The organism is Arthrobacter sp. 01T425 (assembly GCF_056398725.1).
In genome coordinates, this window is sequence record NZ_JBFTPY010000016.1 from 1 (window position 1) to 110,073 (window position 110,073).

Annotated in this window: 115 protein-coding genes and 6 pseudogenes (1 of these 121 only partly in view); 51 read left to right on the forward strand and 70 right to left on the reverse strand. The window is 63.8% G+C overall.

What is annotated here, in order from left to right; all coding sequences use genetic code 11:
* Positions 1-197, forward strand: a pseudogene (locus AC1DNG_RS16400) (sulfonate ABC transporter substrate-binding protein); the annotation flags it as partial.
* Between the two features lie 638 nt (positions 198-835).
* Here the strand turns inward: AC1DNG_RS16400 and AC1DNG_RS16405 are convergent.
* The 3 genes from AC1DNG_RS16405 to AC1DNG_RS16415 all read right to left on the reverse strand — a co-directional run bounded on the left by AC1DNG_RS16405 (position 836) and on the right by AC1DNG_RS16415 (position 1,835).
* Entirely contained in the window at positions 836-982 is a 147-nt protein-coding gene (locus AC1DNG_RS16405; protein ID WP_441410653.1) for a lmo0937 family membrane protein, read from the reverse strand.
* Positions 983-1,162: 180 nt separating this feature from the next.
* Positions 1,163-1,360: a hypothetical protein gene (locus AC1DNG_RS16410; protein WP_476851104.1), complete on the reverse strand. Its 198-nt coding sequence runs from the start codon at positions 1,358-1,360 to the stop codon at positions 1,163-1,165.
* Between the two features lie 100 nt (positions 1,361-1,460).
* Entirely contained in the window at positions 1,461-1,835 is a 375-nt protein-coding gene (locus AC1DNG_RS16415; protein WP_476851103.1) for a hypothetical protein, read from the reverse strand.
* A 486-nt stretch (positions 1,836-2,321) separates the two neighbouring features.
* Here AC1DNG_RS16415 and AC1DNG_RS16420 point away from each other — a divergent pair, with 486 nt between their 5' ends.
* Positions 2,322-2,750, forward strand: coding sequence for a hypothetical protein (locus tag AC1DNG_RS16420; protein ID WP_476851102.1), 429 nt, complete (start codon positions 2,322-2,324; stop codon positions 2,748-2,750).
* Positions 2,751-2,775: 25 nt separating this feature from the next.
* On the forward strand, positions 2,776-3,663 hold the full coding sequence (locus AC1DNG_RS16425) for a response regulator (protein WP_476851101.1): 888 nt from the start codon (positions 2,776-2,778) through the stop codon (positions 3,661-3,663).
* Positions 3,664-4,632: 969 nt separating this feature from the next.
* Here AC1DNG_RS16425 and AC1DNG_RS16430 read toward each other — a convergent pair.
* Positions 4,633-5,061, reverse strand: coding sequence for a hypothetical protein (locus AC1DNG_RS16430; RefSeq protein ID WP_441410660.1), 429 nt, complete (start codon positions 5,059-5,061; stop codon positions 4,633-4,635).
* Positions 5,062-5,314: 253 nt separating this feature from the next.
* Here AC1DNG_RS16430 and AC1DNG_RS16435 point away from each other — a divergent pair, with 253 nt between their 5' ends.
* Complete coding sequence (locus AC1DNG_RS16435; RefSeq protein WP_476851100.1) at positions 5,315-6,292, forward strand: MIP/aquaporin family protein; 978 nt, start codon at positions 5,315-5,317, stop codon at positions 6,290-6,292.
* A gap of 108 nt (positions 6,293-6,400) precedes the next feature.
* On the opposite strand, the gene AC1DNG_RS16440 is transcribed toward AC1DNG_RS16435, so the two are convergent.
* Entirely contained in the window at positions 6,401-6,631 is a 231-nt protein-coding gene (locus tag AC1DNG_RS16440) for an SRPBCC domain-containing protein (protein WP_476851099.1), read from the reverse strand.
* Positions 6,632-6,717: 86 nt separating this feature from the next.
* Positions 6,718-7,905, reverse strand: a complete 1,188-nt coding sequence (locus AC1DNG_RS16445) for an FAD-dependent monooxygenase (RefSeq protein WP_476851098.1) — start codon at positions 7,903-7,905, stop codon at positions 6,718-6,720.
* Between the two features lie 98 nt (positions 7,906-8,003).
* On the opposite strand from AC1DNG_RS16445, the gene AC1DNG_RS16450 reads away from it, so the two are divergent.
* On the forward strand, positions 8,004-8,408 hold the full coding sequence (locus tag AC1DNG_RS16450; RefSeq protein ID WP_476851097.1) for a VOC family protein: 405 nt from the start codon (positions 8,004-8,006) through the stop codon (positions 8,406-8,408).
* Between the two features lie 346 nt (positions 8,409-8,754).
* Here the strand turns inward: AC1DNG_RS16450 and AC1DNG_RS16455 are convergent, their stop codons facing one another.
* From AC1DNG_RS16455 to AC1DNG_RS16470, 4 genes are all read right to left on the reverse strand, one after another.
* Positions 8,755-9,582, reverse strand: a complete 828-nt coding sequence (locus AC1DNG_RS16455) for a DUF1648 domain-containing protein (RefSeq protein ID WP_476851096.1) — start codon at positions 9,580-9,582, stop codon at positions 8,755-8,757.
* A 60-nt stretch (positions 9,583-9,642) separates the two neighbouring features.
* The gene (locus tag AC1DNG_RS16460; RefSeq protein ID WP_476851095.1) at positions 9,643-9,801 is read right to left on the reverse strand and encodes a hypothetical protein; all 159 of its coding nucleotides are present in this window, start codon (positions 9,799-9,801) and stop codon (positions 9,643-9,645) included.
* Positions 9,798-10,190 (reverse strand): GntR family transcriptional regulator, encoded by a 393-nt coding sequence (locus tag AC1DNG_RS16465; protein WP_476851094.1) that lies wholly within the window; start codon positions 10,188-10,190, stop codon positions 9,798-9,800. The genes AC1DNG_RS16460 and AC1DNG_RS16465 overlap by 4 nt, the downstream gene beginning before the upstream one ends.
* 394 nt (positions 10,191-10,584) lie before the next feature.
* Positions 10,585-11,199: a hypothetical protein gene (locus AC1DNG_RS16470; RefSeq protein WP_476851093.1), complete on the reverse strand. Its 615-nt coding sequence runs from the start codon at positions 11,197-11,199 to the stop codon at positions 10,585-10,587.
* A 623-nt stretch (positions 11,200-11,822) separates the two neighbouring features.
* On the opposite strand from AC1DNG_RS16470, the pseudogene AC1DNG_RS16475 reads away from it, so the two are divergent.
* Positions 11,823-11,968, forward strand: a pseudogene (locus AC1DNG_RS16475) (IS110 family transposase); the annotation flags it as partial.
* A gap of 370 nt (positions 11,969-12,338) precedes the next feature.
* Entirely contained in the window at positions 12,339-13,358 is a 1,020-nt protein-coding gene (locus AC1DNG_RS16480; RefSeq protein ID WP_476851092.1) for an SDR family oxidoreductase, read from the forward strand.
* Between the two features lie 357 nt (positions 13,359-13,715).
* Here AC1DNG_RS16480 and AC1DNG_RS16485 read toward each other — a convergent pair whose 3' ends face one another.
* On the reverse strand, positions 13,716-14,201 hold the full coding sequence (locus AC1DNG_RS16485; RefSeq protein WP_476851091.1) for a MarR family transcriptional regulator: 486 nt from the start codon (positions 14,199-14,201) through the stop codon (positions 13,716-13,718).
* Positions 14,202-14,309: 108 nt separating this feature from the next.
* Between AC1DNG_RS16485 and AC1DNG_RS16490 the strand changes: the two genes are divergently transcribed.
* From AC1DNG_RS16490 to AC1DNG_RS16515, 6 genes are all read left to right on the forward strand, one after another.
* A complete protein-coding gene (locus AC1DNG_RS16490) occupies positions 14,310-14,741 on the forward strand; it encodes a hypothetical protein (protein WP_476887804.1) in 432 nt (143 codons plus the stop codon).
* Positions 14,738-15,388: a gluconate 2-dehydrogenase subunit 3 family protein gene (locus AC1DNG_RS16495; RefSeq protein WP_441410672.1), complete on the forward strand. Its 651-nt coding sequence runs from the start codon at positions 14,738-14,740 to the stop codon at positions 15,386-15,388. Before AC1DNG_RS16490 ends, AC1DNG_RS16495 begins: the two co-directional genes overlap by 4 nt.
* Entirely contained in the window at positions 15,385-17,046 is a 1,662-nt protein-coding gene (locus AC1DNG_RS16500) for a GMC family oxidoreductase (protein WP_476851089.1), read from the forward strand. Before AC1DNG_RS16495 ends, AC1DNG_RS16500 begins: the two co-directional genes overlap by 4 nt.
* A complete protein-coding gene (locus AC1DNG_RS16505) occupies positions 17,024-18,817 on the forward strand; it encodes a thiamine pyrophosphate-requiring protein (RefSeq protein ID WP_476851088.1) in 1,794 nt (597 codons plus the stop codon). The genes AC1DNG_RS16500 and AC1DNG_RS16505 overlap by 23 nt, the downstream gene beginning before the upstream one ends.
* A gap of 5 nt (positions 18,818-18,822) precedes the next feature.
* A complete protein-coding gene (locus tag AC1DNG_RS16510) occupies positions 18,823-19,929 on the forward strand; it encodes an enolase C-terminal domain-like protein (RefSeq protein WP_476851087.1) in 1,107 nt (368 codons plus the stop codon).
* Positions 19,930-20,011: 82 nt separating this feature from the next.
* On the forward strand, positions 20,012-21,778 hold the full coding sequence (locus tag AC1DNG_RS16515) for a glycoside hydrolase family 15 protein (RefSeq protein WP_476851086.1): 1,767 nt from the start codon (positions 20,012-20,014) through the stop codon (positions 21,776-21,778).
* Between the two features lie 78 nt (positions 21,779-21,856).
* Here the strand turns inward: AC1DNG_RS16515 and AC1DNG_RS16520 are convergent, their stop codons facing one another.
* The gene (locus tag AC1DNG_RS16520) at positions 21,857-23,095 is read right to left on the reverse strand and encodes an IS256 family transposase (protein WP_476851112.1); all 1,239 of its coding nucleotides are present in this window, start codon (positions 23,093-23,095) and stop codon (positions 21,857-21,859) included.
* Positions 23,096-23,367: 272 nt separating this feature from the next.
* On the reverse strand, positions 23,368-24,063 hold the full coding sequence (locus AC1DNG_RS16525; protein ID WP_441410677.1) for a hypothetical protein: 696 nt from the start codon (positions 24,061-24,063) through the stop codon (positions 23,368-23,370).
* A gap of 296 nt (positions 24,064-24,359) precedes the next feature.
* Between AC1DNG_RS16525 and AC1DNG_RS16530 the strand changes: the two genes are divergently transcribed.
* Positions 24,360-25,034, forward strand: coding sequence for an acetate uptake transporter (locus AC1DNG_RS16530; RefSeq protein WP_476851085.1), 675 nt, complete (start codon positions 24,360-24,362; stop codon positions 25,032-25,034).
* A gap of 6 nt (positions 25,035-25,040) precedes the next feature.
* Complete coding sequence (gene acs, locus AC1DNG_RS16535) at positions 25,041-27,020, forward strand: acetate--CoA ligase (RefSeq protein WP_476851084.1); 1,980 nt, start codon at positions 25,041-25,043, stop codon at positions 27,018-27,020.
* 137 nt (positions 27,021-27,157) lie between these two features.
* Here the strand turns inward: acs and AC1DNG_RS16540 are convergent, their stop codons facing one another.
* The 5 genes and pseudogenes from AC1DNG_RS16540 to AC1DNG_RS16560 form a co-directional block, all read right to left on the reverse strand.
* The gene (locus AC1DNG_RS16540; RefSeq protein WP_476851083.1) at positions 27,158-27,907 is read right to left on the reverse strand and encodes a GTP cyclohydrolase II; all 750 of its coding nucleotides are present in this window, start codon (positions 27,905-27,907) and stop codon (positions 27,158-27,160) included.
* Between the two features lie 190 nt (positions 27,908-28,097).
* Positions 28,098-28,946 carry a Rieske (2Fe-2S) protein gene (locus AC1DNG_RS16545; RefSeq protein WP_476851082.1) on the reverse strand — a complete coding sequence of 283 codons (849 nt, stop codon included), beginning with the start codon at positions 28,944-28,946 and terminating at the stop codon, positions 28,098-28,100.
* Between the two features lie 370 nt (positions 28,947-29,316).
* A pseudogene (locus AC1DNG_RS16550) lies at positions 29,317-29,400 on the reverse strand (recombinase family protein); the annotation flags it as partial.
* 271 nt (positions 29,401-29,671) lie between these two features.
* The gene (locus AC1DNG_RS16555; RefSeq protein WP_476851111.1) at positions 29,672-29,863 is read right to left on the reverse strand and encodes an ANTAR domain-containing protein; all 192 of its coding nucleotides are present in this window, start codon (positions 29,861-29,863) and stop codon (positions 29,672-29,674) included.
* 219 nt (positions 29,864-30,082) lie between these two features.
* Entirely contained in the window at positions 30,083-30,625 is a 543-nt protein-coding gene (locus tag AC1DNG_RS16560) for a hypothetical protein (RefSeq protein ID WP_476851081.1), read from the reverse strand.
* Positions 30,626-30,661: 36 nt separating this feature from the next.
* Here AC1DNG_RS16560 and AC1DNG_RS16565 point away from each other — a divergent pair.
* Both AC1DNG_RS16565 and AC1DNG_RS16570 read left to right on the forward strand, forming a co-directional pair.
* A pseudogene (locus AC1DNG_RS16565) lies at positions 30,662-30,772 on the forward strand (response regulator receiver protein); the annotation flags it as partial.
* A complete protein-coding gene (locus AC1DNG_RS16570; RefSeq protein WP_476851110.1) occupies positions 30,749-31,360 on the forward strand; it encodes an ANTAR domain-containing protein in 612 nt (203 codons plus the stop codon). The pseudogene AC1DNG_RS16565 and the gene AC1DNG_RS16570, both read left to right, overlap by 24 nt.
* 103 nt (positions 31,361-31,463) lie before the next feature.
* On the opposite strand, the gene AC1DNG_RS16575 is transcribed toward AC1DNG_RS16570, so the two are convergent.
* From AC1DNG_RS16575 to AC1DNG_RS16585, 3 genes are all read right to left on the reverse strand, one after another.
* The gene (locus AC1DNG_RS16575) at positions 31,464-31,766 is read right to left on the reverse strand and encodes a putative quinol monooxygenase (RefSeq protein WP_476851080.1); all 303 of its coding nucleotides are present in this window, start codon (positions 31,764-31,766) and stop codon (positions 31,464-31,466) included.
* A gap of 78 nt (positions 31,767-31,844) precedes the next feature.
* Complete coding sequence (locus tag AC1DNG_RS16580) at positions 31,845-32,006, reverse strand: hypothetical protein (protein WP_476851079.1); 162 nt, start codon at positions 32,004-32,006, stop codon at positions 31,845-31,847.
* A gap of 354 nt (positions 32,007-32,360) precedes the next feature.
* The gene (locus tag AC1DNG_RS16585; protein WP_476851078.1) at positions 32,361-32,525 is read right to left on the reverse strand and encodes a hypothetical protein; all 165 of its coding nucleotides are present in this window, start codon (positions 32,523-32,525) and stop codon (positions 32,361-32,363) included.
* 520 nt (positions 32,526-33,045) lie between these two features.
* Here AC1DNG_RS16585 and AC1DNG_RS16590 point away from each other — a divergent pair.
* The 5 genes from AC1DNG_RS16590 to AC1DNG_RS16610 all read left to right on the forward strand — a co-directional run bounded on the left by AC1DNG_RS16590 (position 33,046) and on the right by AC1DNG_RS16610 (position 36,697).
* The gene (locus tag AC1DNG_RS16590; protein ID WP_476851077.1) at positions 33,046-33,825 is read left to right on the forward strand and encodes an alpha/beta fold hydrolase; all 780 of its coding nucleotides are present in this window, start codon (positions 33,046-33,048) and stop codon (positions 33,823-33,825) included.
* A gap of 334 nt (positions 33,826-34,159) precedes the next feature.
* Positions 34,160-34,486, forward strand: a complete 327-nt coding sequence (locus tag AC1DNG_RS16595; RefSeq protein ID WP_476851076.1) for a YciI family protein — start codon at positions 34,160-34,162, stop codon at positions 34,484-34,486.
* On the forward strand, positions 34,486-35,853 hold the full coding sequence (locus AC1DNG_RS16600; RefSeq protein WP_476851075.1) for an RNA polymerase sigma factor: 1,368 nt from the start codon (positions 34,486-34,488) through the stop codon (positions 35,851-35,853). Before AC1DNG_RS16595 ends, AC1DNG_RS16600 begins: the two co-directional genes overlap by 1 nt.
* Entirely contained in the window at positions 35,850-36,188 is a 339-nt protein-coding gene (locus tag AC1DNG_RS16605; RefSeq protein WP_476851074.1) for a YciI family protein, read from the forward strand. The genes AC1DNG_RS16600 and AC1DNG_RS16605 overlap by 4 nt, the downstream gene beginning before the upstream one ends.
* 128 nt (positions 36,189-36,316) lie before the next feature.
* Complete coding sequence (locus tag AC1DNG_RS16610) at positions 36,317-36,697, forward strand: VOC family protein (protein WP_476851073.1); 381 nt, start codon at positions 36,317-36,319, stop codon at positions 36,695-36,697.
* Positions 36,698-37,170: 473 nt separating this feature from the next.
* Here AC1DNG_RS16610 and AC1DNG_RS16615 read toward each other — a convergent pair whose 3' ends face one another.
* Positions 37,171-38,106 carry an alkaline phosphatase family protein gene (locus AC1DNG_RS16615; protein WP_476851072.1) on the reverse strand — a complete coding sequence of 312 codons (936 nt, stop codon included), beginning with the start codon at positions 38,104-38,106 and terminating at the stop codon, positions 37,171-37,173.
* A gap of 567 nt (positions 38,107-38,673) precedes the next feature.
* Here AC1DNG_RS16615 and AC1DNG_RS16620 point away from each other — a divergent pair.
* Both AC1DNG_RS16620 and AC1DNG_RS16625 read left to right on the forward strand, forming a co-directional pair.
* The gene (locus AC1DNG_RS16620; protein ID WP_476851071.1) at positions 38,674-39,000 is read left to right on the forward strand and encodes an ArsR/SmtB family transcription factor; all 327 of its coding nucleotides are present in this window, start codon (positions 38,674-38,676) and stop codon (positions 38,998-39,000) included.
* Entirely contained in the window at positions 38,997-39,515 is a 519-nt protein-coding gene (locus AC1DNG_RS16625) for an SRPBCC domain-containing protein (RefSeq protein WP_476851070.1), read from the forward strand. The genes AC1DNG_RS16620 and AC1DNG_RS16625 overlap by 4 nt, the downstream gene beginning before the upstream one ends.
* A gap of 191 nt (positions 39,516-39,706) precedes the next feature.
* Here the strand turns inward: AC1DNG_RS16625 and AC1DNG_RS16630 are convergent, their stop codons facing one another.
* The 3 genes and pseudogenes from AC1DNG_RS16630 to AC1DNG_RS16640 all read right to left on the reverse strand — a co-directional run bounded on the left by AC1DNG_RS16630 (position 39,707) and on the right by AC1DNG_RS16640 (position 42,378).
* Positions 39,707-39,883 carry a hypothetical protein gene (locus AC1DNG_RS16630; protein WP_476851069.1) on the reverse strand — a complete coding sequence of 59 codons (177 nt, stop codon included), beginning with the start codon at positions 39,881-39,883 and terminating at the stop codon, positions 39,707-39,709.
* 504 nt (positions 39,884-40,387) lie between these two features.
* A pseudogene (locus AC1DNG_RS16635) lies at positions 40,388-41,389 on the reverse strand (IS30 family transposase); the annotation flags it as partial.
* A gap of 122 nt (positions 41,390-41,511) precedes the next feature.
* Positions 41,512-42,378 (reverse strand): sulfurtransferase, encoded by an 867-nt coding sequence (locus tag AC1DNG_RS16640; RefSeq protein ID WP_476851068.1) that lies wholly within the window; start codon positions 42,376-42,378, stop codon positions 41,512-41,514.
* Between the two features lie 99 nt (positions 42,379-42,477).
* Between AC1DNG_RS16640 and AC1DNG_RS16645 the strand changes: the two genes are divergently transcribed.
* Positions 42,478-42,648, forward strand: coding sequence for a helix-turn-helix domain-containing protein (locus AC1DNG_RS16645; RefSeq protein WP_476851067.1), 171 nt, complete (start codon positions 42,478-42,480; stop codon positions 42,646-42,648).
* Positions 42,649-43,067: 419 nt separating this feature from the next.
* On the opposite strand, the gene AC1DNG_RS16650 is transcribed toward AC1DNG_RS16645, so the two are convergent.
* Both AC1DNG_RS16650 and AC1DNG_RS16655 read right to left on the reverse strand, forming a co-directional pair.
* The gene (locus AC1DNG_RS16650) at positions 43,068-43,361 is read right to left on the reverse strand and encodes a YsnF/AvaK domain-containing protein (protein ID WP_476851109.1); all 294 of its coding nucleotides are present in this window, start codon (positions 43,359-43,361) and stop codon (positions 43,068-43,070) included.
* 598 nt (positions 43,362-43,959) lie between these two features.
* On the reverse strand, positions 43,960-44,226 hold the full coding sequence (locus AC1DNG_RS16655; protein ID WP_476851066.1) for a GlsB/YeaQ/YmgE family stress response membrane protein: 267 nt from the start codon (positions 44,224-44,226) through the stop codon (positions 43,960-43,962).
* A 494-nt stretch (positions 44,227-44,720) separates the two neighbouring features.
* On the opposite strand from AC1DNG_RS16655, the gene AC1DNG_RS16660 reads away from it, so the two are divergent.
* Genes AC1DNG_RS16660 through AC1DNG_RS16670 form a run of 3 tightly spaced genes read left to right on the forward strand, consistent with a single transcriptional unit; the run spans position 44,721 to position 47,269 of the window.
* A complete protein-coding gene (locus tag AC1DNG_RS16660; RefSeq protein WP_476851065.1) occupies positions 44,721-45,002 on the forward strand; it encodes a DUF3311 domain-containing protein in 282 nt (93 codons plus the stop codon).
* Positions 44,999-46,693: a monocarboxylate uptake permease MctP gene (mctP, locus tag AC1DNG_RS16665; protein ID WP_476851064.1), complete on the forward strand. Its 1,695-nt coding sequence runs from the start codon at positions 44,999-45,001 to the stop codon at positions 46,691-46,693. The genes AC1DNG_RS16660 and mctP overlap by 4 nt, the downstream gene beginning before the upstream one ends.
* Positions 46,694-46,747: 54 nt before the next feature.
* The gene (locus AC1DNG_RS16670; RefSeq protein WP_476851063.1) at positions 46,748-47,269 is read left to right on the forward strand and encodes a hypothetical protein; all 522 of its coding nucleotides are present in this window, start codon (positions 46,748-46,750) and stop codon (positions 47,267-47,269) included.
* 150 nt (positions 47,270-47,419) lie between these two features.
* On the opposite strand, the gene AC1DNG_RS16675 is transcribed toward AC1DNG_RS16670, so the two are convergent.
* The 12 genes from AC1DNG_RS16675 to AC1DNG_RS16730 all read right to left on the reverse strand — a co-directional run bounded on the left by AC1DNG_RS16675 (position 47,420) and on the right by AC1DNG_RS16730 (position 57,561).
* Positions 47,420-47,881: a hypothetical protein gene (locus AC1DNG_RS16675; protein WP_476851062.1), complete on the reverse strand. Its 462-nt coding sequence runs from the start codon at positions 47,879-47,881 to the stop codon at positions 47,420-47,422.
* Positions 47,878-50,382, reverse strand: a complete 2,505-nt coding sequence (locus tag AC1DNG_RS16680; protein WP_476851061.1) for a molybdopterin oxidoreductase family protein — start codon at positions 50,380-50,382, stop codon at positions 47,878-47,880. Before AC1DNG_RS16680 ends, AC1DNG_RS16675 begins: the two co-directional genes overlap by 4 nt.
* A 425-nt stretch (positions 50,383-50,807) precedes the next feature.
* Positions 50,808-51,701, reverse strand: a complete 894-nt coding sequence (locus AC1DNG_RS16685) for an SDR family oxidoreductase (RefSeq protein ID WP_476851060.1) — start codon at positions 51,699-51,701, stop codon at positions 50,808-50,810.
* Positions 51,702-51,896: 195 nt separating this feature from the next.
* Positions 51,897-52,034, reverse strand: a complete 138-nt coding sequence (locus AC1DNG_RS16690) for a hypothetical protein (protein ID WP_476851059.1) — start codon at positions 52,032-52,034, stop codon at positions 51,897-51,899.
* A 294-nt stretch (positions 52,035-52,328) separates the two neighbouring features.
* A complete protein-coding gene (locus AC1DNG_RS16695) occupies positions 52,329-52,583 on the reverse strand; it encodes a hypothetical protein (RefSeq protein ID WP_476851058.1) in 255 nt (84 codons plus the stop codon).
* Positions 52,584-52,899: 316 nt separating this feature from the next.
* Positions 52,900-53,721, reverse strand: a complete 822-nt coding sequence (locus AC1DNG_RS16700) for a hypothetical protein (RefSeq protein ID WP_476851057.1) — start codon at positions 53,719-53,721, stop codon at positions 52,900-52,902.
* 203 nt (positions 53,722-53,924) lie between these two features.
* Positions 53,925-54,425 carry a DUF6328 family protein gene (locus tag AC1DNG_RS16705; RefSeq protein ID WP_476851056.1) on the reverse strand — a complete coding sequence of 167 codons (501 nt, stop codon included), beginning with the start codon at positions 54,423-54,425 and terminating at the stop codon, positions 53,925-53,927.
* Positions 54,426-54,619: 194 nt separating this feature from the next.
* A complete protein-coding gene (locus AC1DNG_RS16710; protein WP_476851055.1) occupies positions 54,620-55,006 on the reverse strand; it encodes a hypothetical protein in 387 nt (128 codons plus the stop codon).
* Positions 55,007-55,147: 141 nt separating this feature from the next.
* A complete protein-coding gene (locus AC1DNG_RS16715) occupies positions 55,148-55,495 on the reverse strand; it encodes a PRC-barrel domain-containing protein (protein ID WP_476851054.1) in 348 nt (115 codons plus the stop codon).
* Positions 55,482-55,886 (reverse strand): hypothetical protein, encoded by a 405-nt coding sequence (locus AC1DNG_RS16720; RefSeq protein ID WP_476856343.1) that lies wholly within the window; start codon positions 55,884-55,886, stop codon positions 55,482-55,484. Before AC1DNG_RS16720 ends, AC1DNG_RS16715 begins: the two co-directional genes overlap by 14 nt.
* Positions 55,883-57,112, reverse strand: coding sequence for an Nramp family divalent metal transporter (locus AC1DNG_RS16725; RefSeq protein WP_476851052.1), 1,230 nt, complete (start codon positions 57,110-57,112; stop codon positions 55,883-55,885). Before AC1DNG_RS16725 ends, AC1DNG_RS16720 begins: the two co-directional genes overlap by 4 nt.
* Entirely contained in the window at positions 57,109-57,561 is a 453-nt protein-coding gene (locus tag AC1DNG_RS16730) for a hypothetical protein (protein WP_476851051.1), read from the reverse strand. Before AC1DNG_RS16730 ends, AC1DNG_RS16725 begins: the two co-directional genes overlap by 4 nt.
* Positions 57,562-58,018: 457 nt before the next feature.
* Between AC1DNG_RS16730 and AC1DNG_RS16735 the strand changes: the two genes are divergently transcribed.
* Complete coding sequence (locus AC1DNG_RS16735; protein WP_476851050.1) at positions 58,019-58,195, forward strand: CsbD family protein; 177 nt, start codon at positions 58,019-58,021, stop codon at positions 58,193-58,195.
* A 378-nt stretch (positions 58,196-58,573) separates the two neighbouring features.
* Here AC1DNG_RS16735 and AC1DNG_RS16740 read toward each other — a convergent pair whose 3' ends face one another.
* Positions 58,574-58,921 (reverse strand): hypothetical protein, encoded by a 348-nt coding sequence (locus AC1DNG_RS16740; RefSeq protein WP_476856345.1) that lies wholly within the window; start codon positions 58,919-58,921, stop codon positions 58,574-58,576.
* A gap of 367 nt (positions 58,922-59,288) precedes the next feature.
* Positions 59,289-59,783 carry a GNAT family N-acetyltransferase gene (locus AC1DNG_RS16745; protein ID WP_476851048.1) on the reverse strand — a complete coding sequence of 165 codons (495 nt, stop codon included), beginning with the start codon at positions 59,781-59,783 and terminating at the stop codon, positions 59,289-59,291.
* Between the two features lie 381 nt (positions 59,784-60,164).
* Between AC1DNG_RS16745 and AC1DNG_RS16750 the strand changes: the two genes are divergently transcribed.
* A complete protein-coding gene (locus tag AC1DNG_RS16750) occupies positions 60,165-60,770 on the forward strand; it encodes a DNA-binding protein (protein ID WP_476851047.1) in 606 nt (201 codons plus the stop codon).
* Positions 60,771-60,899: 129 nt separating this feature from the next.
* Here AC1DNG_RS16750 and AC1DNG_RS16755 read toward each other — a convergent pair whose 3' ends face one another.
* The 10 genes from AC1DNG_RS16755 to AC1DNG_RS16800 form a co-directional block, all read right to left on the reverse strand.
* The gene (locus tag AC1DNG_RS16755) at positions 60,900-61,046 is read right to left on the reverse strand and encodes a hypothetical protein (RefSeq protein WP_476851046.1); all 147 of its coding nucleotides are present in this window, start codon (positions 61,044-61,046) and stop codon (positions 60,900-60,902) included.
* 25 nt (positions 61,047-61,071) lie between these two features.
* On the reverse strand, positions 61,072-61,344 hold the full coding sequence (locus AC1DNG_RS16760; protein WP_476851045.1) for a hypothetical protein: 273 nt from the start codon (positions 61,342-61,344) through the stop codon (positions 61,072-61,074).
* A gap of 426 nt (positions 61,345-61,770) precedes the next feature.
* Positions 61,771-62,079 carry a hypothetical protein gene (locus AC1DNG_RS16765; RefSeq protein WP_476851044.1) on the reverse strand — a complete coding sequence of 103 codons (309 nt, stop codon included), beginning with the start codon at positions 62,077-62,079 and terminating at the stop codon, positions 61,771-61,773.
* Positions 62,060-62,392, reverse strand: coding sequence for a hypothetical protein (locus tag AC1DNG_RS16770; RefSeq protein WP_476851043.1), 333 nt, complete (start codon positions 62,390-62,392; stop codon positions 62,060-62,062). Before AC1DNG_RS16770 ends, AC1DNG_RS16765 begins: the two co-directional genes overlap by 20 nt.
* Positions 62,393-62,716: 324 nt before the next feature.
* Positions 62,717-63,373 (reverse strand): helicase associated domain-containing protein, encoded by a 657-nt coding sequence (locus AC1DNG_RS16775; protein ID WP_476851042.1) that lies wholly within the window; start codon positions 63,371-63,373, stop codon positions 62,717-62,719.
* A 210-nt stretch (positions 63,374-63,583) separates the two neighbouring features.
* Positions 63,584-64,297, reverse strand: coding sequence for a DUF998 domain-containing protein (locus tag AC1DNG_RS16780; RefSeq protein ID WP_285242556.1), 714 nt, complete (start codon positions 64,295-64,297; stop codon positions 63,584-63,586).
* 51 nt (positions 64,298-64,348) lie between these two features.
* Positions 64,349-65,164 carry an alpha/beta fold hydrolase gene (locus AC1DNG_RS16785; protein WP_285242557.1) on the reverse strand — a complete coding sequence of 272 codons (816 nt, stop codon included), beginning with the start codon at positions 65,162-65,164 and terminating at the stop codon, positions 64,349-64,351.
* The gene (locus tag AC1DNG_RS16790; RefSeq protein ID WP_441410705.1) at positions 65,161-65,634 is read right to left on the reverse strand and encodes an SRPBCC family protein; all 474 of its coding nucleotides are present in this window, start codon (positions 65,632-65,634) and stop codon (positions 65,161-65,163) included. Before AC1DNG_RS16790 ends, AC1DNG_RS16785 begins: the two co-directional genes overlap by 4 nt.
* Positions 65,627-65,980, reverse strand: a complete 354-nt coding sequence (locus AC1DNG_RS16795; protein ID WP_476874431.1) for an ArsR/SmtB family transcription factor — start codon at positions 65,978-65,980, stop codon at positions 65,627-65,629. The genes AC1DNG_RS16790 and AC1DNG_RS16795 overlap by 8 nt, the downstream gene beginning before the upstream one ends.
* A 79-nt stretch (positions 65,981-66,059) precedes the next feature.
* Positions 66,060-67,340 (reverse strand): IS110 family RNA-guided transposase, encoded by a 1,281-nt coding sequence (locus AC1DNG_RS16800; RefSeq protein WP_441410707.1) that lies wholly within the window; start codon positions 67,338-67,340, stop codon positions 66,060-66,062.
* 516 nt (positions 67,341-67,856) lie between these two features.
* Between AC1DNG_RS16800 and AC1DNG_RS16805 the strand changes: the two genes are divergently transcribed.
* Together AC1DNG_RS16805 and AC1DNG_RS16810 are read left to right on the forward strand one after the other, a co-directional pair.
* Positions 67,857-69,200 (forward strand): ParB/RepB/Spo0J family partition protein, encoded by a 1,344-nt coding sequence (locus AC1DNG_RS16805; RefSeq protein WP_476851037.1) that lies wholly within the window; start codon positions 67,857-67,859, stop codon positions 69,198-69,200.
* 390 nt (positions 69,201-69,590) lie between these two features.
* Entirely contained in the window at positions 69,591-70,613 is a 1,023-nt protein-coding gene (locus tag AC1DNG_RS16810; RefSeq protein ID WP_476887805.1) for a DUF4238 domain-containing protein, read from the forward strand.
* 44 nt (positions 70,614-70,657) lie between these two features.
* On the opposite strand, the gene AC1DNG_RS16815 is transcribed toward AC1DNG_RS16810, so the two are convergent.
* Positions 70,658-71,119 carry a hypothetical protein gene (locus tag AC1DNG_RS16815; protein ID WP_476851035.1) on the reverse strand — a complete coding sequence of 154 codons (462 nt, stop codon included), beginning with the start codon at positions 71,117-71,119 and terminating at the stop codon, positions 70,658-70,660.
* 198 nt (positions 71,120-71,317) lie between these two features.
* Here AC1DNG_RS16815 and AC1DNG_RS16820 point away from each other — a divergent pair, with 198 nt between their 5' ends.
* The gene (locus AC1DNG_RS16820) at positions 71,318-72,121 is read left to right on the forward strand and encodes a sigma-70 RNA polymerase sigma factor region 4 domain-containing protein (RefSeq protein ID WP_476851034.1); all 804 of its coding nucleotides are present in this window, start codon (positions 71,318-71,320) and stop codon (positions 72,119-72,121) included.
* Positions 72,122-72,876: 755 nt separating this feature from the next.
* On the opposite strand, the gene AC1DNG_RS16825 is transcribed toward AC1DNG_RS16820, so the two are convergent.
* Positions 72,877-75,516: a TrlF family AAA-like ATPase gene (locus tag AC1DNG_RS16825; RefSeq protein WP_476851033.1), complete on the reverse strand. Its 2,640-nt coding sequence runs from the start codon at positions 75,514-75,516 to the stop codon at positions 72,877-72,879.
* A gap of 402 nt (positions 75,517-75,918) precedes the next feature.
* Between AC1DNG_RS16825 and AC1DNG_RS16830 the strand changes: the two are divergent.
* Positions 75,919-76,290: pseudogene (locus AC1DNG_RS16830) on the forward strand (RES family NAD+ phosphorylase); the annotation flags it as partial.
* A 253-nt stretch (positions 76,291-76,543) separates the two neighbouring features.
* Here the strand turns inward: AC1DNG_RS16830 and AC1DNG_RS16835 are convergent.
* The 4 genes from AC1DNG_RS16835 to AC1DNG_RS16850 all read right to left on the reverse strand — a co-directional run bounded on the left by AC1DNG_RS16835 (position 76,544) and on the right by AC1DNG_RS16850 (position 80,085).
* The gene (locus tag AC1DNG_RS16835) at positions 76,544-77,089 is read right to left on the reverse strand and encodes a P-loop NTPase family protein (RefSeq protein WP_476851032.1); all 546 of its coding nucleotides are present in this window, start codon (positions 77,087-77,089) and stop codon (positions 76,544-76,546) included.
* A gap of 194 nt (positions 77,090-77,283) precedes the next feature.
* Positions 77,284-78,096 (reverse strand): AAA family ATPase, encoded by an 813-nt coding sequence (locus tag AC1DNG_RS16840; protein ID WP_476887837.1) that lies wholly within the window; start codon positions 78,094-78,096, stop codon positions 77,284-77,286.
* Positions 78,096-79,481, reverse strand: a complete 1,386-nt coding sequence (locus AC1DNG_RS16845) for a transposase (RefSeq protein ID WP_476887806.1) — start codon at positions 79,479-79,481, stop codon at positions 78,096-78,098. Before AC1DNG_RS16845 ends, AC1DNG_RS16840 begins: the two co-directional genes overlap by 1 nt.
* A gap of 7 nt (positions 79,482-79,488) precedes the next feature.
* A complete protein-coding gene (locus AC1DNG_RS16850) occupies positions 79,489-80,085 on the reverse strand; it encodes a recombinase family protein (protein ID WP_476887807.1) in 597 nt (198 codons plus the stop codon).
* A gap of 536 nt (positions 80,086-80,621) precedes the next feature.
* Here AC1DNG_RS16850 and AC1DNG_RS16855 point away from each other — a divergent pair.
* Together AC1DNG_RS16855 and AC1DNG_RS16860 are read left to right on the forward strand one after the other, a co-directional pair.
* Positions 80,622-80,930, forward strand: a complete 309-nt coding sequence (locus AC1DNG_RS16855; protein WP_476887808.1) for a hypothetical protein — start codon at positions 80,622-80,624, stop codon at positions 80,928-80,930.
* 131 nt (positions 80,931-81,061) lie between these two features.
* Complete coding sequence (locus tag AC1DNG_RS16860) at positions 81,062-81,403, forward strand: hypothetical protein (RefSeq protein WP_476887809.1); 342 nt, start codon at positions 81,062-81,064, stop codon at positions 81,401-81,403.
* Positions 81,404-81,519: 116 nt separating this feature from the next.
* Here AC1DNG_RS16860 and AC1DNG_RS16865 read toward each other — a convergent pair whose 3' ends face one another.
* Positions 81,520-81,714, reverse strand: a complete 195-nt coding sequence (locus AC1DNG_RS16865; RefSeq protein ID WP_476887810.1) for a hypothetical protein — start codon at positions 81,712-81,714, stop codon at positions 81,520-81,522.
* 857 nt (positions 81,715-82,571) lie between these two features.
* Between AC1DNG_RS16865 and AC1DNG_RS16870 the strand changes: the two genes are divergently transcribed.
* On the forward strand, positions 82,572-83,057 hold the full coding sequence (locus AC1DNG_RS16870; protein WP_476887811.1) for a hypothetical protein: 486 nt from the start codon (positions 82,572-82,574) through the stop codon (positions 83,055-83,057).
* Positions 83,058-83,143: 86 nt separating this feature from the next.
* On the opposite strand, the gene AC1DNG_RS16875 is transcribed toward AC1DNG_RS16870, so the two are convergent.
* The 3 genes from AC1DNG_RS16875 to AC1DNG_RS16885 form a co-directional block, all read right to left on the reverse strand.
* The gene (locus AC1DNG_RS16875) at positions 83,144-83,341 is read right to left on the reverse strand and encodes an MJ0042-type zinc finger domain-containing protein (protein WP_476887812.1); all 198 of its coding nucleotides are present in this window, start codon (positions 83,339-83,341) and stop codon (positions 83,144-83,146) included.
* Between the two features lie 122 nt (positions 83,342-83,463).
* Positions 83,464-83,808: a hypothetical protein gene (locus AC1DNG_RS16880; protein ID WP_476887813.1), complete on the reverse strand. Its 345-nt coding sequence runs from the start codon at positions 83,806-83,808 to the stop codon at positions 83,464-83,466.
* Between the two features lie 247 nt (positions 83,809-84,055).
* Entirely contained in the window at positions 84,056-84,280 is a 225-nt protein-coding gene (locus AC1DNG_RS16885) for a hypothetical protein (RefSeq protein ID WP_476887814.1), read from the reverse strand.
* A 161-nt stretch (positions 84,281-84,441) separates the two neighbouring features.
* Between AC1DNG_RS16885 and AC1DNG_RS16890 the strand changes: the two genes are divergently transcribed.
* Entirely contained in the window at positions 84,442-84,783 is a 342-nt protein-coding gene (locus AC1DNG_RS16890; RefSeq protein ID WP_476887815.1) for a hypothetical protein, read from the forward strand.
* Positions 84,784-85,236: 453 nt separating this feature from the next.
* On the opposite strand, the gene AC1DNG_RS16895 is transcribed toward AC1DNG_RS16890, so the two are convergent.
* Both AC1DNG_RS16895 and AC1DNG_RS16900 read right to left on the reverse strand, forming a co-directional pair.
* Entirely contained in the window at positions 85,237-86,577 is a 1,341-nt protein-coding gene (locus AC1DNG_RS16895) for an ABC transporter permease (protein ID WP_476851031.1), read from the reverse strand.
* A gap of 7 nt (positions 86,578-86,584) precedes the next feature.
* On the reverse strand, positions 86,585-87,517 hold the full coding sequence (locus tag AC1DNG_RS16900; protein ID WP_476887816.1) for an ABC transporter ATP-binding protein: 933 nt from the start codon (positions 87,515-87,517) through the stop codon (positions 86,585-86,587).
* 307 nt (positions 87,518-87,824) lie between these two features.
* Between AC1DNG_RS16900 and AC1DNG_RS16905 the strand changes: the two genes are divergently transcribed.
* From AC1DNG_RS16905 to AC1DNG_RS16925, 5 genes are all read left to right on the forward strand, one after another.
* Complete coding sequence (locus AC1DNG_RS16905) at positions 87,825-88,100, forward strand: glutaredoxin family protein (RefSeq protein WP_476887817.1); 276 nt, start codon at positions 87,825-87,827, stop codon at positions 88,098-88,100.
* Entirely contained in the window at positions 88,097-88,609 is a 513-nt protein-coding gene (gene ssb / locus AC1DNG_RS16910) for a single-stranded DNA-binding protein (protein ID WP_476887818.1), read from the forward strand. The genes AC1DNG_RS16905 and ssb overlap by 4 nt, the downstream gene beginning before the upstream one ends.
* Before the next feature lie 180 nt (positions 88,610-88,789).
* Positions 88,790-89,047 carry a ParB family protein gene (locus AC1DNG_RS16915; RefSeq protein ID WP_476887819.1) on the forward strand — a complete coding sequence of 86 codons (258 nt, stop codon included), beginning with the start codon at positions 88,790-88,792 and terminating at the stop codon, positions 89,045-89,047.
* Positions 89,047-89,337, forward strand: a complete 291-nt coding sequence (locus tag AC1DNG_RS16920; RefSeq protein WP_476887820.1) for a helix-turn-helix domain-containing protein — start codon at positions 89,047-89,049, stop codon at positions 89,335-89,337. The genes AC1DNG_RS16915 and AC1DNG_RS16920 overlap by 1 nt, the downstream gene beginning before the upstream one ends.
* 45 nt (positions 89,338-89,382) lie before the next feature.
* Positions 89,383-90,087, forward strand: a complete 705-nt coding sequence (locus AC1DNG_RS16925; RefSeq protein ID WP_476887821.1) for an SOS response-associated peptidase — start codon at positions 89,383-89,385, stop codon at positions 90,085-90,087.
* 207 nt (positions 90,088-90,294) lie between these two features.
* Here the strand turns inward: AC1DNG_RS16925 and AC1DNG_RS16930 are convergent, their stop codons facing one another.
* Positions 90,295-90,615, reverse strand: a complete 321-nt coding sequence (locus AC1DNG_RS16930; protein WP_476887822.1) for a hypothetical protein — start codon at positions 90,613-90,615, stop codon at positions 90,295-90,297.
* Between the two features lie 210 nt (positions 90,616-90,825).
* Here AC1DNG_RS16930 and AC1DNG_RS16935 point away from each other — a divergent pair, with 210 nt between their 5' ends.
* From AC1DNG_RS16935 to AC1DNG_RS16960, 6 genes are all read left to right on the forward strand, one after another.
* A complete protein-coding gene (locus AC1DNG_RS16935; RefSeq protein WP_476887823.1) occupies positions 90,826-91,215 on the forward strand; it encodes a MobC family plasmid mobilization relaxosome protein in 390 nt (129 codons plus the stop codon).
* 3 nt (positions 91,216-91,218) lie between these two features.
* Entirely contained in the window at positions 91,219-92,859 is a 1,641-nt protein-coding gene (locus AC1DNG_RS16940) for a relaxase/mobilization nuclease domain-containing protein (RefSeq protein ID WP_476887824.1), read from the forward strand.
* A 27-nt stretch (positions 92,860-92,886) separates the two neighbouring features.
* Positions 92,887-94,083: a hypothetical protein gene (locus tag AC1DNG_RS16945; RefSeq protein WP_476887825.1), complete on the forward strand. Its 1,197-nt coding sequence runs from the start codon at positions 92,887-92,889 to the stop codon at positions 94,081-94,083.
* A 62-nt stretch (positions 94,084-94,145) separates the two neighbouring features.
* Positions 94,146-95,198 (forward strand): PDDEXK nuclease domain-containing protein, encoded by a 1,053-nt coding sequence (locus AC1DNG_RS16950; protein ID WP_476887826.1) that lies wholly within the window; start codon positions 94,146-94,148, stop codon positions 95,196-95,198.
* Positions 95,199-95,631: 433 nt separating this feature from the next.
* Positions 95,632-95,991 carry a hypothetical protein gene (locus AC1DNG_RS16955; RefSeq protein ID WP_476887827.1) on the forward strand — a complete coding sequence of 120 codons (360 nt, stop codon included), beginning with the start codon at positions 95,632-95,634 and terminating at the stop codon, positions 95,989-95,991.
* Between the two features lie 6 nt (positions 95,992-95,997).
* Positions 95,998-96,273 carry a hypothetical protein gene (locus AC1DNG_RS16960; protein ID WP_476887828.1) on the forward strand — a complete coding sequence of 92 codons (276 nt, stop codon included), beginning with the start codon at positions 95,998-96,000 and terminating at the stop codon, positions 96,271-96,273.
* An 836-nt stretch (positions 96,274-97,109) separates the two neighbouring features.
* Here the strand turns inward: AC1DNG_RS16960 and AC1DNG_RS16965 are convergent.
* Positions 97,110-97,490, reverse strand: coding sequence for a hypothetical protein (locus AC1DNG_RS16965; protein WP_476887829.1), 381 nt, complete (start codon positions 97,488-97,490; stop codon positions 97,110-97,112).
* Positions 97,491-97,797: 307 nt separating this feature from the next.
* Between AC1DNG_RS16965 and AC1DNG_RS16970 the strand changes: the two genes are divergently transcribed.
* Together AC1DNG_RS16970 and AC1DNG_RS16975 are read left to right on the forward strand one after the other, a co-directional pair.
* On the forward strand, positions 97,798-101,754 hold the full coding sequence (locus tag AC1DNG_RS16970) for an NACHT domain-containing protein (protein ID WP_476887830.1): 3,957 nt from the start codon (positions 97,798-97,800) through the stop codon (positions 101,752-101,754).
* Between the two features lie 388 nt (positions 101,755-102,142).
* Positions 102,143-103,575, forward strand: a protein-coding gene (locus AC1DNG_RS16975; RefSeq protein ID WP_476887831.1) for a DDE-type integrase/transposase/recombinase whose coding sequence is annotated in 2 segments (ribosomal slippage) — positions 102,143-102,533 and positions 102,533-103,575 — 1,434 coding nt in all. Because the reading frame shifts where the segments join, the coding sequence is not laid out codon by codon here.
* A 450-nt stretch (positions 103,576-104,025) separates the two neighbouring features.
* Here the strand turns inward: AC1DNG_RS16975 and AC1DNG_RS16980 are convergent.
* The 5 genes from AC1DNG_RS16980 to AC1DNG_RS17000 form a co-directional block, all read right to left on the reverse strand.
* Positions 104,026-106,341 carry an FdhF/YdeP family oxidoreductase gene (locus AC1DNG_RS16980; RefSeq protein ID WP_476887832.1) on the reverse strand — a complete coding sequence of 772 codons (2,316 nt, stop codon included), beginning with the start codon at positions 106,339-106,341 and terminating at the stop codon, positions 104,026-104,028.
* Positions 106,342-107,187: 846 nt separating this feature from the next.
* Positions 107,188-107,442 (reverse strand): hypothetical protein, encoded by a 255-nt coding sequence (locus tag AC1DNG_RS16985; RefSeq protein ID WP_476887833.1) that lies wholly within the window; start codon positions 107,440-107,442, stop codon positions 107,188-107,190.
* Between the two features lie 109 nt (positions 107,443-107,551).
* A complete protein-coding gene (locus AC1DNG_RS16990) occupies positions 107,552-107,896 on the reverse strand; it encodes a carboxymuconolactone decarboxylase family protein (RefSeq protein ID WP_476887834.1) in 345 nt (114 codons plus the stop codon).
* A 246-nt stretch (positions 107,897-108,142) separates the two neighbouring features.
* A complete protein-coding gene (locus AC1DNG_RS16995) occupies positions 108,143-108,472 on the reverse strand; it encodes a hypothetical protein (RefSeq protein WP_476887835.1) in 330 nt (109 codons plus the stop codon).
* A gap of 690 nt (positions 108,473-109,162) precedes the next feature.
* A protein-coding gene (locus AC1DNG_RS17000) for a 3-hydroxyacyl-CoA dehydrogenase NAD-binding domain-containing protein (RefSeq protein WP_476887836.1) crosses the window boundary here: on the reverse strand, positions 109,163-110,073 show its 3' portion. It continues 1,219 nt past the right edge of the window; 911 of the gene's 2,130 nt are visible here — the last part of the coding sequence; the start codon falls outside the window, past its right edge; its stop codon occupies positions 109,163-109,165.

The window sequence follows — 110,073 nt, forward strand, 5'->3', positions numbered from 1 at the left end:
CCGACGTCATCGACCGGTCCCTGAAGAACATTGTCTTCACCACCGACCCGCTCGCAGGGACGTACAAGAAGCTGCTCCAGGACGGCGTCGACGCCGGCACCACCAAGCAGGCCGACATCAACGGCATCTTCGACCTCACGGCGCTCAACGCCGTGTCGGCCCAGAAGATCTCCGCCGGAGGGCTGGGCAGGGAATAACAGGGCGAATCGCTGTAGCGACTAAGTAAAAGCCCAACGGGCGGCGGTCACGGGAGACGTCCTCGCTAACGCGACGACTCCCGTGCCGCCGCCCGTTGGCTGTGCACAGCGTACGCAGCCGCTTCGAGCCTCACACAGATCCGCAGCCCCGCTCACGGCCTCGGAAGTCTCATTCCAAAGCCCCGCCTGCCGCCCCCCTCTAAACACAAGCATTCCGTAGTCCCGTTGCCGAAGCCCTCTGCCGGCGACTGCGGCAAGTCGATGTCGGTCGCCTCCCGGGCATTTCAAAGCCTCCCGGGCATCTCAAATACGATCGATTGATGAGACACGCGGCGGCTCGCAGAGGGCCTCAGGAGTTCCCGGCACCACAAGGGCCGCCGCTGTCTCGAAATGCCGTCCAACAAAAGGCGGTCTCACAACAGCGAATTGTTCGGGATTGAGAGAATACGGGAGAGTTGCCGGCTGTGATCGGATACCCGAGTTCTCATGCTTACTCCCTCGGCGGTCAGAGGCCCTTGGAAGCCACTTCAAGGCGACTAGTCAAACGACCGTTGTTGACGCTGGACGCTCTTCCGGCACCTGTGGTCTGTCCGACAACTCGGCGGCGGCGGGAACATAGTTCCTATTCACACGCGGGACTACACGCGGGACCTGCCGCGGAGGAAGTGGAAGATCAGGACGACCACGGCAATTACCAGAAGCAGGTGAATGAGCCCACCGCCGATGCCTCCGAGCAGGCCGAGAAGCCAGAGAACAGCGATAATGATGGCTATCCAAAGCAACATGAGAGTCTCCCTTGTTTGTCTGCGGATGGAAATGCTGATTCTGCGCCCTGGCTGGTCTGCGTATTTTGGCACGAGGCGTTCCCTTAAAGGGATCGGGCAGGTTCGGTTCGGGTCCCCGTGCCGCCCGCACCCGGCGCCTGACCGGTCCAGCACGGCGTAGGGCGGAGCTGATGTGGCCGGTTATACGTCAGGAGATTTTTCCGTGGCCGGAGGGTGTTCTCCGGCCAGGTGGTGTGCTTCCTTGAGATGGCGTGCGAGCTTTTCCTCAGCGGCAGCGCGCCGTTGCCCGATGGTGCGCATCTGGTGTGTGGTCAGGTCCTCGCGGCGCGTCCACGCGGCGGCACGTTGTGCCGGCCCGGGTTCGGTGTGTTCGTTCATGACCGCATCGTCGCACACGATCTTTCTGGGCAAAAGGCACAATTTTGCAACGCCTGGGAGCGCAAGCGTTCCCCCACGGATCGAGGAACCGGACCGGGGTCTAGGCAGCCGGAGCCGATGCCGGGCCGTTTTCTTTCGCCGGTCCCCGGCCGATCGGGGTGGTCCGGTCGGCGTCGGCACCCTTGGTTTGGAATCCCTGGGGGAGCGGTGCGAGGGGAAGTTCCCGGTGGACGATGTAATCGCAGGCCGCGGGGCCAATCATCGCCAGCCCGGTGCACAGGCCGCCCGGGTGGTCGGGCTGGATGTTCGCTGCGCGCAGCCCGGCTCTGAAACTTCTGGCTGGAGCGGGTGTGGTTCTCCGGAGGGAGCACCAGCTGAGGTATAGACCGTACAGCTCTTCCTGGGTGAGTCCGTCAGCGTCCTGGTTCCGGGCGATGCAGTCATTGACGAATTCGTGTAGCGGTGACTTCAACATCTTGGCCTCCTGCGTCCGCGGCGTAGCCGCTCAACTGGCACAGCTATCAAGGGGTGAAGCAAAACCGTCCCGGCTTCGGGTACATAGAAAATTTAAGATGCCGGGCTGCGACTGTCAACCGGAGCATACGCCTTGACTTCGAGGCGCATCATGGAGCGGACGTGAGTGTCTGCAGGGGCCTTGAGGGCGTTCCCTTGTCCCTGGAACCTGGCAGCAAGCAATGACAAAGGCCTGGTCCGGTGGGTGAATTTACAGGGGGCAATGGTTTGCATCGGTCAACGGTTCCAAGTGGGCCCCGGAGCCTGGCTCGTCCCGCGGTTCCGGACGGGTGGGCTGACCCAGCGGGCGGCGGTGCAGGGATGGCCCCCTCGGCTGGCCGGTTCCTTGTCAGTGTCAGGACCGGGAGTTAGCCTGATTCACGGGGGCACGACGAGTGAAGCGGGGCCGCTGGATGTGGGCCAGCTTTCCCGGACAAAGGAGTCTGTCATGTCTACCGTTTCCCATCCGAGCAAACCGGGGCCGTCCAGCTGGTCCCAGGGGCAGCGGCTCTGGTGCGCTCAATGCCAGACGGATGAGTACCTGATCATCGAATCCATCGACACCCTCCGGCCACCGCGCATGGGGCTGGTCGACGTCGCGTACACCTGCGTTGAATGTGACTTCTTTTACGCCCACACCGCCTCGGTGGGGGATGTTGCTGTGGTCCTGAACCGGCCGGGCCAACGATCCGGGGTGCTGCAGTTCGGCGGCAACTACCTCCATTGCGGGGAACCGATGACAATGGCCGGATCCCAGCAGCGCAGCATCCATGCCACGCTCTCAACGGAACTGACCGGTGAAGGCCCCCTGGAGGTGTACCTGCGCACCAGGGTGCTGCGCTGCAGCTGCGGGTTCCAAATGGAGATACCCGACTGACACCCTGGGGCTAGGGAACGGAGCAATGATGGCTGACCCGGAACGCCGTCCGTGCACCGCTTTTGTCGGTCGGGGCGTATACCTGCTGGACGATCACGAGGTCGTGAGGCGGGGGTTGCGCCAGCTGCTGGAGTTCGATGGTCTCGGCATCGCCGGGGAATCCGGATCCGCGCGCGAAGCGGTCCGGCGGATTCCTGCCCTTCGCCCGGAGCTGGTCATTATTGATGATGACCTTCCGGACGGTTCCGGTGCCGAGGTGTGCCGTGCCGTTGCCGTGGCGGACCCGCGGATCCGGTGTGTGCTGATGACCGAGGAGGGCGGCGAGACCGTGCTGATCGACGCCATTCTGGCCGGCGCGTGGGGATGCCTGTCCAAAGACGATGAGGGCAGCGAACAGCTCAGGCTCATCCGACGGGCCCTGGCCGGGCACACCGCGTACAGCGGCCGCTTTTATCCGGCGATCGTGGCCCCGTTCTTCCTGCTCCAGCCACAGCGCCCGGATGAGAATCTCCTGACCCTCACGAAACAGGAAATGACTGCCGCGATCGGCCTGGGGAAAGGACTGAGCAACCGCCAAATCAGCAAGGAGATGTTTCTGGCAGAAAAAACCGTGAAGAACATGGTCTCGACCATCCTGACGAAACTCGGCACCGCGACCAGGACGCAGGCCGCCCTGCTTGTCACCGCAACCCTCGACCACTCCGAAAACCCCTCCTACGGAGGCTACCGGTCCAGCCAATTCCCGGACCTGATCCCCGAAGTCACTGCAGCACTGTTGAATTGCACCGGCGAGGCCGGCACCGTGCCACCTACGGACCAGAAGCGGGCAACGGACGCCGCCCGGCTTGCCGCCGCCCTTACTGCGGCCCGGACCGGGCTGAGAGTCAGGCGTCCTCAACAGAGCAGCACTTAAGAGTCCGGAGCGGAGATTCCGCGGGCTCTCCAAACCTGATGGACCCGGAGAGCCTCAGTGGTGTCCGGGACGGCCGCCAAGTTCGAGGCTTAACGGCGGCTCGCTGAAGGGGCGCACGGGGACATGGACGGATAAGGCCGTCACCACCGCCTGGCCGCTATCCGTGGCGAACATGAACGAAGCGACTGAAGGCATGCCAAGGTCCGGTAAGGCATGGGCGGCCGACCGAAAGCTGGCCAGGCATTTGTAGTTTCAGGGCCATAGGACTCTTACCGTTACTCTTGCCCGGCCATAGGTATTGATATGCCGCAGCGGGTTCCCTCCGATAGGCGGGTGCGGTGATGGTTGGCCCGGGTGCCGTTGGAACTCGCCCGGGCTGCCTCCGCGCCGGGGGCGCGTGATGCGGTGGGGGTCCTGGGGTGCGCCTGTGGGCTTTGAACCCTCGTCCCGAGGATTAAGAGTTCACTGCTCTGCCAACGGAGCTACGGGTGTGGGGGAGGCTTGCCCGCCGTGTGCTCGTTCCTTGTTTGGGGCGGCGCCGGCTGCGTTGTTTAGGAGGCGCGCGTCAGCTGTCGTTTGCACGGTTCTGTGTCGCCCTGGCACGTTCGAGGGCAGGGTTCTGCGTTATCGTGCCGGGATTAACGATGTCGTTCATTCTGCCCGTGAGGGACGGTAAAGGTCAGCTCCCGCGCTCCCCGGAAGAGCAGGCGTGCCTCAATTCGTGGCTGACTCAAGCACCGGCGGGTCACGCGTTGCTGCCGGCCACGCCCTCCCTCTGGAATCGGCTAGGCAAAGAATGCGCCGCGCCTCGGGTGAGCGGTCGGCCGGCTTCTCACCCGGGCTGCTGACCGGGTAGTCAGTGACCAGCAGTGCCGTTTACAGCGGCACCGAATATTGCGTCAGCCTGGGGGTTTCACTACTGGTGGTCGACGGCGCTCCCGGCCTGTTCTGCGGGGTGCAGGTGCCGGACTATTCCTGTTTATCTGTCCCGGTGCCGGTGCCGGTGCCGGTGTCCGTATCGGTGTCGGTCTTGGTGCGCGGTTTGCGGACGGGATCCACGGAACCGCTTGCTCCGTAGTTGCCCTCTGGATACTGACCGATTTCAGATTCAGCGGTGCGGCCCGGTGTCGACCCGGCGTCGCCGAAGTTGGCTTTCACGTAGCGTCCCGATTCCTTTGCCTTGTCTCCGAGGGGTTCGGGCAGTCCGCCTTCGCTGCCGGCCGCCCCGTAGTCCCCTTCGATGTATTGGCCTTCCTCGTCGTCCGCATGGCGGCCGCTTTGCGCTCCGGCCTTGCCGTAGTTGCCTTCGACGTACCGGCCGCGCAGGTCTGGTTCTTCCGGCTTCTTCTCCGGGCCTGCCTCATCGGGGGTGTCTTCAATGCTGCTGTCGTCGGACATGGTGGTGCCTTTCCCAAACGAAATCCGCGTCTTTGCGGCGCAATCCAAGCCCACCGTGGGCCGCGCTCCCCGACAGAATCCGCCTCCGGGCCTGCTGGGGCTTGCCGGGACGGGACGGGAGGGGCGGGCCCGAGGTGCTGCCCACGGCGGATAGATCTTAGACCGTTGCCTACGGACACTATCGGCGTAGCATAAATCTACTGGGGTTGTCAATTTCGGTAGGTAGATCAGATGACTCGAGGAGGCACTCGCGATGAGCGATATCAGTCCACTCAGAAATGCAGTCCGTCATGGCAGCGGCCTTAAGCAGTTGGGCGGCACTTGGGGTGAACTTCTTGCAGAGTTTCTCGGCACTTTTGTGCTGATCTCTTTCGGCGACGGCGTTGTGGCCATGGCAGTCGCCGCTTTGCCGGGATCCGGCCGGGCCGCTACATCGACGACGATCTTCCTGGCCGCCGGGGACTGGCTGTTGATCACCTGGGGATGGGCACTGGCGGTGACGATGGCCATCTACGTTGCCGGTGGCGTCAGCGGCGCACACATCAATCCGGCAGTGACCCTGGCGTTCGCAGTCCGGCGTAAATTTCCCTGGGGCAAAGTGGGTCCGTATATCGTCGCCCAGGTTCTGGGCGCCTTCGTCGGCGCCGCGATGGTGTACCTGCTGTATCACGACGCCATCGATGCCTATAACCAGGCCGTCGGGACCGGGCGTGCAGATCCGAAGGGGCTTGCCAGCTACTCCATTTTCGCCACCTTCCCCGCACCCTACTTCAACGGCAGCCCCGTGGGGCCGCTGGTCGACCAGATTGTCGGCACGGCCTTCCTCCTCATGTTCGTGGTGGCCATCATCGACATGCGCAATACCGCGGTCCAGGCGAACCTGGGTCCGTTCATGATCGGGCTGGCCGTTGCAGCCATCGGCATGTCGATCGGCGCGAACGCCGGCTATGCCATCAACCCGGCCCGTGACTTCGGGCCACGGCTGTTTGCCTGGCTGGCCGGATGGGGGCAGACGGCGCTGCCGGGCACCGTGGACGGGGCCTTCAGCTGGTATTTCTGGGTGCCGATCGTCGGGCCTTTCATCGGCGCAGTGATCGGCGTGCTGCTCTACGACTGGTTCATCGGCGACGTCCTCCATGCGCGCATCAGGCTGCAGGAATCCACGCCTCCGGGCCGGGCAGGCGGAGAGACACCTCCGGCGACCGAAACGAAAAGGACGGCCGAAACATAGGCGATTAAGGATTCTGAGAGATGGGCGTCGCAGGGAGATTTGCTCCTCCGGTTCAAAGGCGCCGGCTCGGCCCGGGCGGGCGTATAACCACAATGGCAGGCCATGTCGTCAGGTTCGACTACCCCGGACTGGCGGATACCCACTCCTCGGTCTGCGCAGCGTTTCCGTCAGCTTCTTGAGTATCTGTCCGCGCCAGCCGCCGGCCATGAGGCGGTGAGCTCTCACGTGACTATGCGCCTGCGGGTCGAACCCTTCGTGAATGAGGATCAGCCGCGTGCCGCCGCCTTCGAGAATCAGAGACCACGTCACCGCGCTGTTCAGGTCGTTGCCTGCTGACATCAGGGTGTCCTTCGGATTCCCAGGGTGTTGTGCGGGTCTTTCATGCGGCTTCCACTAATGGTCACTGGGGATGGCGTGGGTCGGGCTTATTTTGCAATTCTGCCCACGATCTGGCGGGCCACCAGTCGGTCGATTCCTGGCAGATGGGTTGCCCGTATGGTCCACCGGCGCAGGAGGCGCTGGGTCCGGTTCGCGGGGAGGAACGATGACGCGGTGCGTCTCCCGGCGGCTTGAGCCTCCTCGACCACGGGTCGCCAGCGTCGCTCGAACTCGGTGAGGGCCGAACTGATCCCCTCGGGTGAGGCCACGGGTCCAAGGATGTCCCCCAGTAGCGCGGCACCGGCGATGGCGAGCGAGCCGCCCTGGCCCGCGAGGAGCGATACGGCCCCGCAGGCGTCCCCCACGAGAACGGTCCGCTCCCTCTGCCAGCCCGGCATGGCGATCTGTGCGACGACATCGTCGTAGGGATGCTCGGGGCACAAGTCCAGCAGCCGGTCGACCGCGTGGCCGAGTCCGGCGAACTCGCGGCGCAGCCGCTCCCGCGGGCTCCCGGGCCGCAGGTGCCGTGGTGCGCCTGTGGCGTCCCGGTAGACCATGAATGCCGCCACCTCGTCCGAGCGGAGGCTGTAGAGCCCGACCATCCGGTCGATGCTGTCGCTGAGGACGAACCTGTTCCGGAAGCTTGCATTCAGGATCGGTTCGGTCACGATGAATGCGGCAGCACGCATGCCCAAGGGGCGCAAGTACTCCTCTTCGGGCCCGAAGACCCGGGCGCGCACTCCGGAATGGATGCCGTCAGCGCCCACGAGGACGTCCGCGGAGATCGTCACGTCCGGCGAGTCATCGACGGCGACCCGCACGCCGTCCTCATCATTCCACACCAGGGAAACGGGCATCCCGTAGCGGACCTGCACCCGGCCCGGGGCCACGTCGTCGAGCGCGGCGAGGGCTGCGCACTCCATGTCGGGGCGCAGCAGGCTCAGGACCTTCCCGCCGGCAAGCCGGGCGAACTGGTCGTAGTCGAGGCTGGACGTCGGGCGGCCTTCTGCGTCCACATACTCGGCTGCCTCGACATGGTAGGCCACCTCTGCGAGCCGCGGGTAGAGGCCGATTCTTTCCGCAGCCTCGACTCCCGGACCGAAGAAGTCCATCATGTAGCCATCGGGACGCGGAGCGGCCGATTTCTCGAGAAGCTCGACGTCCCAGCCGGCCAAGCCGAGCTGGCGGGCCGCGACGAGGCCCGCTATGCCCGCCCCGACAACCACTGCCTTCATGTCCTGCCCCGAACGATCGTAGGCGTGTCTGATATTCGGCGCGTTGACAGGCCGCGAGGTGGCGCGTATTCCTGAGTGCAGAGCAAGGAGGTCTCCTTATGGCCACCGTAAGCGTGCGCTACATCGTCGATGATGTCGATACATCCATCAATTTTTACCGCGAACATTTGGCATTCACGCTCGTCATGCATCCGGCCCCGCCTTTTGCCATGCTCGAGCGCGGTGATTTGCGGCTGCTGCTCAGCGCTCCGAGCGGCCAGGGCGGAGGAGGGCAGAGCATGCCCGACGGCACCAGGCCCGCGCCGGGCGGGTGGAATCGATTCGCGCTGGAGGTGTCTGACCTCGCGGCAACCGTGCGGACCCTCCGCGACGCAGGCGTGCAGTTCCGCAATGACATCGTGACGGGCATGGGCGGAAATCAGGTACTGATCGAAGACCCCTCGGGCAATCCGATCGAACTATTCGAACCGACGATTCCCGAGGCTCGGCTCGCGACATCCTGATCCCAATGGCGGTGGGCCCACACAGTCACAGTCGTGCCCTTCGTCCGGAGGGAATGAGGCATCAAGTCTTTAGGCGTACGCCGGGCATGCAGGACACGGGTCCCGAACGTCCGCCACCGTTGCTGCGAGCAGACGGCAGTTGGCTCCATGAGGGTCGCCGGGGGCGCGCCGGGACCCTGGTCAGGCGGCCTGTGAACGCCGCCCCGCCCGCACACCCGGCACATGGGAAAGCCTCTCGAGGCAGGGGCTTTCGCCGTTACCGATAGACATTGGGGAGGGACGCAAGTCCACTCGCGACGCTATGGTCTGGGTCAGCCGCCAAAACGGAGGCTGACCGCCAGGCCGATCAGCGCGGCCGCACCGGCCAGAAGCATCGCTGCCCTGGGATTGCCGAAGTTAGCGTCCATCCCAGACCGAACCGGCGCGGAACGACCAGCGCATGGTCTTCGCGGTTGATGTAGAACAGGCCACCGCGCCAGTGCTTGTCATCGTCCCGGTGGATCAGGCCGGTGTCTTCCTCGGCGTCGTTCCGCTCCCGGCTGTTCCTGGCCAGGATGACGACGGCCACCACGGCGGCGGTCAGGATCGGGAGGACGATTACCAGCGGCGCCCACGGTGTGACCGTCCCGGTCCACATCAGCAGCGATGATCCCAGCATTCCCAGGTCGATCATCGCGGTCAGCCCGAGCAGGGCCTCGGCACCCAGTGACATGTAATGGCGGTACCAGCGCGCTGAGGTAACGGGGTGTGCCGGGTTGAGATCGGGCCGGCTGCGGACGATGGCCGCTGCTATACCGGCGAGCAGCGCGGTCATGCCGATCTGCACGAACACCAGTGAGAAGGCGGCGCCGACCGACTTGGCGACCACGCGGTTGGGCACCCCGTTCGCGTCGTAGTGGACCGCGAGAACTTCGGGCATCGATGGGTAGCTGATCACGCCGATCACTACCGTGGCGGCCGTGATGATCAGTGCCGGGGCCAGCCAGAGCCAGGGAAACCGCGGTGGATTGGTCCGCAGTTCGGTGTCCACCGCGATGCCCTGGTGCAGGCCCCGGTACCAGCCCCCGGCGGCCTTGGCGGCCCGGATCTCGTGGTTGGCCAGGAAGAAGCAGCCGTACCAGACGCCCTCGAGCACCAGCACCGACAGCGGCAACACCAACGTTGCGCCGGTCACGGCGAAGATGAGCACGCCGGCCGCGGCGGTGGCGATTCCACCGAGGAGTACCCGCCAGCGTTAGATGCTGGTCTGCCGGACCACCGTCGGGTCCCCGGCATGCTGGGGCGGTACCCGGACCCCGAAGGGCACGGCGGGGCTGGTGATCGAGGGCAGCGCCAGGGCGATTACGAGCGCGAGTGCCAGCACCGCGGAGCTCAGGATGATGGCAACGGTCATGGCGTGTCCTCTGGCTTCTTGGCATCAAATGACTCGACTATCGCCCGGCAGGTCGCGAGAACCTCGTCGGCCGGCAGGCCTCTGGCCAAGGCCTCGGCAAGCAGGGTCCGAGCCCTCGCGGTCCACTCTGCGGGGAACGGCGGATCCGCGACCGTCGGGGTCACCACCGCACCGGTCTTGCGGTTGAGCCGGATCAGGCCTTCCTGGCGCAGGAGGTCGTAGGCCTTGTTCACGGTGTGGAAGTTGATGCCGAAGTCGGCCGCGACCGTCCTGGTGGCCGGCAAGGTGCTGCCCTCGGTCAGCGCGCCTTCGGCGATCGCCTCCACGATCTGGTCCCGGAGCTGCTGATAGATCGGTATCTCTCTGGCCAGGTCGACGTTGAGGATCATCCTTCCCACCTCCCACGGTTGTTCTATCGCAGCTCAGGGTCAAAGCCGGTGGCGCCGACGTACGCCATCGCGCCATCAGCAGTATCAACCCACACATAAAGCCACGAGCCGGTCGGGCGGACATTCCCCTGGCGAACTGTTATCAACCGTTTCTCAAATCGCTCCATCGACTGAGGATAAACCCCTTCATTTTCCCTGAACCAGCTGTCCGTATGCCGGTCGATCACCGTGCCCAGGAACGCGCCGCTACGTTCCGTGCAGGTGCTGGCTTGTGACTCGCAGCGATAAATGGCGGTCTTTTCGCAGCGCTATTTTGTCACCCCGCAGATCCTTGAAAAGCTTGTTCGTTCTTCTTGTTCGGTGCTCTCGTCAGGACCGCGTCGTTGCCCCTCGGTTACCCGGGGCGGCCCGACCGACTGCCTGCACGCTCCTGGCGAACCGCGCTCACGGCGCGCACGGCAACTACGGCGGCCACGATCAGCACGGCCGCGGCCAAGGCCGTGCCCGGTCCACCCAGCCGCCCGGTGACGGCACGGGGAAACCCGTGTGCGGGCTGGCCGGTGCTGCCACCTGTGACCTCGTTGTCCGTCACCTCCCATTCGGCAGAGGAGGGGAAGATACCGGCCGGAAGCCTCTGCTGTCGGAGACGCCGACGTGAGGCAAGCCTGCGCCGCACTTTCTCATTCGGAGCGGGCATTACGCCGTCCGCTGCCACCGCGGCGGGGAGGTCAACGATGTAGGGCTCACCGTAATAGGCCGCCGAAGCCACCGAGTCCAGCCAGATGCCGGGCGGGGGTTCCACCCCGCGGCGCGAGAACGCAGCCAAGAGCATCTGCTGGATCTCACCCAGGCTCTTGCCCCGGGCGACCTGCGTGACTTCGAAAATGGCCAGCTGGAGCTGCACCTTCTCATCCGCCGCCGGATCTTTGGCGCTCGGAGCCTGTTCAACGGGGTCGGTGTTAAGTGGCCCGGTCTTGGGTGTGCCCGCGTTGCGCGAGTCGGGGCTCATGGGGGTTCCTTTCTGTCATGTTGGGTCCAACTGCCCTTCGAATTTGCCCGTCCGCGGGCATCGACGGTACTTGCTCGCCGCCCGGTAACTTGACCCGGAAGCCCGTGCGGCGGGGTTGGGACGGTGCTGTTCCGAGTCACCTCTACCGGACTGGGTCCGACCGAACGCGGCCTGGTTATCCGCGAAACGGGGACGAGACAAGGGGCAGGTGTGTCTATCGTGGCGCAATTCCGTCGGTTTGTCGTCGGCGTTGACACTCATGCCATAACCACTTCCACGCCATCACCGCCGCAAGTTACGAACCGCTCAAGACTCTCTCGCGTTGACCGTCGTCCGAAGGGTCCGCGAGGGGCCGGGGTCTTTTTGCCTTGGCGGAAGCCGTTGCCGCGGCGATCTCCGAGCTTGGGAGCCGGAGTGCAGGCCACGGTCGTTGCTCCGGAGACAGGAAATTCCCGATTTGTGGTTCGACCGGGTGGGGCGTTGGAGCCCGGCCGCCCCGCTTCACACCGGCCGTGATCCGGACCAAACACCGGACCCCCGCGGGACTCCGGCAGGAGCCCCGGCAACCTCCACCGCCCCGCGGCTACGACCGGCAGCTCCTGCGGGTTTTCTACAGGTCGGATCTCTCGGCCCTGAAGAGCAGCCCGCCTCCCGGACCTACTACGACCGAAAGCGCGCCGAAGGCAAGACCCACACCCAGACCATGCTCTCCCTGGCCCGGCGCCGCCTCAACCTTCTCTGGGCCGTGCTCCGCGACGGCACCACCTACATCCGAGTTCCCGCAGGCGGGCTCTATGGCCACCTGACGACACGGGCCTGCGGAGCTCCACTCGTGCCGAATCGGTCGTCCACGGAACCCTCTCCAGGAGTATCTGGATAACGGTTGATCCGGGGTTCCTGGTCGTGACGCATGCTTTGCAATAGTGCAGAGTCGCCAGCATGCGGAAGGGCCATGTCGACCAGAACGACCCAAGGGCCGCCACAGTCAGGTATTTTCCTGAGATCCATAAGCCTGCATACTGTTGCGGTTACGCAATGATTCCCGTTAGATTGAAGACTTAGTGGGGGACCCGGCTCGGCGCCCGTGCAGGAAGGGCGGGAAGCTGACGCGATTGCTGACACTCTAAGGAGTCACCCTCATGGACAAGGCCCGGCGTATCGTCGCTATTACCGGATCCAGTGGCGGAATCGGGCGCGCATCGGCGGTTGCCTTTGGCCGTCAAGGCGCCACCGTTGCCTTGCTTGCCCGTGGCGAGGCAGGTCTGGCCGGGGCCGCGCAGGAGGTGGAGGCCGCCGGCGGCCGCGCGTGGACTTTGAGCGTCGATGTCGCCGACGCCGATGCTGTGGATGCTGCCGCCGAGCGAATTGAGCGCGAGTTGGGGCCCATCGACGTCTGGGTCAACGTTGCCTTCACTTCGGTTTTCTCCCCCTTTTCGGAAATTTCCGCAGCTGAGTTCGCACGCGTGACCGAGGTCAGCTACCTCGGTTACGTCTACGGAACCATGTCGGCCTTGAAGCGCATGCGGCCGCGAAACCGCGGCGTCATAGTGCAGGTCGGCTCGGCCCTGGCCTACCGGGGCATCCCGTTGCAAACCGCCTACTGCGGCGCGAAACATGCTATCCAGGGTTTCAATGAATCGCTGCGGTGTGAACTGCTGCATGAGTCGAGCGGGATCCACACCACGATGGTGCAAATGCCGGCGGTCAACACGCCCCAGTTTTCCTGGGTCCTGTCCCGCCTTCCGCGACAGGCGCAGCCCGTGCCGCCGATTTACCAGCCGGAGCTGGCCGCCCGGGCGGTCGTGTACGCGGCGGAGCATCCACAGCGTCGGGAGTACTGGGTCGGCGGCAGCACTGCGGGGACACTCATCGCGAACGCCGTCGCCCCAGGCCTGCTCGACCGCTACCTGGCCAAGACAGGCTTCAACGCCCAGCAGACCGCGGAACCCCGCCATCCCGACCAGCCCAAGAATCTCTGGGAACCTGCCGACAAACGGAAGGATTTCGGGACGCGCGGTATTTTTGATTCCAGGGCCTCCAACCGCAGCGCGCAGCTGTGGGCCTCCCAGCACTATGCAGCGGTGGGCGCGGCCGCAGCCGGGCTCCTCGCCTCCGTGGCCGTCGCGGGCCGCGCGCTTTTGCGGTCGGCGAACCGGTGAAGCCGCTGGAATTGGTCCGGGCGGCGTACGGGATGTGCGAGCTGTTGGCACCGGATTATGTTTCCGGCCTGCTACTGGGTGAGATGCCGGATGGCAGGACCCGCGTGGTGATCCGGATTCTGGGCGCACGGCACCTGGTTCAGGCGGTGCTGACTGTCCGCGGCGGGCGCTCTGCCCACCTTGTCGGAGGCAGTGTGGATGTGGTCCACGCCGCGAGTATGGCCGGGGTCGCCGTGTTGGATAGCCGTCATCGGAGGTCTGCGGGAGTCAGCGCGGCGCTTGCGTTGGTTTTCGCGGCGGGGGAGTTCGGATGATCATCGTCAGCGGTGTTGCTTGCGCGCCTGGCAGCGGCGCCGGTCACACGTGCAGGTCGATGGTGAACCTGCCGTCTTCGGTGCCTTCGCCGCCGTCCGCCGCGGCAAACGCGTCCATTCCCAGCGCCGTGGCGCCGCGCAACTCGTTTGTCATCCGTCCCATCACCGCGGCAACGGCGTTTCGCCGGTGCTCCAGGACGGTGTTGACCAGCGACGCGCCTTCAGGGGTCAGGGACAACTCCACGTACCGCCGGTCCGCGGGGTCATCGCGCCGCGCGATCAGTCCGGCATTGACCAGCCGGTCGCAGGTGCGGGTGGCGTTGGACGGGTGGACCCCCAGTTCCATGGCTACCGCACCGAGATTTTGCGGTCCGCGCGAGGCAATCATTACCAGCACCCGCAGCTGGGGGCTGGTGACAATGTCTTCGACTTCGACAACTGACTGGGCCACGACACGCAGCAGGACGTTCGCGGCCCTAAGGACCGCATCGATCTGGGCGTCGGCGCGCTCGTCGCTGTTTCTTTCCACGCACCCCAGTATTACCCCGGTGCTTGCGGAGCAGCAAAGTTTGCCCAGCGGCACGTATTTTTCCTGATTGCGGAGGAGCGCACCATGAAGCATGCACCCGAAAGGGAAATGACCCACCTCGTTGATCGCCTGGTCCGCAACGTGAAAACGGGCAGATTCGAACGGTCTCTTTCCGGGCTCACCGCAGCGGGGGCCTTGGTGACAGCGGCAGAAATCTACTTCGAACATGACAAGGCCAGCTTCGGGAACAAATGGATGTGGCTGCCCGTGGCGCTTGGTCCGGTGGGCGCCGCGGCCGGGCTTGCCGGGGTCTTCAGCCGCAGGATGGCCAAAACTGTATTGCCGATCGCCAGTGCCGCGATAGTGGCCAATGGGCTGCAGGGAACCTATCTGCATGCCCGGGGAATAGCCCAAAAACCGGGCGGATTCTCCAATCTGCGCTACAACCTGGAGATGGGACCGCCGCTGCTGGCGCCGCTGCTGGTGACATTGGTCGGCGGCATGGGGCTGCTGGCTTCCGTTCTCAGGCGGGAGCGATGAGCCGGCTTCCCCTGGATAGGGGCGCCGGTGGTGGCCGGTACCCGGGATTCAGCACGCTCGCCCAGTCCGGCCATTGGGACCGGGCAACCGCGGGCGTGGTCCTGGGCCGGCTGGCGCGACCCGCCGACATCCGTTTCTTCACCCCGGCCGAAGAGGCCACTGCCAGGGCACTCTTTGACCAACTCCTTGACCAGCATGCCGAGCCCCGCGTCCCGGTCGTTAACTTCGTCGACGCGCGCCTGGCCGAGAACCAGACCGACGGCTGGCGCTTCGAGGACATGCCTGAAGACGGACAGGCCTGGCGGACATCGCTGTCGGCGCTGGACCGTGCGGCGGAAGAGGCGTTCAACCAGACGTTCGCCAGCTGCAACGACGACCGGCAGGCCGACCTGCTCCGGACCGTCAGGGACCTGGGCGCTTCGTCATGGCAGGGCCTGCCGGCCGGACGCGTGTGGGGGCTGTGGACCCGCTACGCGTGCACAGCCTTTTACTCACATCCGTGGGCGTGGGACGAGATCGGATTCGGGGGGCCCGCGTACCCCCGCGGGTATAAAAATGTGGGACTCAACCGGCTGGAACCGTTCGAAGTGGCCGATACCAGACCCACGGAGGACCCCGTGGCGCTGGACGGTGGAACCCGGAGGTGAGCCACGTGCGGAGCGTGCGGAGCCGTAATGAATCCGCGTGGCTGCTGCCGGCCGGCCCGGGCAGCAACCACCGGCTGCGCGATGACATGCGCGTGTTCGATGACCGTGACGAAGTGGACATCGTTATCGTGGGGTGCGGAGCGGGCGGCTCAACCATGCTGCAACGGCTGGCCCGCGCGGGATGGCGGGCGGTCGCCCTCGATGCTGGCCCGTTCTGGGACCCTGAGCGTGACTGGGTGAGTGACGAGGCCGGCTCGCATCAACTGTATTGGACCGATCCGCGCGTGATCGGCGGTGATGACCCCGTGCCCCTCGGATCGAACAACTCAGGCCGCGGGGTGGGTGGCTCCATGGTGCACTACGCCGGATACACGCCCCGGTTCCACCCCAGCGACTTCCGCACCTTCACCACGGACGGCGTCGGCGCCGACTGGCCCCTGGACTACGCGGATCTGCGTCCCTTTTATGAGGACATCGAAGGGGAACTCCCGGTGGCCGGAGAACCCTGGCCGTGGGGCGATCCGCACCGGTATCCGCACCGGCCTCACCCCGTCTCGGGCAACGGAGAGCTCTTCCTCCGCGGTGCACGCGCCTGCGGGATCACGGCCAAGGTCGGTCCGGTCGCGATCGCCAACGGCCGCTTCGGCAACCGGCCACACTGCATTTACCGGGGCTTTTGCCTTCAAGGCTGCAAGGTGAACGCGAAGGCCTCGCCCCTGATAACCCACATTCCGGACGCACTCGCCCACGGCGCCGAAGTGCGGGCCGATTCGATGGTGACCCGCATCGGCTTCGACGAAGGGACCGGCAGGGCCACCGGTGTCCACTACACCCGGCACGGGCGGGAACGGTTCCAGCGGGCGCGGATGGTGGCCGTCGCCGGATATTCGATCGAAACACCGCGTCTCCTGCTGAATTCGACCTCAGCGAGATTCCCGCAGGGTATGTGCAACGACTTCGACCAGGTCGGCCGGTACGTGATGGTCCAGGGCGCGCCGCAAACGGCGGGCCGGTTCGACGCGGAGGTACGCATGTGGAAGGCTCCGCCGCCGGAAGTCAGCACTGAGGACTTCTATGAAACGGACCCCACCAAGCCCTACAAGCGCGGATTCTCCATTCAGACCGTTTCGCCGCTGCCCATCACCTGGGCCGAGCACGTCTCCGCCCAGGGACATTGGGGAGCGGACTTGCGCCGCTACATGAGCGACTTTCCGCATTGGGCCTGCCTGGGCGCGCTGTGCGAATTTCTTCCGCTGGAAGGAAACCGTGTCACCTTGGCGGAGGAAAAAGACCGGACCGGGCTGCCGGTTGCCGAGTTCAGCTACAGCCAATGCGAGAACGACCGGCAACTGATGGGCGCCGCGCAGGATGTCATGGAGAAGATCCTGAAAGCTGCAGGCGCGGACGAAGTCATGACCATCAAACGCTTCGCCCATCTGGTGGGCGGGGCGCGGATGGCTGCCGACGAACGCCATGGCGTGGTCGACCAGATGTGCCGCAGCTTCGCCGTTCCGAACCTGTTCATCACCGACGGCAGCGTGTTGCCGACACAGGGAAGCGCGAACCCGGCGCTGACGATCATGGCGGTGGCGGCCCGCGCCGCCGAAAGACTGAGCACTGGAAGGGAAACTGATCATGGCATCACAGACAGTTGCTGATTATTTGCTGGCCCGGCTCCGCGAATGGGGCGTGGACAAAGTTTTTGCTTTTCCGGGGGACGGCATCAACGGGTTGCTCGCTGCCTTCGGGAAAGCCGGCAACGAACCGAAATTCATTCAGGCCCGACACGAAGAAATGAGTGCCTTCGAAGCCGTCGGCTATGCCAAGTTCTCCGGCAAGGTCGGGGTCTGCATGGCCACCTCCGGCCCGGGCGCGATCCACCTGCTCAACGGGCTGTACGACGCGAAACTGGACCACGTGCCGGTGGTGGCGATCGTCGGCCAGACAGCCCGCAGCGCGATGGGAGGCTCCTACCAGCAAGAAGTGGATCTGCTGAGCCTCTTCAAGGACGTGGCCTCCGAGTACCTCCAGATGGTCACGGTCCCCGAGCAGCTCCCCAACGTCCTGGACCGGGCCGTACGGATAGCCCTGGCAAGGAAGGCCCCGACGGCGGTCATCATCCCGTCCGATGTCCAGGAATTGGAGTACACGCCACCGACGCACGCCTTCAAGATGGTTCCTTCCAGCCTCGGCATCCGTTGGCCTGAAATCCAGCCCAACGACGACGCGATTCGCGGCGCGGCCCAGCTGCTCAACGAGGGAAGCAAAGTGGCCATGCTCATTGGCCGGGGGGCCCGTGGCGCGGCCGCGGAGGTCCGCCAGGTCGCGGAATTGCTGGGCGCAGGCGTTGCCAAGGCGCTGCTCGGCAAGGACTCCCTGCCCGACGATCTTCCCTATGTGACCGGATCAATCGGCCTTCTCGGAACCCGCCCCAGCTACGAAATGATGCGCGACTGCGACACCCTGCTGACCATCGGATCAAGCTTCCCCTACACCCAGTTCATGCCGGAAGAAGGGCAGGCGCGCGGTGTCCAGATCGACATCGACCCAGGCATGATCGGACTGCGGTACCCCTACGAATTCAACATCGTCGCCGATTCCGCCACCGCCCTGCGGGCATTGATTCCGCATCTGCAGCGGAAACAGAACCAGTCCTGGCGCGCAGACCTGGAAACGAAAATCACCCGGTGGTGGGAGACCATGCGCGCCGAGGCCATGGTCGAAGCCAGCCCCATCAACCCCATGCGGCTCTTCTCCGAGCTCTCCGACCGGCTGCCTGACGACGCAATCCTCACAGCAGACTCCGGATCCGCGGCCAACTGGTACGCCCGGCAACTGAAGTTTCATGGCCACATCCGCGGCTCCTTGTCCGGCAACCTGGCCACCATGGGACCGGCGGTGCCCTACGCCATTGGAGCAAAATTCGCCCACCCCGCACGTCCTGTGATCGCCTTCGCCGGGGACGGTGCCATGCAGATGAACGGCATGGCCGAGCTCATCACCATCCAGCGCTACTGGCGCGAGTGGACTGATCCCAGGCTCATCGTTGCGATCCTGCACAACGATGACCTGAACCAGGTGACCTGGGAAATGCGGGCCATGGGAGGGGCCCCGGCGTTCCGTGAATCCCAAGCCCTTCCCGACGTCGACTACGCGGCTTTCACGTCCAGCCTCGGGCTGCAGGGCATCAGCGTGGGGTCCCCCGACGAACTCGGGGACGCATGGGAGAAGGCACTCGCAGCGGACCGGCCGACCGTTCTGGATGTGCGCACAGACCCGGACATCCCGCCAATCCCGCCCCACGCCACCCTGGAACAGGCACTCAACAGCGCAAAAGCGGTCATGAAGGGCGACGACAGCGGCTGGGGCATCATCAAAGAAGGCGTCAAAGCCAAGGCCCAGGAGTTCCTCCCGCACAAGAAGGATTGACCGTCATGATCGATTCAAGCCTTCAGCTGGGACGTCTTGACGTCTCGGCCTACACGGTGCCGACCAGCGCGCCGGAGGGCGACGGAACCTTGGCGTGGGACGCCACCACCATCGTCCTGGTCCAGGCCGTGGCCGGCAGCTGGACCGGCATCGGCTGGACCTTCGCGCCGGGGGCCTGCGCGGCGCTGATCAAGGAGACCCTGGAACCGGCCGTTACCGGGCTCAACCCTTTCGACGTTCCTGCAGCGGCCGAAGCCATGGCCCGGGCGGTGCGCAACACTCCACGCCCCGGACTGGCCGGCTACGCGATCTCCGCCGTCGACTGCGCGCTCTGGGACCTCAAGGCACGGATCCTCGGCCTTCCCCTGCACCGGCTCCTCGGGGCGGCGCGGGCGGAGGTGGAGATTTACGGCAGCGGCGGGTTCACCACCTATTCAGAGGCCCAGCTCCGACGCCAGCTGGAGGGCTGGACCGGCCAGCAACAGATCCCGCGGGTCAAGATCAAAATCGGCGAGGACCGCGGCGCGAACACGGCCCGCGACCTCCTCCGGATCCGTCAGGCACGGGACACCATCGGGCCGCACGTCCAGCTGTTCGTCGACGCCAACGGCGCTTACACCGCCAAGCAAGCCGTTCGGGTTTTCGACGCCGCGGCAGAGCAGGATCTGACGTGGTTCGAAGAACCGGTATCCAGCGATCACCTTGAGGGGCTTCGCCAGGTCCGGCAGTCTGTCACGGCGGATGTCGCAGCCGGCGAATACGGTACGACCCTGTTCTATTTCCAGCAGATGTGCGGCGCCGGCGCCGTTGACTGCCTTCAAGTGGATGTGAGCCGCTGCGGGGGAATCACGGAGTGGTTCCGGGCCGCCGCGGTAGCCGCGGCCCACGGCCTGGAAGTCTCCGGGCACTGTGCACCGAACCTGACCGTGCCCGCGGCTGCAAGCACCCGCAATTTCCGTCACCTGGAGTGGTTCCACGACCACGTCCGGATCGAGGAGATGTTCTTCGACGGGACGCCCGATCCACAAGGAGGCAGCGTTCGGCCCAGCGACGACCGGCCCGGCAACGGACTCATTTTCCGGGCCCTGGACGCCGAACCATACCGAATCTAGGCCGTGGAGCAGAAGGAGCCAGCTTGAAACACTCAGCTTTTCAGGGACGCAGGCACGCCGGTACGGGCCTGGCGGACACCTGATGACACCAGCCCAGCCCGATGGCGGGGAAGTCTTCTTCCCGCCCCAGGTTCTGCGCGACTATGCCCTGCTGGCGGACGGTGAACGGGGCGCGGTGATCGGCCCGCGCGGTGACGTTGTCTGGCTGTGTGCCCCGCAATGGGATGACCCCGCCGTGTTCTCGTCCCTGGTGGGCGGCGCCGGGGCATTTTCCGTGACACCCCTGAACCCGCGCTATGTGTGGGGAGGGCACTACGACGACGGCACACTGATCTGGAACAGTCGCTGGGTCACCACGGACGGCATCGTCGAATGCCGCGAGGCCCTCGCGATGCCGGGGGACCCCGCCCTGGCGGTGCTGATGCGTCATATCCGGGTTGTATCGGGCACCGCGCCGGTCCGGGTCCTCCTGCACCCCCGGCCGGGCTTCGGCCGGTGCCGGGTGGACCTTTCCAACGGCGGGGACGGTGTGTGGTCCGGTGAGGGCGGCGGACTGCACCTTCGCGTCAGCGGGATGGGCCGGGCAAACGCGAACGATGGCGTGCTGCAACAGGATGTGCAGCTTAGGCCCGGAGAGGAACACCACGTCGTGATGGAGCTTTCCGCCAGGCCGCTACCGACCCGGCCGCCCGTCCCTGCGGATCTCTGGACGGCCACCGGGCGCGCCTGGGCCACAACGGTACCTGCAATGAACGGGACTGTTGCCCCTGCCGACGCCCGCCGGGCTTACGCGGTCATGCGCGGGATGACCGGCGCAACCGGTGCCATGGCCGCAGCCGCCACCATGGGCCTGCCGGAGCGTGACGAGGCAAAACGCAACTACGACTACCGCTACGCCTGGATCCGGGATCAATGCATTGCCGGCCAGGCCGCCGGTGCCGGCGGAGCCACCGGCCTCCTCGACAGCTCGGTGCACTTCGTCAGCGAACGGTTGCTGGCGGACGGAACCAGCCTCAAACCCGCTTACACCGTCCGCGGCGGCAGGGTCCCGGACGAGCACACACTCGACCTTCCGGGTTACCCGGGCGGGACGGACAAGGTCGGCAACTGGGTAAACGGGCAATTCCAGCTGGACAGTCTCGGCGAAGCCCTGCTGCTTTTCGCCACCGCCGCCCGCCATGACCACCTCGACAACAGGCACTGGCACGCAGTGGAGCAGGCGGTGGCGGCCATAGAGGAGAAGTGGGCCGAGCCGGATGCCGGCATCTGGGAACTCGAGAACGAACGGTGGACCCATTCACGGCTGATGTGCGTCGCCGGCCTCAAAGCCGTCTCCCGGTATGCCCCCGCCACCCAGGTCTCTGCCTGGGGACCACTGGCAGACAGGATTCTGGCACATACAGCCGACACCTGCACGCACCCCAGCGGCAGATGGCAACGATCGGCCGACGACGAGAGGATCGACGCGGCACTGCTTCTTCCCGCCATCCGCGGAGCCGTCCCCACCGGCGACGGCCGCTCCCTCGCCACGGCAGCGGCCGTGAGGAAAGAACTCCTCGATGATGGATACGTTTACAGGTTCAGGCACGGGCCAGGCCCCCTGGCGGACGCCGAAGGCGCCTTCCTCCTGTGCGGCTTCTTCTTGGCCCTGACCGAACATGAGCAGGGCAACACCACAGACGCATTCAGACTCTTTGAACGCAACCGGGCCGCCTGCGGTTCCCCGGGACTGTTCACCGAAGAATACGACGTCGAACAGCGCCAGCTGCGCGGCAACTTCCCCCAGGCGTTCGTCCACGCCGCCATGCTCGAAACAGCTCACCGCCTCGCCCGGCCGGCGGCACCATGACGACAGTTAACACACCCTCTTGCAGGAGGACACCGCCACTGGGGAGTGTCCGTTTAACGGTGGATTCACCGTTGGCATTTAGTTGATTCTTCCGTCGAAGCTGATGGCGAAGGCATTCAGGGCCGGCTTCCACCGTGAGGCCCATCGTGCCCTGCCTTTGCCGGTCGGGTCCAGTGCCCGGGTCGCCAGGTACAGGCATTTCAGGGCCGCCTGCTCGGTGGGGAAATGGCCCTTGGCCCGGACCGCGCGCCGGTAGCGGGCATTGAGGGATTCGATGGCGTTGGTGCTGCAGATGACCCGCCGGATTTCGACGTCGTAGTCCAGGAACGGCACGAACTCGCTCCAGGCGTTCTCCCACAGCCGGGTCACCGCCGGGTACTGCCGGCCCCACTTGGTCGAAAACTCTACGAACCTTTCCTTGGCCGCGGCCTCGGACGGTGCCGTGTAGACCGGGCGCAGATCACGGGACATCTCGTCCCAGTACTGCCGGGCCGCATACCGGAAGGTGTTCCGGATCAGATGCACGATGCAGGTCTGGACGACGGCGAGTTCCCACACGGTGTTGATGGCCTCCGGCAGGCCTTTGAGTCCGTCGCAGACCGTGATGCAGACGTCCTCCACGCCGCGGTTCTTGATCTCGGTCAGCACCGAGAGCCAGAACTTTGCGCCTTCGCCGCCGTCCCCGGCCCATAGCCCGAGGATGTCGCGTTCACCGTTGACGCTGACACCGATAGCGACATAGACCGGCCGGTTCGTGACCTGCCCGTCACGAATCTTGACGTGGATAGCGTCGATGAACACCACCGGGTAGACGCGGTCCAGCGGCCTGTTCTGCCACTCGGTCATCTCGCCGATGACCTTCTCGGTGATCCTCGAGATCGTGTCCTTCGAGACCCTGGCGCCGAACACCTCGGCGAAGTGGGCTGCGATTTCTCCGGTCGTGAGCCCTTTCGCGCTCAGCGACAACACGATCTCGTCGACTCCCGTCAGCCGGCGCTGGCGTTTCTTCACGGTCTGCGGATCGAACGTCGCACCGGTGTCCCGCGGCACGTCGATCTCCACCGGCCCGATCTCCGTCATGACGGTCTTGGTGCGGGTGCCGTTGCGGGAGTTCCCGCTCCCGCGCCCGGACACGTCGTGTTTTTCGTATCCGAGGTGTTCGTCCATCTCCGCTTCCAGAGCGGTCTCCAGGACGTTTTTCGTCAGCCGGTTCAACAGCCCGTCCGGGCCGACGAGATCGATACCCTGCTCTTTGGCCTGGGCCAGGAGCTGCTGCGCTAACTCTTGCTGATCCAATTCAGTCGCCATGGGATCCATGGTTCCGCTCATGATCAGTCCTCCCCGCCAGGCATCGCCCGGTGTGTCTGGCCAACCCTGAATCCACCGTTATTCAGACACTCCCCGCCACTGACCATACGGAGGCCGAGATATTTCGACGAAAACTGAGACCAGCCGCAAGTCACCTTGCGGAAAATTGGCTGGCGGGGAGCAGTTGTTCGTTGTGAACCGGTGTGTGTGACATATAGGGGCAGGGCGCTTCGATCGTGGAACGGCTGTCGTTCGTGTCCGGCCCTTTGCTGCCCGGCGGCCTACTGGCCAAGCAGGGAGACGGCGTGGGCGATGACGAGTGCGAGCAGCACGAATCCTCCGAAGGCCTCCAGTCCCATCAGGGATTTTGCCCGGGCCGAAAGGGGCATCGTGTCTGTGGGGCTGAATGCCATCGAGTTGGAAAGGGAGAAGTAGACGTAGTCGACAAATGAAGCCGTCCAGTCCGTCTTCACGGAGGACCGGGCGGCAACTTCCTGCACTGCGTCGTGGTCTTCGTCCTGGGGGAACCGGAAGTCTGCCCGGGGCAGCTCATGGCGCGTGGCGTGGCGCCGGGTGACCGGACCGCCCCGGTCCAGTTCCCAGTAGACCAAGGCGAACGCGATGACGTTTGTCACCCATACCTGAAGGGCCGCGAGCAGCAGCGTTGGCCCGTTGCTGTTTCCGGAGTTCGTGAGGAGAATGACCAGTTGGACGAGTGCTGCCTCGTTGGCCACGACAAGCAACAACGCCTGGCCGACGGAAAGATGCCTTGACCAGCGGGTTTCGCGGACCAACCTGCGTGGATTCAGGATAATGAGCGGAATCAGCAGGGCCAGGCCGACGACAACAACGGAGTAGCGTACCGCCGGAAGGAACGTCGTGGGCAGCGTGGCGTATAGCGCCAGTGCGATGAGAAGGCCGATGACGGCAGGCCAACGGTGTTCCGCCCGGGCCTGCCGTTCATTGTGGGTGGTCATGGTCAGGAGTGTAGGTCCTGGGCCGGGACGGGAGCCGCAGAGTCGACTTTTGGTCCGCCCGGCGTGGCGCCGTTCGGTTCGAACGGTACACGCATGCTCGACCCTAGGCGGTACGGTTCAGGCCAAGAGGGGGCATGGTCCTGCCGGCACTTCACCACTGGGCCAAGCAATGTGATCTGCGACACAAGGGTGCGCGACCTGAATCACAACAAATTCAGATAATTTCCTTGCGCATTCAGGAGTAGCCTGTTATACGTCACCAGCAATGGTGCTGGTGTTGACCAAGGAGTCGTGCCATGAGTGTCGAATCAAGCTCCGCGGCGGGGACCGTCCCGGCGGGAGGTGGTCGCAGGGCTGAAAATCCCGTACCAGCCCAAGACGCAGTTGTTTCTCCACAGGGGAGCACCAGCCCACCCTTTGCCGATCCGGCAGCTTTGGGTCTGGGCGCTTTCGCAATGACCACGTTTGTCCTCAGTGTCATCAATGCCGGCCTGATCCCCAAAGCAGTCGAACCCGTTGTCCTGGGACTGGCACTGTTCTACGGCGGCATGGCGCAGTTCGCCGCCGGAATCTGGGAATTTGCCAACCGCAACGTTTTCGGCGCGACGGCGTTCTGCTCGTACGGAGCCTTCTGGCTGTCCTTCTGGTTCCTGAGCCAGTTCAGCGCGGGCAGTCTTCCGGCAGCGGACGCCGGCAAAGCTGTCGGCCTCTATCTTCTGGGCTGGGCAATCTTTACCGCCTATATGACCGTTTCAGCTTGGCGCGTCAGCATGGGTGTCTTTGCCGTTTTTGTCTTCTTGACCCTGACCTTCATTGCGCTGTTTCTCGGCGCCTTCTTCGGGGCAGCCGGGCTGTCGATGCTGGGCGGCTGGCTGGGCATCGTGACGGCGCTGATTGCCTGGTACTGCTCCCTCGCGGTGGTCGCGAACTCCACCTACAAGCGGACTGTGCTTCCGGTGGGACGACGGTGACAGGCCATGGCAGCAGACCCAACAGAATCGGATGAGACCCTCGCAAACCTGTTGCACGAGCAGCGGCGCTTTCCTCCGGACGCCGGCTTTGCGGCGCAGGCCAACGCTACATCGTCGGACTATGACGAAGCTGCCGGCGACAGGCTGGCGTTTTGGGCGCGGCAGGCGGAGCGGCTGGACTGGTCCCAAAAATGGAGTGAGGTCCTGGACTGGTCGAATCCGCCATTTGCCAAATGGTTCGTCGGGGGCAGGCTCAATGCCGCGTACAACTGCCTTGACCGGCATGTAGCTGCCGGCCGCGGGGACAAGGTCGCCTACTACTTTGAAGGAGAAGCCGGGGACACCCGTGCCATCACCTATGCCCAGCTCACCCACATGGTCTGCCAGGCGGCGAACACGCTGACCGATCTGGGCGTCAAGCCGGGAGACCGGGTTGCCATTTACATGCCGATGATCCCGGAAACCGTCGTGGCTATGCTGGCCTGCGCACGAATTGGAGCACCGCACACCGTCGTGTTCGGCGGGTTTTCCGCGGACGCGCTCCGGACGCGGATCCACGACTGCGACGCGCGGATCGTCATAACGACCGACGGCGCCTACCGCCGCGGCAAGGCCAATGGGTTGAAGCCCGCCGTCGACGAGGCCCTGCTGGACTGTCCGGACGTTCGCAACGTCCTGGTGGTCCGCCGCACAGCCCAGGAGGTCGACTGGACACCGGGCCGTGATATTTGGTGGCATGACTCGGTTGAGCTGGCTTCCGCCGATCACGACGCCGAGGCCTTCGACGCTGACCATCCCCTGTACGTGATGTACACCTCCGGCACCACGGGCAAGCCCAAGGGCATCCTGCACACCACTGGGGGCTACCTCACGGCGTGCGCCTACACCCACTGGGCGGTGTTCGACCTAAAGGCCGAGACCGATATTTTCTGGACAGCCGCGGACATCGGCTGGGTCACCGGGCACAGCTACATCGTGTACGGTCCCTTGGCCAACGGTGCCACCTCCGTGCTGTACGAGGGCACGCCGGATACCCCGCACCAGGGCCGCTGGTGGGAAATCATCGACAAGTACAAAGTCTCGATTCTCTACTGCGCCCCGACCGCCATCCGTACCTTCATGAAATGGGGCGCCCAGATACCGGCCAAGTACAGTCTCAGGAGTTTGCGCGTGATCGGAACCGTGGGCGAACCGATCAACCCGGCGGCCTACATCTGGTACCGCGAGAACATCGGGCACAACCACACGCCCGTGGTGGACACCTGGTGGCAGACCGAGACCGGAGCCATCATGATCAGTCCGCTCCCGGGAGTCACAGCGGGTAAACCGGGCGCCGCCATGAGGACGTTGCCCGGGGTCGTGGCCGACGTCGTCAATGACGCGGGCGCACCGGTTGCCAACGGCTCCGGCGGCTATCTGGTCCTCAGGGAACCCTGGCCATCCATGTTGCGCACCATCTGGGGTGACAACGACCGGTACGTGGAGACGTATTGGTCACGGTTCCCGGGGCTCTACTTTGCCGGGGACGGCGCGAAGAAGGACGAGGACGGGGATATTTGGCTTCTCGGCCGGGTGGACGACGTGATGAACGTGGCAGGACACCGGCTCTCGACGACGGAGATCGAATCGGCGCTCGTCGCCCATCCGAAGGTGGCCGAAGCCGCCGTCGTCGGCGCCCTCGACGACACCACCGGGCAGGCCATCGTCGCCTTCGTCATCCTGCGCAGCGATGCGGGCGACGGCGGACCGGAGGTCGTGCAGGAGCTGCGCGACCATGTAGCCAAGGAAATCGGCAAAATCGCCCGGCCCCGGCAGATCATGGTGGTCACCGAGCTGCCTAAAACCCGGTCCGGGAAGATCATGCGACGGCTCCTCAAAGACGTGGCGCAGGACAGGCCGATCGGGGATGTCACCACCCTGGCCGACTCCTCAGTGATGGATCTGATCAAAGCCGGCATGCCAGGCGGCGCCGCCGGCCCGCACTAATTGCCAGGTCGAGGCGTTCAGCCGGGGCCTTCAACGGGAGAGATGACATGGATGACTTCCTCGCTTACCTGGATACTTCGGAGGTCCGCTCCGGCAAACTTGAGGAACTGGTAGTGGCCGGAGGCGACGGAATTCCTTCACATGTCGGTCGGGATCGGTCCAAGGACGATGGTGTGGGCGGTGTGGTCGCGTTTGGTGGCCAGGTAGCGGGCATTTGCGGAGGAGAGGTGGACCCGGGTGGGCACGCGTTCGGCCACAGCGACGCCGTTGGCCTCGAGCTGGAGGGCCTTGTCGGGGTTGTTGCTCAGCAGCCGGATCCGGTGCGCTCCGACGGCGAGCAGCATCTGGGCCGCTGCACGATAGTCCCGCTCGTCCTCACCGTGGCCGAGGGCGACGTTCGCGGCGTAGGTGTCGAGCCCGCGGTCCTGAAGGGAGTAGGCGTCGAGCTTCTCGTAGAGTCCGATGCCCCGGCCTTCCTGCCTCAGATACAGCAGGAAGCCGCCCTCACCGGCGATCCGCTCGGCCGCCTCGCGGAGCTGTGGGCCGCAGTCGCACCTCTGCGATCCCAGGACGTCCCCGGTGAGGCATTCGCTGTGAGGGCGCACCAAGGGGGCGGCAGCCGCGGCGAGGGCGCCGTGCCAATCACCGAGCCCCAGCAGCAGGTGCTCCTTGCGGTCCACCAGATCCCGGAAAGTGAACGCATCTGCGGTCGTGGCGAAGCCGTCGGTGAACCTGAGAGGGATACGCACCCGGGTACGCACCAGGGCCCCAGGGGGAACCGAGCGCTCCCGTCCGGCGGATCCAAACGAGGCTGAGTCGGCGGACGCCGTGCCGACACCGTCCATTCCAGCCCCCGGTCCTGTTGCAGTGAGTCGTTCCGTGGACATTGAGCCCCTCCTTCTGGGATTTGGAATCGCGGCGTCTGGTTTTTGGCGATGACCTTTCCGTCGTGAATTCGATTGCGCTCCTGGTCCGCGCACATCGTCGCGAGGTGGCGCGGCCTCAGGCCTGGACCGACGTCCGCAGGCCCTCACGCTCCCCGGAGCGCTGCGGGTTGAGGCGTGCGTAGTGCCGGCCCTATCGTCGGCGGACCTCGATTTGACCGTCGTTGAGCCGCGTTTCGTATGCGGGCTGCGGGTGGCTGGCTGGCCCGCGCACGACGCTCCCGTCGTTGAGGCGAAAGGTGCTTCCGTGCCAGGGGCAGGTGACACAGCCGTCGGCGATTTTCCCTTCATCCAGTGGGCCGCCCATGTGGCTGCACATGCTGTCCAGGGCGTGAATCTGGGTGCCTGCGCGGTGCAGCAGCAGGGAGACGCCGGCAATGTCCACCTTGCGCTGGTCGCCGTCGGGCAAGTCATTCTCACTGAGCGCAGGTGTCCACTTCGTAGGGCCGTTCCTGTCTGCGGTCTTGTTGACGTTCACGGCGCTGGCATAGGTGAGATGTCCGCCGAGGAAACCGCCGAACATCAGGATCCCGAACCCAGCCATGCCCAGTGACTTTCCGACACCGCGGTGTCCGCGCGCGCGGGCCACAGCGGAGATTGTGTAGAGGCAGAGGGCTGTGCTGTTTGCGACCGCGTGAACTAGCCCTGTTCTCCTTGCCTTCCCCTGGGTGTCCGACCAGTCGTTGAGCCCGGCTGCCGCAGTGGGAACAGCAGCGGCAATGCCCGCGCACACCAGGATGTCGGCGGCGGGGGCGGAATCCACGCCCCCTATCGTGTCAAGGAGCATTGCCATGGTCCACGCTCCGATGGGCAGATCCGTGAGGACCGGATGCAGCGGATGGCCCAGGGCGGTGCCGCTGACGATGTTTCGAACAGTGCGCGCCCGCACTGCCCGCCCGACCGCGGCGGCAACGGCTGAAGCCACCCCGTCAAGCCGCTCGGAATGTTCTATGGCGGCGACCACGGAATTCAGCGGGTTCACGGCAGCTCCTCTGTCTCGTCAGTTCTTGAATCTGGAGTGTTCAGGACTGTGTCTACAACCGGTCTTCACTGAAGCGGCGGAAGTCCGGGTGGCGAATGGTCAAAGCTTTCCACCGAAACGGCCGTCGTGACAAGGTGTCCGAGCCGCCGGGGCGTGAATGAGCGGCGTACGTGAGCCGCGTGGATACGTCTTCGATCCTCACGAAGCGCCGACGTCATGGCCCGCCCCAGCCGGACGCCCGCCTGGCGGAGTCAGATGCCCGAACTCAGGTCCAGAGTCGGGTCCCGAGGCGAGGAAGGAGTCACTGGAGACCGCAACTCTCATGCCGGTGCTGAGAGTTTCTCCCAGTAGCCGCGGAGCTCGGCGTCGTCAGAGCGGCCAGGGTATTGTTCTGGGCGGTGAGGTCTTGGTCGTTGGTGGATACGCGCGCATATCCGATCAGCAGTCCGGTCATGGTCGTGCCCGTACCGTTTATCCCCAGCCACCGGGCATTTTCTCGGGCGGGTCCTATGCCGACCTCAGGATTTGCCGGTGTTCGCGGGCGGGACCTTGGTCTGGGGGCCTGACAGGTGCGGGACACCCTCGCGGGGGACGTTTCCCCGCGGGCTTGTAGACCCTATCGCCACCTACATCGAAGCCGCAGGTGCGGCGTTGCCGCGCCGCACTGTCGATACCGCTGTTTTACCTCCCGCACCGGTGCGCTTCCGGCCTTTTGAGCAACGTGCTTACGCGTCGAAGTGCGTCCGGACTCTCGGGTCCTGGGATAGTGAAGCGACGACCGAGGCGGCGATGTCCAGGAGTTTGACGTTTCGCGTGTTGGAAGCGTTTTTCAGGATCTTGATGGCGGTCTCCTGGCTGCAGCGGTTCTGCGCCATGATGGCGCCGGTCGCCAGGTCGATAATGGTCCGGGATTCGATGGCTGCAGTGGGGGGATTGGTTTACGCGCCCAAAGACTTTCAGGCTGTTCTCAGGCCGAGGGGGGAGATTAGTATCTGGACGCTGTAGATCTGGCCCTCTGGCGTCGTTGCAGGCCCCGGCCGCACGTCCAACCTCAACCCACGTGCGGCCGGCTCTCAAAATCGTAGACCTGACCCCGCCGTCGGCCCATCAGCGTCTCGCTCCATGGTGAGCCGCGGTCAAACCCGCCGCCGACGGCCGGTCGCCGACGCTTCCTCTTCCCGCCGTGCAGCCCAATGTTTTTGTGCAGCCCGAGGCAAGCCAGTGGCATTCTGTGGTGTGTCGTGCCTCCACGGCGGCGGCGTCACCACGCTGAGGCTCCGTCCGGATTCATCGAGGATATGGCCAAGTCGCGTGTACGCCCGGACCACAGCCTGACGTGAGATGACTATGCTGCCGGGCGCGCGCTCGGCCAGTTCCCGTTCAAACGCCGGCGCCTCCAAGTAGTCGCGGACCCACAGCGTGACCTCCAGGTTCTGTGCGCCGAGAACCTGGGCGCTCAGCCGGCAATTTGTTTGGGCGGCGAAGTAACGGCCGGCATCGTCAACGTATTGCGCCGGGACATTGAGCATCAACGTCACCTCCCGGAGGCCCCGGTTCGCTGCGGAGGACGCGTCGCACCTCAGCGTGATGTAACCGGAAGCGAGAAACCGTTCCACCCGGCGTCGGGCGGTTTGCGATGAGACGCCGCAGGTAGCGCCCGCAACCAAGTCGTCGTACATGTTCCGGACCTAACCAACGAGCACCGCTGGGCCGCCTACACGGCGCCCGCGCTGGAGGCGGGTGTGGGATCCGGCCTGTCTGTACCACTGGTCCTTGAGGGAGAAGCAGAAGCGGGCCTGAACCTGTATTCCACCCGGTCCCATGGCTTCACCGATGAGGATATCGACACGGTCGAAGCGTACTCATACCACGCGTCCAAAGCACTCCGCCTCGCGGTCCGGATCAGCCAACTGGCCGAGGCGAAAACAAACCCCACCGCTGCCATAGAATCCCGGACGATCATCGACCTGGCAACCGGCGCCATCATGGCGCAAAACCGCTGCAGTCAGGACACGGCCATAAAAATCCTAAAAATTGCTTCCAGCACCAGATACGTCAAACTCCGGGACATCGCCGCATCAGTGGTCGCCTCTCTTTCACAAGACCCGACAGTCCGGCCGTACTGCGACGCCTGCCTGCTGGGCCTGCACGGTAGCGACGTGGGCAGATCCACTTCACCCTATTCACCGACGAAACGGAGTAACGTTGAAGTGAGTCCGGGCGGCTGGATCCCCCAATACAGTCGTCCGGTAACTCATGTTCCCAGAGTCATCGAACCTGGAAATTCCGGGCGGTCCGCCGCTGGGCCAACCACTGCAGTCACGCTCCAGCGGGGGGCCATCCGGCGCGACACCCTCGAACGATCACGAAAGCCGCGTCGCCAGGAACACCGAAGTTCCGGGCCGGCTTTTTAGCGGCGTGCGTATTGGGAAGCCTTCGCGCAAGGCTGTGCCGAGGCACCACAGAAAGTGGCCTAGCGTCGTTTTGATCAGGAACCGGTATCGAAAAATCCGAACCTCAATCGTGCAGTGGAGATCCGACGACTTCGAAACCCTGGCTGCTCATCGATCCCGACAGCAGCGGCATCGCTTCGGCAATGCTGCTCCGGACCGAGTCTAGTTCCAGGGAGGCCCTGTGGGCGCTCTCGGATATCCACAACTCGGCAACGAACACCGTGTCGGGTTGGTCGTCGTTTACCCCTACTTCGTAGAGGAGGCAACCCAGTTCCGCAAGCCCGTCGGCTCGCCTGGTGAGGAGTTCTATGAGGCCATCGCGCGCGCCCGGCTTGGTGCCGAGAGTCGCCAAACGTGCGTGTGTCATGAGTCCATACTCATCGAAGGCTGCAGATATGGCCTGCTGCGCCCCTCCCGCAGCGCCCGGAATGCGTCGGATCGAGGCTTAGCCCAGCAGGGGGACGGCATGGGCGATCACGAGGGCCAGGAGAACGAAGCCTCCGGCGGCTTCGAGTCCCATCATCATTTTGGTCCGCGGCGACGGGGGCATGGTGTCGGTGGGGCTGAAGGCCATGGAGTTGGACAGGGAGAAGTAGGTGTAATCCACGAAAGAAGCGACCCAGCGGACCGTGTCGCAACTTCCGTGACGGCGTCGTGGTCTTCGTCTTGGGGGAACCGGAAGTCCGCGGCCGGGAGGTTGCCCCGGTGGGTATTGCGCCGTGCGACCGGTCCGCCGCGGTCCATTTCCCAGAAACCAAGGCGAACGCAATGATGTTCGTTACCCAGATCTGCAGTGCTGCCAGAAGGAGCGTGCGCCGCCCGTCGCCGCTGCCGGAGTCGGTCAGAAGAATGATGAGCTGCACCAGGGCGACGCCGTTGGCGGCGACGAGGAGGAGTGCCTGGCTCGTCGCTAATCGTTTGGACCAGCGTGTCTCTTTGTGCAGGCGGCGGGGGTTGAGGATCAGCGGGGGATCAGCATCAGGAGTCCGATTCCCACCACCGTGTAGCGGATGGCCGGCAGGAAGGCGCTGGGAAGGGCGGCATAGAGGCCCAGCGCGATGAGCAGCCCGATTACGGCCGGCCAGCGGTGTTCGGCGCTGTCCTTCAGATTTGCGATCTCAGACATTCACCGAGTCTAGGCAAAGCTGCGGTCCATCCCGGTCCGGGCGCGCACTGAGCCGACAGCAGATGGCCGCCTGGCGCGAGGGAACGTCGGGTCAGGCGGCCCAACTCGGTTGCGAGAAGCCCACCCAAGACACTCCCGCCGAACTCAGATGGTGGTTTCCGCCGCGCTCCAACCTGTGACGGCCTCTGCTGGCGCGGCCAGCTAGAGGTTCCAATGGTGTCCGACGCAGGCTCGGTCCAAATCGGGCACTGACTGTGTCTGCGACATTTCTTGGTTGTTGTCCACGATGGACGAGTTCTTGTTCGGGTTGCTCGCCAGCGCCGGAATCTGCGATGCCGTCGCGGGTCTTGATGGACCGCGGTCGGGTTTCGTTGGCCGCTACCCACGGATCCGTTTATCCACCGCCTCTGCTGCTTACAGGGAGGGGATGTTACGGTGAGTTTTCCGTTCGGGGACGGCATGAACTTCAGCATTCACCCGAACCGGCCCGACATCCGGCACTGAAGAACAGGACGCGCAAATGATTGACTTTCTGAGCTCGGCCGACGGCACGAAAATCGCCTTCGAACGGACAGGTGAAGGACCACCTCTGATCATTATCGGCGGTGCATTGAACAGCCGGCGTTCGGCCGACGGGCTGGTGCCTTGGCTGGCCCCGCACTTCACCGTGTACGCCTATGACCGTCGGGGGAGAGGCGAGAGCTCCGACACCCTTCCCTACAGTCCCGGCCGTGAACTAGAGGATTTGGAAGCGCTGATAGCCGCGGCGGGCGGTTCGGCCTACGCTTACGGCCATTCCTCGGGTGCCATCCTGATTCTTGAAGCAGCGGCTGCCGGAGCGGGCATCTCCAAATTGGCGGCCTACGAGCCGCCATATCTGACCGGGCATGCCCCCGAAGAACCTTGGGAAAATTTCAGGGACCGGGTCCAGGAGGCACTGAACGGGGGAGACCGGGAAGCCGCCGTGGAACTGTTCATCCGCCATACCGGCTCTGACTTCGACGAAGGAATCAAAACCATGCCGTGGTGGCCCGCGCTCCTCAGCGTTGCCCAGACCCTGCCGTATGACCTCACCCTCACGGCCGACGGCAGCGTCCCGGAGAGGCTGTCGAATATTCAGGTTCCCACGCTCGGGATCTACGGTGGTGCGAGCCCTTCCTGGGCCGGGAATGCCATCAATGCCGTCGCCGCAGCCGTTCCTGGCATGAAAAAAGAAAAGCTGGAAGGCCAGGACCACGCAGTCGCCAGCGATGCTGTCGCACCGGTCCTGATCAAGTTCTTCAACGGCGCCCCAGCCTAGGCTGCCATCGACCCCAATACGGCGGGAACTTGGAAAACGACGTTGAGGCTAACCCACTCGGCCGATGGTGAGAACCCCGAGCCTATGTAGAGCCTATGTTCCCGCCGGGCGCGCGACGATACTGGACATCGTCCCTCGTGGCGACGTGATCTCATCCCGGACGGGAAGCCGTTCGCGGTCTGGGACATCCGCGCCGCCTTGAGTTCGTGCTGAGCCCTGGCGTTGAATGCGTGGGGATGGCCCCGGAAAAGAATTTCCCACCAGATGTCCTTTTGGCGGCTCCCCGGTCGTCGTGCTGATGTAACTAACGAAAGAAGGAGACGTCGTGGAGTACATGCTTTTCATCTGTAGCGATCCCACAGCGCCGGAATATGTGGCCGCCGAGGACAACATTGTCGAATGGGGGGCCGAGATGGAGGCGCGGGGCGTCGCCCGTCACGGTGACAGGTTGCGTCCTGTCGAGGACGCAACCACGGTAGTGGTGCGCGGGGGCGAAGTGGTGGTCTCGGATGGGCCGTTCGCGGAGACGAAGGAATGGATCGCGGGCTATGACATCATCGCTTGTGCCGATCTTGATGAGGCTATCGAGGTGGCGTCCAAGCACCCCATGGCCCGGTTCGGCAAGATCGAGATCAGGCCCGTGTGGCCGCTCGGGGAATAGTGATTCGCCCCGAGGCCGGCATTGATGATCAGGGTAGGGAAGACGCGCCGGAGCTGACGGACGTGCGGGCCGTCGTGGAGGCCGCGTCCGTCGGTGAGGCAGCACGAATCACCGCAACCCTCATCCGCGTGACGGGCGACTGGGGCCTGGCCGAGGATTGTGTCCAGGATGCGTTCGCCAGGGCCCTCGTCGACTGGTCGGAGCACGGCGTTCCCAGGAATCCCGGGGCGTGGCTGACTACCGTGGCCAAGAACAAGGCAATCGACCGCATGCGGAGCGCCGCCAGCGAAAGGCGGGCGGTCCGTGAACTCGCCATTCTCACCGAGCTCGAAGGGCTCGAAGACAAGGCCGGCATAGGGACGGCGGCAGAGGATGACACGCTGCGGCTGATTCACACCTGCTGCCACCCGGCCCTCCCGCTTGAGGCCCGGGTGGCCCTGACCTTGCGCACAGTCGCGGGACTCGCGACCGGGGAGATCGCCCGCGCGTTCCTGGTCTCCGAAGCAACCATGGCCAAACGGCTCGTTCGGGCCCGGGCGAAGATACGCGATGCCGGGATCCCATACCGGGTGCCGCCGCCGCAGCTGATATCCGAACGCACCGCCGGAATCCTGGCCGTGCTGTATCTGATGTTCAACGAAGGGTACTCGGCCACCGGGGGCAACTTACTGATCCGCGAACCACTCGCCCGGGAAGCGATTCGCCTGACCCGGCTGCTGGTTGTGTTGCTCGACGGGTCCCCGCAGGAACCTGAGGCCCTGGGCCTCCTTGCGCTCATGCTGTTCCACCATGCCCGGCGGGGGACGCGGACGGACGCCGCAGGGGACTTGGTGACCCTTGAGGAGCAGAACCGCGGATTGTGGGACAAGGTTGCGGTCGCGGAGGCTGTGGCGCTGCTGGCGGCCGCGGAGCAAATGGGCGTTTCACGCCGTTCCCGAGCAGGTAGCTACCGTGTGCAGGCCGCCATTGCTGCCTGCCATATGATCGCCCCGGACTCTGGCAGCACGGACTTCGCCCGGGTGGCACAGCTGTATGACCGCCTGGCGCACATTGCACCGTCACCGGTCATCGAGCTCAACCGTGCCGTTGCCGTCGCGATGTCTCAGGGACCGGAAGCAGGACTTGACCTCATCGACGAGCTGGACCGGACACGGTCCCTCGAGGGGTACTACCTCCTGCCCGCGGCGAAGGCTGATCTCCTGCGCCGCCTTGGCAGAAAGTCAGAGGCCAGCTTCGAGTATGAGCGGGCCCGTGACCTCGCTCCCTCCGAGGCCGAGCGCCGCTACCTCTCCAAACGCCTGGCCGAGACAAGCGCCGGGTCCCCATCCCCACCCGATCCCCGCACCGCCGCGAAGGAGTACAAATGAAACACCTCATGCTGATCCCCAACGACGTTGACACCTGGAACGCACTCTCCCCGTCCGAAATCGAGGCGATCATGCAGGCACATACCTCGTTGCAGCAGGAACTCAGGGCATCCGGTGAGTTCGTGGAGGCACATCAGCTCGGTGAAGAGGCGAAGTTCGTAAGACGTGACGGCAGCACCTGCACCGTGACCGACGGTCCGTACCTTGAGACCAAGGAAATCGTGGCCGGCTACTACATCGTCGACTGTGTGGGCATGGCCCGCGCCGTGGAAATCGCCGGAAAATTCGGAGAGGCCAAGTTTTGGCCGATCGAAATACGCCGGATCGACCCCTGACCCGCACGGCCTTGAATAGTTGTGTGATCAGAGTTGCGCCGTACCGCCTCGTCACAACCGGGCAGAGGAAGCTGGAACAGGCTCACCCCAAGATCCAAGCGTCATTTGACGAAAATTAGGAGAGGTAAATGCGCGTACCAATGAAATTGGAACTGGTGCCGCTGCCGGTAGCAGACGTCGAGCGGAGTAAGACCTTCTACACGGACACCGTCGGCTTCACTTTGGATCATGACGTGCAGCCCGGGAACGGCATGCGGATCGTGCAGCTCACGCCACCCGGTTCAGCATGCTCCATAGTCATCGGCGCCGGAATGGCCAACAGCAGCCCAGACGACGGCACGGTCAAGGGCCTGCACCTAGTGGTCGAAAACATCGCTGCGGCGCGCGACCAACTCATCAAGCACGGGGCCGCCGTGACCGAAATAGAGGACATGGGAGGCGTCAAGTTCGCGTACTTCAGCGATCCCGACGGCAACTCGTGGGCGCTACAAGAAATCGGAAAGGGGTGACCCCGCCCGGGGTGCTCACCGACGCCGGCGGCCTCACACCAACCCTGGCGGACACCCTACCCACTCCGTCGAATCGGGCAGCGAATCGTGCGCCCACGGTACCTGCGCACGCTCCGCTGACCATGGGCCCCATCCGCATAGGTCGCGCCGCGACTCCTAGTCACTGAGATCGAAGTCGAGATCAAGTTCCTCCGGTGTCCTCAGCTGTCGTTGGGCGAAGTCGATCGCTAGCTGCAGGGCATCGCTCCGCGCGTTTTTCCATGGTCCGCTCAGACCGGCTCCATCTTTAAGGGAGGTGGAGCCGGTCTCTGGGGTGCGCTTCGTCATTCTGAGGGTGAAATGACGTTGTGGCGTGCCCCTGACTGGGCTGCTGTGCCACAACGCAACAGTAGGTTCTGAAGCTGCGCTTTTTCTTGCACTGTGGGAGCCCCGGATCGGGGAACGGCAATGTGGAGGTTCGGTGACGCGGGCGGTTACCGGGCGTTGAAGACGTCCGGGCCGAAGCTGTTCAGGCCCGGTGCCCCCGCGTATCCGAGCCGGGGTACTGAAAAGATGTCCTCGATGCTGGCGAGCAGGCTGTAGTGGTTGTACATCGTGTCCGACGTCGTCCCGCCCTTGGTGAACGGGGAGATCACCAGTGCGCCGACGCGGCCGCCCGCGGTGCCTCCGGTGACTCCCGACGGGCCGGAGGTCTTGGCTTCGGTTTCGTCGAAGGTGATGACCAGCACCCCGTCCTGTTTGTAGGCGGGGGAGTCCAGGATGGCGGGGATCTGCTGCTGCAGCCAGCTGTCGGCGCTTTCGAGGCCGCCCGGGCTGCCGTCGACGCAGGGGCTGTCGTGTCCGTCGTTGCACAGGTTGGGTGTGATGTAGGAAAGGTTCGGTGTCGTGTCCGTGGACTTCAGGTCATCAGCGAAGTGGGTGTAGTCCACCACGTTGTTCGGGCAGTCCGGAGACGATGTGATTTCGTCAAAATACACGAACGGGTTGTGGCGCGTTGCGTATTGGTCGCCCTCCTTCGCCTTGTGATGGTCGTCCGTGGAGCCGGGCTCGGGATGCTGGCAGGGCGTGCCCATGTCCTCCATGTAGCCTTTCCAGGTCTTGCCGGCGGAACTGAGCTGGCCTGCAAGGGTGGGAACCGAAGCGGGGTACACACAGCCGGTACCCTGCACCTGGCCCGCCTCGGATGTCCCGGTTTGTTGGAACTCGGCATATACAGGGCAATCGGCGCGCGTCATGGCGTTCGAGCCCTGCCCGGAAATCTGGGCCAGGTAGTCGGGGAGGGAGTTGTGGTCTGTCCCGTAGTACTGGGAGAGCAGCACGCCCTGTGCGCGCAGGGTCTTCGATAAGTAGGTGGCCGCCGACTCGGGGCCCCAGACGTCGTTGTAGTCGTGGTTCTCCAGGTTGATCACGAAGACGTGGCCGGGTTTCCCCGAGGCCTGTGTGGGTTGTGGGGAGGGGGTTGTCGTAGGAGTGCCGGGGGCGGCCGTTGTCTTGCCCTGGCCCGGCGATGGCCCGCCTCCTGGCGGGGTGGGCTCACAAGCCGTGGCCGCCACGGCGAGGATTGCAGCAAGAATCAGCGCCGCCGGTCGTGCCGCGCGGCTCCGGCCCAAGAATTTTGCGACATTCTGGCTCATCGGTTCCGGCTTTCTCTCTGGCCCGGCTCCCAATGGGCCAGGTGTCAAGTGGCGTCTACCGTTCCACACCAGAATCAACATTGTGTCTGTAGCCCCTGAGTAAGCCCTGTGAAGCCTCTCGGGCTCGGGACTCCACGGCTGGGCCCCCGCACGTTTTCCAGAGACAGGACGGCTATTTCTGGCCCCACTTGGTGACCCGCCGGGCACTTGCGACGGTTACCTGTGACCGCCTTCAGCGTTGGATTCACCAGTGGATGGATGCGGCGGAAGGCCGGTCCGGATGGAATCGAAGGCGGCTTAAGTACCTTGACTGGTACGTAACCGACTTGGTACAAAAGGGTCATGGAAGCCGCTCTAAAGGCCCTCGCGGATGATAGCCGACGGAGAATGCTGGAGGCCCTTGCTGACGGCCCGGCAACCGCGGGTGAACTGGCAGCGCTCCTGCCGATTGCACGCCCGGGTGTCTCGCGGCACCTGCGGGTGCTGCGAGAAGCGGGTCTGGTCGAGGTGCACCAAGAAGCGCAACGGCGGGTTTACTCCCTCCGCCCACAGCCGCTCACTGAGATCTACGACTGGCTGGATCGATACGTGGCCCTGTGGGAACAGCGGCTGGATGTCCTGCACACCGAAATAGCACGCGGCAAGCGTGAGCGAAGGAGCACCCCGTGACCAACAACACCCCTGGAAGCGTGCGCACGCTGGGCACCCTGCGAGCGGTGGAGGGCAACGGCATCGTGCGACTTGAGGTCCGGTTCGACACCGATAGGGAGGACGTGTGGTCGGCGCTCACCGATTCCGGCCGTCTCGCCCGCTGGCTCGGCGAGGTAGAAGGCGATCTTCGCGAGGGCGGTGACTTCAGGGCCCGCTACTTTGCCAGCGGGTGGGAAGGCAGTTGTCGTGTGGAAGTGTGCCAGCCCCCACAGTGGCTCCGGATTCTGACCACGGCCCCAGACGAACCGGACGGCGTGATCGAGGCGACGCTTAGCGCTGACGGCGATCAAACCATCCTGGTTATTGAGGACCGCGGCTTGCCTCTGGAGCAGATCGCCGCCTACGGGGCAGGAGACCAGATCCACGTCGAAGATCTCGCCGCCTACCTCGCCGGACGTGACCGCTGCGACGCACGGGTGCGGTGGCAAGAACTCCACCCCGCATACCAGGAGCTGGCCGCAAGGCTCACCTAGCACGACGGCAGATCTGCCGGTCGCAACCCCCAGCGGGTTCCAACGTTGAAACTCCTTCGTCCGCGGCGCCCTGACTGAGACCCCAAGTCGATGAGGCACCGAAGACGGGCCCGCGACAAGACTTCCCAGTCATCGCAGGGTGGGGCAAGTTTCAACCGCCCTCGAGGGGCCAGAAATACGTGACACAACCATCAGAACCGTGACAGGAGCCGAGCCATGGACTGGACTGTCCCGGCCAGCGCAGCGCTGATTCCGGCCAAGGCCAGTAGTGCGCTCATGGCGATGATCTGAGCCAGGAAGAATGGCAGCGCCACTCCAAGTGTGGCGGCGTACGTCAGAGTAAAACTCAACGTTGGAGGTTCGCTCATGCAACCGTGACCTCCAGCCAGATTCTATTTGCCTCGTTCTCGTCAACACTAGCTGCGGGGCTCTCCCATGCGTCGATGCAGCGCGGGCACTCTGATCCGGTGGGCCTCGGGCCCTTGCCGCGCGGCGGGTGCGGAGGTAGGTTTTGCAAGCCGTGGCCGTCCGCCCGCAGTGGGGCGCGCCGCGCGGCGGTGGTTGACCCGGGTGTGGCGTGGGAACCCGCCCGGGCCGACCACCTAAACGTGTGGGCTGACGGCTCCGGTCCGGCCGGTGGGATGCGGGACAGTGGAGGGTCGGCTCTCAGGCTGTTCTCAGCGCGAAGAGGGACATTGAAAATAGCCCCGAAATGCCGACCCCTGCTCCGCCTTCGACCCAAAGACTCCGGCCGCACGCTCTCCTCAACCGGCGTGCGGCCGGGCATCACGTCGCCCCCTGCAGAGTCAAAAAGCACCTGGAATGGATAGGACTCGGGACTGCCTTCCGTTTCGCATGCAACAACTAGGCCCGTTGATGCCCCGCTGCCAGCGTGAGTGCGGATCGCAGAAGTAAATGTCGATACCGGCGTCCACTTTCACGGTTTTCCAGTCCTGCATTTCGATGCCCTGGTCCCAGGTGAGGGAATGCCTCAGCGCCTCGGGGAGCGTCTTGATCTTGGCTGCCAGGGCGTCACGCATTTGTTCTGCTTTGTATCTATCCGGCAGGTGAACGAGCATCGTGTAGTTGGTGGTTCTCTCCACGAGGGTCCCGATCGCGGACTGGTTGCCCTTGCCGATGATGAGGTCACCCTTCCAATGCCCTGGCACCGCACGGTCCTGAACCTCCGCGGGACGCTCGGAGATATTGACCATCCCCGGGATCCGGTTCTTCCGCTGACCGGCCTTCCTGCAGGGCTGCCGGAGCGCACGTCCGGTGCGTAAACACGCGGCCAGATCACGGTTGAGTGCTCCGCGGGACTGAACGTAGAGGGACTGGTAAATGGTCTCAGGTGACACCCGCATCTCCGGTTCATCGGGAAACTCAACCCGCAGGCGTCCTGCGATCTGCTCCGGCGAGTACTTCTTTTTCAGGTCCTCTTCCACCTTCGCACGCAACACCGTGTTCGTGTGCAGTTTCGACGGTTTCGGCCGCGAAGCCCGCTCATACGCCAACGCGTGAGCCGATGTTGCCCGGCAGGGCAACCCGGCCACCGAATTGCGCCGAAGCTCCCTGGACACCGTCGAGGCCGACCTGTCGATCACGACCCCGATCCGGCGCAGCGAGTGTCCCTGGGCGCGCAGCACCGCGATCTCTTCACGCTGGGCGAAGGTCAGGCACCTGCCCTTCAGATCCCGGCCGCGGCGTGGCCTGACACCCCCGGCTTCGGCCAGGACCCGGCGACCGGTCCGCCTGCTCGTATCGATCGGCACAACAGCGTCCGTGATGAAATCGCCGGCCTGCATCCCGGCCCAAAACAGCTGCAGAAGATCCGGTCTTACATAAATTGAATACCTCGCCACGACAACACCCATCCGCTAAGTGTTGCAATCACCGCAAGAACCCAAGGATCCCTTACCGGGCCAGACTGAGACTGTCTCCACTCTTCAGGATGGAGGTCGTGGTTTCGACCCGAGCGGGCATCGTAGGTCGGTTGTCAGCCAAGCTCGGCTCGGCGGCGAGGCTCGGCTCCGTACTCTGACCACCGGCCTGCGTAGAGACGGCCGCGGCCGAGTCCTGCATGCTCGAGAGCGAGAAGGTTGTGGCAGGCCGTGACGCCTGAGCCACAGTAGGAGATGACGGCAGTCGCGTCTTCGATCCCAACCTTCGCAAACGCTCGTCGGACCTCGGCGATCGGGCGCAGGTGTCCATCGGGGGCGAGGTTCCCACGGCACGGGACGTTCACTGCGCCGGGGATGTGTCCGGCTTGGGGATCGGTGGGCAGCTGGACGCTTCCGTCGAAGCGGTCGGCATTGCGGGCGTCGAGGATGATCCCGGCAGCCCCTGCGGTGATGTCCTGAAGCTGGGCGAGACGGGCCTCGGGCCACGGAGACGGCGTGAAGGTCGCGGGCGCCGGCTCCACGGGCGTCGTCTCCAGCGGTCCCGTCCATGCGGCAATCCCGCCGTCGAGCAACGCCGCCCGGTGCCCGAGCGCACGCAGCATCCACACGAGCCGCGCGGCGATGACTCCCCCCGCGTCGTCGTAGGCGATGACGGTCGTGTCGTCGCCGATTCCCAAGGAGGACATTCCATGTGCGAACACTTCAGAGTCGGGAAGCGGGTTCAGCCCGTGTGGTCCCGAATTGCCCGACAGCCATGCGGCCAGGTCCACGAACACCGCATCTGGAAGATGCCCGCCGTCGTACGCTGCACGGCCCGACCCGCCGTCGAGGTACCAGCGAACATCAGCGGTGACAACGTTACGTCGGTTCGCCTCGAGCCACGCGGCATCAATAAAGGGTGGAAGATCTTCTTGGGTTATCCGGCTGTCGTCCATACAGTGCAGGCTAGAGGATGTGTCCATAATTTGAGCAAAAATGTTCTATGATGTGGACATTCTGCAGAGGATGCGCCGCACCACGGCAGGCGCCCGTAAGCCGGTCGATCACCGTGCCCAGGAAACGTGCCGCACGTCTTGGCCGCCGCCAACAACCGCCACGGCGGAAGACCCCGCAAAGTGGACGACGCTGCCGCTGCCAGGGCCAAGGAACTCAAGGGCAAAGGAATCAGCGCCCGCGACATCGGCAAGATGCTCGGAGCATCCCGCGCCACGGTCTACCGATACCTTATATAGGCAACGCGGAGAGCGATCCCGACAACGCGGCGATGACATCCAAGCGGTCCGCCCAGCCCTCGTCCGCGAATGTCCGGCACGTCCCGCCGGTGGGTGCCGGTCTGGCCGTCCTGGCGGGCACCCATCAGACTGGCATATTCAGGAGGTAGGGCCGGTCCCGGACGTTCTTGTCGACGACCCCGCTTCGATTGCGGCCAATTCGTCAGAGGCGCTCATGAGGGCCCTCCTCTATGAAGATCTTGCCAACAGACTAGTCCCAATGCGGGGCAATGGAACCGGTGCTCAAGTACTCCCTGGCGCCACCGAAATGGAGCTCAGTGCCAAGGCGCAGGTAGGCCCGATCCTATTCCAACGGGCTCGATCCAACGCCCAGGCAAGTGCGACTGTTCCTGCCTGGGGGCATTTGCTGGTTCTAGGGTTTAGCCGCCGCTCTCCTCGGGTCCTTCGGTGTCGATGTGTTCTTTGCGGACCTTCTCCTTGATGGTCACGTCTTCGGTGACCGTTTCCGTGCCGATGTGGACCCGTTCGACCGGGACAGTCTCCTTGGTGACGATGATTCGTTCCTCGTGGAGGATGATCTCGTTCTCATCGTCCGCACGGTCCGCTACGTCGTTGCGGTTTTCCTCCGTAATCGGTTCTCGCTCGATCCGTACTTCTTCGCGCTGCACTGGAACGGTCCTGGTTTCGTATTCCGAGGTGACGTATTTGCGCAGGCGTGCCCCGCCCGCGGCCGGCTGTTCGGCGCCGCCCCCTGCCGGGCGCGGCTGGGGCCGGGTTGTGGTGTCTTCAGTGGTGGGCGCGGTGGCGTCGTATCCGGGGTGCCGGTGGCGGCAGGGGGAGTACTGCGGTCTGTTGCGGTGGTGTCTTGTGTGGCGGGGGCCAAGGTCTCGTCGGTGGTGGCGTTGTACCCGGTGGTGGTCGGTGTCCCGGTGCGTTGCGTTCCGGGGTCGGGGGTGGAATCTGCCGCATCTGCCGTCGCCTCGGTGTAAGTGCGTCCGGTGTCGAGCTGATAGTGCTGGTAGAGCCGGCCTTCCTCGGCAGGCTCCAGTGGCCGATCGGCGTCGATCCTCGGCGCGTCCTTGACCTGGTTTTTGCTGTAGGGGACCACGATGTCATTTCCCTCTGTTCGGGCTCCTTCCAGGGGTACGAAGGATTCGGACATTCCGAATAGGCCCGTCCTGGCGGTTACCCAGCTCGGCTGTCCGTCATTGTTGTCCACGAAGGCCTGGCCGATGGAGCCGATCTATTCTCCGTCCTCTGAAAGAACATTTGCGCCTTGGTTGAGCAGGGGCAGCAATGGGCCGGTGGACCTTATGCCCTGCTTCTGCGGCCGGCAACGGCGCCATAGATCAAGAGCACAATAACGGCCCCGAGGATGGAGAGGAGCCAGGTCCGCAAATCGAAGAAGTCAGCGAGGCCTCCGCCGAAGATCAACGAACCTATCCAGCCTCCGAGGATGGCGCCCACGACGCCAATTACGAGTGTGATCACCCAGCCGCCTCCCTGCCGGCCGGGAAGGACCGCCTTGGCGATAGCTCCTGCGATAAGGCCGAGAATGAGGAATGCAAGAATTCCCATGACTGTCCGTCCTTTCGGTTGCCGGTCGTGGAATGCGGCCGATATCAAGATCTAATCAGCATGCTTAGTAGCACGCAATACCTCGTGGGCGGTGGCGCGTCAGTGCTCAATATCCGCCGCTAGTGGCCTCACAGATCAGACTGGATCGTTGGGACTCCGCCGGGGCGACCCTTTCATGCCAGACGGTCCCGCGCGGTGGCGGACAAGGCCAAACCGTAGCTGAGCGTCGATCGGCTGGCGGATCGTATTCAGCTCGTGTCGACGGCCTGAAGTCTGGCGTGGGGGGCTGATTGGGCAACCAACCTGAATTGGGGACATCGGCGCCGCTGTTGGCTTGCTCCTCGCCGTCGGAGGCGGATGCATTTGCCCTGTTGGAGAATAAATCCAGTGTCTATCCTGTGTGTAAAGACCGCTGTGACAGACGGTCCACAGGCCGCCGGCACGTCCCGGGAAGTCCTCCCGCTCCGGGGGCCCGTCTCAATGAGGAGGCGTCGATGTCCAGTCCCGATGTGCCAACGCGCGGGCCGGCCAGACCCGGTCCATATGTCGTCACCGGAATCCTGTTGGCCATCGCCATTGTGATTCCGTTGTATGTGCCCGCGTATTCTGTCGGTGAGCCGCGTTTGGCCGGTATGCCGTTCTTCTACTGGTACCAGATGATGTGGATTCCGATCACCTCGGCCCTGGTGGGGATCTCCTACTGGCTGGTCGGCAAGGAGGATCGCCGCCGGCGCGAATCCGTGCGCGGCGTGACCGGTGATGAGGAGGAGCGATGAGCGGGGCAGCCGTGCCGCTGGCCGCTCCGGACCGGCCCATTAGCTGGGTTCCACTGACCATTGTGATCATTCTCTTCGTCCTGGTGGCGGTCTTGGGGTTCGTGGCTGCGCGGTGGCGGCGGGGAGAGGGGACAGGGCTGCACAGCCTTGACGAGTGGGGCCTTGGGGGCCGCGGGTTTGGAACCTGGGTGACCTGGTTCCTGCTCGGCGGCGACCTGTATACTGCCTACACTTTCGTGGCCGTTCCGGCTGCAATGTGGGCCACTGGCGCCGTCAGCGGATTCTTCGCGGTGCCGTACACAATCGTTCTGTACCCGATCGTGTTCCTTTTGATGAGCCGGTTGTGGTCCGTCTCGCACCGGCATGGGTTTGTCACGCCGGCCGACTTCGTCGGCGGCCGCTATGGCAGCAGGGCGCTGACCCTTGCCGTCGCCGTCACCGGCATCGTCGCGACGATGCCCTACATTGCGCTTCAGCTAGTCGGAATCAAGGCCGTGCTCACGGTGCTGGGCCTGGGCAGTGCGGAGAACGTACTGCTGACCGACCTGCCGCTGATCATCGCGTTCGTGGTCCTGGCCGCGTATACGTACACCTCGGGCCTGCGGGCTCCGGCCCTGATCGCCGTTGTGAAGGATCTGCTGATCTATCTGGCGGTGATCGTCGCGGTAATTTACCTGCCGATCAAGTTCGGCGGCTGGGGTCCCATCTTCGACTCTGCCGAGGCGAAACTCGCTGCGGTCAACCCTGCCACCGGTAAACCCACTGGAGTCTTCATTCCGGGCGCGAACAGTTACTCGGCCTACTGGACGCTGGCTCTGGGCTCGGCCTTGGCGCTTTTCATGTACCCGCACTCGATCACGGGCGTCCTGGCGACCAAGAGCAGGAATACGATCCGGAAGAATGCCGCGGTGCTGCCGCTGTACTCGTTGATGCTGGGGTTCTTGGCTCTGCTGGGCTACGTGGCCATCTTCGCCGGAACCAATCCCGTTGACGTGAACGGCGCTGTCAACCCGCAGTTGGTGGTCCCGCAGCTGTTCCTGGATCAATTCCCGGCCTGGTTTGCCGGAATCGCCCTGGCCGCCATCGCCATCGGGGCTCTGGTCCCGGCCGCGATCATGTCGATAGCCGCGGCGAACCTGTTCACCCGCAACATTTACCGCGATCTGATTAAGCCCGACGCCACTCCCCGGCAGGAAGCAAAGGTGTCCAAGATTGCGTCGCTTGTGGTGAAATTCGGTGCATTGATTTTCGTCATTGCCATGGACCAGTCGGCAGCAATTAACATGCAGCTCCTCGGCGGCATCTGGATCCTGCAGACCTTCCCGACGATCGTGGCCGGGCTCTACACCCGCTGGTTCCACCGATGGGCGCTTTTCGGCGGCTGGGCAGCCGGAATCATCTATGGCACCATCGCGGCGTACAACGTGGTCAACCCGGTCACGAAGGCCTACTTCGGGGGCTCGATCGCGGCCATCCCCGGAACCGACATACAGGTCTACATCGCCGTTGTGGCGTTTGCGATAAACCTTGTGGTTGCCACCGGCCTATCTCTGCTCTTCCACGCAATGAAGCTCCCTGGTGGGAATGACATCACCCGCAGCTCGGACTACGGCGCCGACGAGAACGATCCAAAGATCGCCCAGATCGAGCGCGAGCAGCCGCTCGCTGAACCCGGCGCCCCCACGTTCTAGGTCACTGGGGACCCGAGACCGCACAGGAGCCCGAGGGACGAAAGGTATATGACCATGAACGCCGGACAGCACGGCAAGGGCACAACCGGGGAGAGTTCCTTGGCCGCGTACCTGCACAGTCACTTGATAGCCGCGGCGGCGGGGGAGCGACTCTTCGAACAGGCGGCCAAGACGTGGAAGGACTCGCCACGCGGCAGTACCATCGCGCGGCTCGCGACGGAAATCAGTGCCGACAAGGCAACCCTGGAGGGCATCACCGAGGGGCTCGGTCTAGGCATCCCGGCCTACAAAAAGCCCTTCGCCTGGACAGGGGCGCACCTCGCGTCCCTAGGCCCGCTCAATCCGCTCCACGCCAGGATCGGCGCAGCCGAACAATTGGAACTCGAAGCGCTGATCAGTGCCGTCACGGGCAAGTCGCTGCTCTGGAGGACCTTGGGTCTCCTGTCCCGCACGGACCCGCACGTTGGACAGGAGCAGGTGGCGAGTCTGCTGGACCGGGCAACGGCACAGCTCCGCGAACTCGAGGGTCTCCTCTTGGAAACCGCGGCGGAACGGTTCACCGACGCCGGTCAGTGAGACCCGGACGTTCGTCGACGATCCTTCGACCTGCGGACCACAGCGCTGCAACGTTAGCAACGTGGCGGGGCACCCCTACCCGAGTTCCATCGCAGTGAGTCCGTTGGGGTCATCCTTCCGGACGCCGCCGTGTGGTCCCTTTCGATGGCCTCAGCGTGCTGCGATGAGGGCCTGGGGTGCGGCTTGTTTCATCCGGGTTTGCAGCCAGCGCAGCTGGGTGGCCGTTTCGGCGTCGCATTTCTCCACGACGGCGAGTAACTCTATATCGCGCAGCGCGGACCCGGCCTGTTTGACCATCGTCCAGGTGACGTCGACGAGGCTGGCCAGCAGGTAGAGGTCCTGCAGGTCGCGCAGGAGACCGACGGGACCGTTCCGGGTTGTGGCCAGGCCCTGGGCGTGGAGCCGTTCGGGCTCGTTGTCGGAGCTGTTTTCGCCGTAGCGCTGCACGACGGGCCCGAGGAGTTCCCCGTGCCGGTCGCACTGGGCTGCCAGGGTGCGGCAGAGGAAGTGAACATCTGGCTCGGCCCCGTGGCCCTCGGCCACTTGGCGGAAGGAATCGGCGAGCGTGTTCTCGGCCTGACGGAGCATGCCCAGGTAGATGTTCAGGTTCACGGCCGGCCACCCTCCGTGGTGTTTCTGAGCGCGTCGGGGAACTGGGGTGCAGGTTCGATGTCCGTTGTTTCCGTGGCTTGGGCCCCGTCGCCGCCGGCCGTGGCCGGGACCGGCGCGGTGCCAGGCGCCGCGGCGGGCCGGGACGCTGTGGTGGTCGGGGCCGGCGCCGGTCCGGTGGCATCGCCGATCTTCTCCACGGTCACCGCCGCGTTTTTGAACATCGGCTGCTTGGATACGGGGTCCCATTCGGTCAGGGTCAGTTCATTCGCGGCCGTCGGGTGGGTCCCGGGGCGGCCGCCGGTGTCCCAGTAGCCGTAGTGGAACGGGGCGAACACGGTGCCGGGCGCGATGCCGCTGACTCGTGCGGGGACCTCGATCCGGCCCCGGCGGGAGGTGACCCGGACCAGGTCGCCTTCGGAAATGCCGAGCCGGTCCGCGTCCTCCCGGGCCAGTTCTACCCAGGCCCGCGGTGCCGCGTCGGCCAGGGGCCGGGAGCGGCCCGTTTTGGTGCGAGTGTGGAAATGGTACGCGGTGCGCCCGGTCGTATACCGGAGCGGGTAGTCTGCGTCGGGTTCCTCGTGCGGCGGGTGGAACGGGGCGGTCTTGAACAGGGCCCGCCCACCGGCGCCCTGGGCGCGGAAGGCCTGGGCTCCCACCGTTGCGCCGGTGAGCAAGTCATGGCCGTAACTTTCGCAATAGTCGGGGTCTGTGGGGAAAACGCCGTCTCCGTACAGGCGGTCCGTTCCGTCGGGGTGGTCCTCGTTGCAGGGCCAGGGGATGCCGCTGCCGCCGCGCAGCCTGTCGTAAGTGATTCCGGTGTAGTCGCACGGGCGTCCGCGGGAGCAGTTTTTCCACGCCTCGAACGCGTCCTCTGGCCCGGCCCAGTCCAGCAGCGGCCCGCCATTTAACGTCGTGAAATCCATCCTGCGCGCGTAGTCGAGGAAAATGTCCAGGTCGCTGCGCGCCCCATCTGGAGGCTCAACCGCCTTGTCGGAGATGTGCACAATGCGGTTGACGTTGGTGAACGTCCCGGTCTTCTCGCCCCACCCGGCTGCCGGAAGCACCACGTCCGCGTACTGTGCTGTTTCGGTGAGGTAGAGGTCCTGGACGACGAGGAAGAGATCGGGTTTGGCGAGGATGTTCCGGATCCGGGGCAGTTCGGGCATGGACACTGCCGGGTTCGTCGCCGAGACCCACAGAAAGTCGATCGAGCCCTGTTCGGCATAGCGGAAGATCTGCATGGCATGCGTCGGCGGCGCCCAGTGCGGGATGGTCATCGGATCCACGTTCCAGAGCCGGGCCAGTTCCTGGATGTGATCGGGACTTTCCCAATTGCGGAATCCAGGCAGGTCCCCGTCCGCGCCGCATTCCCTATTGTTCTGAGCCGTGGGCTGGCCGTTCATCTGGAGGACCCCGCACCCTGGGCGGCCGAGCATCCCGCGCAGCAGGTGCAGGTTGTTGACCTGGCACGACGCCGCCGTCGCCTGCGAGGACTGGTAGAAGCCCTGCAGCACCGTGGAGACAATCCGATCGGACGTGCCGAAGATCCTGGCTGCGTCCCTGATGTCCGACGCCGGGACACCGCAGACGGCGGCAGCCGCCTCGGCCGTCCACGGCTCGACCACCTTCCGGAGAGCGTCCTGGCCCAAGGTGTGGTCGCGGACATAGCCGGCATCATCCCAGCCCTGGGCCAGCACCTCACGGACCAGGGCGTGCATGAGCGCAAGGTTCGTGCCGGGCCGGATGGCCAGATGGACATCGGCGTGGCGGGCGACCTCCGTGTCGCGCGGATCCACGCAGACGATCCGGGGCCGGTCCGTGCCCGCGATCCGGTCCAGGACTCTGGACCAAAGCACCGTTTGTGTCTCGGCCATGTTGTGGCCATAGAGAAAGAGCGCGTCGCAGCTGTCGATATCGGTATAGGATCCGGGCTGGCCGTCGGCGCCGAACGACTCCTTCATGGCCGCCGCCGCGGTAGCAGTGCACAGCCGGGTGTTTCCGTCCATGTGCGGGGTGCCGATGCCGGCCTTCCCGATCACGGCCAGCGCGTAGTACTCCTCCAGGAACAGCTGCCCGCTGGTGTAGAAGCCATGGCTGAGCGGACCTCGCTCCGCCAGCAGGTCCCTGCTCCGGTCCACAATCCGACGCATCGCCGTGTCCCAGTCGCATTCGACCAGTTGCCCATTCTCGCGGACCAGCGGACTCGTCAGGCGGTCCTTGTGCGACACACCCTGGCGGCTGGCAAAGAGCCCCTTCGGTCCCAGCCTGCCATGGTTGACCAGATCCTGCGCCCGGCCGCGGATCCCGACCATCGCGCCGTCCTTGACGGCGATGTCGCAGGCACATCCGTTGCTGCAGAGGACGCAGGCGGACTGCACCCACCGGTCAACATCGTCCTCAGCGATGCCGTCGTCCAGGACCTGGTCCACCCGGACCGGCCATAAACTGTCCCGCGAGTACGGGGTCCGGGTTCCCCAAATATTGGCTATCCGGTCGACCATGTCACTCCTCCTCTACCTTCAGGCGGGAACATTGTTGGTTCGCGTCCGGGCGCGGAAGCCGCGGACCGTCCTCTGTGCCCTGCCGGTCGCGACAGGAAATGCCTCAGCTCCGGCCCGTCCCCTTGGCCGGATCCTCACCAGCCTCGGACGGTTCCAGAATTATCAGCATGCTTGCAAATAGTCCAGAGTCGCCCTGCGGGGGAAGGCTGAACGACCAGCACCTATTCTCCCGAAAATGCCGGCCAACCCGGATCCTCCGCAGGAAGGGGAAAACGCGGAGCATCCGGACACTCGCGGGGAACGGGTCGTCACGACGAATAGAGGCCCGCCGGGTCAGCCCCGCGGCGCCGTAATATCGGGATAGAACGATCCTCCCCGGGCACACGGAAGAAACAGCGGCCGCTGTGTTTGGGTCCCCCGGGGTGTCAGGGAGTGGGGCTGCCCCCGTTGACGTTAAGGGTCTCACCCACGACGAAACTGGATTCCGCGGAAGCCAGGAACACATAGGCCGGTGCCAGTTCCGCGGGCTGGCCCGCGCGGCCCAGCGGGGTGTCCTTGCCGAACTCGGGCAAGGCCTCCTTCGGCTGGCCGCTGCTGACCTGCAGCGGTGTCCAGATCGGCCCGGGTGCCACGGCGTTGACCCGGATGCCCTTGGGCGCCAACTGCTGGGCGAGCCCCTTCGTGAAGTTGTTGATGCTGGCTTTGGTAGTGGCGTAGTCCAGGAGCGTCGGCGAGGGGTCGTAGGCCTGGATGGATGTGGTGTTGATGATGGTCGATCCCGGCGGCAAATGCGGGACCGCCGCCTTGGTGAGCCAGAACATGGCGTACACGTTGGTCTTGATGGTGTGGTCGAACTGCTCGTCGCTGATATCGCCGATGTCTTCCCGGGCGATCTGCTTGCCTGCATTGTTCACCACGATGTCAATGCCGCCGAGTTCACGCAGCGCTGTCTCCACCAGGGACCGGCACATGGCTGCGTCCTTCAGGTCCCCCGGTACCCGGACCGCCTTGCGGCCGGCGTTTTCGATCAGCCCGGCAATCCGGGCGGCGTCCTCTTCCTCCTCGGGCAAGTACGACAGCACGACGTCGGCGCCCTCGCGGGCGAAGGCGATGGCCGTTGCTCCGCCGATGCCCGAGTCCGCTCCGGTGACGATCGCTTTTCGGCCTTCGAGGCGCCCCGTGCCGCGGTAGCTCTCTTCTCCGAGGTCGGCTTTGGGGACGAGTTCGGCGTCCAGTCCGGGCTCGGGCTGGTGCTGTTTGGGAGGTTCGATGTGATCGTAGGCTGTGACAGGGTTTCGGAAGGTGTACTGGTCCGTCATGATGCTCCTCTACCTGGTGATGCGGGGGTCAAAGCTGTGCGGCTACGGTGTTCGGGCGTGTAAAAGGTGTGGTGGGCAGCGCCCGCGGCGTTGAGCGCATCTAGCGTCTTTGGATCCGGCGCAGCTGCCGGGCTCCGGGGCGAAACGCTGAACGGGGGGAGCGGGCCCGGCGCTGCGCAGGGCGGTCCGGAAAGGCTACTGGGGATCCTCACGATCAGCATCAGGCGCGTCGATTTCGCCATCGATTTCGCGGGCGCTGCAGCCGGAGAGTGAGCCCTTGGCCGGCTCATCCTCCTCGCGGCGGTCCCTGTCTGCATCTGGATTCTCAGTCATGAGGCCCAACCTAGCGTCGAGGGGCCGGCCTGTCGAACAGAAAGCAGGGCAGACCAGGTGCTGGTAAGGCAGGTCGTTCGGTCCGTTGAGGGCGTGGCTCGGCCTATGCTGAGGTCGCGCGTGGGCGACATGGCCTTCCGCAGCCGCCATTTCAATCCGAGGCGGCGAACTCTCCCGGGCATTGTTATCCCGGGCGGGCTAATGACCGCCGGTCGATCATTTCCAGCTATGTGTGCCGGCTACGTCGATGTGGCGGCATCCGGGCGCGTGCCTCGGGACGTCGATGGAACATGGTCAGGCCGTCGCGGGGTAGCTGGCCAGGATGTAGTCTGTTGCGGCCTGTCCTGTAATCCGTCGATGGCTGTTGCGCAGATCGATGCCGCGGCGTTGCATGGCTGACCGGAAGGTAATGTCCTCCACGGGGGTGATGTTGTGGAGCCGGCACCAGCTTGTGTACAGGCCGTAAAGACAATCCGGCCCCAACGGCCGGTGCGTTTCATCCGGGACGGTGGCTTCAAGGAGGAATCGTTCGAAGTGCGAGGTGGCCATCAGGGGGCTCTTCTCCGCGGGTGCATCCTTATGCCACCGTTCGGCTACAGCGGCTCTCTTTGCCGCCGTGCACCCGGCGGCAAAGGGTCCCCAACCCCGAAGGGTTGACTAGGACTGTTCCGAATTTACAAAGTTCCGGCGGCCCTGTCCAGAGCACGGGCAGTCCCCTCTGACGAAAAATCTGCACAACGGCTTGGTGACACGCGGTACGAATTTTAGGCGAGTGGTCAGCGACCTATTGGCCGCTGTCGCCCATGGGGGAGTGGCTCGGCCAGGCAGCACGGGCAAAACACTGGGATGCGGCAGGATCAATACGTTAGGAATCGCCTCGCGGGGTCGTTCGTTCCTCCTTCGTGCCGGTGTCGAAAGGGGGGCCAGCGGCCGGCGGCTCGCCTGCCGCGAGACGGTCAGACTCTCGAGCCCCGACAACGGATTGTGCTCCACCGGATCCGGCTTCGGCAGGTGAAGGTCCGGGCGGGATGGCCCCGGTTGCCGCTGGGGGGCCGGTGACGGTCCGCTGTCCCTCGGTCATGGCGGGGTCGCTAAAGACCTGCTCGACGGGCGCCTGGCCTGTCTTGGCCCGTTCCGGATGCGAGTGATCGCCTTCCGCCTGGGTGCCCGCCTCCGCGACATCGACCGCCTCTCCGACATCTGCACCGCTGCGGGAGTCATCGGCCTGGGCGTCGGCACCCGACGATACGGGCCGGTCCTGCGATGCAGGTTCGTGGCCGCTTTGCGGATTCTCGGTCGCCGGCATTTCGCTGCTCGTACCTGTTGCGGCCTCGCGAAGGGGACCCACAGTACCGTCCGCACCGTAGTCACCCTCGGCGTACTGACCGATTTCCGACCCGGCCGAACGTCCCGGAACTGCACCAGCGTCGCCATAGTCGGCCCGTACGTAGCGTCCGGATTCTTTGGCCTTCTCTCCCAATGGTTCGGGCAGGCCACCCTCCCTGCCGGCCGCACCATAATCACCTTCGATGTATTGACCTTCCTCGTCCTCCGCGCGGCGGCCTCGCTGCACGCCGGCCTTGCCATAACTGCCTTCGACGTACCGGCCCCGTAGCTCCCGTTCTTCTGGTTTCTTCCCCGTGGGCGCCTGGCCCGCGGGTGATTCAGAGTCGCTGCGGTCTGTCATGATCCTGCCCTCCCGAGACGAATACATGCGTCTACTCCGGCGCAATTCAAGTCTAGCCAGAGCCACTGCACCCCAACAGGTAGTCATCATCTGACCATCCGGCGGAGGCAAACTCGCTGTGAGGCACCGTTTTGAGGGCTGCTTGTCGAAGGAGCGGAAGACTTGCCGCTTGGCGCCATCCGGCCGCTCCTATGCAACGGCTGTCATTGTGGCTTCTCTTTTAGGGCTTTGCGTCGGAGTGTTCCGGGGATAAGGACCATCAGGAGCAGTAGCACAGCCAGCAGGCCAATGGCGGCTATTACGCCGGCCGTCCGGCCCGCAGTGACATCGAAGACGAGGGATGTGGTGCCCAGGCTCAGCAGCATGACGCCGGCCAATGACACCTTCACGATGGTATCGGCGCTGGCCACGAGAGTGGCTTTCAGTCCTTGCCGGAAAAGCCGGCGGTGCAAACTCACCGGCAACAGGATCGATGCCGTGGTGAGGGCGGCCACGATGACGTTGATGAGATACAGCCCGATCTGGTAGCCGTCCAGTGACGCGAAACGTGCCTGGAACGGCAGCGTCAGGAGGAAACCGGCGAGGATCTGGACCCCTGTCTGAAGTACCCGCATTTCCTGCAGCAAATCCACCCAATTGCGGTCCATCCGCTCAGTGAGCGATTCGTCCCTGCCGTCATCCTGCGGCGCCACCGGGTCTGTCATAACTCCTCCTCGCGAGACTGAAATTCCCTGTCCAGCGGCCGCGGTGTGCGCCGTCGGCTTGGCCCCCTTCCGTCTCGATCACGCGGGGCTTTCGGGCTCCGGACGACCAGGACCGCAACGATTTCCTCGGCGCTGCACCCGCCTGCGGCCGCTGGCTCCCGGATGAAGGCTCGGGTATGAGGTCGTTGCTGCCGTCATCCTGCCGCAGCCCCGGGGAAGGAGCTTTGGACGCCCGGCTCGAAGCTGGCACTCGAACATGGATCCATGGCTGGCGTTGCATCGTCGACTGCCGGCTCCGTCGCCATGCCCAACGCGGCGCGGATGCGCCTGGCAGCTTCCCGATACCCGTCACCAAGACCCGCTGTCCTGGCAGCGTGGATCGAGCCGATGCCGTCAAACTGATGTTCGATCCGTTCGCCCCGTTCCGCGAAATCAGATGCCACGGCTTCCAATTTCTCGAGCCGTGCACCCTGCTCCCGCACCACGGAGAGGAGAAAGGACCGGTCCCTGGCGTTGCTTTCCACGGTCCCGTCCGCGGCGAGCCGCGCTTCGATGCCGGGCAGTTCGTCAGAGGCGCTCATCGGGCCCTCCTCCATGAAGGTCTCGCCAACAGAGTAGCCCCCATGGACAGCAAAGACACCAGTGCTCAAGGTCCTGCCTGGGCCTCGGAACCGGCCAATGCCGGGAACCGGCGCTAAGAGCCGAGAATGACAGGCCGGCGGTCATTCCTGTCCGGATTCGCCCAGGACCGGGCTGTACGGGGTGAATCCTTCCCGGAGCCGGACGGAGTCCGTGCCGATGATGTCGATGTCGGCCCAGAGCACCAGGAACGAGCCGCGATGCCGCCACCGGAGCAGGTGGGCCACGGGCCAAGGCCGGGCGAGACCGGTTCGTTCGTAGCCCAGGAACGAGGAGGCGCTGTGCGGGCTGACGACCAGGCCCAATAAGCTGGCGCCGGCGAGCAATTGGCCCGGTGGTCCGTCGATAGTGAACCGGGCATCAGCCACCCGCCCCAGGCGGAGTCCGCCGGGGTCGTGCACGGGTGTGCCGAGGAGATCACCGAGGATCATGGCGGCCTCCGGGGATGCGGGCAATGATCTTGTCGCGGATCCAGCGTTCGACCCAGTCCGCGTCCAGGGGCTCGCCGCGGACGCCCAGCCGGATGACGACCCCGACGTCGGCGACGTCACGCCAGGGGATGCGGATGAGCCGTGATGACGGGGGCCGGCCGCCGAAAATCCGCGTTCCAAGGACGGGGCCGGTGAGCAGCGCGGTGAGTGTCGGGGCCGGGGTTCCGGCCGGTATGGGTGTGTCCGGGGGAGGGGCGCTGATTTCGATGTCATCGACCGTGGTGACGGGGACGCCGTCGACATCGAGTACCTGCCGGTCCAGCAGGTGAAGTTGCGCGTCGAGGGTCCGCCCGGCGGCCCGGACGTATCTGGGCAGGGGTGCGGTGGTCATGATCCGGCTCCCGTGACGATCATCAGTGGTATGGCGGCGAGGGACGCGGCGAGGATGATGACCAGATAGATCATGGCCAGCACATTCACCGTGCGGGCGTTGACGTGTTTACCCATGTACTGGGGGTCGTTGGCCACGATCAGGATGGGCAGGTAGGTCAGCGGCAGCGCGATGGCCGAGAACACGACCGAGTACTCCGTGACCAGGACGGGATCGACCCCGGTGGCCAGGACCGCCGCGCCGATCAGGAGACAGATGATCATGGACAAATGGAAGCGGGCGGCCTGGGCCGGGCGGCGGAACTTGCCCCAGGACCACCCAAAGAACTGCGCCAGGGTATACCCGCTGGACAAGGTGGTCTCCAGGGCCGCTCCGAAGGTCGCCGCGACGATCCCGACGAGGGCGAAGGCGAGACCGACTTTCCCGGCTGCCTCGGCGACGGGCAGGATGACCTGGGACAGTGAGGTGACGGCGATCCCGGCCGGGAGCAGAACCACCGCGGCGCAGGCGGCAATGGACACCGAGAGCAGGCCGCCGAGCGGGAACCCGACGAGTACGTTGATTCTGGACTGGGCCAGGTCTTTGATGGTCCAGCCTTCCTCCAAGGCCCCGGAGGAGAAGAAGAACACCTCATAGGGCGTCATGGCCGCCCCGAACAGTGCCACCGCGTAATACCAGTACGAGGCGGCTGTTTCCTGCTCCGGAACGGACGGGGCCAGGACCTGGGCGCCAAGGGCACCCCAGTCCGGCTTCAGCAGAAACAGTGCCACGGCGAAAACAATGAGCGTCAGGCCCAGCAGCCCGGTGACGTTTTCCATGATGGAAAACCTCACCCGCCAGATGACCAGCCATACCGCAACCACGGCCACGGGAACCCACAGCAGGTACTGAACGCTGCTGGCCAGCTGCAGCGCCAGGGCGATGCCTCCGATTTCCGCCGTGACCGTCATCAGGTTGATCAGGAACGACGCTGACAGGTTGGCCAGACCGGCCCGGGGCCCCAACCGTTCCCGGATCACTTCGAACGTCGCCCGGCCCGACGCGGCGGCTACCCGCCCGGACATGTTCGCGAACACACAGATACCGACCACGCCCACGACGACGACCCAGACCAACGAGAGCCCAAACCGTGAGCCGACGACGGAGTTCGTGACCAGATCGCCGATGTCCACGAACCCGCCGATCGCGGTCAGGACCCCCAGGGCCACCCCGAGCAGGCGCTTCATTGTCCCCCCAGCTGATTCTTGAGTGTGGCCATCCTGCCGGCGGCGTTCTCCAGCAGCTTGTCGCCGTCCTGGAGTGTGGGGCTGCCGTCGGTGCTGGCAATGGCGTCCTGCGCCGTGGTCACCCCTGCGATGCTTTCATCCAGGACGGTCAGGGCCTCCCGGCGCGTCTCACGGTCGTCCTGGACGGTGGGGGAGAGCTGGAGGACGGTGGTCCGGGTGGTTTCGAGGTCTTTCAGGACGTCGTCGAGCGTCGTGGACGTTGCCGCCATGGTCAGCTTGCCCCCGGCGTCGAGCGCCAGCGCGAGCCGGGCGGTGGCAACCGCGGAGGAACTGTCCTTCAGCGCTGTGGACACACTGTCCCGCGTGCCGCCAGACGCGCCGCTGCAGCCGCTGAGGAGTGCCGACCCCGCAATCCAGAGGCAGAGCCCGCTCCGTGGCCAGATCGCCATTTCACCTCCGCCTCAAGGGAGTCCAAGCCCGCAACGGTGCAAGACCGCGGCAGGACCGCGCCATTGAGCTAGGTATAGCACTCCCGGCCTGAGAAAAGCTGAGGCACAACCCGGAACGGCGTAGCTCACGCACAACTGAGACCAGGACGTGCCGTCCCACATCTGCCGCGGAGAACCGCACCCTCAGCCGCAGTGGCACCCCTGCGATTTCCCCACTCCGGCGTGGCGCAGCCACGACTGCCGGCCGATCCCGTCATCGCGAGCCCCGCACTGAACCAGCCGTGGCTGATCCGGAGCCGACACCCAGACGGTTCTAGCTGGCATGAAAACAGGATCTGCCAGGACGGGTCGGCACGCCCGCAGCCGAGGCAAGTATCTTTATCCGAGTCCTCGTGGCGCCTAAAATTGACGGTATCGCCGCAGGCGTAGTGTCTGCGTCCAGCCACGGAGGTCCGTCATGGGATTGGGAGACAAGATCGATAACACCGCCGAGAAGCTCGCCGGCAAGGGTAAGGAAGCGGCCGGGAAAGCCACCGACGACCGGTCTCTGGAAGCCGAAGGCAAGAGCGACCAGGCGAAGGCCGACCTCAAACAGGCCGGCGAGAAAGTCAAAGACGCATTCAAGAAGGATTGACACGCGGATCAGTCGGAGCCGGTAACGGTAACAGGGGACGGCCGCAGTGCGGCCGTCCCTTACTGCGCTGTCATGACCCAGCCGAAGGATCCAATGAGGTTAAAGCTGCCCGTTCCCATGCGTCAACCTTTGCAGCGAGGGCGGACCGGCTGAGGCCGTACCCGGAATCAAGAACCGCCAGTGTTGGACCAGCCGGCACCGGTTTTGAGCGGTGTGGTTTCCGGACCCGGTCGGCGGTAGGTGGCATTGGCCGGTATGAGGATGCCTGGCGTATGGCGTGCGCGGCCCGGGGAATCATCGGCGTTGGACGAGCGGATCACCGGACCCACGCCTTGTCCCGACAAGGCAACCCGGGCCCATCGAGGGCGGCGGCGATAACTAGTCCTTGTCGAGTTCGTTGAGGAGGGACTTCGCTGCCTTGGCGATGTCGTCGTGGTTGTTCTGGGCGGCCCGGCTCTCGATGGCAAGAATCGCGCAACGGTGCAGCCGCCGGAAATCTCCGAAGGGGAAGCTGTAGCGTCCCTTGGTGTCGTGGGTTTTCTCGGTGTCTTCGCCCAGATGCCAGGTTCCGTATTCCGTGTAGCCGTGCTTGGCGATGAACGCGTTTTCCTTCTCTGTGTCGGGGGCGTGTTCGCTCCAGTCGTCACGGGAATCCCGGGCGATCCTGGCGTCCTTGATCAGCTGCCGGGCGTGGCGCAGTGCCGTGTCATTGATTTTGATGGTCATCGGTGCTTCCCTCCGTAGTAGGGTCCGGGTCGAGACCGGCCAAGGGCTGCGGCAGCCCTAGACGGCAGAGAGGCTCTGAGGAGACGTCGTCTCTTTCCAAAGCTGGCGCGGCCGGCCGTCGGGGTTCCGTGCGTCCGTTGCAGGGCTCCGTACACTCTGGCCCTGTCTCGTCTACCGTTTTTGGTGCTGTCCTTCCTGCCTCAGGTCGGGAGACTGCACCGTCGGCGCCCCCGGCTCTGTTCAGATCCCGGCAGGGGGCTCCACGGTCCCGTCCTGCCGACCGTACGAGGAGTGGCGGCGTCCGGGGTGAATCAGGACCCGGGGATGCTGTGGGTCTGCGGCGTGGAGGGTGGTTCGGGGCGGGTTTTCAGTCGTAGTCGGTGTCCGTGTCATCGTCGGTGAGGCGGCGGAAGTCCTGGGAGAGGTACAGGGCCATCGCTGCCGGGTTGTTGTCCTCCACGGTGACCTTCACCGTGGTGCGGCCCAGGGTGTGCAGGAGGTGCATGCAATGTCGGATGAGTCCTTCGGCCAGGCCTTTGCGGCGGTGGTCCGGGTGTGTGAAAAGTTCATCGATGACTGCTTCGCCGTCGCGTTCGGTAACGATGAGGGCGGCCGTGATTTGACCGTCGGGTCCGAACGCCACGAGGGACGCAGCCTCGGTGGTGCGGCCGCTGCCCTCCTCGGTGGATGGTCCGATCCACACCGGGTCGCCGGCCCGCTGTCCGGGACGGCCGGCGTAGGCGTGCCGGTGCAGATCGGCCAGTTCGAGTAGATCATCGGGTTCCAGGGGCCGGACCCGGATGCGGGCCGGCGCGGTGTTCTGGTGTCCGGTCGCGGCAACCAGGGTGATCGAAGCGTTCATGACGGCGATGCCTTCCCCGGTGCGCGGGCGGCACCGTTGAACACAGTGTCCGGCATCGTCCGCGCGCGCGGAAGACACAGGACCGCAACGATATCCGGCGGAACCGACACCGGCCGGGCCACAGCGGATGAACCGTCCTAAAGCGCCCATGATCACCGCTTCCGGGGACGATCGGACGCCACGGGACGGGACTCCGGCGGGGGCTTCCCGTAGTGGACTCGACCGGTCTCGCGGTCCGACGCGGCCCCTTTCCGTGCCCCCGTTTCTGTCGGAGGCGGCCAGCGGCCGCCTGAACATGGCGGCGGAAACGCGCGGCCATGACGCGCCGTTAGTTAGGAGTAGTATTACTACTATTCCTACTACTTTTGAAGGGTTGGCGCCGTGACGTTGAGTGTGAAGGACCGTGTGTACGCTGCCGCGGAGCAGATCAGCGCCGAGCGCCGGCCCACGGTGTCGACGGTGCGGGCCGCGGCGGGGGTGAGCAACGCCGACGCGACCCGTTATTTGAAGGAGTGGTCGGAGGAGAAGCGGGCCGCGGGCGGGCAGGTCGCCGTGGCGCCGGCGGTGCTGCTGGAGCAGGCCGCACGCCTGGCCGGGGCTTGCTGGGCCGAGGCGACCGTGCTGGCCGATGAGCGCCATGCCGCGGTCGAGAAAGCCTGGTTGCAGGAGAAGAAGGACGTGACCGTGGAGGTCGCCGAACTGGTCGCGGACCTGGACCGGGTGAGCGCCGAGAAGGACGCGGCGGTCGCGGAGCTCACGGCCAGGATCGCCGCGTTGGAGGCCGACGTTGCTGCGGCGGGGGAGCAGTTGGAGCAGGCCCGGGCCGCGGCGCAGGAGGCTGTCAGGGAAGCGTCGGCAGACCGGGCCCGGCTGGCGGCGGCAGAGGCGCGCGCCGACACGCTGCAGACGGCGCATGATGCGCTGCTGGCCCGCATCATGCCCGGGACAGGGCCGGTGGCACAGCAGGCTCCCGGCGGGAACGACTAGGCCCTTCCCGCCGTCCGCATCCTGCCCCCTGACCGGGGACGTCACGGAAGCGATGGCAGCTGGGGTGTCCGGCTCCGTTTTTCCCCGCCAGGGCTGGAAGGACCCGCAAGAGGCTATTGGCGCAAGAGGTTATTGGTCTGTGCGGATCGCGAGGAGTTTGTGGTCCTCCGGGATCTGTGTCGTGAGGGCTTTGCGGGCTTCTTCACAGGTGTTGCCTTCGGCGCTGATGCGTTCGTTGCTGCCGTCAGGGGCCTGGATCGTGCCTGTAATCTCCACCTGAACACCCTATGCGCACCCGTTCCTACACGGCCTCCAGCGCGTCGATCTCGGCGGCGTCCAGCAGCGCTGCTGACTCTGCCCCGGTGGCCCGGGCCAGATCATCCAGGGACTTGAAATGGTCCCGGGCGAGGGTGATGGCCAGCAGCTCCAGATAATCGCCCCCGTTGCGCTGTGCCAGGCCGCCGAGATAGTCGCGCATGCGCACTTCCAGGGCGCCGGGGCCTTCGGATTCTTCCGCGGCGAGCCGCGTCAGTGTCAGGGCCGCGAGGTCCGGGTCGTCGTAGATGAGTCCCATGGACCTACGCTACGCACCCGACGGGTGCGGTCAAGGGCCGGTGCTAGCGCCAGCGGCAGGAGTCCAGCGCGCCCACCAAGGGAGCGGGGCCGTCTTTGAGGCGGTCAACGGGGCGGGATCCGTTACGGTCCCTGGAGGGTGTGACCATCCAGAGGGTGAAGTTGTGCGGGATCTGCAGTTCCATCGCCCGGTCAAAGAGCTTAACGACGGTCGGGTGGAGCTGTCCGCCGGGGAGGAACTGGAATCCGGGGCAGTAGGTGCCGTCGTCGATGATCGCGGACGAGCCGGCGCAGCACCGGTCCGGGGTCTTCCATCAGTTCGGAGAGCCGGCGGTGCACCTGCCCGAGGGCCGGGAGCGTGAATTCTGCCCGGATCGCCGCCCATGTCTGATCGCTGATCGGTTGGGGGTTCCCTGCCGCCGAGGCCCTAATCGCTGATGCCTTCGAGCAGCCACCGGGTCGAGAGCGGGTTGCGGCGCAGCTCAAAGGTCCGCAACGCCGAGCTCGAACTGAGACGGACCTGCACCCTCCAGAACTCGATGCTGACCAGGTCGCCGCTGCCGACGGCAGCCGTGCTCTGCGTGTCCCACCAGGCGTCCCGGTCGAACCAGTGCACCGGCTCGGCCGCGACGGCCCAGATGCGGCCCTCGTGCCGGACGGCGAGCGGCGTGCCGGCCGGGGTGAAGCGGACGTCGACGTCAACGTCCAGGGTTGTTTCATTCGCTACTGCTGTCACGTTCTACGCGTTTTCCCAAGTTCCTGCTCATCATGTCTTCCCGGCGGGTGACCGCCGAACTCCACACCCAGGTCCGGTAGGTCACCGGACCGTCCTTCCACGTCACTTCGGCGGCTTTGGCCGTCCAGGCATAGACCTCGCCGTCGACCAGCTCGGCGCAGTTCGGAAACCGGATCCACGCCTTCACCGGGATCCCGGGGAAGCCGTTCCTGGCGGGGAAGTGCTCGAAATCGAGCTCTTCCACCGTCAGCCCGATCGGGCCGGCCCGCCTCGCATACCGCGCCTGCAACCGGGCCGCCTGTTCCGGGTTCATATCCTCAGTTTAGAACTGACATTCGATAACAAATTTCCAGCCTAGTAATTTTATTCGAATAGATGTGCAGGTTTGAGCATGGGGGAGGGGTCCGACAATCAAACGGTTTGCACCCAGTGGGGACAGCCTGAGCTGTGCGGAGGGCTCCACCTGCCCCCAATGGGCACAACCGGGAAGAGGGTCCTTGCTGCGAGCCGTGAGGAAAGCCTCCGCGCGAATCCAAGGACTCAAGCGCGGAGGCTCCCGGTTCTCCAAGCTGGGGGGACTGGAGAACCTCGGTAATTCTACTGGCCGGCGGCCTGCCGGGAAACGCTGCCTTTCGGGTCACCGCCGGGGAGGGCGGCCCCTGGTCCTTCCGGCCTGCCACCCGGGAACGGTGTCGTCCAGGAGCTTGGCCTTCGCAGGGTCGAGGTCGCCGCGGCGGTGTTTGTACCGCTGGGTGTGGATCCAGACGCCGAGGGTGTGTTCCCGCTCAGAATCGCAGCCCTTGTGGCGGGGCCAATCGTTGCCCTCGTGTCGGAAGTCCTCGAGCTGGGCCAGGCGGTGGTGCCAACGGGCCTCGTCCTCGGCTTCCCTGCGGTTCCCCAGCCACCCGGGCACCCGGGCCAGACCGTCACGGTAGGCCGGGACCAGGGTCCCTTGGGCCGCTTCGCGTCGGCGCCCGGACAGCCAGCGCGCCATCGACCTTTCGCCCCGTTGCCCGGAGCGGTCACGCGGGAGCCGGCCTTCGGCCTTGACCCAGGCGATGAGCTCGTCCATGCGGCCGAGATCCGTGGGGGAGGGGTGCGGAACGGGCGCGGAGCCGGCTGCGGACTGGTGTTCGGCCTCGAGGTGGGGGTCCTGGTGGCGCGCGATGACCAGGTGGTATCCGACCGTGGCGGGCTCGGCGCCGACGAGGGCAGCGATGCGTTGCCGGCTCAGCCCGAGCCGGTACATCAGCACCCATTCCGCGTCAGGAGCGCGCCGCAACCGCCTGTCCATGATGGACATCCTGCCACGACCCCTCCACAAGTCGGGCGGCCACCGCGGATTCCACAGACAGCGCTTTCGGGCGTCCGCTGGCGCGGCCGGCTGTGGGGTCCAGTGCCTCCGTCGCAGGGCTCCGGAGACCCTGGCCCGTATCCACGTCTTCGACGATGCTCCTATAGTCGTCAAATTGCTGTTGATCGTGCTTTTTAGTGGTTGGCTCGCTCAGCTGGTGCGGACGGTGGGAGGCAGGGGTTGGCTGCGTCGTAGGTGGGCGGCCGTTATTGCCAGCCAGGTCCAAGCGAGGACTACGGCTGCTGTGAAGCTAAGAACGATGACGGCTGACGTTGACCCGCTGGCAATGCCGACGAAGGCGGCGAGAAAGAGGATTCCGGTAGCAAGGGAGAATGCTCCGAGCCTCCGGTTTTCGGATGTGTAGAACCGGCGGGCCATAACGCAGCAGGCAGCGATGAAGGCGGCAAAGCCAATCCCTGCGGTAACGAAGTGAAGAAACCCGTGGAGGGACCCGGAGATAGGGGGTCCGGGAGGTGCGCCTTGAGGGAATCCGTTCATGGGATCGGCGGTGAAAATCCCCGCACCCACTAATCCGGCACCGTAGATTCCGACGAGAACCGGCCCCCAGGTGGCTCCTCGTCCGGGGTTGAGTGCGCGACGGAATCCGACGGCGGTCAGGAGGGTTAGGGCGCCGGTGAGGATCAGGTTTGTGGTTTGCATCCAGCCTAGGTCGCCGTTGGCTAGGACGCTGAGGTCGTTATGTGCCGCGTCGAAGCCCGGGCGAAGAAACGCCTGGGCATAGCTGACCAGAAGGTATAGGGGGCCGGCGGTGATGCCACAGGCCAGCAATACCCGCGTGGCAGAGGAGGCGGGCGGGCGTCGTTGGGATCCCTGATGTTCGGTCTGATAGCTGATTTTGGGCATGGTCTATTCCGGTCTGTGGGCGAAATGAATTTGGTGAGAGTGGTCAACGGGTCAGTTGGTGAAGAACCCGCGGAGTTCGGCTGCCATTGCTGCGTCTGAGACTTGGTGTGTTTGGCCCTCGAGGGTGCGGTGAAGGGCCTGGGGGATCGCGGCGGCTGTTGTTGCTTGAGCTGAGGTCATGACCGGGGCGGCTTTTCCACCGACCATGACAAGGGTCGGCACCGTGATTTTGGCGAACCGGCCGGTGGGTGCGGTGAAGTTGTTGGTAACGGCAATTTCATTGGGGAGGGTGTTGGCGGCGTCCTTTTGGCTCTTCCAGATCTTTGGCATGAGGCGCAGCATGAGGGGCACAAATGCAGGGACGCCGATCATCTTGACCAAGAAGTAGGAGACCATCGCGCCGCGCTTGTTTTGGGCGAGCAGTGAGTTCAGGTGCCCGGCGTGGTCGACGGGCGTTCCGTCGACGTTCCCGATTCCCGTGTAGGGGGCCTCGTAGGTGGCGAGCTTGCGCATCGGGATACCCGCCGCTGCTGCTTCGAGGGCGAGGGCCGCACCGGAGGAGATGCCATAGACGTAGGGGTCTCCGCCCGCATGGGTGATGACGGCGGCTAGGTCTTCGATTTCGCGTTCCACGGAGTAGGGCCGTGTATCACCGCTGTCGCCGCGGCCGCGACGGTCGTAGAAGTACACGGTGAAGGAGTCGGCCAGCGTGGTGGCCAGGGCCCGCGCCGGGCCGAAGGACCGGCCGCAGAAGGCGCCGTCAACCAGGACCAGGGAGGGGCCGGAGCCGATGTGTTCGACGGAGATGGGGGTTCCGTCCGCTGAGGTGATCTGGGTGACCTGGCTTTGGGCGGCGCTGGTTTTCATGCTGTGGGCCTTTCGAGGAGGGTGTCGAGTTTGGTGAAGGACAGTATCCATCCGGCGTGGGTCATGTCCCGGATCTCGTCGGTGAACGGGCCTTGATGGAGGGTCATGCGCGTCCGGTCGCCGTGATCGTGGAACTGAAGCCGCAGCACGACGTCGTCCACGGGCCCAGCCTCGGTCAGCGCTGTCAGTTGAATCTCGAGGGATTCCGGTGCCTGAAAGGCGGTGATGCGCCCCCGGATGGGGTGGCTGGCCCCGGTAGCGTTGTCGACCATGGTCAACTCCCACCGGCCCTGCTCCACGAGCTCCACGATGATGCTGTCCACGGGTACGTGAACTCCTTCAGGCCCGAACCATGAGGCGAGGAGTTGGGGTTCGGTCCAGAACCGCCAGACCGTGTCCCTGGGGGCGGCGAAAGAGCGGGAAATGAAAACATCGTGTTCTGTGACTTCCTGCTGGCGCCCCTCAGACATCTCGGCCCTTTCCCGTAGGTGGGGTGTCGCGCTGAAACGAGGCCAGCGCGCCGTCGAGTTTGTCGAAGGACTCACCCCAAAACTTCTTGTACCGCTCCATGTACTCGCTCGCTTCCTTAAGCCGGTCGGGCTCCAGATGACTGAACCGGGCAGTCGCTACCCGGTTCCGGGAGATCAGGCCAGCATTTTCCAATACCTTCAAATGCCTCGAAATCGCCGGTTGGCTGATCCTGAAAGGCGCCGCGAGGTCGGACACCTGCGCGTCACCGTCAGCGAGCCGCTGCAGAATAGCCCGCCGAGTCGGATCGGCCAACGCCGCGAACACTGCACTCAATTCATCAACCATCAAAACCATAACCTTGTCGTTATATAACCTTGTGGTTTTAGAGTAAGTCTGGTTTGAGTAAAGCGTCAAGCCTTGAGTCTCAGCTAACGGCGCCCGGTAACGCATTTGTCCTTGCTGCAGCTGTCGTCGGAGGTGTGCGGCGTGGCATTTCGGCCTGGTCGATGAGCCATTTCCGGTAGGCGCCGGCCAGGGCATCGTTGCGGATATGTCCGCGTTCCAGACGCGAAATGATGGAAACCCATTGACCAAGTTCGCCGGCGACGGTCGTTAAGGTCATGCCGAGGTCTGTCCGCCTGCGGCGGAGGTCGGAGTTGTCGGGTGCGGGCCGGGGATTGGTGATCTGACGGTAGATTTCCCTGGCTGCGTAGCGTTTGAGGCAGCGCATGATTTCGCGTTTGCTCTTTCCCTCTGACGTGCGTTTAGCCACGTACTCCTTGGTCCGTTGGCACGAGCCCATGCGCACCAGAACAACCTGGTGCAAGGCATTATTGGCGCTGCGGTCGCCGCCCCTGCTGAGCCGGTGGCGGGTTGTCTTGCCCGATGAGGCTGGCACCGGGGCGACGCCGACGAGCGAAGCGAACTGGGCCTCGTTCCCCAGACGGTCCGGATTGTCCCCGACGGTGATCAACAACTGGCTGGCCACTTCGGTTCCGACTCCTGGGAGATCACAAAGCATCGGAGCATAGCCGTCCAGGATTTCCTTGAGTGCAGCGTCAGCAGCCGCGATTTCCGTTCCCAGCGCTTGGCATCGGGCTGCCAACGCCTTGAGCGTCAGCAGAGTCACGTACTCGGGGTCAGCCATATGCCCGGAAGGTCTCGTGCGCTGCAGGGCAGGAATCAGCGCTGAGGTGGCCAGCGCCCGGTATTTCGCCCGGATCTTGTCCGGGGCTGAAACGAGGAGCGCCTTGATCTGGTTGATGGCCGCAGTGCGGGCCTTGATGGCTGATGCGCGCCCGGAACGTACGATCCGCAGGCATTCGACGGGGCCGTCTTTGGCCTTAGGGATCGCCTTGGTCCGCCCCTCGAGCACGGACTTGGCGGCCTGGTAGGCATCCAACGGGTCTGACTTCCCTTTGAGGCGACGGGCGGCCCGGTTCGGGCGGTTTACCTCCAGCACGGTGAGCCCTTCACCCCGAAGAGTTCGGGCGAGTTCGGCACCGTAGGAGCCTGTTCCTTCGACCCCGACGGCTACGACTGTGCCGTAGGAAGTGATGAAGTCGATGATTTTCCGGTATCCGGATCCCACGGCCAGGAATTCCCTGTCTGCAAGGGGTTTGCCGTGTTCGTTGATCACGGCTACGTGGTGTGTGTCGGCGTGGGTGTCGATACCCGCGATGACTTTTATTGGTTCGCTTGCCAAGATGGAAATTGCCCCTCAGTCGCGTCGAATGCTGATTGATCGGGCGCGGGCCAGGTGGGCAGACAAAACGGTAATGGGACTGGTCGTATCAGGCTCCTATGAGGTCATGTCCGCCTGGCCCGACACCCCTTTTAACGGACCTTGAGCCGGCGGACAGATCGTCGGGAAGACAGTGCCGCCTGGTACGTCAATTTTTGGCTGGGTCACGCCGGCTCAAGGACTGTTCCAGTATTACCGTTTTTTGGTTGCTGTCCTCCGGATTCTAGGCGTCCGCTCCACCCCGTCTAGCCCCTCCTTCGTCGGGGCCTGCGGTGCAGGAAATGTCCCTCCGGCGCTCCTGCGTCGCTGATTCCCTCCAGGAATTTCCTTCACCTTGCCCTGCGGGTAGACAGGGCTCCGTCGGCCGCCGAGCAAGCGAGCTTGCCAGCAACCAAAAAACAACGGGGGGAGAGGGGAAGCTGGCCGGTCACCTGAGCCGCCCCACCCACCGGAATCCTCTGCAAAAGGAGCAACACCATGAACACCACACCCACCCTCGAAATGCTCGACCCGGCCACCCTGACCGTGGACATCAACGTCCGCAAGGACGCCGCCCTGACCGCTGACTTCATCGCCAGCATCAAGGAACACGGCGTGATGGAACCCGTCATCGCCCACCGCAAGGACGACGGAGGCGTGCATGTCCTGATGGGACAGCGCCGCACCCGCGCCGCCGTCGAAGCCGGACGCACCAGCATCCCGGTCATGATCATCGGATCCCCCGAGGAAGCCGAACGCATCGTGACGCAGGTCGTGGAGAACATCCAGCGCGCCGAACTGACCGAAGCGGACGAAGCCGACGCCTACCACCAGCTGTCCCTGATCGGCGTTTCAGCCGCCGCGATCGCCAAGAAGACCGGGCGCACCAAGACCACCGTGGAAGGGGCACTGAAAGCCAAAGCCTCGAACGCCGGAGCCGCCGCCCTCGGCAAGGGATACACCATCGACGAAGCGCTCATCATGGCCGAATTTGAAGGGAACCAGGACGCGACCGAGGAACTCGAATCCGTGATCGCGGACGAACCCGATCAGCTCCTCCACGTCGCCCAGCTGCTGCGCGACCGCCGCGACCGCGCCGCCGCCCTCGCCGCACTCATCGCCGAGCTCGAGGCCGGCGGCAAGACCGTCGTCGAGGACGCCGGGCACTACGCCAACGAGGAGAACCTGTACGTCTCGGCCGCGAAGCGGGCCGACGGGGAACCGGCCACCGACGAGGACGCCAACGCCTACCTGATCAGCACCGACTACCGGGGCCAGCACAACGCCACGCCCGTCATCACCGGCTGGCAGGAACTGGGCTTCACCCCGAAGTACGAACGCTACGACGGCGGCACGCAGGCCCAGAAAGGCCCGATGACCGAGGAACAGAAAGCCGAACGGAAGTCCCTGATAGCGAACAACCGCGAGATGGAGAGCGCAACGACGGTCAGGCGTGAGTTCGTGAAGGCCCTGCTTTCCCGCAAGACCGCGCCGAAGGGCTGGCAGTACTTCACCGTCCACGCCATCACCCACGATCCGGAAACCGCCAGTGGCTACGACGGCAAGGTTGCCACCGACATGATCGGGGCCAAGACCGGGGAGGACACCGACCGGTGGGGCTGGAACCCGTTGCGGGACCACACCGCCAAAACCACCGCCCGGCCCGAGTTCTCCCTGATCGCCTTGATCTGCGCCGGGTACGAAAAGACCATCCAGAAAGACTCATGGCGGTCCGCCGAGAAGCGGCACTTCCACTACTTGAACCAGCTCACCACCTGGGGATACACGGCAAGCGCCGTGGAGCAGATCATCCTCGACAGGCACACCACCGACACCGAGTAACGGACAGTGAGCCGGGCGGCTGTACCCCAGAGGCAACCGCCCGGCCACTCACCCTGTAGGGGCCGGGAACCTTCCGGACGTCGGGCGGTCCGCCGCTCAGGGGCGAACCACAGCAGCCACTCACCAGCGACGGACCGCCGCACAACGCGACACATGCCCAGAAACCATTTACCCGCGTGGCCAGGAACAACGACGTTCCCCAGCCTCGTGGCAGCAACACCGACAATTCAGCTACGCTGAACCATAGATTTCCTTTGCAGAGGGAAAACCAGGAAGGGCCGACACCGTGTGGTGTCGGCCCTTCCTGCATACTGCAAACAGGCAATGTCTTCGGGTGGACAATGGCGGCGATCCGCAGCCAAAACCCGTAACGGTGGGGGAGTGGTTTAAATGGCAGACGTTTCACGCAAGCATCACACGGTGCCGCAGTTCTATTTGAAAGGCTTTGCCACAGGATCTCGCCAGATAGGCACTGTGCAGCTTCCGGGGACCAAGAGGTTTGTGCAATCCACTAGCAAGGCCTCAGCGCACACCGACTTCTATGCCGTTCCAGGGCACGAGGAAGGACCTGATGCTTTCGAGAAAGGCCTGTCGCGAATGGAAGGGGAGGCGGCACGCGTAATTCACAGGATTACCGAAGAGCACGTATGGCCGCTCTCACCAGAGGACAGGGAGTTGCTTGCAGCCTTTCTGACCGTACAGTTCCTGCGAGGCCCAGAACAGCGCCGGCACATGGAAGAGACGAGCGCTCTCGTTACCCGAATGGAAATTGGGTACGGGGGGAAAGCCAACGTGGCCGCATGGGTCAAGCGGAAACATGGGCTTTCAGTCTCAGAGGAGCAAGCGGCGCGAATCTGGGACGGGGCAACGCAACCTGGGGGACCTCCCATCCGCCTAGCGCCCATCGGTCACATCAATCAGATGCTGCAGCTGACACCCAAGCTTGTCCGCTACTTCCTGTTTCGCCCGTGGATGCTTTATCGATTCTCAGCTCGTTCGCTCCTGACGTGTGATACGCCCGTTAGCCTCATTTCCCACGTGAACAGGCAAATGGGTCATGCTGACGCAATGGAAGAAGGCGTTGGTCTCATGACCGCCTGGGGCATCACTTTCCCACTCACCCGCAAAATTGGTCTACTCCTAGGCAACCCTGAGGAGTTTTTTGGAAACGTGGATGCTGAAGAGGTCGCCACAGGTCGCTTTGATATGACCCAAGCTCCGTCTACTGCAGCGGCCAACCTGTTCAACGACGCCGCCATCGACAACGCCCGTCAATGGATCTTCCATCACCCCGACGATGCACACCTTGTTCCATATGATCTGCCCCACCCCAGGGACAAGGAGATCGAAGTAATGGGAGGGCCTGAAGAGTTCACCGGAGAGCCACTGTTTGTATCAGAGCAGCATGAGTAAAGAACTCGATCATAGTATGACGACGCTCGCCCCGCCATCCGTGCTCAGCCAAATCCTGGAAGGGCTGGCGAGTATGTTTGCCAACGAGCTTTGTCCTCACCGATCTGGCTGAGAATATGCCGCCAGGCCGTCTCCACTTCATCACTCTCTAAGAGTCGGCCCGGTTCACCCCACCCGATCCCTGTGCTCCATTTCCCTAGCTCCAGCGCAACGCAGTCCGAAGGAGCAAGCTTGAGGGTTTCTGGACGAGTCATAACCCAGGGCAGGGTTTCCGCAGACGTCAGTACCAGTTCCGCGCCCACATAGTCACTCAGCGATTCGACAACGCCCGGCAGCGTCTCGTGCTGCAACCTTGCGGGAATGTAGATGCTGCACTCGGTGCCATCTTCGTTCCATACGACGTGCCCGATCTTGGCAACGGTCTTACGCAACTTTCCCTGCTCCGCTACCCAACGGGCATGAAGCACAGTGAAGACCCGGCATGCACTAGAAAACGACTCATCCATGCATCCAACCTAGCCGGGCGACGGCTAGCCGACTTCCTAGCGCCCCTGGTAAATCCCGATTCCCACCCATTCCGAGGAATATCAGGCCCTCAATAGCGGCCTTATTAGCCGGTTTTTCCGGCTTGGGGGGTAATCCAAAGTTCCCGCATATAACGCCGTCGAGGCGTATAACGCAAAAACCGATAGATTGGAGGGGCTGTGGCCCCAAGTGAGACAGAACCCGAGAACGAACAGCTGGAGACGGGTGCAGCCGGGCTGCCGTTACTCCCCGTCGGCAGCCGCAAGTGGTGCCAGGTGGAGCTTTCCGAAGCGATCACGAAAGACCGTTTGACCCCTGCCGAACGCAGCTTGGTCCGTGAGTACTTCTGGACACTCGGCTTCAAGACCATCAAGAAGCAACTCCGCACGGGAGAGTTGGCCCAGGCGTCCGCCGCCATGGGCCGGCCCGTCGAATGGAAGTTCGACGACCAGAGGCTTCTACGTGAATCGGAAGAGTTGCGGGACGAGCTGGCCGCCGAAGTCCTGCTTAGAGCGGACGGGATCTTCTTCGAGAACGTGAAGAACTGGAACCCCGACAAAGGGGCTGCATTGCCCACCTACTTCATAGGTGCGTGCAAGCAAGCATTCAAGGGCGCCTACCTTGCATGGGCAAATGCCCGCGACCGCCGTTGGTTCACCGCCTACGAAACGGCCGCTGCTCCGTGGCTGGACCCTAATTACGCCCGGTCTTTCACGGATCAGGTCGAGATTTCCGAGACAGTCGCCCAGGTCTTTGCTCTGGCCCTGCCCAACCAAAAGCCTGTCCTCGGGCTCCTCTACCAGGGGTATTCGCAGGTGGACGCAGCCAGGGCACTGGGGCTGACGCCAAAGACGGTTGAGCGCCGAATGTATCAACTGCGAAAGAAGGTGCTGCTGGCTGTCGGTGCCGGCAAGATCACTCCCCCTGCGGGCTTTACTTCTGTGCCTTCCCCCGACCAATTCAGCGGGACGGTGATGGTGTGAGTATGAGTAAGCACCGCGACCCATCATGGCTAGGCGTAGTTGATCGTGCCTTGGACGACCAGCAGAGAACAGCAAGGCTCCAGGCACTAATCATCACCGTCGCCTGCTGCGTCTTATTGGTCGCTGCCCCTCTGGCCGCGGTCCTCGCCCTGGTAGGGGGACACACCTTGCTTTCAATGGGCCTCGGCTCGATTCCTCTGGTGGTGTGGGCTGGGAGAAAAGCGCGGAAGCTGTTTCGAAAGAGCCTCCCTAGCTAACCCGCCAGAGCTGTCCAGGCAGAGAGCCCTGGCGGGCAAGGACTGGGGCAGGCGAACGCGACCTGTGCACCGATCCGTGCCACCCGTAGCGCGTGCGGCGGCGCAGCCGGCCTATGCTGCACTCGTGGGCTAGGGCCTGGGCGTGTCCGCAGCCTTAACGGGCGGACTGGAGCAGAATTCGCAGCCTAGAGCAGGGTCACACGGCTCATTCTTTTCATGCCAAGCCTGCCGGCAAGCCGGCCAGTAGTGAGGCCCTTTCTACACTCAAAACGACGGCTTGTGCGCCACGAAGTGCCTGGAGCCATTTCGTGGCGAAAGCCATTGAAGCAGAGACAGCCCGCGGTGAAGCCGAACACAACGACGGTGCGATGTACCCGTCCTGGGGTGAGAATCTGCCCGGAGGCCGGCGGCTCAAGGACGGCTGAATGAACACGGCCAGCTCAGCCCTAACAATCGGTGTAGTACCCATGCCTGGCCGAGAGGTGTGTCCGCACTCGCTTAAAAGCCGTAGAGGTATCGGCGAGCATTGAAGGCGTCCCGGCCGCCCTCAAGCAGCTCCTCCACCATCATTCGTACTGGGGGATGGTCAATAGACCCCAATCCATCTGGCACGATGTTGCCTGCAACTCCCGCTGGACCGTCTTCTGCCGCCAGGGAAACGATCTGGTCGGCATCCCCGAGGACGGGAATATTTGCGTTGTGACTAGAGAAAATTGCTTGACGGCTGCCTTTAGTTTCACGCAACTTGGGCACAATGTCCTCGTAGATGAATCGGTTGTCGAGGTCGTCTTCAGGCTGGTCGATGATCAGCGGTCCGTCACCTCTGTGCATCAGCAGCAGGAGCAGAGCAGTCGCCTTTTGACCGGTCGAAAGATGGTCCAGGCTTCGCCAAGTCGGAGCTGTCTTCAGCCCGACATTGAGCTCCAAGTCTGTGCTTATGGGTAGGTCCACCTCTTCGATGAGCATCAAAGTATCCTCCGAAGCTCCAGCTAGGGTTGCTGCCTGTGCGGGAGAAATGGACGGATATTCCTTTTTGATGGCGTCTGCACCTTGTCTGACCAGTCCCGCAAAAGCTCGGGGGGAGAACAGGTCAGCGTCCGAAATAGCGGCACGTACGAGGTCTAAACGCCCACGTACTTCCTTCTCTAGAATTGCCACAAGGGGTGTCCTGTCCTCCCCGTCGAGCACGCTCGCTTGGACAGTCCCCTTCAGTCTTCGTCCGACCTTCTTCGCTTCCTGTTTGAGCTCGCGAAGCCTTTCCGCGCGGTGGTTCTCCGCGTCGACGAGCAGCCGCTCTCGATCGTTCAGCAGGACTACCAGAGCAGCATCTTCGTCATCTCGCTTCTTCTGCAGTGGTGTGAGCTCATTCAACTCTCGACGGAGCTTTAGGTACTCACTCCCATCGATGCCTCCTGGTTGGAGCTCGCGTAGCACCTTTGCGAGTTCCTCCCGTGTGGGGTTCGCCGCCGACTCCCATTCGGTCCTAACTTCCGCGATGGCCGCGTCGGCCTGCTCCTTTGCCGACTTGAGCACACCAAGGGCCGTCTCGACTGCCAGATTGTATTTAGTGATGGCAGTTTCTACGCGAGCAAGGAGGGGCTTATTGGGCAAATCAACTGTCGAATCATCGCTCAGAAAACCCGTTTCAATGGTTGAAAGAGCTTCTTGGGCAGTTGAATCGAGGAGTCCTGCGCTGCGTTCGAGCAGGGCTTCTTCCTGCTGTGTTTGTTCTTGAACCTTCAGTTTGTCCGCTACGCCGGCTTCGTCAAACCTGGCCAGTCTTTCTTTGATGATCGGCATCCGGGCAAGTTTTGTATCAAGGCCAGCTATGTCTTCTTGGACACGGACGATGTCCGCACGAGACCTCGATAGTTCCGGCAGGTTGTTGGAGGATGCAGGGCTGGGACCCGATGGGCCAGGGAGGTACTGAGCCAAGAGTTGCGTCAATTTCTGCGGGTCCCTCGCCAATTCGGCAAGCTCCCGCTGTCCGTAGACTTCTGTTCCACCGATCAAATCCTCCGGAGTGGAGCTCAGAAGCTTCCCGGTGCTGTCGCGAACGACTGGGGCGCTACCGACAATGCGTTCGATGGTATACGCGGATGGTGAGGGTTTCCGGACTTCGATCTGTGCGTGAATCTTCGTCCCGGGTCCAAGGACATTCTTAACCATCGCTGAATGTTCTTCCTTGGACAACTTTGCAAGCGGGGCAATATCCAACACATATCGAATGCTCTCGAGAACAGTGGACTTACCTGATCCTCGGCCCCCAATGAGTACATTGAGCGACTCATTGAATCGAATTTTCACACCGTCCAGGAACCCGCCCTGCCAAGACACGCCAACGATTCGAGCGTGTACGTTCGCTGACGGGTCCACACGAGATACGCGGGTTTCGGGTGTCCTGAAAGCCAGGTCGAGTCCCGTGATCGTCAGGCTGGAGAGCTTGATCCAGCTGGTGCTTCCTGATTTTTGAACATCCCCTGGTTTGCTGATGTCCGCCGCATTTAGGATGGCGACTGGGTTGTCACGCTTGTAGTCGGGCGTCTTGTTCGCCAGAATGCCAGCCTGTCCTTGGTTTGGTTGGACTCCTCCTAGCGCAACGGCGTGGAGCAAAGGGTCGGTCCATGCACGAATGGCTGATTGGCCGCTTAGTTTGTCGAACAGCCCTCCTCCTGTCGTCACATGCGGAGCGACAACGACTGCCTCCCACCTTTGAGCCGCAGATAAAAGTTCTATTGTGTCGAGGTTTCCGGGTCGTGACTCGCGGCAATCTTCGGGAATCCCGCACTCCCCGATGCGCCTATTGATGCTGGCGGCAGTTACGGATGGATCGAATAGAACTAGGAGATGCACTCCGTCTTTCGCGGTCGCTTCGAAGCCTGGGAAAACCGTGATGCCAGCCTCAATCGCGGCGGCGCGAAGCTCAGAACTGGAGTCCACACACCAGTGGTCTGTAATCGCTATGACGCTGACCGAAGCATCCTGAAGCGCGGCAATGATGGCCTTGTTGTAGGACTCTTCGTCCGGGTGCTCTAGCGATTCTTTGTTGTTGACCGCCAAATAGGAAAACGGGTTGACCTGCAACGCACATCGATGCCAAGTAGACCCTTCCAATAGCTCTCCGAACACCGAATCCATTGCTGACCCCCATTTTGTGTATTTGCCTAAGTAGACCCAGGTCAAGTTACCGCACGGGACTGACATTCCGTGGAACCACATTGGTAGCCCACGTCCCCTGTGCGCCCAGTGCTGCCTTTGAGGTCCAAAACGACCGTTAGAGCAAAGCCATAGGAGGAACAAGCCTCGTTCCCTCGAGATAAGAGTGAGGACCCCTTTCTGGTTCTGATGCCGGCTCGTGGTTGTGTCCATCAGAGTCTGGCCAATAGATGCCACCGGACTATGCGTAAAGTAGCCGCTCGAAATCGCTGGTCGCGCCCTTGATGCCGCATAGGGGTGTGGATACTCTGAGGAATGCTCGTTTATCGCGTAATTGCTTACGATCCCGCTGCCTTGCCTGGCCAACCCGGTCACCCTGAGTACATGCACCCGCAGAATGGCGCAGGACGCTTGGATAACCCGGATCTCTATGACGTCTGGTACGTAGCACTACAGCCCGAAGCGGCCGTAGGTGAAACCTTCTACAGTGTTTCCACGTGGTCTAGTTCCATGTTCGAGGTGCCATTTTTGTCGAATGGACGAAGGGTCCTCGGTGTCTATCGCATTAGTGACAGCCTGCCCTTCTTGGATCTGGATGATGCCCGAAACCTTTTGGACAACGGCCTGCGGCCTAGTCAGGTGGTTGGGCGCCAACGATCGGTCAGCCAAGAATGGGCGCGCCGGATCTTCGGGGAACGGAGTCACACAGGTAGGAGAAAGTATGCGGGGGTGCGCTGGTGGTCATTGCAACGTCCGCATTGGACGATTTTTGGTCTCTGGGTGGGCCACCGTGAATCCGTGCCCCTCGAATTCGTTCGCTACGACTCTCTAACCATGGATCACCCCGCAGTCCTCGACGCCCTGGACACTCTTGGCAAGGTCGCTGACTATGAGGCAGCGCCGTAACGAGCCTTGGCATACCTTCATGGTCGCGACGGTTCTTTTTACAAAGCATTCCAAGCACAGACACGTCCAAAACGAAGGTGCGCGCCGTGGGGCTGACCGTGGACTATCCCGTAATCGCCTGAACCAAGTCATTGACGGGCCTCGAGCTGTCGAGGCGAAGTATTGGACAGGAAAGCATTGCCAGCCATTGTTCATGGCGGTTGCGATTCCGGCCAGCGAAGTCGGGGTTGTCATATCCCTGCGCCCAGGACATGAACTCCTGATGGACCGCTTCGTCGAAGCCGCCGGTCTTGGCTAGCTCCAGCACCCTGGTCCTCTCCCTTGCCCGCAGCCTAGTCATCCTCGTTTCAGGATCGAGGGTCAAGAACACGACTGCGTCGAACTTCGCCAGAAGGTCCTCGCCCCAGCCCATGATGGAACCAGAAAGCACCCACGTGCTCCGGGGAACGAAGACTTCCCTCATCAACGAGAGGCGCTCGACTGGTGTCCGCTGCTCTCTGTACGGTGGCGATGTCGGCCGCCAAAAGTAATCGTCGGCGTCTGCGTGGGGTATTGCCCATTTGTCGGCGATTGCCCGACCGAGCGTCGTCGTTCCGGATCCACTGGCGCCCATGACGAACAAACGGCAAGGATCGAGAGTCTTCAGCACGATCGCAGACTATCGCCTTCACCGGGCAAGCTGAGTGCTTTGCAAGGCCCTGCCGTTTGAAAGAGGTCTAGGTATCCGCAACGAAACGGCACCGAGCCCACTCAAAAACGACCGTTTCTGACCTGCCCATGGCAGGCCTCCGAAAATGTGGACTTCGGAGCTTTTTGGCGGTGTTTTGTCGGCGCTCTTTGTCGTTAGTTGCCGATGACGAGGGTGCTGGCGGCTGCCTCGATGACGTCGTCGGTGATGGTTTCGAGTTGGTTGATCTTCAGTACTCGGGTGATCTGGGGGAAGAGCCGTTCGAGGATCCGGAAGTTTCCGCGGGTGATTCGTTCGATCGCGGCGATTGCCTGGGCGTCGGTGAAGTCGTCCCGGTCGAGTGATCGACCGAGTCGTTTCCAGTGCCGATCGAGGACGAACAAGAGCTCGTCACGACCGAGCGCCCTGTAGCGGTGGGAAAAGCCGAGACGGCTGTATAGCTGAGGGTAGTGGCGGAATCGTTGGTCGATGCCGGGCATGCCGATGAGGATGATCCCGAGATGGGTTCGGTCGTGGTTGTCGCGGAGGAGTTCCAGCGCGGTTGGGGTGAGGCGTTCGGCTTCGTCGATGATGAGCAGCTCGACCAGCTTGGTGATGCCGTTCATGATGCGAGGGGTTGTTGGATCGTTTCGGTGGAGGTGGCCATCGATGCAGGAGGCGATCCGGACCTGTGAGCGGTGGATTTCTGCCATGAGTTCTCTGGGGCGGCAGAGTACCTCGGGGGTATAGAAGACCGCGCGGGATCTGCTGGCCAGTGAGAAGTGCTTGGCATCTTCCTCCGCGTCGCGGGACCGCCACTCTGTTATATAGGGCTCCAGAGCATCCCAGTTTGCGTAGCGGCGGGCGGAGTAGGTTTTGCCGACGCCGGCGTCGCCATGGCAGATGCCGATGGTGCGCTCTTTTCGCACGGCGTTGGCGAACTCGGTGAAACGCCGGTGCTCTTTGGTCACGATGAATGGCTGGTCCATCATTCGTCCTCTTCGTAGGTGCGAAGCCGCGGCCGGCGGCGCGGTGGTTCAGCAGCTCGGGGTTGTTCGCGGGCAGCGACGACCGGGATGCGGTCGTTGATGGTGCGGCGCAGTTCGCGCCGGCGTGCGCGGCGTGCGGCTTCGACGTCCCGCAGACTCAGCCGGAGATTCGGGTGGTCCTCGTCGATGGCGGTGCAGATGAAGGTGTCATGGTCGTAGACGCGGATCTCCGAGATGTCGCGGGGGTCGTATCGGATGGTGATTGTGCGCCCGACGAATGGTGCCAGGGTGGGCGAGAGGTAGCGCTGGCCTTGGAAGTGGATGCCGTCGCGTTGCACGACGCGGTTCTTCGGGACGGTAAGGAGGAGCCCGTCGAGTTCTTCGAGGGTGTCGGGCATGCGTGGAAGCCAGCCGTCAGCGACCCACGCGTCCCGGGGTGATGCGCCGAGTTCGCTGTGTGTCCGGTCGTTGTACGTGGTGATGAATGCCCCGATCTCGCGGTCGAGTGCGGGCAGGTCGAGCACGGGCTGGGGTGTGCGGGTTCCGGGTCCCAGGCGTCCCGGCAGCGCCGCGAGGACTTCGGTGTTGATCGTTCCGAAGAAACGCTCGATCTTCCCGCGGCCTTGAGGCCGCCCGACGGTGGAGTGGATGGTTCGTATGTGCAGCGCGACGGCCGTGCGTTCAAGGTGGTGGCTGGTGAAATCAGAGCCGTGGTCGACGTGCAGGATGTCAGGCAGTCCGCACATCGCCCAGGACGGATTCTGTTTGCGCCAGATCGCCTGCCGCAGTGCGAGTGCTGTATTCAGGGCTGAAGGTGCACCGGTAAAGACGGTATATCCGCAGATTGCCCGGGAGTAGTCGTCCATCACGGCGGTCAGCCAGGGCCGGTCCGGCTTGCCGTTGGCGCCGAAGATGAGGATGTCGAGCTCGGTGTGGTCGGCCTGCCATATCCGGTTCGGCCTTTCGGCGCGGCGGCGGTACACGAGTTCGTGCCGATCACGGTATGAGGCCGGCCCCTCCAGTGCGAGGGTGACGAGCCCGGGGTCCAGGGCCGTAACGATGTCCCTGACGGTTGAATAGCCTGGCGCCGGGGCGTTCCTTTGCCGGGCGTCGGCGACGGCGAGCCGGTGAAGGGTCGCAAGGCTCGGGCGCGGCTTTGTCAGAGCGAGCCGTTCGATGAACACCACGGTCGCCGCTTCCGTTCGGCGGCTGCCGGCATCGACGCGGGGACGTGGGTCCAGCGCTGCGATGCCACCTTCCTGGAACAACCGGTGCCAGCGCTCCAGCGTGCGCAGGCTGACCTTCGTTTCCCGGGCCAGCTCCGCGAGTGGGATCTCATCTTCGACGTGCAGTCGAAGGATCCGCCACCGCTCCGCGCCATCCATGCCGCAGTTACATCTTGGTGCTCTCGCGGGTGGCGAGGGCCTGTTGGTGACGGTAAAGCGTTGCCCTGCTCCACCCGACAAGACGGGCGGCCTCCTCGGCGGTGCGGCCCTTGGCCCGGGCATCGGTCACGATCCGAAGCTTGTCAGCGATCACGACCGGATCGGAGATTGGCCGACCGAAACGGGTTCCACCCTGCCGCGCCGCGGCAATGCCCGCATTCACGCGTTCGACGATCAGCTCCCGCTCGTACTCGGCCAAAGTCGCAAGCATGTTCAGCATCAGCCGGCCCGACGTTGTTGTGGGGTCAATCCCGTCCGAAATGGATCTCAGGTACACGCCTCGTTCCCGCAGCAGGTTCACCGTGTTCAAGACATCGATCAAGGACCGACCGAGCCGGTCCACCCGCCACACGACGACCGTGTCACCCGGCTGCACATACGCGAGGAGTTTCTTCATCCCCGGACGCTCAATGGCTGCCTTGCTTCCGGACGTGACGTCAGCGAAAACATCACGCTTCTGCACCCCGGCATCGACAAGCGCGTCGAGCTGCAGCTTCGCGTCCTGGCCCGACGTACTCACACGCGTATACCCAAGTTGTCTCACCCGGTCATTGTGCCTCAGAAACCCCCGGCAAGCATCCACCTGAGACGATCCACGGTGAGACATCTTTCCAAGACACGCTGCGGCCCGGCAGGACGCCGGTTCCTTCGATCCTCGTCGACACGACGACCGTGTCTCGAAAAACTGATGTTTTTCAAGGCACTTACGTCCGCTTCCGAGCGATGCGCCGGCGTCCGTTTGTCGCACCCTCACCGGCTATCTTCTCGGGCATGGCTCCACGACACCCTGCGATCCGGGATGACCTTGCTCGGACAAGTGCCAAGCGCATATACAGAGCGTCATTTGCAGTGCAATGCTGAAGCCGAGGACGGCGAAGGGTACTTTGAATGGCGGCAATTATGGCTCGGGTGTGGCAGAAAGCATCAAGGAGCCTGACATTCTTGCTCGGCTTGGCAGCTGTACTCTCCACGGCCACCGCCCTAGCAGGATGTAACTCCTCCTCCACAGGCGAGCCGCCATGCTTTCCCCCTAAGTTCTCAGCCAATCCATCCAGTGCTAGGACCGGTGACCAAGTAACAGTGTCTGCCTCCGACGCGCAGTGCAATCCACGTTACGGGCAGAACGCACGCGTCAAGATCACCTTCACGGACTCCCGCGGTGGCAAAGTCATCGATACGACAGCCCCGATGAATGATGCCGGCGGATTCACCTACACCTTCAGCGTGCCAACCGAAACGGCCGCAGGAGAAGGCTCTATCTCCGCTTACCCGTATGAGATCGACTGGTGCGACGACACCGGTCGGAACAACCGAGCAGACGCAAAAGCCCCTGCCTTCACGCTCGCATCGTGCGCAATGCCTCAGGAGTCCATCACGATAATTCCCTAGGGCGCCAACGCAAAGAGGCCTCCAACGACATCAAGATAAACGAAGTGCCCGGTAAAGGATCCTCCGCCGGGCACTGATGCCCCAGGCCAATTAGGCTGCCTTTCCTTCTGGTCTTCCTCCAGGATGGGACCATGGATCTTGTCGACTACATCGTGGACGCAGTGAACCGCTACAGGGCGGAGGACGTGCGAGTCCTTGGCATCTGGGAGGACGGGCCGGCTGCGGCCTACGTTGTATACCGCCGGACTATAGATCCCTCCGTCGTCCTAGGCTGCAGGCTCGAATTCAATGCGGATGCAGCAGACGGCACCATCGAGGGTTTCGCTCTCGACGTAGCCATCAACCTCGCCGAGCCGATCGGGACCGCCAAAAGCCGTAAAGATCAGCACGGCATCGTTTGGGTGGCTGTCCCCGACGACCGCCGCACACCTCAGCCGCCCTCCGAGGTACTCCGAGTTCTCAGCGAGGGATGATTCGCTAGCACCGTTGACCTGGATCGCGCCGGGGGCGTCCGGTGAAGGGGTCCTCTTGGAATCCATGGGCGCGCGACAAATAGCGTCGCCAAAACGCCGCAATTTACCGCTGAAAGTCACAGCCATAAGCGTGCAGATTTCAAGCAAAACAGGTCAAAACTCATCAACGTCAGGTTTTTGACCATGTGATATTCGATAAGGGTCGTTTTTGACGTCGGCAGCGTTCGCGCTTGAAGAAACGTGCTTCCGAGATAGGGGCGTACCGCGCTGTCCCCGGCGGCAGTTGCTGTTAGCGCCTCCTCATCGTTCATTTCTCCGTGCGGGTCATACGCACATCGCCCAGAGCCGCCCTCACCCGGATCTAGTCAGCGACTTTCAGCGGCACGCTGATCGACCGGCTTACGGGCGCCGGCGGGGGGACCTCAACCCTCGCTGCGCCGTCACGGCCCGCCTTATCAAAAGACCATCCTGGTGATTAGACTCCCGACATCACAGGAAGCAGGTTTCCCATGCGCGAACCGGACTTGGAACCATCACCGAGGAGCCGGCTGGAACGGGCATATGATGCCTTCGGCGCGTTGCCGCTCTACTTGTTAGCCGGCATCCTCTTTGTCCCATTGCAGGCCGTCTTGGGGTGGTGGCCGACCTTGGTCATCGTGATCACGGCTGGCATTGTCCTCATAACTGCCATCCAGCTCATGGTCATTGCTCCGCTTCGAAAGAAGCGGGCGGCCCAGGACGCGGAACGAGGCCTTTTCGAATGTGCCCATCGTGAGCCTGGATCGGGACTTCGGAGTAGGTGGGCCCGGGGTTACGCGAAAGCGGAGCCAAACCGCCTGATCTTCCAGCTGGGTGCAAGCGAGAGCGGCCCTCTTGCCGGGCCAATGGAAGTTTACTCAGCGCCCAGGGCGATTGGAGAACCTACAAAAGCCCCTTGGACAGTCTTCCCCGGAGGCCAAGTGATGACAATCAAGTCAGACAACACCACACTCCAGCTGGCCGCCAGCCGTGCAAGCCTAGAGCTCCTCAAGGCGCGGTGTCTTACGAGTACAGCACCGGATGCCTAAGCAGCTGGCTGCCAAACCATAAAAGTGCCCGGTGGTCGATCCTTCAGCGGAACTCAGCTGGGAAGGATTTATCCGGGTTCGCGAAAGCTAGGCTGGCTCTCATGATGACGATTGTTTCCGCTCCCGCTGATCTCGTTGTTGCCGAAAGCGACGGCATCGCCGTGCGTCTTGCAGGCGTCGAACTCACCAGAGAGAGGCCGAGCCATGCCGCAGACGCGCAAGGTGAACCGGGCATAATGGTCAGTCTTGAGGGAGTCCGGAGCCAGGAAACCGTCAGAAGGGACCAGAGATATATCGAAGCCCTCTCCCGGTGGATTGAGCGGAGGAGGGACCATGGCGCTGAGAGTGCTGGGGATGGGCCGATTATGCCCGGCGTGACGGCCTTGGAATCGATCAAGGTGGTTGTTTCAGACGACGCTGGAACCGAATATCATTTGGCGTCCGGGCAAGTTGCCGGGGACGGGACTGAATGGGCGGCATCCTGGACCTTCCTACCGAAGCCGCCAAAAAATGCTCGTACTCTCAGCCTCGATTTCACGCTCCACGGGGAGTCGACCGGCAGAAGGTGCCAGGTCGAGCTCGCTTAGGCGTCGAGCGCCCGTTGGAGGAGCCCGTTTTGGCGACCTGGCTACCGGACGAGGTCGGCGCGCCGGGACCGGGCACTGGAGGGCCGCTACTTGCCGAACTTCTTCAATGCCATGTCTAGGTCACCGAGAGCCTTAGATGCCTTTCGGGCGCCGCCGCCTTCGTCCTGCAACTTCACCAGGTGCCCGCGCGAGCATCGCACCGTGCGCTGCTTAGCGATGTCATCGAGCGTGAAGCGGACCCTACTCCCGCAGTCCGGGCACTCGGTCTCCATCTTGTCGGTCATTGCCTGCTCACCCTTCGTTAGGAAGTACTAGCGACCATGATGCTCCCGACCCCCGACAGTTTGGATCTGACACGGCCAGTAGCCCACCCATGGGCGCTTGGACAGGCTCGCTAGCCGATCCTCTACCGGACGGGTTGGAAGGGCCAGTCCTCTGGATAACTATGCGGAACTGCAACTACCTGCACTGCGTCCTCGTAGACAAGGCGGCCGGGATTGCGGGTGCGAAGTGCCATCCAAGGAACGCCGTACCTGTCGAGGAGGTTCAAGTATTCGGTCGTCATTTGGAGAAGTTGCGAGGACCCGGCTTTGAACCACGAGCGGGCGCCGGGGTTCAGCTCGGAGTTGTAGCAATCCGCCGCCACAGTTGTGGGATCCGTATAGGTCGCGTTGGCGCTGGCGTTGGCCACCACGAGCCATCGCTTATCTGCTTCACTGAGGAGCCCTTCGTTTCGGAGGCCGTTGGCCATCGCGAATACGCCTGGAAATCGGCCCCGCCCGTTTGGGACTGCACTCTGATAGCGAACGAACTCATCCATGCATCGAGGGTACGCAGTTTCAGGTTCCTTGATTCGCATACCTGTCCCAATCGAGGATCCCTCACCGGGCACCCACCGTCTATTTAGCCGTTTTCCTGGGGTGGATGCTGCCTCGCCCGTGTTACAACCTTGGTGGGAACTGTCCCGGAAGGGATCTACTTAGCGGTCGCGTGGAGAGCTAGTCCGATGTGAAAATGATGGATTCCGTGGTCACTTCTTCGCCTGCCGGCTTTCCATAGAGCAAGGTGTATCGATGGCGAGGGATGGTCTCGCTGTTCCTGTCGGTGTGGTGGTCGTCCCACCGGTGGAAAACCTCGAACGGGTTGCCGACAGCAGTCGCGGTGGCCCATTCAATGACCTCCGCGACGTCCTTGGCCTTCGTGACATCGTATTCATCGACCATCCACGCCGAGCGAGGGCGCGGAGCCGGAGTCCAGAACCGCACGCGATAGGTTGGCGCCGAATCACCGTCGCCGACTGGGTCGTCCGCACTAGCCTGAACACTCTGCATGAGGACAGCGTACGTGCCTGCTTTCGCATCCGGTCGTCCTTCAGGATGGGACTATGAATCTTGTTCGCTCCATCGTTGACTCGGTCAACCGTTACTGGGCGGAGGACGTGCAAATCCTCGGCATCTGGCAAGACGGGCCGGCTGAAGCGTGCGTTGTGTACCGCCGGACTATAGATCCCATGGCGGTCCTAGGCTGCAGGCTGGAGTTCCATGGGAACGCAGCAGACGACACTATTGAGGGCTTCGCTCGCGACGTGGCGGTCAACCTCGCCGAGCCGATCGGGACTGCCAAAAGTCGTCAAGACCAGCACGGCATCGTATGGGTGGCGATCCCCGATGATCGCCCCACGCCCGAGCCGCCCGCCGAGGTAGTCCGAGTGCTCAGCGACAAATGAATGTCAGGGCTGAGACCACCGCCCGAGCGATGATCGCGTGCAGTTCTGTTTCCTTGGTTTCCGGAGGCGCGCTAAGCGTCCGCAGGTGTTCGGCCGCCCGTGTCTTGAGCTGCTGCGGTCCTCCGCGTCCACTTAGCACCGCCCCTACGCAGGTGGATCATCGGACGCTTCGGCGTCCGTTCAGGGATCCTCTACCGAACACCTCAGCGGATGGCGAGAATTGCGGGGGCGTCCGGTGAAGGGGTCCTCTTGGAATCCATGGGCGCGCGACAAATAGCGTCGCCAAAACGCCGCAATTTACCGCTGAAAGTCACACGAAAACGACCCGAATGCCCCAACAGCAGTGGTCAGAACTCGTTTCCGGAAAGAAAGCCAGTCAAAACGTGAGCTGCAGGGTTTTTGACGGGTGGGCAATGTGTGTCGGCCACAGTTAGCCGCAGGTGCCTCCCGCGCCTAGCACGACAGCCGTGTGCCGCCGGGGTCATTTACGCCGGGTATGGTGCGTTTGCCGAAGGTGCCGGCGATGGAGAGTTTGCTTGAGTATTGGATGGATCCGTAGCGGAAGAGGTGGACGGCGAGGCGGAGGATGAGGAATCCGATGATGAAGAGTTCGGCGATGACGATGGTTGCTTCGACGGGGGAGAGGGTTCCGAAGCCGTTGCGGAGCAGGGCGGTCACGGGGGCGGAGAGCGGGAAGTAGGTGAAGATCTGCACGATGGGCGCGTTAGGGTCGGAGATGATGAGGGTCATGGCGTAGAAGGGGACGAAGATCAGCGCCATCAGGGGCCCGAAGATCGTGCCGGCGTCTTTGGCGGTGGGCATGACCGCGCCGATCGCGACCAGGACACCGGTGAAGACGGTGAAGCCGCCCAGCAGCAGCAGCGCCCCGATGATCATCGTGCCGGGGTCGAAGCTCAGGGTCGACAGGTCGAGGTCGGGCATGGCGAGTTTGTCGCGGAAGAAGGCGTAGCCGACGGCGATGGGGGTGAGGAAGACCAGGATCTGGACCAGGCCGACCATGAACAGGGCGATGATTTTGCCGATGATCAGGGTGGTCGGGTTCAGGGTGGTGAGGATCATTTCGGTGACCCGGTTTTCTTTCTCTTCCAGGGTGCTGTTGAGCATCTGGTTGGAGAGCAGAATGATCGAGACGTAGAAGATCAGCAGGAACATCAGCGGCGGGACGGCGGAGCCGAGCCCGCCGGCGGGCTGACCTTCTTTGAAGGTCTGGGATTCGGTTTTGACGTCGCCGCTGGCCGCGGCCATCAGTTGGGGGGAGCCGATCGTGGCCTGGGCTGAGGCGGTGAGGAGCTGTTTGGCGACGGCGTCGTATTTGCCGTTGTCGAAGATCCCCTGGTCCTGCCCGTAGACCTTGACCGGCTGGGTGGCCAGATCGGCGGGGTAGGCGAAGTAGGCGTCGGTTGCGCCGTCTTTGACGTCCTGCAGCGCTTTGTCCGGATCGCTGGCTTCCCGGCCGCCCATGGCTGTGGCGATCGCCGGGGTGATGAGTCCGGAGGCGTCGGTGTAGGTGAAGGACACGGCCGCGGTCTTCTGGGCGTCGGCGCTGGCGGCCGTGGAGGAGTTGCTGAGGTAGATGAGCGCGAACACGATCGCCATCACCACCGGGATGGCCAGGGTCGCGATCCAGAAACGGCGTTTTTTCACGGTGCGGGTGAATTCGAACCCGACGACAGTGCCGAGGTTATGACCGGCGAAGGCGCGCTTCGGCGTCGGCGGCGGGGTGGCCGGTGCCGGGGCGGGGGAGGGAAGCTGCGTGGAGGTTTTCTGTGTCATGGGGTTTTTATGCCTCCGCCATGTCGTGGGTTTCGCCGTAGACCTTGATGAAGACCTCGTCCAGGGACGTCCTCGCGGTCGTGAACGCCCTGACCGCGACGCCATGGCCGATGAGCTCGCGCAGGACGGCGGCTTCGTCCGCGCCCGGGCGGGGGGAGAGCTCGGCATGCCCGCTGCCGGCACTGACGATGTCATACAGTGCCGAGGAGGGCAGGGTCCCGGTGTAGGTGAGCCGGTAGACGGTCCCGCCGAATTGTTCCTGGACCTCGGAGACGGTGCCGTAGGCGCGGGAGGTGCCGTCCTTGAGCAGGATCACCCGGTCACAGAGCCGTTCGACTTCTTCCATCTGGTGGGTGACCATGATGACGGTCGCGCCGGCGAGTTTCTGGTCCTCGATGATGTCCATGAGCAGGCGCCGGTTGACCGGGTCGAAGCCCTTGGTCGGTTCGTCCAGGATCAGCAGTTCGGGGTCGTTCATGATGGTCACGCCGAGCTGGATTTTCTGCTGCTGCCCGCCGGAGAGCTTATCCAGCCGGGTGCTGGCCTTGTCGGCCAGGTCCACCCGCTCCAGGTAGTCCCGGGACCAGGCTTTGGCGTGGATTTTGTCCAGGCCTTTGAGGCGGCCGAAGTAGACCATGACGTCCAGGACGGACTCCTTCTTGTACAGGCCGCGTTCCTCGGGCAAATAGCCGAGGCGGGCCCCGTCCTGCGGGGCGAAGGGTTTGCCTCCGATATGCAGGGTCCCCGCGGTCGGCTGGTAGATCCCCAGCAGCGCCCGGAGGGTCGTGGTCTTCCCGGACCCGTTGCTGCCGAGGAACCCGAACGTTTCCCCGGCCCGGACATCGAAGGACAGGTCTTTGATGACCGTCGTGTCCCCGAAGTCCATCCGGAAGTCTTTGATGTGTACCAGCGGCTCGGTGGCCGCGTCCCCCAGCGTCATGGCAACACTCTAACCGGCGTGCCGTCGCCAGTGAGGAATCGGCCCGGAGGCGGAAGCTGGCGGGGGCAGCTGCCTCCCGGCTGCGTCTGGAAGCCGGTGGTCCACCGCAGCTCTCCGCTGACTGGGAACTGGCCGGCTAACGACTGGAGATGACAGCCCCACCACAGTATGGCTGTTAAAATTGCAAGCAAAAGTGCCTAGAATTCAACGAATTAGGGCTACTCATTCAGTTGAATGATTGCTAGAATGGACATAGCAGGTCAGCCAGACGAACGAAACTTATCGAGATACGAAACCAGGTGCTGAAATGACCCTCACCATCTACACCAAGCCCGCCGGGTGCTTCGGCTGCACCAAGACCAAGCAGAAGTTCACCGACGCCGGCATCGCCTTCACCGAGGTCGACGCGACCACCAACCAGGCCGCCTTCGAGTACATCACCGAAGAGCTCGGCTACTCCCAGGTCCCGGTCGTGGTCTACGACAAGGAAAGCAGCGAAGACCACTGGTCCGGGCTGAACCCGGTCAAGATCGCCCGGGTCATCGAGATCGAAGCCGCCGTGCGTCAAGGTGCCCTCACATGAGCGTCGGAACCGGCGGGACCGTCATCGGCAACCTCACCGCCGACCCTGAGCTGCGGTCCACGGGATCCGGGACGGCCTTCGCGAACTTCACCATCGCCTCCACGCCCAGGACCTTCGACGCCGGCACCGGCCGGTGGGTCGACGGGGACACCCTCTTCCTGGCCGCCACGGCATGGCGGGGTACCGCCGAGCACGCCGTCGCGTCCCTGACTAAGGGCATGCGAGTGATCGCCACCGGTGCCCTGAAGCACCGGTCCTACACGACGAAGACGGGGGAGTGGCGCACCGTCGTCGAGCTCGAAGTCGAGGACATCGGCCCGTCCCTGCGCCACACCACCGCGGAGGTGACGCGTACCGGTCCCGGCCCGGAGCAGGACGAGGAGCACCCGCCGGACAGGTTCAGCCTGTCTCCCCGGGACTACGGGGACGACGATGCGTGGTTCGGTCTCGCAGCCAACCCCACCGGCAACATCGAAGTCCCGGCTCCCGAGAACGAGCCGGCCCTCTAGATGGCGTGCATCCCGGCTTTCGGAGAAGGGGTTCAGCCGGCCCGAGGTCGTGCTGGCGTTGTCTGCTGTGTTCCCGCTGGTTTTCTACCCCTCCGGCTCTTTCTGTTGGACCGGCTCTCAGGAGCCACGCCGGAAGCAAGTATTCATGCGCCGGGCACTGCGTGAGGGAAGATCAACGGGATGAAGAAGATCGCGGCATTCACGCCGTATTTCACAGAGGATGAAGCCGGGCAGGTCCGTGCGGCGTTCCTGGCCGCCGGCCACCTGGAGGGCGACGCGTCCGTGTCGGACTTCATCGTGCGGGCCACGATGCGGGAGGTGAAGCGGCTGCAGCGCCGCCACAACGCCGGCCGGGCATGGGCCTCTGTCCCGGCCGGCGGACTGCGCCGCGGACAACGCACCAAAGATGAACTGCAACACCGGAACGAGGGAACCTGATGATGGCAAGACGGACCGAGGACACCGACGCGCCGCCGACGCCGGCGGCTGGTCCTGCGCTGCCCAGAATGCTGACTCTGGATCAGGTGAAGGAGGTCCTGAACGTCAACACGCCGTTGGTGTATGCGCTGGTGCGCAGCGGGGAACTGCGGGCCGCGCAGTTCGGCGGCCGGAACGTCTGGCGCGTCCGGGAAGATGACCTGCTGGCCTACATTGAGGCCGCGTACGAGAAGACCGCGCACCGGATCGCGGCCGGGCAGATCCCCGAGGAAACCACCTCTGATGACTGACCCACCTGGGGATCCCGGGAGCCGGTGTTGGGGCAGAATGAAAGCATGTGCGGCAGATACGTGATGTCAAAGGCGACCGGTGATCTCCTGAGTCACTTCGAGGCCAGGGAAGTTGAGGGCAGCCCGCCCCCGCCGAGCTGGAATGTAGCGCCCACGCAGGACGTCCCGATCATCATCGAGAAGCTGGATGAGGACTCCGTGGAGCGCCGGCTCCTGATTGCCCGCTGGGGTCTCGTTCCGTCCTGGGCCAAGGACATTAAGATCGGCTCGAAGCTCATCAACGCGCGCAGCGAGACCGTCTTGGACAAGCCCTCGTTCCGCAAAGCAGCCATCACGCGGCGCGCCCTGATTCCGGCCGAGGGATATTACGAGTGGGAGAAAGCCGAGGATGGGAAGAAGATCCCGCACTACTTCTATTCCGAGAAGAATGGCCTGCTGGCCTTTGCGGGACTCTACGAGTTCTGGCCCGACCCGTCCCTGCCGGAGGATGACCCGCACCGGTGGCTGCTCAGCTGCACCGTGCTGACCACCATGGCTCACGATTCCCTCGGCCACGTCCATGACCGGGCCCCGGTCATCGTCCCGCCGGAGATGTACGGGGCCTGGCTCAACCCGGGCACCACCGGAAAGAATGATGTGCAGGAGCTGCTGGACGCCATGCCCGAACCGGTCCTGACGCCGCGGGTAGTGACGGACCGGGTGAACAGCGTCCGCAATAACGGACCCGAACTCCTCGACCCGCCCACCTGAATCCGCCCGTCCTCCCCTTCGGGGCAGCAGGGAACACGTTGAGGCAAGACAACGCGGATTGGCCGCCACCCAAAGGTGACGGCCAATCAGTGGTGCGGTGCACCCGCTTGCGGGTGTTCTTGTGGTCCTTGGCTGAAGAAAGCCGGCCCTGACCTGGGGTGTGCCGGGCGCACCGTCTTGGACCATGGGGAAGGAACCCGCCACTCCTTAGGACTGTGTGGTCGCGGTGTCCAGGATGTCACCGTGCGGGGGAGCGGACGCCTGACCTGCGGTCTGTGACGCGGCGGTTTTCCGCCGCCGTGAGACGGCCCCTGGTTCGAGTCCAAGCTTCTTCAGCTCCTCGGTGCTCCACCCGTCCTTGGTGGCCCGGACGTATGAGCGCTTGTCGTCGCGTTCAGCATCCGCGAGTTGTTCCTTGAGGTCAGCGACCCGCTGCCGGGCCTTGACCAGCTGCGTGACGGATTCGATGCGCGAGTCGAGCAGCGCGCGGGCCTGGTTACGTGTCTTTTCAATGTCGAGGTTCGCCATGCCTCCACCCTAACCACCACATCCCCGAATCCACGGGACGAACCGCCGCGCAGACAGCGATCCGGAATGACGCCGGAGCAAGCTATACATTTACACGGGTGTAAATGGCGTGTCGCTCACGCGCCTGCGGCGGTTTGCTTGGCACACTCGGTGGTGTGGTCCCCGGTTCGGGGTCGCTGCGCTGGGCTTTTAAAGGGACGGGGGAGTGCTTTGTCTGAGCAGAATGAGTCCCGTCCGCGGCTGTCCAAGCGCCGCCGTGAGAATTCGCCGGCGGGGACGAAGAAGCGCCGGGAAGTGTGGGTGACCGCAGGGGAAGAGGCGGCGCTGGTTGCCCGGGCTGCCCGGGAGAAAGTTACTGTCCCGAACCTGCTGGTCACCGCGGCCCTTTCGGAGACTGCTGAGACGCCGACGGAGCGCAAGGCGGCGATGGCGGAACTGATGGCCCTGCACACGCTCCTGGCGCGGGTGTCGAACAACGTGAACCAGATCGCCCGCCACGCGAACGCCGGGGATGAGTTCCCGCAGGACGCGAAGGCTGCGCTGGCTTATGTGCGCGAGGTCGCGATGCGGATTGACCGGACCATTGAGGGGCTGATGTAGCCGATGATTCCCAACATCACCCGCGGTTCCAGGATGTCCGGACTCCTGCTGTATCTGGCATCGACCGATGCGGACAAGACGAAGAACTCCCACACCGATCCGCACCTGGTGGCCGGGGACGCAGCGGTCATGGCCTGGTACGACGACGGCGTTCTGGACCGCGATGATGCTGTGGCGATAGCGAAGCACCTGGACCAGCCCCGGAAGTCTTTTGGCGTCGAGATCCTGCAGAAGGATTTCCGCTGGGACGCGGCATCGAAGCAGCGTGTGGAGAACGGCCACAAGCCGGCCGATGTGTGGCATTGCTCGCTGAGCCTCCGCGCCGAAGAGGGGCCGCTGATGGACCAGCAATGGGGCGACATTGCCAACGACTTCGTCGACGCCATGGGCTTCACCGAAGCCAGCGGCAAAGCCCAGTGCCGCTGGGCGGCGATCAACCACGGCACGAGTGAGAACGGCAACCACCACATCCACATCGCCGTGTCCCTGGTCCGCGAAGACGGCACCAAAGCCTCCACCCACGGCGACTACAAAAAAGCACAGCAAACCTGCCGGGCACTGGAGACCAAGTACGGACTGGAAGAACTCTCCACCATCCACGCAAGCCGCGGCTACGACCGAGCCGAAAAGGCCACCGCGATCCGGGACGACCGTGAAATGCACCGCTCATCCCTGGCCCGCAAGGTCCGGGCCAGCGCCAGCGCCTCCGGGTCCGAAGCGGAGTTCGTCCGCCGCGCCCGGGACACCGGACTACTTGTCCGTCCGCGCTACGCGAAGAACACCACCGACGTCATTGTCGGCTACTCCGTCGCCGAACGCCCCGCCCGGGGAGACCGTCCCATCTGGTTCGGCGGCGGAACCCTCGCCTCCGACCTGAAACTCGGTGCCCTCCGCGAAGAATGGCCCGACACCCCGCACCTGGCAACGGAAGCCGCAGCCGAATGGAACGCGGCGGCGAGGAACAGGCGCACGGTCTCCAGAACCGGCCCCGAGCACGCCGCGCCGCCGGCGGAAGCGTGGGTGGAATACACCCGCAACGCATCCGCCCTGGCGGATCAGCTGCGCACCATCCCGAGGGATGATCACGCGACCTGGGCGAAGGCAGCACGGGACGTATCCGGGGCGTTCGCGGCATGGTCCTACCGGCTCGAACCGACCGCGGGTCCGCTGGCGGCCACCGCCGCCGAACTGTCCCGCACCGCCCAGCTGCGCGCACCACGGCAGCACAGCAAACCCGTCGCGCTCCCTTCCATTGCCGGGACGGCCGTGTTGTTCATGGCCGCTTCGAGTAAGGACAAAACCGCGGCGCAGACAGCCCTCATGGTGCAGCTGATCAACTCCGCCTTCGCCGTGTATGAAATGCACGCCCAGTCCGGCCGCACACGGGAGGCTCAGCGCATCCGGTCCGTGGTCGAGGAGCGGCTGGCCCCGTTCACCGGCACCATGCCCAAACCGGTTTTGGTGAGCGCCGGGCAGCAGCCGGCACCCGACGCCGCCGTGGCGCCGCGGGCGATCGATATCGCCCGGCGCGGCATGGTTCCGATCCGTCCCGGATCAGTACTGCCCACGAACCCAACGCCGGCGACGCCGGCGAAGACCTACCAGCCCAGCCGGCGCGACGCCGGTCCGGGCCTGGACCGATAGACCACCACCAACTGCAAGGGGAACACGATGAGTGAATCAGATGGAATGGATGACGTCCTGGACGGCGGCCTGCGGCAGTCGCTGATGATCGCCTCACGCGTTGCCGAGACACTGGCACGCCGTCGACAGGAGAGCCAGCGGCAACAGGAACACCAGGACACCCAGACAGCGCACGAAGCCCGGGCACGTCTCACCGCCGAACGCAGCGCTGCGCACGCGGCACTGGCCCCCGTGGGGAAGGACCAGTGGTGGGACAAGGCCCAGCCCGGCGACATCGCCAGGGCCCACGCCGTCGCTGAAGGGTGGAAGGACAATGATCCGGCCGCCCTCGCCGCAGCCGAACGGATCCGGACCGAAGTCCTCAAGCGCTACGGCATCGACACCCGCGACGTCGGCACGGACGCCGCGTACCTGGAATCCGGCCTCGAAACCATCAACGCCGAACAGGCGCGCCGCGCCGCCGTCGCCGAACACCGGAAAGGCATGGCACTCATCGCCGCGACACAGGCCGAAGAACTCCGCGCCAAGGCCCGGACGCTTGCCCCGGAAATGGAGCGGCACCAGGTGCCCGTCGAATACCTGAACAACCCAGCCCTGTCGGCGGCGCTGCAGAGCGCACACAATGCCACGACGCCCGCGGCCATCGAGGCTGCCGACACCGCCGTGAAGGAACGCCTGTACCTGATCGGCAAAGACGGCATCAACGGTCCCACCATCGACCAGCTGCGCGACGAAACCACGGCGAACTTCAACGGCACAGGCGAGAACCACTTCAACGACGCTAGGTTCGTGGACGCCGTCAAGGATTGGCACGAAGCAAAACTCCTCGCCGACGGCGGCTTCAAAGGCTCCCAGGAGCAGCCGCTGGAACAGCGCTACGAACGCACCGAAGCTGAACTCTTCGCACGCCTCGCCGAGCTCGGCCGCGAGCTGGAGAGCAGGGTCACCCCCGACGACAGCAAACGCCGGAAGGCCCAGGGCGGGAAGGCCGAAAGCGGCTCGGCCTCGGAATACGGTTCCGCGGACCACCGCCAGGCGTTCGCCGCCTCCCTCGCCGGGACCGCCAGCGAGGAACGCGTCAAGGGGCGCCTGGCCGCGGCCCGCAGCGAGGGCACGCACCCCAGCGCCGCACTCGTTACCGGCAAAGCGCCGGCGAAGGCGCGGAAGACAAGCTCAGGTGCCGCACTTGGGGCCCAGAAATCGAAAAATGGTCCCAGCCGATAAGGATTCCCCGCTCCACCTAGAGAGACCGATTCGGAGCTAGCCGGCTCGGTAGGATCGAACGCATGACTGACGCCCGCGACCTCGCACTCCCCACCGGCTACACGGACCTTCTCGGCGAGCTCAAGGCCCGGGTCCGGGCCGCACGCACCAAGGCATTGCGGACGGTCAACACCCAGCTGATCGAGCTGTACTGGTCCATCGGCCGGACAATCCTGGAACGCCAGGACATCGAAGGCTGGGGGAGCGGCGTCATGGCTCGACTGGCTGATGACCTGCGGGCAGAGTTCCCCGACATGAAAGGACTCTCCCGCCGCAACCTCTTCTACATGCGCGGATTCGCCACAGCCTGGCCGGAACCAATTGTGCAACAGCCTGTTGCACAATTGCCCTGGGGCCACATCACCGTGCTCCTGGACAAAGCGGAGACCGCGGAACAGCGGGCGTGGTACGCCTCCGCAGCTGTGGAGTACGGGTGGTCACGGAACGTGCTCCTAAACATGATGATGAACAAAACTCTTGAACGGACGGGCGCAGCGCCCTCGAACTTTGTGCAACAGCTTGTTGAACCAGATTCGGAACTAGCCCAACAGCTCGCCAAAGATCCCTACAACTTCGAATTCCTCGGCCTCTCCGGCGAAGTCGCCGAACGCGACCTTGAAAACGCCCTGACCAGCAGGATCACCGAAACCCTCCGCGAACTCGGCCCCGGCTTTTCCTTCGTCGGCCGCCAGGTCCACTTCGACGTCGACGGGGACGACTTCTACGTTGACATGCTCTTCTTCAACATCGACCAGTCCAGATACGTCGTCATCGAACTGAAGACTGGAAAATTCCAGCCCGAATACGCCGGAAAACTCAACTTCTACGTCGCCCTCGTCGACGACACCCTCCGGCGCAGCCACCACAACGAAACCATCGGCATCCTCATCTGCGGCACCAAGAACGACCGCAGCGTCCGGTACAGCCTGGGACGCTCCACCTCTCCCATGGCCGTCGCCGCCTACACCTACGACAAGCTCCCGGCTTCCGAACAACAGGCCCTCCCCAACGAGGGACACCTCGTAGCAGCCCTCGAATGGGCAGAACCAGGCTCTGACACCGAAGACAGCCAATAACCCGCCCACATTGGGAAACGCACGCCCGCCACGGCGTGCACGTACTGTAGGCGCCGGCCGAATTGTCCAAAGAGCTTTGGACAATTCCTGATGTTGCTTTGGCGGAGTCAAGGTCTTCCCGATCGCCAACCGCCCACCGCGGAAATGAGTCCTGGGCCCGTTATTCCAGCCCCGGCCAAAGCCCAGAATCCCGGTTTGGGGCCAGACGGCCAGGGCCGGTATGGCGAAGTGAGGTTTTAGGTTCCGACGGTCCAGCCCAATTGTCCAGATACATCTGGACAATTGGGGCCGAACGGTCAGCAGCTTACAGGCAGTATCTAGCTGGTTGGCCCGATCAGGGTAAGGAAATATCCGCTATAGGCCTGGTGACCGACTCACAGACTCCGGGAGTAACAGATTTCCAGACCTGAAACCCCGGCGCATGGAACGGGATATGTGCGCAGACACTGCCCGCACATATCTGCCGATCTCCCTGACGGAGAACCGGGGCCGGGCATGTCCTGCCAGGCAAGCCGCTAGTGCGGTCAACGTCTCCCGCAGCCACAGCAAGCACGGGTCCTCGTCCTCCCGGCAGGAGAACAAGGACGAGATCCTGTCCGTGGCCGACCTGACCGCCCTTCCCCGGTTTAGGGCCATTCTGCTCGCCTCCGGAGCCCCGGCCACCATGATCGAAACCATCCCCTGGATGAACGGGCCCCACGCCCAGAAAGTCAGGGACTCACTCGCCGGCCCGGCGAATGTCGAGCGCGAGCCACTGGCCCGTCCCCGCGCGCAACCCGTGGACAGACGGTGACCCGTCGTGAGTGAAGAGTTCGGGGATGCGTTCGGCGACGAAGAGGTTCCAGCCACCAACAGCGGTCACAGCCACGACGAACCTGAACCGGAGCTCGTCTACTCGAGCGCGGTTGAGTTCTTCGCCGAACTCCTGGCCCAGTCCTACGTCCGGGAAGTCAACGAAGGAGCAACCTTCGCCTGGTGCCCCGAGTGGTACAAACCGCTGTCGTCGGCGTCAGGACCGTCTCACTCGGCAAGGCAGCCCTCCGGGCAGCAACATCAATGCTCCACGACGAACTGACGCCAGACAACGTGCACGTCGCAGGTATCACCATCAATGGCAGCATCGCGCCCGAAAAACGCCCTTCGCACCAGATCTCATCGCGGAGACTTACTGGGAGCTTCACACCCTACCCTCATCCGAGTGGCGTGCAGAGACCGTCTTCGACGGCAACTAAGGCCGGCTGGGGGGACGAACGGCGAGGTTCTGCTGGGAGGTGGCCCAGCTGGAGCCGATGTTCACGGACGAGCTCGCCGAGTGGTTTCAGTCCCTTGATGTGCTTCATCCACAGGCCCCCCGCTTCTTGGGCCTAAGCCAGGACGTCCAGGACTTGGACGGACGCCCGCTGTCGGAGGCCGGACGGTCAGAAGGGGTGTCCACCGTGTCCGCGTTAAACCTCCCAGTACGCCGGTGTCCGTTACTCGAACTGATTTCCGGCCGCGATCGGCCCGGCCCGGGGACTGCATAGCTGGCACTTGGCTCGCGGGCCCAAAACTACTTAATCTCCGCTATCGGTGTGGAGATCGGACTGTCTTTCGCTGGCGCAACCACGGCATCCTGGAACCCGCCGACCACACGGGGGCTGTTCCCTTGGAGCCGCGCTCAGGCGCCAGAGGTGACGTCGTAGACCTCCCCCGTGCAATCCCGGCTGGGGCCGTCTCGGTTTGGAGCCGCCCGCCCTTCGAGGATGGCCCGGTTTCGTGGGGCGGGGGGACTCATTGCCGAATGCGGTGAAGACGCCCACGGCTGAGGTCCCTCTTCGGCGATGTGGCCCGCGTCCCCGGCCGCCTCGCGGGCCGGGACCAGGGGCCTATGGCCGGCACTCCCGGGGTGTCCTGCCGTTCTGGCAGGACAGCCTACTCGTGGAGAGGGTGTCCGAGGCTTGTGATGAAGCGTCCGATGGCGTCTTCGGCTGTGGGAATGCCGAAGACTTCACCCTGCCGGGCTGTGTTTGCCACATAGCGGCCCGTCTCGAACCACTCGAGCATGGCGGCCATGTCCGCGGGAACGGCGCCGCCGCCAGAGGCACCTGCCGCACCGGTCGGGCCCGTCCCTACTGTGATCGGCCGGCCGAGGAGGCTGCTGGAAATGTCCGCGACGTCCTGGATGCTCACGGGGCGGTCCCATCCAATGTCGATGCGTTCCCCTGCGGCGATGTCGGCGTCGACGGCCGCGGCGAGGTACGCGGCGAGGTCGGCGGTGAGGATGAACGTCAGCGGGACACTGGGGGAGCCCAACCATGGGGGTCACCGAAGCGGATCTCTGCAGTCTTCCCTTTGGAAGGACGTGATTGGCAATCAACAGACGGTCCTTGCCAACGAGGAATGGTGGCCGTCAGATCTGCCACCAACTACACAGACGCCCCCGACTTCAGCGGCTAGTCCATGGAGGTTAATTTATCGCCCGACTCCTTCGCCAGAATCAAAGCAACTCCGGGGTGTGCCACAGCGCCGCGACGGTAGATGATAGGAGGTTCATGCAGGTCTTTTGAAAGGGCTGTGGCTGATGTCTAAGCGAAGCGACTTAGCGGGCTCGTTAGCTACGGTGGCCATTGCTGCCTTGGGTGGTCCGCTGATGGTCGCCCGTACCGCGTTGACGGAAGTAGTTAAGCGCGCGAAGACTCTGTATGACGAGAAAGAAGAGTCCCGGCAGATAGTGGAGCAGGTGGCCGGTGCTGTCAGCAGATGGGCAGCAAGCAATAAGTTAGCCGACGATGATGTCAATCGCGGCCTGGAGCTGGCGCGCGATACGGTATGGAGCTTCGGGATCAGCACAGATGTGCTTGCTCAGTTAAGGTTTGAGGCGGCCGCTGCGGCTGAAGCGGTCGTTGCCGCTGCCACGGAGAAGGATCCTCGGTGGGGGACCGAGGACCACTATACAGTTGCGATCCGGGCCATCGTGGTGACATATGAAGCTTTGATAGCGCAGCTGCGCGCTCACGATGGCACAGCGATTGCCTTATTCCTGACGCTACACAGAAGCATCCAGGATTATGCCGCAGGTGCCGAGGACAAGTTAGAGGCAATCGCTGCCAGCTCTGACGTCCTGTCCAACGCACTGACGGGTTCGGCCACCGTGGCAGATGTGATGTCATATCTGAAGGCGAGAATCGGGGACTGGGACGTGTCGGTATGGCACCCCGGCTGGAAGGCCTCCTCTGTTGAGCAGATCCTGAGCGTTCGAGAGCAGAACTCTGAGTTGTCGGCAGAGGGGCAGCTTCTGGGAGCTCAGGATGCGCTGGCAAGCGAGCAAACGTTGGTGGTGCTCGGCGACCCCGGGGCGGGCAAGACGTGGTTGGCCCGCCGCTACGCGAGACAGGCCGCGCAGGCGGCCCTGTCCCAGCTCGAGAACGGGGCACGTGTGGACGAGGTGGAGCTACCGCTTCTAACTACGTGGGAACAGTGGTTAATTTCCGCTGGAGACACGGATCAGTCGTTGGTGGCCTCATCGTTCGCGTCGGGACTCGGTCACAGCAATGCTGGCGACGCCGGGGTGTCGGCGCGGCTCAAGCGCACCTTCTTAGGCTCGGCGGTCCGGGTGCTGCTGGTAGTCGACTCTTTGGACGAGGCCGCCGATAAGTTCGCCCAAGGGCCTCGGGTGCGCGAGTTACTCAGCCTTCCGTCTCGGTGGCGGATAGTCGTGACCAGCCGACCGGCAGCCTGGAGCGGTGCCTATCCCGGCGGAATGGGTAGCAGGAAGCCGCAGGTGGTGGAGTTGCACGACCTCTCTTACCCCGACGAGGTTGAGACCTTCGTCAGGGACTGGTTCCGTGAAGCTAAAAAACCCGGGCGAGGGGAGACCCTGATCCAGGAAATACGCAAGCGCCCCGAGCTGGCACGGGCGGCAGTGGTGCCGCTGATGCTCACCTTCTACTGTCTGCTCGCGGACGCCCGCGAAGGGATGACCCCGCTGCTGCCTTCCAGACGGAGGGAGCTCTTCCATAGCCTTGTCCTCCGGTTGCTCCGGGGTGCTTGGACCACCAACCCTCCCGGGCCGGACAGCGCACCCGACCGAGACTATTGCGAGAAGCTCCTTAGAAGCTGGGCTTGGTCGGCCGTGCGCGGCTGCACAAACGCCGCCGGTTTGGGCGTATGGGCCGACAGCTTCACTCAGCCGGGACCGGTCCAGCAGCAAGAGCGACGCGCCATAGATCACATTGTGCCGAAGGCGGCTGAGGACGACGAGGGGACCGTTACCCGACGCTTTGTTCACAGGACTTTTCTAGAGCACTTCGTGGCGGAACACGTTGCGGGGCTGGACGCCAATTGCGCGGCGGAATTGCTCCTTCCCCACCTTTGGTTTGACCCGGACTGGGAGGTCGCCGCTCCGGCGGCAATCGTCGCGCACAACCAGCAGCAAAAAGGAGCCCTGCTCCACGAACTCATGAGCCGCGCGCTGCCGCCCGCAAAAGACCCGGCACGACAAATGGCCCACATGGAGCTCGAGGTTCTTCTTTTGGGCCTCGCACAGGAATCAGAACCAAACGAATGGACCCACGAACATCAGGAATTGCTCCACCGGTGCCGGGTGGACAACGCAGTCGGTAGACCTGACCTCGTCGCACGATCCGCAAACTGGACCTCCTCCAACCCCAACGTTCGCGCAGCATTGCTGAGGGCACTGAAGGCGGCCAAGGAGCCGCGGGATGTCTGCACCTACGTAGAGGTGCTACGGGTCTTGGAGCCCACGGACGGTGAGTGGGTGCAGGTGCGCATGGCAGTGCTGGATGCCCTCACCGTAGCCGATGAACCGTCGGGCGTCCGTGCCCTCGCTGAGGTTCTCTTGTCGCTGGCTACAACGGCTGACGAGCGCAGGCAGGCGCGCACGGCAGTGTCGGATTCCGGGTCCGCAGCCGATGAACCGTGGGGCGTCCGTGCCCTCGCTGAGGTTCTGTTGTCCCTGGCAATGACGGCTGATGAGCGCACGCAGGTGCGCACGGCAGTTCTGAAGGCCCTGCCGCGCCCCCACAGCCAACGGCACCTTTACTACCTCGCCGGAGCCCTGCCGACAATGGAACCCACGGCCAGTGAACGGGCGCAGGCCCGCACAGGAGTGCTGGAGGCCTTGGCCGCCGCCGAAGAGCCGTTGTACGTCCACGGCCTCCTTGGGATCCTGCGGGCCCTGGCGATCACGGCCGGTGAGCGGGCGCAGACACGCGGGGTAGTGCTCAAGGCACTAGCCGCTGCCAAGGAGCCGTGGCGCATCCGCGACCTCGCCGAGCTTCTGCTATCCCTGGAACCAAGCGCCGGTGCGCGGATGCAGGTCCGCACGGTGGTACTGAAGGCACTGGCTTCCGTCCAGGACCCTGGTTACGTCCCCGCCCTCGCCGAGGTACTGCTGTCCCTGGAGCCCAGCGAAGATGAGCGGGCGGAGGCACGCTCGGCGGTGCTGAAGGCGCTGGCCGAGACCGAAGACCCTGGGTACGTACCCGACCTCGCCGCAGTCTTGCCGGCGCTGGCGCCGATGGATAGTGAGCGGGCGGAGGCACGCTCGGCGGTGCTGAAGGCACTGGCCGACAGCGATAACCCTGGGTACGTACCCGACATCGCCACAGTCCTGCCAGCCCTGGCGACCACCGCCGGTGAGCGGGCGGAGGGCCGCACGGCACTGCTGAAAGCTCTGACCGCAGTCAGAGACCCTGGGCAGATCCACGGCTTCGTCGAGGTCCTGCGATCGCTGGCGACCACGGACGGTGAACGTGCGGATGTCCGCACGGCGGCGCTGGAGGCACTGGCCGTCACCACGGAGCCGTGGCGCATCCGCGACCTCACCGAACTTTTGCTGTCCCTGGAGCCGGATGGGGGTGAGCGGGTGCGGGTCCGCACGGCCCTGCTGGCGGCGCTGGCCGCCGCCAAGGAGCCGTGGCCCATCCGCTTCCTCTCCAAACTTCTTCTGCCCCTGGAGCCAACGGAGGATGAGCGGGTGAGGGTCCGCAAGGCAGTGCTGGAAGCCTTGGCGCGACCCCACAACGCCTGGGACCTCCGTGCCTTCGCTTGGGTCCTGCTGTCCCTAGCGACCACGGAGGATGAGCGGGCGCAGATCCGCCCGGCTGTGCTGAAGGCAGTGGCCGACGCCAAGGACCCTGGGTACGTCCCTGCCCTCGCCGGGGTCCTGCCGTACCTGCCGATCACGGAGGATGAGCGGGCGCAGGTCCGCAATGCTGCGCTGAAGGCGCTGGCCGACGCCGAGGCTCCTTGGTACGTCCCCGACCTCGCCGGGGCACTGCTGTCCCTCTCGGTCACGGAGGATGAGCGGGCGCAGGTTCGCAATGCTGTGCTGAAGCTACTGGCCGACACCAAGAACCCCCGGTACGTCCCCGACCTCGCCGGGGTCCTGCTGTCCCTGCCGGTCACGGACGATGACCGGACGCAGGTCCGTAAGGTAGTGCTGAGAGCACTCACCGACATTGACGATCAGCGGGGGGCTCAGGTACTGGGTAAGGTGCTGAGATCCTTTTCGTTGCCTGAGGAATGGATGGCGTGGCTGACCGTCAACAAATAGCTTCTCCGAAGCGCCTTTAGAACCTAACGATCGGTCCCCGTCCGCGCCCAGTTCGTTGGACAACCCGACGGTGCCGTCACGTTCAGCAATCGTTCCGGCAAGATCGCTCGCAGGTCGGGATCTGTCTTGTGCCGGCAGTGTCTGTTTCAGAAAACATCTGCACCGTTCCCTACGGCCGAAGTGCCTCGGCCCAGAGACGATGGGTGAGACGAAAAACGGTCCCGGCTGTCTCATCGAAGTTGTCAGTTCCGCACTGATGACACTGACCGAGCTGAGGCCTCTAAAAGCGACACGGTGCCTTAACCCTACGTGTCAGGCTGGAACGGTACCAACGGCTCATAGCAAGTCCGCTTAGTCGCGTGGGGCGAGAGCCAGGAATCCAGTAATCATGTCCAGTCCAGTTTTGAGTGCAGTACGCGAAGATAGTGCTGTGGGTAGTAGTAGTTACGGGCCGCGGGCCGGTGGTCCGCGGCCTCGCCGGTCGTTCACTCCGGTCCAGAAGCTGGAGTTCCTGGCCGCGTATGAGACCGCCTGTGAGAGCAACGAGGGCGGTGCGTTCCTGCGCAGGGAGGGCCTGTATTCCTCGCAGATGACCGAGTGGCGGCGGCTGCGGGACGCCGGCGTTCTGGCCGGGAAGAAGGCCGGGGAAACGATTGGGAAACTGTCGGCGGACCAGGCTGAGAACGCGCGTTTGCGCCGCCAGTTCGAGGTGAGTGAGGGCCGGTTGAAGAAGACCGAGGCAGCCCTGGAGCTGATGGGAAAACTACAGGCGTTCTTTGAGAGCGCCTCAGAGGATATGCCGGACGGGCCCCGGTCCAAGAAACGCTGATGGCCACCTACCGGTCGATGCTGGAGCTGAAGATCCCCACGCGGAAGGCAGCATCATTGACCGGTGTTTCCAGGACGACCGCGAACCGGAAACCGGCCCCGCCGCGGGACGAGATGCCGGTGGTGCCGCAGAATAAGCTCAGCGCCGCTGAGCGGGCCGAGATCCTGGCTGTGCTGAACTCGCCCGGGTTTGTGGTCCTGGCACCCATGCAGGTCTACACGAAGCTGCTGGATCAGGGGATCTATCTGGGATCCTTGTCGACTTTCTACCGCGTGCTGGAGGAAAACAAGCAGGTCAAGGAACGCCGCCGGCTGGCCAAACACCCGCCCCGGGCGGTTCCGGAACTGGTCGCTACGGCCCCGGGCCAGGTGTTCACGTGGGACATTACAAAGCTCGCGGGCCCGGTCAGGGGGAAGTATTTTGACCGCTACATGATGGTCGATATCCATTTGCGGTTCATCGTCGGCGCGCACGTGCACGCCACCGAATCCGGAGTGTTGGCTGTGGAGATGATGAAGGGGATCTTCGGCATCCTTGGCATTCCCCGGGTCGTGCACGCGGACCGGGGCACGTCCATGACGTCTAAAACCGTGGCCGCGCTGCTCTCGGATCTGGAGGTCACCCGGTCTCACTCCAGGCCCCGGGTGTCCAATGACAATCCGTACTCGGAGGCGCTGTTCAAGACCCTGAAATACGGTCCGGAATTTCCCGAACGCTTCGCCTCGGTCCATGACGCCGGGGCATTTATCAGCGGTTTCGTGGACTGGTACAACCATCACCACCAGCACTCCGGAATCGGCTTCCACACGCCCGCGAACGTGCACTACGGCCACGCCGCCGGCGTCGCCAGGGAACGCTCAGCAACCCTCGCTGCAGCCCGGACAAAACACCCCGAACGCTTCACGACCACCACCGATCCCAAAATCCTCTCGCTCCCCGGACCGGCATGGATCAACCAACCAAAGGAGATCCTCGAACAGTCAGCCGCCTAACTCCCGCTGGTACCGTTCAGCTTGAAAAATTCCGGTGCGCCGAGTAGGCGCCGTCGAATTCGGGTACGCGGTTTCGGCCGACCAGGAGCTTCGTTGGATCTGGCGCAGGAGGTGCTGCAGTGCTAGTCTGGAAGAGAGCTAGTTTGTCCTGTCATACTGTCAACTTTACATAACGTCGGCTATCGGCTCAGGAAACACACAGACTCCGGTAGTGACAGACTTCCTGCGTCTTGTGACCGCCCGACCTCATGCCCTGGCATGCTGCGTATTCAGTTCCTCTGGCCCGGGCACCGAGATGAGTTACGAATTTGTTTGTCTATCCCGAGGGGAGCGGTAGCAGGTGTCTCCTGCGGCGTGAGCCGCGAATGCAGTCAACACGCTACGTCGATATTGAACCCAAGACCGGCAAGTTCCAGCGGCTGGGGGTTCGGGCCGGGCCGCGGTGGATTTCTAGCTGTGCTTCACGAAGCGGATGGTCATGGCTTTGAAGCCGGGTGTATTGGATTCACGTGCCACCAGTTCCCGGTGGACCAGCGCATTGGCCTCGGGGAAGTAGGCGGCGGCGCAACCCTTGGCTGTGGGATAGGCAATGAGGCGGAACTTGTCGGCCCTGCGTTCGCTGGACTGGCCGTCAGCGCCACGGAACGTGGAAATGACGTCCACGAAGTCCCGGTCCTTGAAGCCGAGTTCGTGAAGGTCATCCTCGTGGACCAGGATGACGCGGCGGGCTTCGGAGATGCCCCGGTAGCGGTCGTCCAGCCCGTAGATGGTGGTGTTGTACTGATCGTGGCTGCGGATTGTCTGGAGGATGAGGTGGCCCGGCGGCGGGGCCAGGTACTCCAGCGGACTGACTGTGAACCTGGCTTTGCCGGTGTCTGTATCGAAGGTTCTGGTGTCCCGGGGCGGGTTGGGCAGCACGAAGCCGTTCTTGTTCCGGATGCGGGTGTTGAAGTCCTCGAACCCGGGAATGACACGGGAGATGTGGTCTCTGATGACGTCGTAGTCCTCGGCCATGGCCCGCCAGTCTACGGCGTGGTTGTCCCCCCAGATAGCCTGCGCCAACCTGGCTATGATCACCGGTTCGCTGAGCAGGTGATCCGACACGGGATGCAGGCGCCCTTGCGTGGAGTGAACCACGGACATTGAATCCTCCACAGAGAGGAACTGCCGCCCGCCTGGATGCTTGTCGTCGGTGTCCGTCCTCCCGAGCGTTGGGAGGATCAGTGAAGTGCGGCCATGGACGATGTGCGAGCGGTTGGGCTTGGTGGATATGTGGACTGTCAGGCCGGCACGCTTCATTCCTGCCTCGAGAGGTCCCGTGTCTGAATTCGCCGCGGCAAAATTGCCGCCCATGGCAACAAAGACGTCTACGTTGCCAAGTTCGAAGGCATGCAGTGTTTCCGTTGAATCGTAGCCGTGCTCGCGGGGGGTGGTCAGTCCGAACTCCTTGTCCAGCGCGGCGAGGATTTCTTCACGGGGTTTCTCCCAGATGCCCATGGTGCGGTCGCCTTGAACGTTTGAGTGGCCCCGCACCGGGCAGGCCCCCGCGCCGGGCTTGCCGAAGTTTCCCTGTAGCAGCAGCAGGTTGATGATTTCCCGGAGTGTGTTCACCGAGTGCGGCTGCTGCGTCAGCCCAAGGGCCCAGCAGATGATGGTGGCTTTGGACGACGCCATCATGCCGGCGATTCCAGAGATTTCGTCCCGGCTCAGGCCGGTGGCCTTCGCGGTCTCAACCCAGTCCACGGTGCTGCGTGCGGCCAGATAGTTGTCGAAGCCTTCGGTCTGGGCCTCGATGAAAGCCCGGTCGACTACCGTGCCAGGGTCTTCTTTCTCGGCTTTCAGCAGGAGATGGCCCAGGGCCTGGAACAAGGCCAGATCCCCGCCGACTTTGATCTGGAGGTATTCGTCGGCAATGGCAGTTCCGCGCCCCACAACGCCGCTGAGCGACTGCGGGTCTTTGAAGTTCATCAGCCCGGCCTCGGGCAGCGGGTTGATGGCCACTACTTTGCCGCCGTTGTTCTTGCAGTCCCGGAGGGCGGACAGCATCCGTGGATGGTTTGTGCCGGGATTTTGGCCCACTACGAACACGAGCTCAGACTCGTGGATGTCCTCCAGGGATACAGTCCCTTTACCGATGCCGATGGTCGGGTTCATGGCGAAGCCTGAGGATTCGTGACACATGTTTGAGCAGTCCGGCAGGTTGTTGGTGCCCACGCTGCGGGCCAGCAACTGGTAAATGAAGGCTGTTTCATTCGCGGTGCGTCCCGAGGTGTAGAACACGCAGCGATCGGGTGTGGTGGCGCGGATGTGGTCGCCGGTCAAGGCGAAGGCGTCCGTCCAGCTGATGGGCGAGTAATGGCTTTCCCCGGGCCGGATGACCACGGGCTCGGTGATGCGGCCCTGGTTGCCCAGCCAATGATCTGACTTGGTTTCCAGCTCCGCGATGGAATGGGCAGCCCAGAATTCCGGCGTGACCGTCCGGGTGGTGTTCTCCTCGGCGATTGCCTTGGCGCCGTTTTCGCAGAACTCCGCGGCACTCCGCCTGCCTGTGATGGATTCCGGCCAGGCACAGCCCGGGCAATCGAAGCCGCCGTGCTGGTTGACACGCAACATAGACCGCACGGTCCGGGCGATGCCGGCCTGGGCGAGGCCCCGCTCCAAGGCGACCGACACGGCTTTGACTCCGGCAGCGGCCTTTTTGGGTGGATGGACTTCGAGGTCGTCCTCGTTGATGTCTTTGGTAGGTGCGGGACGTACGGTGTTCACTTTTCAACCTCCGCGGTCCGGGCTTGTTCGATCGCACGGTTGTGCGCAGATTTAGGTTTCCGAGGCGCATTACTGCCTATGGCGATATCCGCCCTCTCGCTCCACGCAGTTCGTTCCTGGGTCTGGCCAAATGGAACGGGGTTGCTGAGGGTAAAGGTGTAGCCCTGGTGGGAGTGCCTGGTGGGGAGGACCCCTTTTGTCCCATCCGCCAGTGCAAGTGCGACCATGTGGTCGTGCGCTGCATCCAGAAGGTCATCGGCCCCCAAGGCAAGCGAGAGCCTGAAGTCTGCGATTGGCACTGGGCTTGTAGGCATTAATTGCCGCCGTTCTGGGCACGGGGCCACACGGTATACCCTTGGGATTTTTCGACGAGAGTCCGGAGAAATGGGCCGTTCGCCTCAATCCAGAGAACTGAAGCGTCGGCCGACACGGCGTCAACGCGACCGTGCCTGACCTTTAGACCATGCTTGCGAATCTGGACATTCTCGCCGTGTAGAACGGCCCAGTCCAAAACGTTTTCCTCATTCATCTCTGACGATGTCTTTCCTGGTCTGTAATGGCAAAGGCGCTGTGAGCCGGCCGCGAGGTGGCTCGGGACCACCTGCCCGGTAGCCACGCGCGTTAGAAGGCTCCGTCGACAGACCCTGAAGCCTCACGCCCTCGGCCGGCGGTAGCCGCTTGTTTCCTCGAAGCTCTTGTCTGCCGCCCGCCCGCGGAAACCTGACTTACCCACCAGGGACCGCTCATCGAGCTGGCAAGCGCCGATTCGGCTGAGGCGACTCTTGGCGTAAAGCACGGCTGTCATGGCCCGGGTCTGTCTTTAGCCGTACGCTCAGGAGGAAGTTCCTACTCGCCGTACATGAGGCTCGTGAGGAAAAGATCCAGTTGCTGGCGACTCGCGGACACCTCTTCCAGCCACTGGGCTGTGTGTACATGTTCGAGGTACAGGCCTTCCCAGGGGGAGCACGTCAGCTCTCCCTGCTCCACTTGGTTAGGCCTTTCCGTTTCCTTTAAGGGGGACGGCGCGATGGTTCTCATGGCAGTGCTGGCGCAGTGGCCAAACGCGTCAAAGATGGCCCGGGGGCCAATGAAAATTGACATGATCTCTTCCCTTCTGTCTAACCACCCCGGAACGCCTGTGTTCCTTAGTGGATGATGAAGATCTACAAGCGGAATGGACGTTCTAGGACTGACCTAGAAACGTTGGAGCCTACTTTCGTCCATTCCTTGGGTACTCCCCGCGGAAAATTCGTTTCGAGGCTGTCAATGCTGACATCGCCTTCGGCCAGCCGGCATAAAACGCTATGTGGGTAATCGCCTCAACGAGTTCCTCTTCCGTCGCGCCGTTCTCGACCGCGTAGGGTATGTGGAAAGTAAGCTGCTCGAGGCTGCCGCCAGTCACCAGACTGGCGATTGTCACCAGGCTGCGTTCTTTCGGTGTTAGGGTGGCATTCGACCAAACCTGACCGAACAGCACGTCGTCGGTGTAGCCCACCATTGCCGGGGCGAAATCTCCGAGGATGCGTTGCGCACCCGAGAGTTCTTTCTCTGACAAGGTCTCTCCTTTCAATCGATAAAGTTCAGTGCGAAGTTGTGAGTCCTCTCGAATTCCGAGTTCGACAACGCGGGTGAAATTCGCCGCGACACGCTGTGTCAGTCAAGCCGACACAGCTCCCTCCTTTATTGTCCATTTGGCGTCCTCTCCATTTCCTTGTTGCCCATGGCGAGGGGTCGGTGTGCTGGTTTGCAGTCGAGCCCTAGAGACACCTGTCTTCTAGGCAGCATCCCTACTCCTGGTGGGTCAGTCCAACCACTCATAGCGGGCGAATACCTGGTAGCCATCATCCCTAAGCATCATTTGTCGGAGATCCGGGGCTTCTGCTGCAATCCAAAGTATCGAGTTGTCCGGCATAACTGATTCAACCGTTCCAGTCCGGACCCGCTGCCCATCAAGCCAGATCTCCACGCATTGTCCCAGGGCGCGCTGCCAGTCAGGCTGCAAGTGAAAGCTCACGAGGTTCTCCCGAAGATTGATAGATACCGTTTCGTTGAGCAAGCCGCAGGCCACGGGATCCGCTAGGACCGCCATCTCGTGGGCCAGCTGGCCGTGGCAGGTTCCTTCGCTCTTCATAAACCCCCGTGGCGGGCAGGGCGGCTGTTGGAAAGTCGAGGACAGACCGTATCACTGACACTTTTCACTCCGAGGTACATCGCTTTAGTGGGCAACTACTGCAACAAATAGGATTGTGAATCCTTTTCTAGCTCTCTGCTCAGCTCGTTGATGGGTATGGGATTGAAGCCACTGTGCCCATTCCCGCAAATATTCATTCAAACTGGTCGGTATGTAAACACTAGGATGACTGTCTCTGCCTGTCAATAGATCGGAGTGATCAATGGCCCACCGCGGGGGTATATGTGTTCAAGATTGGCGGACCGGTATATCTGCACGGTCTTGCGGAAAGCCTTCTTGTTCAATGCCGTCACATGCCGGCTCCAGCCGCGCCCCGGTACGGGGATGACCCGGCACTATCAGGTGCTGGCAGCGGTTCGAGCCTGGCGGCAACCTGTTGCGCCCGATGCGGCCGACGCCGGTCCACAGCTCCCCCACACCGCCAGCCGCGCCGGTGACCGGCACAGGGCCTCCTCCCGACTCGATGCCAGCGGCACGCAGGCACACGGGTAGCAAGGAATTCCGTAAAGAATCCTCTGTCGACGGGTGACGACTGTTGGCACGCAGTTCTGATTTGACCCCTATCGCGGGACCGGAACGTATTCGACTATCACATTTCCTCGGAATGGCCTTGTCGGCATTGGCTGCGTATCACTCGGTGTCGTATGCGCGAGACTCGTGAAACCGCTTCCCGTTTACTCTTGCGGATGCGCCGGTCCGATCCAGGTATGGCGTGATGCCGCCTAGGTGAAGCGGCCAGCCGGCCCCTGTGATCATGCACAAGTCCACGTCTTCGGCGGCCGCGACGACGCCTTCGTCAAGCAGGAGCCCGATCTCCTGCGCAAGTGCGTCCTGGGTGCGTTCCAGCAGCTGTTCAGAGGTGGATGGGGAGTTGCCGAGTTCCAGCAGATCCAGTGTGGACTGCGGGAGATACCGGCGGCCGTCGTGGTCTGTGATCCAGAGGGTTGTGATCCCATGGTTGATGAGCTTTTGGTGGTTGGCTGAGATGGGGAACCGGTGCCCGAATGCGGCATGAAGGGATTCGGTGACGTGCTGGGCGACGGGGATGCCGATCATGGCCAGCAGCGTGAATGGGGTCATCGGCAGCCCCATGGGTTTGAGGGCGTTGTCCGCGGTCCCGGCCGGGGTGCCGTCGTCGAAGGCTTTGGAGACTTCCGCCATCAGGCGCAGCAGGATGCGGTTGACCACGAACGCCGGCGCGTCCTGGACAAGGACGGTGGTCTTGCTCAGGGCTTTGCCGAGCGCGAATGCAGTGGCCAGGGCTTCGTCGTTGGTCTTGGGGGCGCGGACGATTTCCACCAGGGGCATGGCGGCAACCGGGTTGAAGAAGTGGAACCCGATGACACGTTCGGGGTGCAGCAGGTCTGCTGCCATCTCCGTTACGGAGAGCGAGGATGTGTTGGTGGCGAGGATGCACTCTGCGGAGACGACTGCTTCGACCTCGGCGAAGACCTGTTTTTTGACGGAGAGTTCTTCGAAGACGGCCTCTATGACGAAGTCCGCGTCGGCAAAGGCGGTCTTGGATACGGAGCCGGTGATAA

Coding starts and splice junctions, on each gene's coding strand:
- AC1DNG_RS16435 (WP_476851100.1), top strand. CDS start 5,315: ATGAGCGATATCAGTCCACTCAGAAATGCAGTCCGTCATGGCAGCGGC.
- AC1DNG_RS16530 (WP_476851085.1), top strand. CDS start 24,360: ATGAGTGTCGAATCAAGCTCCGCGGCGGGGACCGTCCCGGCGGGAGGT.
- AC1DNG_RS16610 (WP_476851073.1), top strand. CDS start 36,317: ATGCGCGTACCAATGAAATTGGAACTGGTGCCGCTGCCGGTAGCAGAC.
- AC1DNG_RS16585 (WP_476851078.1), bottom strand. CDS start 32,525: ATGTCTGAGATCGCAAATCTGAAGGACAGCGCCGAACACCGCTGGCCG.
- AC1DNG_RS16525 (WP_441410677.1), bottom strand. CDS start 24,063: ATGACCACCCACAATGAACGGCAGGCCCGGGCGGAACACCGTTGGCCT.
- AC1DNG_RS16515 (WP_476851086.1), top strand. CDS start 20,012: ATGACACCAGCCCAGCCCGATGGCGGGGAAGTCTTCTTCCCGCCCCAG.
- AC1DNG_RS16930 (WP_476887822.1), bottom strand. CDS start 90,615: ATGGCGAACCTCGACATTGAAAAGACACGTAACCAGGCCCGCGCGCTG.
- AC1DNG_RS16440 (WP_476851099.1), bottom strand. CDS start 6,631: ATGTCAGCAGGCAACGACCTGAACAGCGCGGTGACGTGGTCTCTGATT.
- AC1DNG_RS16690 (WP_476851059.1), bottom strand. CDS start 52,034: ATGACTGAGAATCCAGATGCAGACAGGGACCGCCGCGAGGAGGATGAG.
- AC1DNG_RS16430 (WP_441410660.1), bottom strand. CDS start 5,061: ATGTCCGACGACAGCAGCATTGAAGACACCCCCGATGAGGCAGGCCCG.
- AC1DNG_RS16915 (WP_476887819.1), top strand. CDS start 88,790: ATGAAGAAGATCGCGGCATTCACGCCGTATTTCACAGAGGATGAAGCC.
- AC1DNG_RS16425 (WP_476851101.1), top strand. CDS start 2,776: ATGATGGCTGACCCGGAACGCCGTCCGTGCACCGCTTTTGTCGGTCGG.
- AC1DNG_RS16460 (WP_476851095.1), bottom strand. CDS start 9,801: ATGACCGTTGCCATCATCCTGAGCTCCGCGGTGCTGGCACTCGCGCTC.
- AC1DNG_RS16865 (WP_476887810.1), bottom strand. CDS start 81,714: ATGAACGATGAGGAGGCGCTAACAGCAACTGCCGCCGGGGACAGCGCG.
- AC1DNG_RS16730 (WP_476851051.1), bottom strand. CDS start 57,561: ATGGCGATCTGGCCACGGAGCGGGCTCTGCCTCTGGATTGCGGGGTCG.
- AC1DNG_RS16740 (WP_476856345.1), bottom strand. CDS start 58,921: ATGACCATCAAAATCAATGACACGGCACTGCGCCACGCCCGGCAGCTG.
- AC1DNG_RS16590 (WP_476851077.1), top strand. CDS start 33,046: ATGATTGACTTTCTGAGCTCGGCCGACGGCACGAAAATCGCCTTCGAA.
- AC1DNG_RS16680 (WP_476851061.1), bottom strand. CDS start 50,382: ATGGTCGACCGGATAGCCAATATTTGGGGAACCCGGACCCCGTACTCG.
- AC1DNG_RS16685 (WP_476851060.1), bottom strand. CDS start 51,701: ATGACGGACCAGTACACCTTCCGAAACCCTGTCACAGCCTACGATCAC.
- AC1DNG_RS16925 (WP_476887821.1), top strand. CDS start 89,383: ATGTGCGGCAGATACGTGATGTCAAAGGCGACCGGTGATCTCCTGAGT.
- AC1DNG_RS16810 (WP_476887805.1), top strand. CDS start 69,591: ATGGCAGACGTTTCACGCAAGCATCACACGGTGCCGCAGTTCTATTTG.
- AC1DNG_RS16520 (WP_476851112.1), bottom strand. CDS start 23,095: ATGGATCCCATGGCGACTGAATTGGATCAGCAAGAGTTAGCGCAGCAG.
- AC1DNG_RS16885 (WP_476887814.1), bottom strand. CDS start 84,280: ATGGTCGATGAATACGATGTCACGAAGGCCAAGGACGTCGCGGAGGTC.
- AC1DNG_RS16595 (WP_476851076.1), top strand. CDS start 34,160: ATGCTTTTCATCTGTAGCGATCCCACAGCGCCGGAATATGTGGCCGCC.
- AC1DNG_RS16720 (WP_476856343.1), bottom strand. CDS start 55,886: ATGACCACCGCACCCCTGCCCAGATACGTCCGGGCCGCCGGGCGGACC.
- AC1DNG_RS16940 (WP_476887824.1), top strand. CDS start 91,219: ATGATTCCCAACATCACCCGCGGTTCCAGGATGTCCGGACTCCTGCTG.
- AC1DNG_RS16640 (WP_476851068.1), bottom strand. CDS start 42,378: ATGGACACATCCTCTAGCCTGCACTGTATGGACGACAGCCGGATAACC.
- AC1DNG_RS16760 (WP_476851045.1), bottom strand. CDS start 61,344: ATGGGACTCATCTACGACGACCCGGACCTCGCGGCCCTGACACTGACG.
- AC1DNG_RS16480 (WP_476851092.1), top strand. CDS start 12,339: ATGGACAAGGCCCGGCGTATCGTCGCTATTACCGGATCCAGTGGCGGA.
- acs (WP_476851084.1), top strand. CDS start 25,041: ATGGCAGCAGACCCAACAGAATCGGATGAGACCCTCGCAAACCTGTTG.
- AC1DNG_RS16890 (WP_476887815.1), top strand. CDS start 84,442: ATGAATCTTGTTCGCTCCATCGTTGACTCGGTCAACCGTTACTGGGCG.
- AC1DNG_RS16450 (WP_476851097.1), top strand. CDS start 8,004: ATGGCCACCGTAAGCGTGCGCTACATCGTCGATGATGTCGATACATCC.
- AC1DNG_RS16775 (WP_476851042.1), bottom strand. CDS start 63,373: ATGGACAGGCGGTTGCGGCGCGCTCCTGACGCGGAATGGGTGCTGATG.
- AC1DNG_RS16505 (WP_476851088.1), top strand. CDS start 17,024: ATGGCATCACAGACAGTTGCTGATTATTTGCTGGCCCGGCTCCGCGAA.
- AC1DNG_RS16705 (WP_476851056.1), bottom strand. CDS start 54,425: ATGACAGACCCGGTGGCGCCGCAGGATGACGGCAGGGACGAATCGCTC.
- AC1DNG_RS16620 (WP_476851071.1), top strand. CDS start 38,674: ATGGAAGCCGCTCTAAAGGCCCTCGCGGATGATAGCCGACGGAGAATG.
- AC1DNG_RS16745 (WP_476851048.1), bottom strand. CDS start 59,783: ATGAACGCTTCGATCACCCTGGTTGCCGCGACCGGACACCAGAACACC.
- AC1DNG_RS16985 (WP_476887833.1), bottom strand. CDS start 107,442: ATGTCAATTTTCATTGGCCCCCGGGCCATCTTTGACGCGTTTGGCCAC.
- AC1DNG_RS16805 (WP_476851037.1), top strand. CDS start 67,857: ATGAACACCACACCCACCCTCGAAATGCTCGACCCGGCCACCCTGACC.
- AC1DNG_RS16945 (WP_476887825.1), top strand. CDS start 92,887: ATGAGTGAATCAGATGGAATGGATGACGTCCTGGACGGCGGCCTGCGG.
- AC1DNG_RS16670 (WP_476851063.1), top strand. CDS start 46,748: ATGAACGCCGGACAGCACGGCAAGGGCACAACCGGGGAGAGTTCCTTG.
- AC1DNG_RS16815 (WP_476851035.1), bottom strand. CDS start 71,119: ATGGATGAGTCGTTTTCTAGTGCATGCCGGGTCTTCACTGTGCTTCAT.
- AC1DNG_RS16715 (WP_476851054.1), bottom strand. CDS start 55,495: ATGATCCTCGGTGATCTCCTCGGCACACCCGTGCACGACCCCGGCGGA.
- AC1DNG_RS16735 (WP_476851050.1), top strand. CDS start 58,019: ATGGGATTGGGAGACAAGATCGATAACACCGCCGAGAAGCTCGCCGGC.
- AC1DNG_RS16405 (WP_441410653.1), bottom strand. CDS start 982: ATGTTGCTTTGGATAGCCATCATTATCGCTGTTCTCTGGCTTCTCGGC.
- AC1DNG_RS16630 (WP_476851069.1), bottom strand. CDS start 39,883: ATGAGCGAACCTCCAACGTTGAGTTTTACTCTGACGTACGCCGCCACA.
- AC1DNG_RS16605 (WP_476851074.1), top strand. CDS start 35,850: ATGAAACACCTCATGCTGATCCCCAACGACGTTGACACCTGGAACGCA.
- AC1DNG_RS16560 (WP_476851081.1), bottom strand. CDS start 30,625: ATGTACGACGACTTGGTTGCGGGCGCTACCTGCGGCGTCTCATCGCAA.
- AC1DNG_RS16490 (WP_476887804.1), top strand. CDS start 14,310: ATGACCCACCTCGTTGATCGCCTGGTCCGCAACGTGAAAACGGGCAGA.
- mctP (WP_476851064.1), top strand. CDS start 44,999: ATGAGCGGGGCAGCCGTGCCGCTGGCCGCTCCGGACCGGCCCATTAGC.
- ssb (WP_476887818.1), top strand. CDS start 88,097: ATGAGCGTCGGAACCGGCGGGACCGTCATCGGCAACCTCACCGCCGAC.
- AC1DNG_RS16905 (WP_476887817.1), top strand. CDS start 87,825: ATGACCCTCACCATCTACACCAAGCCCGCCGGGTGCTTCGGCTGCACC.
- AC1DNG_RS16870 (WP_476887811.1), top strand. CDS start 82,572: ATGATGACGATTGTTTCCGCTCCCGCTGATCTCGTTGTTGCCGAAAGC.
- AC1DNG_RS16465 (WP_476851094.1), bottom strand. CDS start 10,190: ATGATCCTCAACGTCGACCTGGCCAGAGAGATACCGATCTATCAGCAG.
- AC1DNG_RS16825 (WP_476851033.1), bottom strand. CDS start 75,516: ATGGATTCGGTGTTCGGAGAGCTATTGGAAGGGTCTACTTGGCATCGA.
- AC1DNG_RS16900 (WP_476887816.1), bottom strand. CDS start 87,517: ATGACGCTGGGGGACGCGGCCACCGAGCCGCTGGTACACATCAAAGAC.
- AC1DNG_RS16785 (WP_285242557.1), bottom strand. CDS start 65,164: ATGAAAACCAGCGCCGCCCAAAGCCAGGTCACCCAGATCACCTCAGCG.
- AC1DNG_RS16495 (WP_441410672.1), top strand. CDS start 14,738: ATGAGCCGGCTTCCCCTGGATAGGGGCGCCGGTGGTGGCCGGTACCCG.
- AC1DNG_RS16920 (WP_476887820.1), top strand. CDS start 89,047: ATGATGGCAAGACGGACCGAGGACACCGACGCGCCGCCGACGCCGGCG.
- AC1DNG_RS16700 (WP_476851057.1), bottom strand. CDS start 53,721: ATGACAGACCGCAGCGACTCTGAATCACCCGCGGGCCAGGCGCCCACG.
- AC1DNG_RS16510 (WP_476851087.1), top strand. CDS start 18,823: ATGATCGATTCAAGCCTTCAGCTGGGACGTCTTGACGTCTCGGCCTAC.
- AC1DNG_RS16875 (WP_476887812.1), bottom strand. CDS start 83,341: ATGACCGACAAGATGGAGACCGAGTGCCCGGACTGCGGGAGTAGGGTC.
- AC1DNG_RS16575 (WP_476851080.1), bottom strand. CDS start 31,766: ATGACACACGCACGTTTGGCGACTCTCGGCACCAAGCCGGGCGCGCGC.
- AC1DNG_RS16420 (WP_476851102.1), top strand. CDS start 2,322: ATGTCTACCGTTTCCCATCCGAGCAAACCGGGGCCGTCCAGCTGGTCC.
- AC1DNG_RS16770 (WP_476851043.1), bottom strand. CDS start 62,392: ATGAACCCGGAACAGGCGGCCCGGTTGCAGGCGCGGTATGCGAGGCGG.
- AC1DNG_RS16725 (WP_476851052.1), bottom strand. CDS start 57,112: ATGAAGCGCCTGCTCGGGGTGGCCCTGGGGGTCCTGACCGCGATCGGC.
- AC1DNG_RS16790 (WP_441410705.1), bottom strand. CDS start 65,634: ATGTCTGAGGGGCGCCAGCAGGAAGTCACAGAACACGATGTTTTCATT.
- AC1DNG_RS16540 (WP_476851083.1), bottom strand. CDS start 27,907: ATGTCCACGGAACGACTCACTGCAACAGGACCGGGGGCTGGAATGGAC.
- AC1DNG_RS16655 (WP_476851066.1), bottom strand. CDS start 44,226: ATGGGAATTCTTGCATTCCTCATTCTCGGCCTTATCGCAGGAGCTATC.
- AC1DNG_RS16695 (WP_476851058.1), bottom strand. CDS start 52,583: ATGGCCACCTCGCACTTCGAACGATTCCTCCTTGAAGCCACCGTCCCG.
- AC1DNG_RS16860 (WP_476887809.1), top strand. CDS start 81,062: ATGGATCTTGTCGACTACATCGTGGACGCAGTGAACCGCTACAGGGCG.
- AC1DNG_RS16995 (WP_476887835.1), bottom strand. CDS start 108,472: ATGAAGAGCGAAGGAACCTGCCACGGCCAGCTGGCCCACGAGATGGCG.
- AC1DNG_RS16955 (WP_476887827.1), top strand. CDS start 95,632: ATGTGCGCAGACACTGCCCGCACATATCTGCCGATCTCCCTGACGGAG.
- AC1DNG_RS16415 (WP_476851103.1), bottom strand. CDS start 1,835: ATGTTGAAGTCACCGCTACACGAATTCGTCAATGACTGCATCGCCCGG.
- AC1DNG_RS16710 (WP_476851055.1), bottom strand. CDS start 55,006: ATGAGCGCCTCTGACGAACTGCCCGGCATCGAAGCGCGGCTCGCCGCG.
- AC1DNG_RS16840 (WP_476887837.1), bottom strand. CDS start 78,096: ATGGACCAGCCATTCATCGTGACCAAAGAGCACCGGCGTTTCACCGAG.
- AC1DNG_RS16660 (WP_476851065.1), top strand. CDS start 44,721: ATGTCCAGTCCCGATGTGCCAACGCGCGGGCCGGCCAGACCCGGTCCA.
- AC1DNG_RS16845 (WP_476887806.1), bottom strand. CDS start 79,481: ATGGATGGCGCGGAGCGGTGGCGGATCCTTCGACTGCACGTCGAAGAT.
- AC1DNG_RS16880 (WP_476887813.1), bottom strand. CDS start 83,808: ATGGCCAACGGCCTCCGAAACGAAGGGCTCCTCAGTGAAGCAGATAAG.
- AC1DNG_RS16795 (WP_476874431.1), bottom strand. CDS start 65,980: ATGGTTGATGAATTGAGTGCAGTGTTCGCGGCGTTGGCCGATCCGACT.
- AC1DNG_RS16445 (WP_476851098.1), bottom strand. CDS start 7,905: ATGAAGGCAGTGGTTGTCGGGGCGGGCATAGCGGGCCTCGTCGCGGCC.
- AC1DNG_RS16780 (WP_285242556.1), bottom strand. CDS start 64,297: ATGCCCAAAATCAGCTATCAGACCGAACATCAGGGATCCCAACGACGC.
- AC1DNG_RS16950 (WP_476887826.1), top strand. CDS start 94,146: ATGACTGACGCCCGCGACCTCGCACTCCCCACCGGCTACACGGACCTT.
- AC1DNG_RS16895 (WP_476851031.1), bottom strand. CDS start 86,577: ATGACACAGAAAACCTCCACGCAGCTTCCCTCCCCCGCCCCGGCACCG.
- AC1DNG_RS16410 (WP_476851104.1), bottom strand. CDS start 1,360: ATGAACGAACACACCGAACCCGGGCCGGCACAACGTGCCGCCGCGTGG.
- AC1DNG_RS16470 (WP_476851093.1), bottom strand. CDS start 11,199: ATGAGCCCCGACTCGCGCAACGCGGGCACACCCAAGACCGGGCCACTT.